This window comes from Affinundibacterium baiyunense (assembly GCF_018139645.1).
Classification (GTDB): Bacteria; Pseudomonadota; Gammaproteobacteria; order Burkholderiales; family Burkholderiaceae_D; genus Undibacterium; species Undibacterium baiyunense.
Map to the genome: position 1 here is coordinate 49,984 of NZ_JAGSPM010000005.1, position 115,343 is coordinate 165,326.

Annotated in this window: 107 protein-coding genes (1 of these 107 running past the window's edge); 66 read left to right on the forward strand and 41 right to left on the reverse strand. The window is 45.3% G+C overall.

What is annotated here, in order from left to right:
* Nucleotides 1–2,734 (forward strand): beta strand repeat-containing protein (locus tag KDM92_RS09510; RefSeq protein WP_212684126.1); only part of this gene is annotated, 2,734 nt, incomplete at its 5' end.
* Between the two features lie 100 nt (nucleotides 2,735–2,834).
* On the opposite strand, the gene KDM92_RS18565 is transcribed toward KDM92_RS09510, so the two are convergent.
* Nucleotides 2,835–3,485 (reverse strand): energy transducer TonB, encoded by a 651-nt coding sequence (locus KDM92_RS18565; RefSeq protein ID WP_230408268.1) that lies wholly within the window; start codon nucleotides 3,483–3,485, stop codon nucleotides 2,835–2,837.
* Between the two features lie 383 nt (nucleotides 3,486–3,868).
* Between KDM92_RS18565 and KDM92_RS09520 the strand changes: the two genes are divergently transcribed.
* The 8 genes from KDM92_RS09520 to KDM92_RS09555 all read left to right on the forward strand — a co-directional run bounded on the left by KDM92_RS09520 (nucleotide 3,869) and on the right by KDM92_RS09555 (nucleotide 8,998).
* Nucleotides 3,869–4,543, forward strand: coding sequence for a response regulator transcription factor (locus KDM92_RS09520; RefSeq protein WP_212684127.1), 675 nt, complete (start codon nucleotides 3,869–3,871; stop codon nucleotides 4,541–4,543).
* Between the two features lie 14 nt (nucleotides 4,544–4,557).
* A complete protein-coding gene (locus tag KDM92_RS09525; protein WP_212684128.1) occupies nucleotides 4,558–6,090 on the forward strand; it encodes a sensor histidine kinase in 1,533 nt (510 codons plus the stop codon).
* A complete protein-coding gene (locus KDM92_RS09530; protein ID WP_212684129.1) occupies nucleotides 6,087–6,299 on the forward strand; it encodes a KOW motif-containing protein in 213 nt (70 codons plus the stop codon). The genes KDM92_RS09525 and KDM92_RS09530 overlap by 4 nt, the downstream gene beginning before the upstream one ends.
* Before the next feature lie 63 nt (nucleotides 6,300–6,362).
* Nucleotides 6,363–6,782 carry a hypothetical protein gene (locus KDM92_RS09535; RefSeq protein WP_212684130.1) on the forward strand — a complete coding sequence of 140 codons (420 nt, stop codon included), beginning with the start codon at nucleotides 6,363–6,365 and terminating at the stop codon, nucleotides 6,780–6,782.
* Between the two features lie 21 nt (nucleotides 6,783–6,803).
* Complete coding sequence (locus KDM92_RS09540) at nucleotides 6,804–7,346, forward strand: nucleotidyltransferase family protein (protein WP_212684131.1); 543 nt, start codon at nucleotides 6,804–6,806, stop codon at nucleotides 7,344–7,346.
* Between the two features lie 78 nt (nucleotides 7,347–7,424).
* Complete coding sequence (locus KDM92_RS09545) at nucleotides 7,425–7,823, forward strand: GFA family protein (RefSeq protein ID WP_230408269.1); 399 nt, start codon at nucleotides 7,425–7,427, stop codon at nucleotides 7,821–7,823.
* Nucleotides 7,824–7,880: 57 nt separating this feature from the next.
* Nucleotides 7,881–8,312 (forward strand): hypothetical protein, encoded by a 432-nt coding sequence (locus tag KDM92_RS09550; protein ID WP_212684132.1) that lies wholly within the window; start codon nucleotides 7,881–7,883, stop codon nucleotides 8,310–8,312.
* A gap of 377 nt (nucleotides 8,313–8,689) precedes the next feature.
* Entirely contained in the window at nucleotides 8,690–8,998 is a 309-nt protein-coding gene (locus tag KDM92_RS09555) for a hypothetical protein (protein WP_212684133.1), read from the forward strand.
* A gap of 170 nt (nucleotides 8,999–9,168) precedes the next feature.
* Here the strand turns inward: KDM92_RS09555 and KDM92_RS09560 are convergent, their stop codons facing one another.
* Nucleotides 9,169–9,621, reverse strand: a complete 453-nt coding sequence (locus KDM92_RS09560; protein WP_212684134.1) for a hypothetical protein — start codon at nucleotides 9,619–9,621, stop codon at nucleotides 9,169–9,171.
* Nucleotides 9,622–10,334: 713 nt separating this feature from the next.
* Between KDM92_RS09560 and KDM92_RS09565 the strand changes: the two genes are divergently transcribed.
* From KDM92_RS09565 to KDM92_RS09585, 5 genes are all read left to right on the forward strand, one after another.
* A complete protein-coding gene (locus tag KDM92_RS09565; RefSeq protein ID WP_212684135.1) occupies nucleotides 10,335–12,581 on the forward strand; it encodes a carboxy terminal-processing peptidase in 2,247 nt (748 codons plus the stop codon).
* 216 nt (nucleotides 12,582–12,797) lie between these two features.
* On the forward strand, nucleotides 12,798–13,637 hold the full coding sequence (locus tag KDM92_RS09570) for a c-type cytochrome (RefSeq protein WP_329603146.1): 840 nt from the start codon (nucleotides 12,798–12,800) through the stop codon (nucleotides 13,635–13,637).
* Nucleotides 13,634–15,061 carry a cytochrome c gene (locus tag KDM92_RS09575; protein ID WP_212684136.1) on the forward strand — a complete coding sequence of 476 codons (1,428 nt, stop codon included), beginning with the start codon at nucleotides 13,634–13,636 and terminating at the stop codon, nucleotides 15,059–15,061. The genes KDM92_RS09570 and KDM92_RS09575 overlap by 4 nt, the downstream gene beginning before the upstream one ends.
* Nucleotides 15,062–15,153: 92 nt before the next feature.
* Nucleotides 15,154–17,820 carry a M1 family metallopeptidase gene (locus KDM92_RS09580; RefSeq protein ID WP_212684137.1) on the forward strand — a complete coding sequence of 889 codons (2,667 nt, stop codon included), beginning with the start codon at nucleotides 15,154–15,156 and terminating at the stop codon, nucleotides 17,818–17,820.
* Nucleotides 17,821–17,918: 98 nt separating this feature from the next.
* Entirely contained in the window at nucleotides 17,919–18,464 is a 546-nt protein-coding gene (locus KDM92_RS09585) for a DUF1236 domain-containing protein (RefSeq protein ID WP_230408270.1), read from the forward strand.
* 131 nt (nucleotides 18,465–18,595) lie between these two features.
* On the opposite strand, the gene KDM92_RS09590 is transcribed toward KDM92_RS09585, so the two are convergent.
* The 9 genes from KDM92_RS09590 to KDM92_RS09630 form a co-directional block, all read right to left on the reverse strand.
* Entirely contained in the window at nucleotides 18,596–19,753 is a 1,158-nt protein-coding gene (locus tag KDM92_RS09590; protein WP_212684138.1) for an acetyltransferase domain-containing protein, read from the reverse strand.
* 164 nt (nucleotides 19,754–19,917) lie between these two features.
* Nucleotides 19,918–22,092, reverse strand: coding sequence for a TonB-dependent siderophore receptor (locus KDM92_RS09595; RefSeq protein WP_212684139.1), 2,175 nt, complete (start codon nucleotides 22,090–22,092; stop codon nucleotides 19,918–19,920).
* 54 nt (nucleotides 22,093–22,146) lie between these two features.
* Complete coding sequence (locus KDM92_RS09600) at nucleotides 22,147–22,851, reverse strand: DUF3299 domain-containing protein (protein ID WP_212684140.1); 705 nt, start codon at nucleotides 22,849–22,851, stop codon at nucleotides 22,147–22,149.
* Nucleotides 22,852–22,880: 29 nt separating this feature from the next.
* Nucleotides 22,881–24,194 carry an ABC transporter permease gene (locus KDM92_RS09605; protein ID WP_230408272.1) on the reverse strand — a complete coding sequence of 438 codons (1,314 nt, stop codon included), beginning with the start codon at nucleotides 24,192–24,194 and terminating at the stop codon, nucleotides 22,881–22,883.
* Nucleotides 24,176–25,015: an ABC transporter ATP-binding protein gene (locus KDM92_RS09610; RefSeq protein WP_230408273.1), complete on the reverse strand. Its 840-nt coding sequence runs from the start codon at nucleotides 25,013–25,015 to the stop codon at nucleotides 24,176–24,178. Before KDM92_RS09610 ends, KDM92_RS09605 begins: the two co-directional genes overlap by 19 nt.
* Nucleotides 25,016–25,030: 15 nt before the next feature.
* Complete coding sequence (locus KDM92_RS09615) at nucleotides 25,031–25,633, reverse strand: ZrgA family zinc uptake protein (RefSeq protein WP_212684141.1); 603 nt, start codon at nucleotides 25,631–25,633, stop codon at nucleotides 25,031–25,033.
* A gap of 65 nt (nucleotides 25,634–25,698) precedes the next feature.
* A complete protein-coding gene (locus tag KDM92_RS09620; RefSeq protein WP_212684142.1) occupies nucleotides 25,699–26,097 on the reverse strand; it encodes a phosphoribosyl-AMP cyclohydrolase in 399 nt (132 codons plus the stop codon).
* Nucleotides 26,090–27,334 carry a zinc metallochaperone GTPase ZigA gene (gene zigA, locus KDM92_RS09625; protein ID WP_212684143.1) on the reverse strand — a complete coding sequence of 415 codons (1,245 nt, stop codon included), beginning with the start codon at nucleotides 27,332–27,334 and terminating at the stop codon, nucleotides 26,090–26,092. The genes KDM92_RS09620 and zigA overlap by 8 nt, the downstream gene beginning before the upstream one ends.
* 36 nt (nucleotides 27,335–27,370) lie before the next feature.
* On the reverse strand, nucleotides 27,371–27,796 hold the full coding sequence (locus KDM92_RS09630; protein WP_212684144.1) for a MerC domain-containing protein: 426 nt from the start codon (nucleotides 27,794–27,796) through the stop codon (nucleotides 27,371–27,373).
* A gap of 457 nt (nucleotides 27,797–28,253) precedes the next feature.
* Here KDM92_RS09630 and KDM92_RS09635 point away from each other — a divergent pair, with 457 nt between their 5' ends.
* The 9 genes from KDM92_RS09635 (at nucleotide 28,254) to KDM92_RS09675 (ending at nucleotide 37,742) form a co-directional block, all read left to right on the forward strand.
* On the forward strand, nucleotides 28,254–29,561 hold the full coding sequence (locus tag KDM92_RS09635) for a hypothetical protein (RefSeq protein ID WP_212684145.1): 1,308 nt from the start codon (nucleotides 28,254–28,256) through the stop codon (nucleotides 29,559–29,561).
* On the forward strand, nucleotides 29,558–30,688 hold the full coding sequence (locus KDM92_RS09640) for a hypothetical protein (protein ID WP_212684146.1): 1,131 nt from the start codon (nucleotides 29,558–29,560) through the stop codon (nucleotides 30,686–30,688). The genes KDM92_RS09635 and KDM92_RS09640 overlap by 4 nt, the downstream gene beginning before the upstream one ends.
* Complete coding sequence (locus tag KDM92_RS09645; protein WP_329603147.1) at nucleotides 30,672–31,604, forward strand: metal ABC transporter solute-binding protein, Zn/Mn family; 933 nt, start codon at nucleotides 30,672–30,674, stop codon at nucleotides 31,602–31,604. The genes KDM92_RS09640 and KDM92_RS09645 overlap by 17 nt, the downstream gene beginning before the upstream one ends.
* Nucleotides 31,601–32,335 carry an ABC transporter permease family protein gene (locus tag KDM92_RS09650; RefSeq protein WP_212684148.1) on the forward strand — a complete coding sequence of 245 codons (735 nt, stop codon included), beginning with the start codon at nucleotides 31,601–31,603 and terminating at the stop codon, nucleotides 32,333–32,335. Before KDM92_RS09645 ends, KDM92_RS09650 begins: the two co-directional genes overlap by 4 nt.
* Nucleotides 32,336–33,233: 898 nt before the next feature.
* Nucleotides 33,234–33,686 carry a DUF2946 domain-containing protein gene (locus KDM92_RS09655; RefSeq protein WP_212684149.1) on the forward strand — a complete coding sequence of 151 codons (453 nt, stop codon included), beginning with the start codon at nucleotides 33,234–33,236 and terminating at the stop codon, nucleotides 33,684–33,686.
* Nucleotides 33,687–33,824: 138 nt separating this feature from the next.
* Nucleotides 33,825–34,427 (forward strand): Crp/Fnr family transcriptional regulator, encoded by a 603-nt coding sequence (locus KDM92_RS09660; RefSeq protein ID WP_212684150.1) that lies wholly within the window; start codon nucleotides 33,825–33,827, stop codon nucleotides 34,425–34,427.
* Between the two features lie 109 nt (nucleotides 34,428–34,536).
* On the forward strand, nucleotides 34,537–35,514 hold the full coding sequence (locus tag KDM92_RS09665) for a hypothetical protein (RefSeq protein WP_212684151.1): 978 nt from the start codon (nucleotides 34,537–34,539) through the stop codon (nucleotides 35,512–35,514).
* Between the two features lie 62 nt (nucleotides 35,515–35,576).
* Nucleotides 35,577–36,530 (forward strand): MbnP family copper-binding protein, encoded by a 954-nt coding sequence (locus KDM92_RS09670; protein ID WP_212684152.1) that lies wholly within the window; start codon nucleotides 35,577–35,579, stop codon nucleotides 36,528–36,530.
* Nucleotides 36,531–36,563: 33 nt separating this feature from the next.
* Nucleotides 36,564–37,742: a methanobactin export MATE transporter MbnM gene (locus KDM92_RS09675; protein WP_212684153.1), complete on the forward strand. Its 1,179-nt coding sequence runs from the start codon at nucleotides 36,564–36,566 to the stop codon at nucleotides 37,740–37,742.
* A 194-nt stretch (nucleotides 37,743–37,936) separates the two neighbouring features.
* Here the strand turns inward: KDM92_RS09675 and KDM92_RS09680 are convergent, their stop codons facing one another.
* The 12 genes from KDM92_RS09680 to KDM92_RS09735 all read right to left on the reverse strand — a co-directional run bounded on the left by KDM92_RS09680 (nucleotide 37,937) and on the right by KDM92_RS09735 (nucleotide 48,662).
* Nucleotides 37,937–38,524: a DUF502 domain-containing protein gene (locus KDM92_RS09680; RefSeq protein ID WP_212684154.1), complete on the reverse strand. Its 588-nt coding sequence runs from the start codon at nucleotides 38,522–38,524 to the stop codon at nucleotides 37,937–37,939.
* A 96-nt stretch (nucleotides 38,525–38,620) separates the two neighbouring features.
* Complete coding sequence (locus KDM92_RS09685; protein ID WP_212684155.1) at nucleotides 38,621–38,992, reverse strand: hypothetical protein; 372 nt, start codon at nucleotides 38,990–38,992, stop codon at nucleotides 38,621–38,623.
* Between the two features lie 94 nt (nucleotides 38,993–39,086).
* Nucleotides 39,087–39,533 (reverse strand): hypothetical protein, encoded by a 447-nt coding sequence (locus KDM92_RS09690; RefSeq protein ID WP_212684156.1) that lies wholly within the window; start codon nucleotides 39,531–39,533, stop codon nucleotides 39,087–39,089.
* 196 nt (nucleotides 39,534–39,729) lie between these two features.
* Nucleotides 39,730–41,415, reverse strand: coding sequence for an SH3 domain-containing protein (locus tag KDM92_RS09695; protein ID WP_212684157.1), 1,686 nt, complete (start codon nucleotides 41,413–41,415; stop codon nucleotides 39,730–39,732).
* A gap of 27 nt (nucleotides 41,416–41,442) precedes the next feature.
* Nucleotides 41,443–42,093 carry a YdbT family protein gene (locus tag KDM92_RS09700; protein WP_212684158.1) on the reverse strand — a complete coding sequence of 217 codons (651 nt, stop codon included), beginning with the start codon at nucleotides 42,091–42,093 and terminating at the stop codon, nucleotides 41,443–41,445.
* A gap of 32 nt (nucleotides 42,094–42,125) precedes the next feature.
* A complete protein-coding gene (locus KDM92_RS09705; RefSeq protein WP_230408274.1) occupies nucleotides 42,126–42,851 on the reverse strand; it encodes a formylglycine-generating enzyme family protein in 726 nt (241 codons plus the stop codon).
* Between the two features lie 338 nt (nucleotides 42,852–43,189).
* Entirely contained in the window at nucleotides 43,190–43,711 is a 522-nt protein-coding gene (locus KDM92_RS09710; protein ID WP_212684159.1) for a YcnI family copper-binding membrane protein, read from the reverse strand.
* A 9-nt stretch (nucleotides 43,712–43,720) separates the two neighbouring features.
* Complete coding sequence (locus KDM92_RS09715) at nucleotides 43,721–43,942, reverse strand: hypothetical protein (protein ID WP_212684160.1); 222 nt, start codon at nucleotides 43,940–43,942, stop codon at nucleotides 43,721–43,723.
* Between the two features lie 325 nt (nucleotides 43,943–44,267).
* The gene (locus tag KDM92_RS09720; protein ID WP_212684161.1) at nucleotides 44,268–44,726 is read right to left on the reverse strand and encodes a copper chaperone PCu(A)C; all 459 of its coding nucleotides are present in this window, start codon (nucleotides 44,724–44,726) and stop codon (nucleotides 44,268–44,270) included.
* Between the two features lie 68 nt (nucleotides 44,727–44,794).
* A complete protein-coding gene (locus KDM92_RS09725) occupies nucleotides 44,795–45,400 on the reverse strand; it encodes an SCO family protein (RefSeq protein WP_212684162.1) in 606 nt (201 codons plus the stop codon).
* Between the two features lie 387 nt (nucleotides 45,401–45,787).
* Nucleotides 45,788–48,106: a TonB-dependent receptor gene (locus KDM92_RS09730; protein ID WP_212684163.1), complete on the reverse strand. Its 2,319-nt coding sequence runs from the start codon at nucleotides 48,104–48,106 to the stop codon at nucleotides 45,788–45,790.
* Between the two features lie 178 nt (nucleotides 48,107–48,284).
* Nucleotides 48,285–48,662, reverse strand: a complete 378-nt coding sequence (locus KDM92_RS09735) for a hypothetical protein (RefSeq protein ID WP_212684164.1) — start codon at nucleotides 48,660–48,662, stop codon at nucleotides 48,285–48,287.
* A gap of 263 nt (nucleotides 48,663–48,925) precedes the next feature.
* Between KDM92_RS09735 and KDM92_RS09740 the strand changes: the two genes are divergently transcribed.
* A complete protein-coding gene (locus KDM92_RS09740) occupies nucleotides 48,926–49,396 on the forward strand; it encodes a CreA family protein (RefSeq protein WP_212684344.1) in 471 nt (156 codons plus the stop codon).
* 108 nt (nucleotides 49,397–49,504) lie between these two features.
* The gene (locus KDM92_RS09745) at nucleotides 49,505–50,371 is read left to right on the forward strand and encodes an HDOD domain-containing protein (protein WP_212684165.1); all 867 of its coding nucleotides are present in this window, start codon (nucleotides 49,505–49,507) and stop codon (nucleotides 50,369–50,371) included.
* 104 nt (nucleotides 50,372–50,475) lie between these two features.
* On the opposite strand, the gene KDM92_RS09750 is transcribed toward KDM92_RS09745, so the two are convergent.
* Nucleotides 50,476–50,673: a hypothetical protein gene (locus KDM92_RS09750; RefSeq protein WP_189346429.1), complete on the reverse strand. Its 198-nt coding sequence runs from the start codon at nucleotides 50,671–50,673 to the stop codon at nucleotides 50,476–50,478.
* 201 nt (nucleotides 50,674–50,874) lie between these two features.
* Nucleotides 50,875–52,356 (reverse strand): D-alanyl-D-alanine carboxypeptidase/D-alanyl-D-alanine endopeptidase, encoded by a 1,482-nt coding sequence (gene dacB, locus KDM92_RS09755; RefSeq protein WP_212684166.1) that lies wholly within the window; start codon nucleotides 52,354–52,356, stop codon nucleotides 50,875–50,877.
* A gap of 343 nt (nucleotides 52,357–52,699) precedes the next feature.
* On the opposite strand from dacB, the gene KDM92_RS09760 reads away from it, so the two are divergent.
* The 4 genes from KDM92_RS09760 to KDM92_RS09775 all read left to right on the forward strand — a co-directional run bounded on the left by KDM92_RS09760 (nucleotide 52,700) and on the right by KDM92_RS09775 (nucleotide 60,769).
* Nucleotides 52,700–56,029, forward strand: coding sequence for a S41 family peptidase (locus tag KDM92_RS09760; protein WP_212684167.1), 3,330 nt, complete (start codon nucleotides 52,700–52,702; stop codon nucleotides 56,027–56,029).
* Between the two features lie 674 nt (nucleotides 56,030–56,703).
* On the forward strand, nucleotides 56,704–58,920 hold the full coding sequence (locus tag KDM92_RS09765; protein ID WP_212684168.1) for a serine hydrolase: 2,217 nt from the start codon (nucleotides 56,704–56,706) through the stop codon (nucleotides 58,918–58,920).
* Between the two features lie 290 nt (nucleotides 58,921–59,210).
* Nucleotides 59,211–59,627 carry a TFIIB-type zinc ribbon-containing protein gene (locus tag KDM92_RS19140; protein WP_212684169.1) on the forward strand — a complete coding sequence of 139 codons (417 nt, stop codon included), beginning with the start codon at nucleotides 59,211–59,213 and terminating at the stop codon, nucleotides 59,625–59,627.
* A 248-nt stretch (nucleotides 59,628–59,875) separates the two neighbouring features.
* A complete protein-coding gene (locus KDM92_RS09775) occupies nucleotides 59,876–60,769 on the forward strand; it encodes a MipA/OmpV family protein (protein ID WP_212684170.1) in 894 nt (297 codons plus the stop codon).
* A 58-nt stretch (nucleotides 60,770–60,827) separates the two neighbouring features.
* On the opposite strand, the gene KDM92_RS09780 is transcribed toward KDM92_RS09775, so the two are convergent.
* From KDM92_RS09780 to KDM92_RS09795, 4 genes are all read right to left on the reverse strand, one after another.
* Complete coding sequence (locus KDM92_RS09780; RefSeq protein ID WP_230408275.1) at nucleotides 60,828–62,180, reverse strand: NAD(P)/FAD-dependent oxidoreductase; 1,353 nt, start codon at nucleotides 62,178–62,180, stop codon at nucleotides 60,828–60,830.
* Nucleotides 62,177–62,449: a 2Fe-2S iron-sulfur cluster-binding protein gene (locus KDM92_RS09785; protein WP_212684172.1), complete on the reverse strand. Its 273-nt coding sequence runs from the start codon at nucleotides 62,447–62,449 to the stop codon at nucleotides 62,177–62,179. The genes KDM92_RS09780 and KDM92_RS09785 overlap by 4 nt, the downstream gene beginning before the upstream one ends.
* Nucleotides 62,450–62,518: 69 nt before the next feature.
* Nucleotides 62,519–63,664, reverse strand: a complete 1,146-nt coding sequence (locus KDM92_RS09790; protein WP_212684173.1) for an NAD(P)/FAD-dependent oxidoreductase — start codon at nucleotides 63,662–63,664, stop codon at nucleotides 62,519–62,521.
* Nucleotides 63,665–63,696: 32 nt separating this feature from the next.
* Nucleotides 63,697–64,662, reverse strand: a complete 966-nt coding sequence (locus KDM92_RS09795) for a 4-hydroxyproline epimerase (protein ID WP_212684174.1) — start codon at nucleotides 64,660–64,662, stop codon at nucleotides 63,697–63,699.
* 398 nt (nucleotides 64,663–65,060) lie between these two features.
* On the opposite strand from KDM92_RS09795, the gene ltaE reads away from it, so the two are divergent.
* Nucleotides 65,061–66,068: a low-specificity L-threonine aldolase gene (ltaE, locus tag KDM92_RS09800; protein ID WP_212684345.1), complete on the forward strand. Its 1,008-nt coding sequence runs from the start codon at nucleotides 65,061–65,063 to the stop codon at nucleotides 66,066–66,068.
* A gap of 101 nt (nucleotides 66,069–66,169) precedes the next feature.
* Here the strand turns inward: ltaE and KDM92_RS09805 are convergent, their stop codons facing one another.
* Nucleotides 66,170–67,315 (reverse strand): hypothetical protein, encoded by a 1,146-nt coding sequence (locus KDM92_RS09805; RefSeq protein ID WP_212684175.1) that lies wholly within the window; start codon nucleotides 67,313–67,315, stop codon nucleotides 66,170–66,172.
* 157 nt (nucleotides 67,316–67,472) lie between these two features.
* Between KDM92_RS09805 and KDM92_RS18735 the strand changes: the two genes are divergently transcribed.
* From KDM92_RS18735 to KDM92_RS09840, 8 genes are all read left to right on the forward strand, one after another.
* The gene (locus KDM92_RS18735; protein WP_268972957.1) at nucleotides 67,473–67,595 is read left to right on the forward strand and encodes a hypothetical protein; all 123 of its coding nucleotides are present in this window, start codon (nucleotides 67,473–67,475) and stop codon (nucleotides 67,593–67,595) included.
* Nucleotides 67,596–67,726: 131 nt separating this feature from the next.
* Nucleotides 67,727–68,344 carry a TetR/AcrR family transcriptional regulator gene (locus tag KDM92_RS09810; RefSeq protein ID WP_212684176.1) on the forward strand — a complete coding sequence of 206 codons (618 nt, stop codon included), beginning with the start codon at nucleotides 67,727–67,729 and terminating at the stop codon, nucleotides 68,342–68,344.
* A gap of 193 nt (nucleotides 68,345–68,537) precedes the next feature.
* On the forward strand, nucleotides 68,538–69,641 hold the full coding sequence (locus KDM92_RS09815) for an alkene reductase (protein WP_212684177.1): 1,104 nt from the start codon (nucleotides 68,538–68,540) through the stop codon (nucleotides 69,639–69,641).
* Nucleotides 69,642–69,780: 139 nt separating this feature from the next.
* Complete coding sequence (locus KDM92_RS09820) at nucleotides 69,781–70,413, forward strand: glutathione S-transferase family protein (protein WP_212684178.1); 633 nt, start codon at nucleotides 69,781–69,783, stop codon at nucleotides 70,411–70,413.
* Between the two features lie 128 nt (nucleotides 70,414–70,541).
* A complete protein-coding gene (locus tag KDM92_RS09825; protein WP_212684179.1) occupies nucleotides 70,542–71,195 on the forward strand; it encodes a LysE family translocator in 654 nt (217 codons plus the stop codon).
* 171 nt (nucleotides 71,196–71,366) lie between these two features.
* Nucleotides 71,367–73,430: an energy transducer TonB gene (locus KDM92_RS09830; RefSeq protein ID WP_212684180.1), complete on the forward strand. Its 2,064-nt coding sequence runs from the start codon at nucleotides 71,367–71,369 to the stop codon at nucleotides 73,428–73,430.
* Nucleotides 73,431–73,548: 118 nt separating this feature from the next.
* Nucleotides 73,549–74,454, forward strand: a complete 906-nt coding sequence (locus KDM92_RS09835) for a TIGR01777 family oxidoreductase (RefSeq protein WP_212684181.1) — start codon at nucleotides 73,549–73,551, stop codon at nucleotides 74,452–74,454.
* Nucleotides 74,455–74,467: 13 nt separating this feature from the next.
* Nucleotides 74,468–75,187, forward strand: coding sequence for a tRNA-uridine aminocarboxypropyltransferase (locus KDM92_RS09840; RefSeq protein ID WP_230408276.1), 720 nt, complete (start codon nucleotides 74,468–74,470; stop codon nucleotides 75,185–75,187).
* Nucleotides 75,188–75,250: 63 nt separating this feature from the next.
* Here KDM92_RS09840 and KDM92_RS09845 read toward each other — a convergent pair whose 3' ends face one another.
* From KDM92_RS09845 to KDM92_RS09860, 4 genes are all read right to left on the reverse strand, one after another.
* Nucleotides 75,251–77,239: an OPT family oligopeptide transporter gene (locus KDM92_RS09845; RefSeq protein WP_212684182.1), complete on the reverse strand. Its 1,989-nt coding sequence runs from the start codon at nucleotides 77,237–77,239 to the stop codon at nucleotides 75,251–75,253.
* 341 nt (nucleotides 77,240–77,580) lie between these two features.
* Nucleotides 77,581–79,230 carry a chaperonin GroEL gene (groL, locus tag KDM92_RS09850; RefSeq protein ID WP_189346448.1) on the reverse strand — a complete coding sequence of 550 codons (1,650 nt, stop codon included), beginning with the start codon at nucleotides 79,228–79,230 and terminating at the stop codon, nucleotides 77,581–77,583.
* A 208-nt stretch (nucleotides 79,231–79,438) separates the two neighbouring features.
* A complete protein-coding gene (groES, locus tag KDM92_RS09855) occupies nucleotides 79,439–79,729 on the reverse strand; it encodes a co-chaperone GroES (RefSeq protein WP_189346449.1) in 291 nt (96 codons plus the stop codon).
* A 379-nt stretch (nucleotides 79,730–80,108) separates the two neighbouring features.
* Entirely contained in the window at nucleotides 80,109–81,083 is a 975-nt protein-coding gene (locus KDM92_RS09860) for an integron integrase (protein WP_212684183.1), read from the reverse strand.
* Between the two features lie 161 nt (nucleotides 81,084–81,244).
* On the opposite strand from KDM92_RS09860, the gene KDM92_RS09865 reads away from it, so the two are divergent.
* The 15 genes from KDM92_RS09865 (at nucleotide 81,245) to KDM92_RS09935 (ending at nucleotide 91,641) form a co-directional block, all read left to right on the forward strand.
* On the forward strand, nucleotides 81,245–81,688 hold the full coding sequence (locus tag KDM92_RS09865) for a hypothetical protein (RefSeq protein WP_212684184.1): 444 nt from the start codon (nucleotides 81,245–81,247) through the stop codon (nucleotides 81,686–81,688).
* Between the two features lie 98 nt (nucleotides 81,689–81,786).
* A complete protein-coding gene (locus KDM92_RS09870; protein WP_212684185.1) occupies nucleotides 81,787–82,353 on the forward strand; it encodes an STM3941 family protein in 567 nt (188 codons plus the stop codon).
* 212 nt (nucleotides 82,354–82,565) lie between these two features.
* Nucleotides 82,566–82,940: a DUF4288 domain-containing protein gene (locus tag KDM92_RS09875; protein WP_212684186.1), complete on the forward strand. Its 375-nt coding sequence runs from the start codon at nucleotides 82,566–82,568 to the stop codon at nucleotides 82,938–82,940.
* Nucleotides 82,941–83,112: 172 nt separating this feature from the next.
* Entirely contained in the window at nucleotides 83,113–83,523 is a 411-nt protein-coding gene (locus tag KDM92_RS09880; protein ID WP_212684187.1) for a DUF7684 family protein, read from the forward strand.
* A gap of 182 nt (nucleotides 83,524–83,705) precedes the next feature.
* Nucleotides 83,706–83,963, forward strand: a complete 258-nt coding sequence (locus KDM92_RS09885) for a hypothetical protein (RefSeq protein WP_212684188.1) — start codon at nucleotides 83,706–83,708, stop codon at nucleotides 83,961–83,963.
* Nucleotides 83,964–84,106: 143 nt separating this feature from the next.
* Nucleotides 84,107–84,529, forward strand: coding sequence for a zinc-ribbon domain containing protein (locus tag KDM92_RS09890; RefSeq protein ID WP_212684189.1), 423 nt, complete (start codon nucleotides 84,107–84,109; stop codon nucleotides 84,527–84,529).
* 69 nt (nucleotides 84,530–84,598) lie between these two features.
* Nucleotides 84,599–84,967: an SMI1/KNR4 family protein gene (locus tag KDM92_RS09895; RefSeq protein ID WP_212684190.1), complete on the forward strand. Its 369-nt coding sequence runs from the start codon at nucleotides 84,599–84,601 to the stop codon at nucleotides 84,965–84,967.
* A gap of 72 nt (nucleotides 84,968–85,039) precedes the next feature.
* Nucleotides 85,040–85,675 carry a cysteine hydrolase family protein gene (locus KDM92_RS09900; RefSeq protein ID WP_212684191.1) on the forward strand — a complete coding sequence of 212 codons (636 nt, stop codon included), beginning with the start codon at nucleotides 85,040–85,042 and terminating at the stop codon, nucleotides 85,673–85,675.
* 875 nt (nucleotides 85,676–86,550) lie between these two features.
* Nucleotides 86,551–87,138, forward strand: coding sequence for a class I SAM-dependent methyltransferase (locus tag KDM92_RS09905; protein WP_212684192.1), 588 nt, complete (start codon nucleotides 86,551–86,553; stop codon nucleotides 87,136–87,138).
* 80 nt (nucleotides 87,139–87,218) lie between these two features.
* The gene (locus KDM92_RS09910) at nucleotides 87,219–87,893 is read left to right on the forward strand and encodes a phytanoyl-CoA dioxygenase family protein (RefSeq protein ID WP_212684193.1); all 675 of its coding nucleotides are present in this window, start codon (nucleotides 87,219–87,221) and stop codon (nucleotides 87,891–87,893) included.
* Nucleotides 87,894–88,167: 274 nt separating this feature from the next.
* Entirely contained in the window at nucleotides 88,168–88,713 is a 546-nt protein-coding gene (locus KDM92_RS09915; protein WP_212684194.1) for a cysteine hydrolase family protein, read from the forward strand.
* Between the two features lie 132 nt (nucleotides 88,714–88,845).
* The gene (locus tag KDM92_RS09920; protein ID WP_212684195.1) at nucleotides 88,846–89,349 is read left to right on the forward strand and encodes a hypothetical protein; all 504 of its coding nucleotides are present in this window, start codon (nucleotides 88,846–88,848) and stop codon (nucleotides 89,347–89,349) included.
* A 218-nt stretch (nucleotides 89,350–89,567) separates the two neighbouring features.
* The gene (locus KDM92_RS09925) at nucleotides 89,568–90,548 is read left to right on the forward strand and encodes an NAD(P)-dependent alcohol dehydrogenase (RefSeq protein WP_212684196.1); all 981 of its coding nucleotides are present in this window, start codon (nucleotides 89,568–89,570) and stop codon (nucleotides 90,546–90,548) included.
* Nucleotides 90,549–90,651: 103 nt separating this feature from the next.
* Nucleotides 90,652–91,050 (forward strand): cupin domain-containing protein, encoded by a 399-nt coding sequence (locus tag KDM92_RS09930; protein ID WP_212684197.1) that lies wholly within the window; start codon nucleotides 90,652–90,654, stop codon nucleotides 91,048–91,050.
* Nucleotides 91,051–91,128: 78 nt separating this feature from the next.
* A complete protein-coding gene (locus KDM92_RS09935) occupies nucleotides 91,129–91,641 on the forward strand; it encodes a hypothetical protein (RefSeq protein ID WP_212684198.1) in 513 nt (170 codons plus the stop codon).
* 30 nt (nucleotides 91,642–91,671) lie between these two features.
* On the opposite strand, the gene KDM92_RS09940 is transcribed toward KDM92_RS09935, so the two are convergent.
* The 3 genes from KDM92_RS09940 to KDM92_RS09950 form a co-directional block, all read right to left on the reverse strand.
* Complete coding sequence (locus tag KDM92_RS09940; protein WP_212684199.1) at nucleotides 91,672–91,935, reverse strand: DUF2249 domain-containing protein; 264 nt, start codon at nucleotides 91,933–91,935, stop codon at nucleotides 91,672–91,674.
* 330 nt (nucleotides 91,936–92,265) lie between these two features.
* Nucleotides 92,266–92,457, reverse strand: coding sequence for a helix-turn-helix transcriptional regulator (locus tag KDM92_RS09945; RefSeq protein ID WP_189346466.1), 192 nt, complete (start codon nucleotides 92,455–92,457; stop codon nucleotides 92,266–92,268).
* Nucleotides 92,454–92,870 carry a hypothetical protein gene (locus tag KDM92_RS09950; RefSeq protein ID WP_212684200.1) on the reverse strand — a complete coding sequence of 139 codons (417 nt, stop codon included), beginning with the start codon at nucleotides 92,868–92,870 and terminating at the stop codon, nucleotides 92,454–92,456. Before KDM92_RS09950 ends, KDM92_RS09945 begins: the two co-directional genes overlap by 4 nt.
* 531 nt (nucleotides 92,871–93,401) lie before the next feature.
* On the opposite strand from KDM92_RS09950, the gene KDM92_RS09955 reads away from it, so the two are divergent.
* From KDM92_RS09955 to KDM92_RS09965, 3 genes are read left to right on the forward strand one after another with little or no spacing between them, the layout of a single operon-like run.
* Nucleotides 93,402–94,136, forward strand: a complete 735-nt coding sequence (locus tag KDM92_RS09955) for a hypothetical protein (RefSeq protein ID WP_212684201.1) — start codon at nucleotides 93,402–93,404, stop codon at nucleotides 94,134–94,136.
* The gene (locus KDM92_RS09960; RefSeq protein WP_212684202.1) at nucleotides 94,126–94,827 is read left to right on the forward strand and encodes a hypothetical protein; all 702 of its coding nucleotides are present in this window, start codon (nucleotides 94,126–94,128) and stop codon (nucleotides 94,825–94,827) included. Before KDM92_RS09955 ends, KDM92_RS09960 begins: the two co-directional genes overlap by 11 nt.
* Nucleotides 94,828–94,839: 12 nt before the next feature.
* On the forward strand, nucleotides 94,840–96,402 hold the full coding sequence (locus KDM92_RS09965; RefSeq protein WP_212684203.1) for a Dyp-type peroxidase: 1,563 nt from the start codon (nucleotides 94,840–94,842) through the stop codon (nucleotides 96,400–96,402).
* 147 nt (nucleotides 96,403–96,549) lie between these two features.
* Here the strand turns inward: KDM92_RS09965 and KDM92_RS09970 are convergent, their stop codons facing one another.
* The gene (locus KDM92_RS09970; protein WP_212684204.1) at nucleotides 96,550–96,894 is read right to left on the reverse strand and encodes a hypothetical protein; all 345 of its coding nucleotides are present in this window, start codon (nucleotides 96,892–96,894) and stop codon (nucleotides 96,550–96,552) included.
* Nucleotides 96,895–97,351: 457 nt separating this feature from the next.
* On the opposite strand from KDM92_RS09970, the gene KDM92_RS09975 reads away from it, so the two are divergent.
* Entirely contained in the window at nucleotides 97,352–98,917 is a 1,566-nt protein-coding gene (locus KDM92_RS09975) for a S10 family peptidase (RefSeq protein WP_230408277.1), read from the forward strand.
* A gap of 147 nt (nucleotides 98,918–99,064) precedes the next feature.
* On the opposite strand, the gene KDM92_RS09980 is transcribed toward KDM92_RS09975, so the two are convergent.
* Nucleotides 99,065–101,347, reverse strand: a complete 2,283-nt coding sequence (locus tag KDM92_RS09980) for a DUF6600 domain-containing protein (protein ID WP_212684205.1) — start codon at nucleotides 101,345–101,347, stop codon at nucleotides 99,065–99,067.
* Between the two features lie 469 nt (nucleotides 101,348–101,816).
* On the opposite strand from KDM92_RS09980, the gene KDM92_RS09985 reads away from it, so the two are divergent.
* Nucleotides 101,817–104,552, forward strand: coding sequence for an autotransporter outer membrane beta-barrel domain-containing protein (locus KDM92_RS09985; RefSeq protein ID WP_212684206.1), 2,736 nt, complete (start codon nucleotides 101,817–101,819; stop codon nucleotides 104,550–104,552).
* 259 nt (nucleotides 104,553–104,811) lie between these two features.
* On the opposite strand, the gene hslO is transcribed toward KDM92_RS09985, so the two are convergent.
* Both hslO and KDM92_RS09995 read right to left on the reverse strand, forming a co-directional pair.
* Complete coding sequence (gene hslO, locus KDM92_RS09990; RefSeq protein WP_329603148.1) at nucleotides 104,812–105,738, reverse strand: Hsp33 family molecular chaperone HslO; 927 nt, start codon at nucleotides 105,736–105,738, stop codon at nucleotides 104,812–104,814.
* A gap of 64 nt (nucleotides 105,739–105,802) precedes the next feature.
* Nucleotides 105,803–106,333 carry a gamma carbonic anhydrase family protein gene (locus KDM92_RS09995; RefSeq protein WP_212684208.1) on the reverse strand — a complete coding sequence of 177 codons (531 nt, stop codon included), beginning with the start codon at nucleotides 106,331–106,333 and terminating at the stop codon, nucleotides 105,803–105,805.
* 56 nt (nucleotides 106,334–106,389) lie between these two features.
* Here KDM92_RS09995 and KDM92_RS10000 point away from each other — a divergent pair, with 56 nt between their 5' ends.
* The 8 genes from KDM92_RS10000 to KDM92_RS10035 form a co-directional block, all read left to right on the forward strand.
* Nucleotides 106,390–107,241, forward strand: coding sequence for a ferritin-like domain-containing protein (locus tag KDM92_RS10000; RefSeq protein WP_212684209.1), 852 nt, complete (start codon nucleotides 106,390–106,392; stop codon nucleotides 107,239–107,241).
* Between the two features lie 51 nt (nucleotides 107,242–107,292).
* Nucleotides 107,293–108,303 carry a flagella assembly protein FlgT middle domain-containing protein gene (locus tag KDM92_RS10005; protein ID WP_212684210.1) on the forward strand — a complete coding sequence of 337 codons (1,011 nt, stop codon included), beginning with the start codon at nucleotides 107,293–107,295 and terminating at the stop codon, nucleotides 108,301–108,303.
* Nucleotides 108,304–108,445: 142 nt separating this feature from the next.
* Nucleotides 108,446–109,324: an alpha/beta fold hydrolase gene (locus tag KDM92_RS10010; protein ID WP_212684211.1), complete on the forward strand. Its 879-nt coding sequence runs from the start codon at nucleotides 108,446–108,448 to the stop codon at nucleotides 109,322–109,324.
* A gap of 256 nt (nucleotides 109,325–109,580) precedes the next feature.
* Nucleotides 109,581–110,183: an RNA polymerase sigma factor gene (locus KDM92_RS10015; protein ID WP_212684212.1), complete on the forward strand. Its 603-nt coding sequence runs from the start codon at nucleotides 109,581–109,583 to the stop codon at nucleotides 110,181–110,183.
* A gap of 77 nt (nucleotides 110,184–110,260) precedes the next feature.
* Nucleotides 110,261–110,752, forward strand: coding sequence for a hypothetical protein (locus KDM92_RS10020; RefSeq protein WP_212684213.1), 492 nt, complete (start codon nucleotides 110,261–110,263; stop codon nucleotides 110,750–110,752).
* A 122-nt stretch (nucleotides 110,753–110,874) separates the two neighbouring features.
* Complete coding sequence (locus KDM92_RS10025; RefSeq protein ID WP_212684214.1) at nucleotides 110,875–112,107, forward strand: hypothetical protein; 1,233 nt, start codon at nucleotides 110,875–110,877, stop codon at nucleotides 112,105–112,107.
* Between the two features lie 453 nt (nucleotides 112,108–112,560).
* Nucleotides 112,561–113,808 carry a cystathionine gamma-synthase family protein gene (locus KDM92_RS10030; protein ID WP_212684215.1) on the forward strand — a complete coding sequence of 416 codons (1,248 nt, stop codon included), beginning with the start codon at nucleotides 112,561–112,563 and terminating at the stop codon, nucleotides 113,806–113,808.
* Between the two features lie 243 nt (nucleotides 113,809–114,051).
* A protein-coding gene (locus KDM92_RS10035) for an ABC transporter permease (protein WP_230408278.1) crosses the window boundary here: on the forward strand, nucleotides 114,052–115,343 show its 5' portion. The gene runs 1,219 nt beyond the window's last position; only the first 1,292 of its 2,511 coding nucleotides appear in the window; it begins with the start codon at nucleotides 114,052–114,054; the stop codon falls past the right edge of the window.

Below are 115,343 nucleotides of genomic sequence, written 5' to 3' on the forward strand. Positions count from 1 at the left end.
TGGCGTGACCTTAAGTGGCAGCAACTTAATCGTCCCAGCGGGCGTGACCAGCTTCACGGTCACGGTAGCGACGATCGATGACACCGTGGTCGACAGTGCCTCCCCAGAATCCTTACCGTTAGTCATTGGCGGGGTGACGGGCGCTGGCGGTATTGTTGACAATGACCAACCGACGATCACCACAGTAGAACCAGGCGCAGCAGGTCCAGCTGGTGACACGGTGGTCGAAGGCAATAATTTGGTGTACACAGTCAGCTTGTCAGGTCCGACCACAATCGCCTCGACGTACAGCTACAACTTAGGTGGCGGTACAGCGACAGCAGGTAGTGACTACACAGCAACCCCAACGTTTAGCAATGGCGTGACCTTAAGTGGCAGCAACTTAATCGTCCCAGCGGGCGTGACCAGCTTCACGGTCACGGTAGCGACGATCGATGACACCGTGGTCGACAGTGCCTCCCCAGAATCCTTACCGTTAGTCATTGGCGGGGTGACGGGCGCTGGCGGTATTACAGATAATGAATCTGTGCCAACCGTATCAGTATCAAATGTTACTGTCGCTGAGAATGCAGGATTTGCGCAATTCACTTTGAGTTTAAGCGGTGTTAGCAGTGTTGCGACTAGCTTTAATTTAGCACTGGCAAATGCAGGGGCGACTGGCGGAGGTGTTGACTATGGCGCTTCTGGTGCGACGAATCTGCAGATATCAACAAACGGTGGTGGAACTTGGGTAAATGCGACAAGCGTCACTATCGCTGCTGGTGCAACGAGTGTCTTAGTGCGAACACCAATCCTTACAGACTCTTTGGTTGAATCTGCAGAAAACTTCACGTTGACAGCGACAAGAACAGCTGGAGTTACAAGTAATGCGTCTGCAGTAGGTACGGCAACAATTACAGACAATGTTTTGCCAACTGTTGCGGCACAAACTAGGTCGGTGTCCGAAGAGGGATTGAGTTCGGGTATTGCAGATACTGTCGGTAACCCAAGTGATACTACTAATTCCACTACCACTTCTGGGACGATGACGGCTACAGATCCAGATGGTGCAATTACGGCATGGAGTTTAACGTCGGCTCCAACTGGCCTCACGTCGAATGGCGTGGCGATCACGTGGAATTTGGTGGGGCAGACTTATACTGGTACAGCAGGTGCGACGCAGGTGGCTACATTAACCATCAATAATTCAGGCGCGTACACTTTCAACTTGTTGGCACCAATTGATCACGTGGCTGGCAACGGTGAAAATATCCGTGCTTTGAATTTCGGCATTGGCGCGAGTGACGGCTTTGGTGTTGGTACTGGGACTTTGACAATCAATGTTGAAGACGATGCACCAGTAACTACAGCGATGACACATGCATTGTTTGTTGGAGTCGACTCTATCTCTGTGAACGATTTAGATGCTGGATTTGTAAATGCAATCAATACAAATGGAAATGCTGTTACAACCACAAACGTTGATTCGCATGATACCTTAGCCGATCGTTTGTTGTGGGGTACAGGCAGCCCACAGTCTGGGTATGACTTAGTTGATACGACAGGCTTTACTACTTCGGCAGGTACTGCGGTTGCTCTGGGGCAATTGTTTGAGGTCGCTAAGTTTACGCATAATAATTTCCCTGTAACTGGTGCATCGTTGGATCGAACCGATTTGAACCTTACGTTTGATGTTGTAATCAATGGAGTCTCGACGACGGTACCGTTCACCGTAGTTTTAGATCATACAGAGACGACGAATACTAGTGATCCTGAAGCGTCAAAAGACATTATTCAGTTGCCAGCAACAAGTTCCACAATCAATATCGCGGGACAAAATTATGTCGTGAATCTGAATGGTTTTAAAGATGAAAATGGTAACTTGGTAACGCAGATTAGAACATTGGAAAGTGCTTCTAGTACGTTCGGTATTTTTGCTTCGGTCACTACTGTTGAACCATTGCCTGTGGCTACTGGTCGCGTTTTAGCACAAGGTGGTGCAGATGGATTGACAAATACGGTGACTTGGAGTGGTACGAGTACTTACGGAACTTTCACTGGGAACGCCGACGGCACCTACACCTTTACGATGAATGAGGCGACTAGAAGTTCAATCGCTGTTGGTACGCAGTTGACTGCCTCGTTTAATTACACATTCACAGATCGTGATGGCGATACATCAACTAATGTATTGAACATCACGATGGGTGGATACAGAAATACAGAGGGTACCAATGCTGCTGATACGTTAACTGGGCAGAATAGTGTTGCTGATATTATCTTTGGCTATGGCGGTAACGACACCATCAATGGTAATAGTGGAGATGACGTGCTGCTCGGTGGTACGGGTAACGATACCTTAACTGGTGGTGCTGGTGCAGATACCTTTAAATGGAGTTTGAATGACAATGGTACTACAGCAGCTCCAGCGATCGATAGAATCACTGATTTCGGTACTGCAAATTATGCCGCTGGCGGTGATCGTTTAGACTTGCGTGATCTGTTAGTTGGAGAAACGAGTGCAACTCTTGATAAGTTCTTACACTTTAATTGGGATGGTACGAATACGACCTTGTATATCAGTACCAGTGGTGCTTTCACCGCAGGTAATGCGATGGCGACTAATCCGACTAATGTTCTCAGTAATGACGTGCAGCAGATCGTATTTAACGGTGTCAATTTAACGACAGGCTTCACTACAGATCTGCAATTAATCAATGATTTGATTGCGAAAGGAAAAATCATTACGGACTAATTAATTGAGTCGATTAGATTTTTTGGTGTATTAGAAAAAATGGGACAAGTAATTGTCCCATTTTTGTTTTTGAAGTCGCAACTAAACCTAGTTCGAGTTCTCAATTCAAATGCCAAACATACTGTAATTTTGCCCACGATTTTTCTGGTACACCGTCTACAGTGCCAGGTTTAAATTTGCATAAACTTAAACCTTGAATCGCTGCTTTATCGAGTGCGCGCGAACCACTTGATTTTTCTACTTTACTTTCTAAAACTTTGCCATCTGGACCAATTAACATTGCTAGATTGACGACACCTTCTTCACCATTACGTATAGAGCTTGCTGGGTAATCTGGCTTTTCACAGGCGTTTGAATCCACTTGCGCTGCAATATGAACAGGATTGCTTGCTTTCATAAATTCTGTAGTTTCCTCATGGCTGTTTGTCGTTGTATTGGTGAAGGGCTTTGCTTGATTGAGGTCTTTTTCGACGACAATAATTGTTTCAGAATCAACACGTTCGGTTCGAACCAGTGGTGGCGGAATAATTGGCGCAGTCGGTGTAGTCGTGGGCATTTCCTTTGATTTTTCCGGCTCTGGTGTTTTTACGGGTGGCGTAATGTTGGCTAGTTCAATAATGGTCGGTTGCCGAAAATCGGCGATGTTAGTTGCTTGCAACCCCAATCCCAAGGCGATCGCGTGTAAGGCACCTGTGATCAATAAAGATGAGACATTCTTTTTTTGTGTTTGTTGAAAATGATGTGTAGACATAATGAACTCCCATTGAAGTGAGACAGCGAGAATGTCGGGATCGACAAGTTGACGATAGCACTGCAGCATTGATAGCGAAGCTAGCCTTGAGAATCAATGATTGCCTATCGTTAGATTCATAATATGCTAGAAGCTAGCAATTTAAAAGCATTTAATTGGTAATTTATTGTTCTTTTGTGCGGAAAAATAGCTATTAGATTGACTTAAGCTTTTTAAATCAAGAGCTTATGTAGAACTGTAAATGTGTGGTGAGTTGAAGAATAAACTGCTAGTTACTAGCAAAAATACGACACTAGACTTACTTTTATAAGTAAAATGAATCGAAAGCGTCGTCGTCATGGAGAAATGACGAGGCACATGCATGAATGTTTCTGGAGAAAATAATGCAGAATCAAGACTCAAATCGTCCACAATCGAATCCGCAAACCATCCGTGTACTATTGGCAGATGATCATCCTATTGTTATGACTGGCTTTGCTATGACCTTAGCGGCTGAGGGCATGGAAGTGGTTGGTCAGGCAAAAACACCAACAGAGGCGGTTCAACAATTTTTCGCTACGCAAGCGGATGTGATCGTACTTGATATACGTTTTGGTGCCGAAATGACCGGTTTAGATGCTGCTAAACAAATTTTGGAAAAACAAGCCGAGGCGCAAATTGTATTTTTGAGTCAGTTTGATCAAGACGCTTTAATTAAGGAAACCTATCGTCTAGGTGCCAAAGCATTTGTAACCAAAGATTGTGATCCTGCCGATTTAGCGATTGCGGTGCGAAGGGCGGCGCAGGGCGAGTTGTACTTTATGCCTTCGATTGCCGAGCGTTTGGCAAATCTCTCTGTGCGCGGCGACACCTCTCCACAAACAGTACTCGACGAACGTAGTTTGGCAATTTTTAAACTGATGGCAGAAGGTTTAACCAATGTGGAGATCGCAGAAAAGCTCGATCTCTCGCAAAAGACGATCAGTAATATCAGTCAATCTGTCAAAGAAAAACTCGGCGTCCATCGGCCTGCTTTGATTACTAAATTAGCGGTCAAATATGGTTTGATCGAACCATGAATTGACGAATGCTGATGACTTCAAATCGCATAACACAACTAGGAATACTTGCTCGCCTATTACAATGGCGTAGCTGGAGCATACGTACTCGGTTAATGGTGATTGCGATTTTTCCGGTCGTGTATTTATTTTTTTCATTGATTTCGTATTCGTATTACGCACGGCTAAAAGAAGTCGAAGAAGAGTTACATGCCCGCGCAACCACCATCACAACCGCGTTAGCCGATGGCGTTGAATACAATATCGTTGCTGGAAATATGCAGGCGATCAAGCAGATGATGTATAGCGTGATTCAAACCGATCGTAATATCTATCGCATCGCGATTTTGGATACGAACAAAAAAGAACTGAGTCATGTTGAGAACGCGGGGCAAGCCAAACCTGAGAAAAATTATGTTGAGTTACCGATTAAGCGCCACATGGTGTGGGTGAATTTGCATACAGATAATCATGCCAGTGTAGTGCAATTAGATAGTGCAAAAAGCAGTAGCCAAACCATACTTGGCTATGTGCGCGTCACCATGACCAAGTCATATTTGTTAAGCCAACAGCGCTATCGATTTTCGATAGAGTTGTTGATGTCGATGTTGGCACTGTCTGTCAGTGCGTGCTTGGCATGGTATTTGTCTAAAGGCTTAAGTCAACCTTTACATCGTGCTATCAATGCTTTGCGCGACATTAGTTCTGGTCATACAGCGACGCAAATTGTCGTTTCTGATGGTGGCGAAATCGGCATGCTGCAAAATTCCATCAACGATATGGCCAACAATTTGCATCAGTCGCAAACGCATTTAGAAAATACGGTGGCGGAACGTACCAAAGAATTAATCGCATCGCGCAACGAGGCATTAAAAGCTGATGCAGAGAAGCGTCGCTTGATTCATAAAGTCAATGCAATCGTGGAGAATGAAAGGCAAAGTATTGCGGTAGAAATTCATGATGAATTGAATGCGTCCTTGATTGCAGTTAGATTAGAGTCTGAACGGATCGCCAAGATTGCTGCACAAGCTAGTCAACATGAAACACTCGCGCCACAACTCCAAGAAATTCAAGAACGTGCCAAAGCAGTCGCCAAGCTTGCCTTGGATTTATATGCGAATGGTAGAAACTTGGTGCGACGATTGCGACCAGAAGTTTTGGATATGCTTGGATTAGAAGGTGCAATAGAAGAAATGCTGCGTATGTACAATGCGGCGCATGAAGATTGCCATTTTGAATTTGAAACAAAAGGGGATTTCGCGCAGCTAAATCCCGAGCTTGCTATTTCTGCTTACCGCATCGTACAAGAAGCTTGCTCCAATATTTTGAAACACGCGCACGCGAAGAAAGTCGAAATCTCGCTACAAATGAATTTTAAAAAATCTTTATTAAGCATCAGTGTGAACGATGATGGCAAGGGGTTCGATACAGAACAAGTTGTGGCTGGAATCGGCATCAGCGGCATGCGCGAACGTGTGCTTGCTTGGGGTGGCGAATTTGCTTTGCAAAGCCAAGTCGGTGAGGGCACGCGTATTTTTATTCAATTGCCAGTGGAGTCAATGAAATGAATCAGGATGTAACTAGTCAGGTGAAAGATGGCGATTACTGTAAAGTGATTGGCGGTACCCACAAAGGAAAATCTGGCACGGTGCGTGACTTAAATATCAGCAAGACTGGGCATTTGACGATTACGGTAGTGCAAGATAATGGTGAGCGCTTTAAGACTTTAGCTAAGAATGTAATTCGGATTATCTTTTCTGGCAGTGAAATTTGTTGACTGTGGCGCGATACCTTAAGTATCAAGCACAGGTTTCTTGTTTTGTAAATGTCGAGTTGGTTTATGATGAAAAATATTGTAGCCATAGTACTGATTGGGGCAGCATCAATTGCTTGCTCCCAAGTAGAGAATGTCGCAAGTTGGCGATTTATTCAATCTGTCGGAGGAATGGCAATTGGCACACCAACTAAGACCAAAGGTGTTTGGATCTTACCTATTTCCGTTGATGTAAGTGGATTGAAGAAGTTCACCTCAAATCCCACCAACTTGAATTCAGGAATAGTGTGCCGACGAATAACTTCTCAGATCGAAGGAAAAACGATTTATTTGACCGTTCATACTGGTATTCCGGCAAAAACGGATTCAGCCAAGTGTGCTTCTATCGAAATGAAATCTATGATCGAAGGCAAGCATGATGTGTTTTATAAAGAACAAAATGGAAATCGACAATTTATCGCTGAAGTCGAATTTGTTGATAGATGAAAACATATCGACAACGAGCGTATGAAGCAACAATTCATTGAAGACGTTTTAAGTAACCCCAAAAATGCCGAAATTTTTGCCCGTTGGGATGCCATCGCACTGCCTGATAGTTGGCTGGTTGCGGGATGTTTGTTTCAAACCGTTTGGAATCGTAAATCAAATCAAAACCCGACGTTTGGTATCAAAGATTACGACATCTTTTATTTTGATGATGACTTGTCAGCGACTTCTGAGCAGGCGCATCAAGAACGCGTGAATGATCTTTTCAAGGATTTGAACATCAATATCGAAGTATGCAATCAAGCGCGTGTTCATCAATGGTATCCATCCTACTTTGGGCATGCCTATCCAGAATTAAAAAGTGTGCAAGAGGGCATCGATCGCTTTCTCATCCCTTCAACTTGTGTGGGGATGAATCCACAAGAGATCTATGCACCCAACGGTTTTGAGATCTTGTATCAAGGAGTCTTAGCAATGAATTCGCTTACACCGCATCAAAATTTGTATGAACAAAAAGCGCATTCTTATCAACAGCGTTGGCCTTGGTTAAAGCGCATGCAGTGAAGTTTGCCGCGCTTGCTAATACTTCTTTTTAAATTGAAAATATCTAGGCTGGGGAAGCAGTAAACAAAGGAGAGGTTGATGTCCGAATTGATTAAAGGCGCTTGTCTTTGTGGTGAAGTTCGCTGGACTTTTGCAGGCCAACCCGACGGCGCGACCGCCTGTAACTGTACTGCGTGTCGGCGCTATGGTGTATTGTGGGCTTACGATTATGAAAATGAAGGTATCCACGTCAGCGGAGTCACGCGCGCTTATGTACGTGGTAAAGCACTAGAATTTCACTTCTGTCCTAATTGTGGTTGCGTGGCATATTGGCGTAGTTTGCAATTAGACGAACAAGGTCGCCGTCGTATCGCTGTGAATTTACGTTTGGCTGAGCCAGATGCTGTTGCTCAGATTCCGATAGATCATTTTGATGGACTCGATACGTTCGATGATCTTCCGCGTGATGGAAAGTGTGTGGCAGATTATTGGTTTTGATTGCTAGGAATCAGTGCGTGCGTCTAGTTTTTTATCACACAATCAAATGCAGATAATATGAAAAAACTTTCAGAATGGTGGGTCTATCTAGCTGGCGTCATTGCTGTAATCGGCGTGATTATTCATATCGCAGCTATCTTCGGTGGACCAAGTTGGTACGCTTACTTCGGCGCACCACCGCAGATTGTGCAATCGGCACGCGAAGGCACTTGGCTGGCGCCTGTTAGTACCATGATGATCACTGCATTAATGGCGATTTGTGCAGCATATGCATTTTCTGCATTGGGCCTCATACGACGTTTGCCATTGTTACGCACAGGATTAGCTGGTATGGCAGCGATTTGCTTATTACGATCAATGATATTTTGGCCTTTGATGATCAATCATCCAGAATTGCGCAACACTTTCGAAATTGTCGCGGCTATCGTTTGGGGCTTGGCAGGTGTGGGTTTTGTGTTTGGATTCCGTTTGGTGCATGCACATCGTTGATGTTGTCAACGACAGGATTCCTGCGATGAGCTTTGTAATCGCAATCGCTTGATGTGCATCATGTAAACCTAAGGCGTAAAAATCATCGAACGTGCAAGACTTCCTCTTGTTTCTATAATGGTTTACATCAAAGAGCGAATTCATTCATTTATGATGGATTGATGATGCTCCTATTGGCAATGTATTTCACTTTGAATCAACGATGAGGTAAGCGAAGATGAGCAAAAAAAATTCTAATACTAGCAGCTTTTTGTGCAGCGTCTTTTTATGGCAATGTGACACAAGCACGGCAGCACCAACATCACAGTAGTGAACACGGTAAGCTGTCACTGAATCAAGGCAAAAAATGGAATAGCGATGCGCCCCTGCGACAAAGCATGAATACACTACATGCAGAGTTTCAGAAAAAAATCGCTAGCAAACAACATCAAGCTTTATCCAAAACACACTTCAAACAACTAGGCGAGATAACTCATACAGAAATTGCAAACATAGTCGCCAATTGCAAACTCAATCCGGAAGCAGATGCTGTGTTACATCAGATTATTGCCGAGATGACGCAGGGTGCAGACGTAGTGACTGGCAAAGCAAAAGGCCAACCTGCAAAAGCGACACATAAAGTTATCAATGCTTTGAATGATTACGGACGTCTGTTTGAACATCCGAATTGGATAATCTTGAAATAAGAACGCCGAAATACTGCTTGCAAGCTTATTGTCGTAGGGGGCACGGATTCACCGTGGCCAAGCGTTACAGTTGAGTAATGGGAGCAAGCTCAATAAGATTTTCGTTCAGGTAATTTAAGCGTCTAACGCGGAGACAAAATACGTACCTAGCCCTTAAAGTAAGTTAGATTTCAGTCTATGCAGGAAGAAGAAACCTCGACTTTCGTGACTCCAGCAGTGGCGAGCATAACGAATAATTCTTCCATAGCCTCGATCGGCGCAGAACCAAAGTCTACGGTGAACTCCCAGTTATTATTATTCGCAGTTGGTGCCGTAACTGAATGAATTACACCTTGAAGTCCATGAGCATCTAACTCGTGCTCGTCATGGGGATCTAGCCATCGTAGAGTCCAATTCTCTAGACCTGAGGTAAATGAGTCTGTATTGCATTTGAATTCTGTTCCATACCAAGCGATTGGATGGAATAAAATCTGTAAGCCAGTTGCCGTGGTCACGGTGAATGGTTCGAAGTTTAGATATGAATCAGGATTCACTTCTTTAATTTCAGTATGTCCATTGACGTTTGAAAGTATGTCCGCTCGATAAAGCCTGAATGGGTAGGCATCTTTCCGTTGAAGCTCCATTAAGACCTCTGGTGCTGATGGCGAATGTCTTTCTCGAAAGTCATTGAGTAAAGCAACAAATTTATTGAGAAAACGTGATCTGACCGATGTGACGATGTTGAGCAATTGTTCCATTGGAGCGAATTATCTTTTTAAAAAAATTATTTAAATTTTATCTTGCAAAGATAACGGATAGTGGAGAATGGCGCAATTTGTTTGAGCCGCTTTGAAAATCCCATACTGTCAATTTCATTTTAATGATCCTCTCAAAAACCTAACCTAGGCATAAGCAAATCAACAAAAAAGTGTAAATAGTCCAAATACTCCAAAGTGCGAGGGGGCAAATCTACCAAGCATCGCCAACAAGTAATTCACCAATTTAATCTAACTTACCTCATCGCTCTCTCGCTAGTGAGAGCTAGAATTAGCTAGCTCCCCTCAATCAGCAAAGTGAACTTAACAAACTGTAACAGGTCACACCAACAAAGCGTTACAAAAAGCAGCATGAAAATGCCGGAAACTACGCTCTGGTGGGCTGTCGGAAAGCAAAACAAGTGATATGCTGCTACTCTATGAAATTTGGAGTAGGCAAGTTATCAAGCCGCTCTCGTGCTGTTAATTTGTATTGGTGAAGAATATTCGTATTTAGATAGGTACAATCAGGCTTTGAGGTTAAATAATTATCAACCTGTGTCCGATGCCTGTGCTGCGTTACGAATAACTGGAGAAAGAACATGAAAAAGACTTTAATAGGCATGGTAATCGCTTTGGTGGTTTCTACGCATTTTGCGATTGCGGAATCCGGCCCGATTGCCGCAGTCAATGCACCAGACGTCAATAATACGGCGAAGGCGACGCTGAATTTTCAGCCTTTGCCGCAGCAAATCCAAGCCGCGAATATGACGGCGGAATTCTTTACCCGCTTTCACTATAAGGCAACGCCTTTAGATGATGCGATGTCGGAAAAGATTTTTGATCGCTATTTGAAGTCACTTGATGGTGACCGTATCTTTTTCTTGCAATCCGATATCGATCAATTTTCTGTAGCGCGCGATAAATTAGATGATGCGATTTTGGGGCAGGATTTAACGACACCATTTGCCATGTTTAATCTGTATCACCAACGCTTTAAAGAGCGCTTAACTTATGCACGTAGTTTGCTGAATACAGAATTTGATTTCTCGCAAAAAGAGGCTTATCGCTATCAGCGTGACAAAGAGCCTTGGCCAAAATCCGAAGAAGAAATGCGTGATTTATGGCGTCAACGCGTAAAAAATGATTGGTTGCGATTAAAGCTTGCAGGTAAAGAGCCAGCAGCTATCAAATCCACTTTGGAAAAGCGTTACGAAACCACGCTAACACGCATGAATAAACTGAAAAGCGAAGACGTGTTTCAGTTATTTATGAATGCGTATGCGATGTCGGTAGAGCCGCATACCAATTATTTGGGACCCAAAGCAGCAGAAGACTTTGATATTTCTATGCGATTGTCGATGACGGGTATTGGCGCGACTTTGCAGGATCGCGATGAAATGGCGACAGTGCGCGAAATGGTGCCAGGTAGCCCAGCTGCTTTGTCGGGTAAATTGAAAGTCGGTGATCGTATTGTTGGTGTTGCTCAAGGTACGGATGGCCCGATGGTTGATGTGATGGGCTGGCGTTTAGACGACGTGGTGAAACTGATTCGCGGACCGAAAGACACGACAGTGACTTTGGATGTGTTACCGGCTGATGCGGGACCAGATGGCGCGCACAAAAAAGTCGTCTTGGTACGCAATAAGATTACCTTAGAACAGCAGGCTGCAAAGAAATCGATACAAGAAGTAAAGTCAGCTGACGGTACGCGCCGAATTGGTGTGATTGCCTTGCCGACCTTCTACCAAGATTTTGATGCACGTCGTCGTGGCGACAAAAACTTTAAGAGTGCGACACGCGATGTAGCAAAACTATTAGCCGAATTGAAAAAAGAAAAAGTCGATAGCGTGTTAATTGATTTGCGCGATAACGGTGGTGGTTCTTTGAACGAGGCCGTAGAGCTGACCAGTTTGTTTATTGGCAAAGGTCCAGTAGTTCAGCAGCGCAATTCACAAGGTAAAGTCCACGTTGAAAGCGATAGCGCAGGCGTGGTTGCCTGGGATGGTCCACTCGGTGTGATGATTAATCGTGGTTCTGCATCTGCTTCAGAGATTTTTGCTGCTGCAATCCAAGACTATGGTCGTGGCTTGATTATTGGTGAGAATAGTTTCGGTAAAGGTACTGTGCAGACGGTAATTAGTTTGGATCAGATGGCACGCAGTGAGAAGCAGCAATATGGCGATTTGAAAATGACTGTTGCGCAGTTCTTCCGCGTGAATGGTGGTACGACACAATTGCGTGGCGTCACTCCAGACATCGCTTATCCAAGTTTTACTGATGCCGATAGTTATGGTGAATCTAGCTATGACAATGCCTTGCCTTGGGTGCAGATTAAACCTGCAAATTATCAAGCGTTAGGCAATTTAAAAGACGTGCAAGCGATGCTGCAAGTCCGTCATGAAATGCGGATTGCGAAAGACAAGGAGTTCCAATTCATTAAAGAAGATATTGCTGAATTTAAAAAGCAAAAAGAGAAAAAAGTGATTTCTTTAAATGAAGAGGAGCGCCGTGCAGAACGTGATGCGCGTGAGAAGAAATCCAAAGAACGTGAAGCAATCCGCGCTGCTTTAGAAGGTAAATCGAAAGTGGCAGGCAAGGCTGATGATAAAGCAGATGCAAAAGCGGAGACAAGCAAAGTGCCAACGCAAGATGATGGTTTGCAAGGCAGCGAACGCAGTTTGGCAGCAGAGTTGGCGGCTGAAAAAGCTAGTAAAGAAGCAAAAGATGTTTATTTGATCGAAGCAGCGCACATCTTGAGTGATGAGATTGAACTGCTTAAATCCAGTAAGCGTTTAGCTGACAAAACTATCTCACGTGCGAGTGTGAAGAGTAAGGAGACGAACTAAATACAATCGCAAATTTTTGTGCATGAAGTTGGGTTGAGTTTTGTAGTGCTAAATAGATGTTAGCGAAAGTTGATGGAAGTTAATAGAAGCTAATAGACGTTAATATGCATCAAAAAATGATGCATGTTTTAAAAGACGCTTGATAGATGGTGTCACCAATTCGCAGTTGGTGGCATGCAAATATCAAGCGTTTTTGATTTAAGAATAGAAAAGATGATGATGGAACAAAAACTGTTTGCAGTTGCTGGCCTTGCAGCAGAATCAGGAACTAAGCGAATGACTAGGGCTAAGGTCGTCGCCACAACATTTATCTTAAAACTGAGACACGCGATTAGTTTTGGATTGATTTTTTTAGCGGGATTTAGCCATCAAGCCCATGCTCAAGTAGTGGAAAAAAGTGTACAAACTATAAATGCGCAAGCCGTGACAAAATTGGATAGTCTGCAACAAAGAGTCAAAGCTTGTGTCGCGTGCCATGGTCAAGAAGGGCGGGCGACAAGTGATGGTTTTTATCCGCGTATTGCGGGCAAGCCAGCTGGTTATTTGTTGAATCAATTGCGCCATTTCCGTGATGGAAAACGTGTTTATCCGTTGATGACATATATGGTCTCGCACATGAATGACGTGTATCTGCAAGAGATCGCCGATTACTTTGCGAGTTTAAATCCACCGTATGCCGCTCCACAAACGAGTCAAGCTACGCCTATCGAAATGGAGCGTGGTCGCTACTTGGTGAAAGTTGGTGATGCAGAGCGCAAGCTGCCAGCGTGTATCGCCTGCCACGGCGACAAGATGACGGGTGTAGCGCCATTTATTCCTGGTTTGCTTGGTCTTCCGCGCGATTATTTGGTAGCGCAGTTAGGTGCTTGGAAAACCGGTAGTCGTCACGCCGCAGCACCAGATTGTATGCAAACCGTTGCTAAACAATTAGATGCAAGTGACATTGCGGCTGTCTCAGCTTGGCTCGCGGCGCAGACGATGCCAGTCGATACTAAGGCGATTACTGCAAGCAAAGATTTTAGCTTGCCAATTGCTTGCGGGAGTATGAAGCCATGAGTCACGCTATCGAAAAGAACAAAACAAGCCTTGCTAAGAAGGTGCTCAAATTCAGCGCAATCTTGATTGTATCGCTATTGCTGCTACTGGTCTTGATTGCCTTGCATGGTTATCGTCTTGGTGATGCTTATTCTGATTTGAGTAAAGATAAGCAAAGTAGTCATTCGCAGGATAGTCAGAGTAAGCAGGACACCCAACTTAGTAATGAAGCCGAGCAAGTAGCATCTCGCCATGCATCGAACGCGATTTTGGAACGCGGCGCTTACTTAAGCAAAATTGCGGATTGCATGGCATGTCATACGACACGCGGTGGTGCAGCGTTTGCTGGAGGTCGCGTGATGGAATCGGAATTTGGTCAATTCATTACGCCGAATATCACACCAGATAAGCAGACCGGTATTGGTAATTGGACTGCCGAGGATTTTTGGAATGCATTACATAATGGACGTGGCAAGCAAGGGCAGTTGTTGTATCCAGCCTTTCCGTTTGTAAATTACACGCATATTAGTCGAGCGGATGCAGATGCGATATTTGCCTATTTGCAGAGCCAGCCTGCGGTTGTTCAACAAAATCTCGAACATCGTTTGGTATTTCCCTACAATCAGCGCGCTGGCTTGGCATTGTGGCGAGCGCTGTATTTCAAACCGGGTGAGTTAGCTTATCAGCCAGCGCAAAGCCAAGAATGGAATCGTGGCGCCTATTTGGTACGAGGGTTAGCGCATTGCAGCGCCTGTCATAGTAGTCGTAATCAGTTTGGTGCGAATAAAGGCAGCGATGATTTCTCTGGTGGTGAGATGGCGGGGATTCGTTGGTATGCGCCTTCTTTGGTAGCGAAACATGAACTCAATTTGTCGACTTGGAGTGCGGTGGATTTAAGTCAGCTTTTGCAGCATGGCGTTAATCGTCAATCAAGTGTGAATGGCCCGATGGCAGAAGTGGTTAAAGCGAGTCTGCAATATTTAACGGATCAAGATGCGGCAGCGATGGCGAATTATTTGCGATCGTTGCCACCGCAAGAAAAAACCGCACCCGATTTTTTGGATAGAGCAATTGCGAGACCAAGCGTATCGAAAGAGCAAATGCTGCAAATGATGGAAGCCGGTGAGACCATTTATCGTGCGCAATGTATTGATTGCCACGGTAAAAATGGCGAAGGGCAAGCTGGCATTTATCCAGCGCTTAAGGGCAATCCTTCTTTGCAAATGGAGTCGCTGAGTAATCCAATTCGCATTATTTTGGCGGGTGGTTTTTCTCCTGTGACCAAAGGCAACCCACGTCCATACAGCATGCCACCATTCGCGCCATTTTTAACCGATACCGAAGTCGCGCTGGTGCTCACTTATATCCGTAATGCTTGGGGCAATCAAGCGAGCGCGGTTGGTGCTGCCGAGGTCAATCCTTATCGTACCGCGAGCTTAGATTAAACATCGCAAGTTTGGAATAGTTGATGCGATCTAGGCTTGTTAAGTTGAAGTAACTGAGCAAAAAAATAAATTAAATAGAGAGATAAGGGAAAATGAATCGTCATTTGATATCGTTGGCTGTATGCAGCTTGCTAGGCAGCATGTTCACACCTGCCATTGCGGCACCTGACATCGCATCCGCTAAGGTCGATTATCGCAAAGTAAACACCCAGCTACCGCGCCATGTAAGGCCGATTCATTACGATGTATCCATCAAGCCAGATGCAGCACAGGCGCGCTTCTCAGCAAAAGTCGGCATACGTTTAATGGTATTGAACGCCAGTCACAGCATCACACTGAATGCGACGGATCTCACTTTTAAGAAAATACGCTTACTAGACGAGAACGGCAAAAGCATTAGCGATGATGCAAAGGTGGAGATCAACGCAGATCAGCAAACCGCTACGTTCACGTTTTCGCAGCGCTTAAAGCCCGCCCAATACAGACTAGAACTTGAATACGATGGGCTAATCGGCACGCAAGCGGTGGGATTATTTTCACTCGATTACGATAGTCCACAAGGCAAGCAACGAGCGCTGTATACACAGTTCGAAAATTCGGATGCGCGACGTGTGATTCCTTCTTGGGATGAGCCTGTTCACAAAGCCACCTTCAACGTCGAGATGATCGTACCGCAGGCGCACATGGCGGTGAGCAATATGCCCGTCTTATCGCGTACCGACCTTGGTGATGGATTTAGCGTGGTCAAGTTTGCGAAGTCGCCCAAGATGTCGACATATCTTTTATTCTTAAGTGTGGGCGATTTTGAACGCGCCACTGTGATGGCGGATGGTACAGAAATCGGCGTGATTGCGAAACGTGGTAGCCTCGATCAAGCCCGTTATGTGTTGGAAGAGTCGAAAGGGATTTTGCGTGAATTTAATGACTACTTCGGCACCCGTTATCCTCTGCCAAAATTAGATAATATTGCTGCACCAGGACAAAGCCAGTTCTTTAGTGCGATGGAAAACTGGGGCGCGATTTTTACCTTTGAAAGCTCGATCTTGCTTGATCCAAGCTTTTCAACGCAAGCGGATAAACAACTCGCATTTGTCACGGCAGCACATGAAGCTGCACATCAATGGTTTGGTAATTTGGTGACTATGCAATGGTGGGATGATTTATGGTTAAACGAAGGCTTTGCGTCGTGGATGGAAAACCGAACCATGATGCGATTGCATCCCGAGTGGCAGCCAGAGTTTAATGCAATTTCGGTTCGTGAACAGGCGATTGCCTTAGATGCATTGGCGAGCACTCATCCGGTTGTACAAAAAATCGAAACGGTCGATCAAGCTAGTCAAGCGTTTGATAGCATCACTTACCAAAAAGGTGAGGCGGTGATTCGCATGTTAGAGAACTATGTCGGTGCCGATGCATGGCGACAAGCAGTGCGCTCATATATGCGCACGCATGCGTACAGCAACACACAATCGCGCGACTTGTGGAAACAAGTGGAAAAGGCGGCACGCAAGCCTATCGTGGCAATCGCCAAAGACTTTACTGAACAAGCTGGTGTACCTTTAATTTATGTGGATGATGTCGTTTGCAAAAACGGAAAATCGATTATTAGCTTGCGTCAGGGTGAGTTTTCAAAGGACTTACCGAATAAGAAACCTTTGCATTGGCGCGTGCCGGTAGTGGCACAAGTGGCAGGAACCAAGGTGATCGGTAACACCTTGGTCGTCAATGGTAAAGCGAGTTTGCAGTTGCCCGCTTGCGGCCCCGTCGTGGTCAACGCAGGTCAAATGGGATATTACCGTACACTTTATGCTCCGCGAGTTTTTACCGAGTTGCGCAAAAACTTTAGTGATATTGGTGCGATCGATCAGCTTGGAATTTTGTCAGATAGCTGGAATCTGGGTTTGACTGGGCATCAATCGATTGATGCTTATTTAGATTTGGCGAAAAACTTATCGGCAGATATGAGTCCGCATGTGTGGAACCAAATCGCCAATGTTTTTTCGACGATTCATGCATATTTGCAGGACGATCCAACGCGTCAAAAAGTCTTCCAACAATGGGCGTTCCAACGCCTATTGCCGCTAATGCAGCAGCTAGGTTGGCAAGCGCAAGAAAACGAAGCTGAACAGACTGCGAATACACGTGCGGCGATGATTTCTGTATTGGGAAGTATGGGCGAGCCCAGCGTATTAGCCGAAGCGCGTCGACGTTTTGCGGTGATGGATAGTGATGCTAGTGCAGCACCAGCAGCTTTACGTTTACTCATTTTGGGGATTGTTGCAGAGCACGCTGACAGTGCTACGTGGCAGATTTTGCATGAAAAAGCTAAAGCAGAAAAATCGGCATTGGTAAAACAAAACCTCTATGAATTGCTTGCCGCAAGCGAGGACAAAATCTTAGCGAAACGCGCATTGGATTTAGCTTTGACCGAAGAACCAGGATTGACCACAAGTGCCGCGATGATTCGACAAGTTGCGGCAAATCATCCTGATATGGCATTTGATTTTGCGATTGCCAATATGGCGAAAGTGAATGACCGAGTGGATGCCACATCACGTAGCCGCTTCTTCCCATCACTGGCAAATAGTTCATCCAATCCACAAATGATTAGCAAGCTTAATGCATACGCCGACGCCAATTTAGATCAGAGTGCGCGTGGTGAACTGCAATCCGTGATCGCAGCGATTGAGTATAAAATCAAGCTCAAACGAGAACGTGTACCTGAAATTCAGGCGTGGTTGGATCGCTTGGCTAGATGAATAAAGTGATCAATTTTAGAATTGATCAAGACTATTCGTAACTGGACGCGACTCTATGTTAGGTCTATGATGGACTTTTAAGTATTAGGAGACAAATGATGAAATCTTCAATGAACGTACGTAAAGCCTTGTGTATTGCACTTGGCGCCATGCTGATTTCTGCACCGACGATCGCCAAACAACCAAGTTGGCTGAGTCTCGATCAAGGTAAGTCGGACCAAAAGCATGGTAAGGGTCATGATAAACATGACAAGCACGATAAACATGATAGACAAGAAGACCGTGACGATGATCGACGTCAAAGTGATAGAGGCGAACGCCAAGTAGCGAGTCATTATTTCACGTCGCAACAACGAACACTCGTGGTTGATTACTACACCAATGAATTTCGCAGTAAAGGCTGTCCACCAGGCTTAGCCAAAAAACAGAATGGATGTTTGCCACCTGGCCAAGCCAAAAAATGGAAACGTGGTGCCGCTTTGCCTAGAGACGTGATTTATGAGGATGTGCCTCAACGCGTTATTTCTGTCATTGGCGCACCACCTTCTGGTCATAAATATGTACGCGTAGCAAATGACATTCTGTTGATTGCGATTGGCACCAGTATGGTGATCGATGCTATTGATGATTTGAATCGTCGCTGAGTTGACTCTGAGCTGACTATGCGTTGATTCGGCAAGGAGTTGGCTGAATGAACGCTGTATACTGCTCATCGCAGCGCAGCCAGTAGTATCGACGCATCGTCATTTACGATGCGTCGATTCATCTTTGTATTTCACAAATAACGTATCCAAGCTTGTTTGCTTTGACGTTTATATCGCGCAAATTGTCGGCAAGGGTAGTACAGCACAGGCACTAACAATGCTGCACAAAGCCATACTTGCCAGACATGTTCTACGCCAAACCGCGCACCATGATTGGCGCCAAATACTTTTACTAAGATCGTTTGCAAAATCAATAGCAAGTACAAATGCAAGATGTAATAGAACATCGGTGCAGCGCCAATATCTGCGCAAAATTCTGTAAAGCGAGATTGGCGCCGTTCTAACCAAGCAAGACAAATCAAGCCAGAGCCAATCGTGAGTAAGCTAAATAGCAAAGACGGTGGATATTTTTGGAAATTTAAGTATGACATCACAGTTATGACAATATCTTGATGCTGTTGCCACGCTTGATTTTCTCCATAGATATTGAAGCTACGTAGTAGTAATAAGGCCGCAAGCGCGCCACATCCAATCGCCAACAGATAAGTTTGCCGTTGTTTACTTTGGATCGTCTGCTGATATAGCGGCCCACAACAATAGCCAATTAGTATGATGCCTATCCAAGGCAGTAGCGGGTAACTAATTTTAATCATATTAAATGGCTCAAGTAAAAAGCCACGTTGAAACATCACTGTCCAAATCGTGTAAGCAGGATGGTCTGGACTTAGTTTGATATCGCTAATACTATTGTGTCCAGCGACGATCAATAAGCCAATGCTAAACAATAAAGGCAGCGGTAACTTGTGTAGCAAGCCTAAGCTGATCATCGCTAAACCTATCACCCAAATGACTTGCAGATACCAGATGTTTGGCGGGAAGTGACCCGACCAAGCAAAGTTGATGATGGTGAATTCTAATAAGATGAGAAACGCACCACGCTTTACTAAGAAGCCGGTGGCGTCACGCTGCCCACCATGTAGGTGTGCTGGATGGGCGTATAGCCACGCAGATAGTCCCGCTAGAAAAACAAAAATCGGGGCGCAAAAATGTGCACTAAAACGGGTAAAGAAAAGCGCAGGATCGGTTTGCTCAACCAGCATCGGATCGGCGACTTGTTTGTGTAAATAAATCGTTTCTCTTACATGATCAACGAGCATCAGTAACATGATCATTCCACGTAGGCTATCAATTGCGCTAATTCTATTGCGTAGGTTGTTGCTGGTAGTCATAGTAGTTTGTTGATTGGGATGAAGTTTGAGTGTGATTTAAACTGAAATTGCACCTTAAATTCAGCTCAAAATCCTTCCTAAAATAGTGAATCCTAAAATCACAATTTGGACGAAATGAGTCTCGTCCAAATTGTATTTCTCATTTATTGAACGATGCCAGTAAATCAAAGCGATACACGCAAGTTCACACGCACTTGTCGTTCACTGCCAGGTTGCACCCATAATTGGCTATAAGCGCTAGCATAGTATTGGCGGTTGAATAGATTATTCACTTGAAGATTTAATTGCATCTGACGATTGATGCGGTAGTCGGCCAACAGCTTGACGGTCGTATAAGCTGGTAGCACAAATTGACTACTGATAGCAACGTCGCCGTATCGTTCTCCGATGTACTGTATGCCCAATCCTACTCCACTTGTTTGGCCTGCCAACTGAAAGTTTTGTTTGAGAACCAGATTGCCACTGTGACGTGGCACGTTAGGAAAACGACTGCCTGTCAAAATTAAATTGTCTCCGCGACTGACCTTGGCGTCGGTGTAAGCATAGGCAGCGGCTAGTTTTAGGTTTGTATTGAGTTCGCCTTCGAGGTCAAGTTCTAATCCTTTGCTATTGAGTTCTCCAGCTGTGACCGAAAAGTCGGTGTTAACGGGGTTGGTCGTTAGGACATTCTTTTTGTCGATATTAAAAACTGCAATCGTACTAGAAAGATTTTTTTGCGGATTTTCCCACTTCATACCTAACTCGTAAGAATCGCTCTGTTCAGCTTGGAAGGCAGTGTTGTTAATACTGACGCCACTGTTGGGTCGGAATCCTTTAGATGCTGATAAGTAGAATGCAAGATGCGGAGCCGATTGGTAGACGACGCCAATACGCGGACTATGCGATTGCAAGGATTGTTGATTTACCACTGCTGAGCGACGATTTTCTACGCCTTGTTGGTAGCGATCTATGCGCATACCTATCAATGTTTTCCATTGCGCATTCCAATCAATTTGATCTTGAAAGTAGAGCGCATTGGCTTCTTGATTTTCTTTGGTGTTGATGGAGAGCGCTAGTGGATCTGCTTGTTTTCCATATACAGGTCGAAAAATATTGATGCTATACGGATTGCTATTGGAAGGATTGCGTCGCAGTTGTACACGCTCGTCGGCAAATTGCACGTGCTCGATACCAAATAAGCTTTGGTGTTGGATACCAGCGATAGTATGTTTGCCAGCTAATTCAATTCTAGCGCTACGATCGGAAGCGGAAAAATCGCGATAACGTCGTTGACGACGCAAAGTCTCATTATCCGCAAGCAGGGTACTAGCTTCTGTCGAGTAACCTTGAATTTCGCTGTCGCGATAAGATAAGCCAGACTGCAATACCCACTGTGAATTCAAATCGTGTTGAAAAAATACTTGATGTCCCAGCGATTTGACTTGCATGCGACCATCGCCTGGCTCACCTAAAAAACGTGAATTAGGTAAGACTCCTAGTTGACCTTTGATCGCAACTACACCGCGATCAAATGGCGATTTTTGTTCACTTGCTTCGATTTCATAGGATAGTGTGGTGTGATCATTGATACGCCAAAGCATAGACGGCGCGACAAAGAGTTTGTCACTGTTGAGATAGTCGCGGCTGCTATTGCTCGATTCGCGCGCGAGATTGAGTCGATATGCGAATTGTTGATTGATAGGACCAGTTAAATCGACAGCGAGACGTTTTTCTTGAAAGCTACCTAGCTGAAAATCCATTTGAAATGCATTATCGAAACGTGGTTTCTTCGTCAAAATATTGATTGTGCCACCAGGTTCTCCACGTCCATATAAAGCAGAGGCTGGTCCCTTTAACACTTCAATCGCGTAGGTATTGGCATTGTCACGCACGCCGTTATAGCCACGACTAGAGTTGACACCATTAACCATATAGTCAGAGCCAAAATTGGGATCGCCAGTAAAACCGCGCATCGCATAGCTATCCCATAAACCACCAAGATTGCTTTGACGTTGTATGCCACTACTCAAATCCAATGCGTCGCGTAGTGTGGTTGCACCGGTATCATGTAATAGTTCGGCACTAAGTACACGGGCACTGATCGGTAGTGCGATCAATAAACTATCCGTCTTGGTAGCACCTGCAACAGATAATTGTCGATATTGTTTGTGGCCTTGAATGTGAACTTGCTGCGGTTCAATCTCATTAACTCTTTCGGACGACGCCTTATGCGCTGTTGTGCTTACTGCTTCGTCGCTTTTAAGGTTTGATAGACTATCGGATGTCGCCTGCGCGCTAGATAGTTGTGGATAGAGACTAGCGAGTAGTAAAGCGAACGCGGTATTGGTTGATGGTTTCATATTAAGCAATGTAGGAAATGTTATGACTAATAGTGGTAAAAAAAGGTTGAAGACTTAGCGTCGATTCGTTTCTTTATAAGGTGTGACTTTGACCGCATTGAGTCGATAGCCCGCGGTGCCAAGTTCGGTTTGGCTGCGAACACTTTCAAGCTGACCAGAAACCCAAACGGCATCCATAGTCTTGATCGGTTGCGCCTGTGCTAATTGAACTTCGATAATTTGGTTAGCTGGCGGCGGTGGTGTATGTAGACATCCACCAAAATAGGGGACTAACAGAAAAGCGCCTACCTTGCCGTTCTCGATATCGAGTGGAACAACGAAGCCAGGAATTCGTATTTGCTGTTGATTGAGCAAAGGATTGGTTGGCGCGTTGTCCCAAGCTTTTCTGAGTTTTTGAAGCGCAGAAATTGCACGTGGATCTGCATCGTTAAAATTGCCAAGATCCATGTTCTTAAAATCAGCACTGGGGTCCCAGTCAGCGGGAATGAGTTCTTCCCATGAGATGGTCTTAAATCTAGTAGTCTTGCTTGTTGTATCCAGCGTCGCCGACTTGGCTTGATTATTTGGTTTTAGCCGATCACCAACTTGGTAGGTTTTGTTGGTGTCATGATTGGAATTTGCTTTTTGTGTGCTGCTTTTTTTCAGGCTGTCGATTTCTTTGGTCTGCGCCATGCTTAGTTCAGACAGCGCGAGAATACAAGCGATGACACCTAGGGTAATGAGGATAACGACGCTTACGAGCTTTACGGATATTTTCATATTATTCAGTGAAAGTTAAATTCAATTTGCTATAGCCGATTCGACAGACCGTCATTGAGCGTATATCGATAGGCGCGCCAAGCTGGAATCATTCCCGCCAATAAACCGGCACCGAGGAGTAGGGCGAGTGAGCCTATTTCACTACTACGAATCAAGCTAAGTTGCAGTGAAATACCGAAATGGTTTTGTAAATGTGCACTACCAAGTAGGCTTAACAAATCCACTAAAAGCACACCACAAGCAATACCTATTAGACTGAGCATTGCGCTTTCTACCAACAATAAGATGGCAATGTGGACGGGACTTGCGCCAACGGCGCGCAATATCGCTAATTCGCGCCGACGTTCGTTTAAGCTGGCAGAGATCACTGCGATCAAACTGCAAAAGCTAATTAAGCCGACCAGTGCTGCAATACCAAAAAGAAGCTGCTCTACCTGACTTAACATTTGCCATAACTCATCAAGCGCAACACCTGGAATCACCGCTAGTAAAGCTTCTTCGCCAAAATTATTGATCGAGCGTTGAACACGAAAAACAGCACTACGATTTTTTAAGCCAATCAGTGCCGCCGTGATTTGTTGCGGTTCTAGATCGAACTTACGCACATGTTCGGCCGCAATCGAAAATTGTGGAATGGGCGCACCTGCTTGCCAATCTAGATGCAGAGCTTCAATGGCTTGTAGGTTGACGTGTACGGTGCGATCAACGGGTGTGCCAGTTCGCTCTAAGATGCCGATCACACGAAAGGCTTTGTCGGCATGTTCCAGTGCTTGTTGCGCATCCATCCCATGACTTAAAGTAATCTCGTCATTGATTTGATAGCTGAGTTGTTGCGCAATCTCTGCACCGATAACCGCGCCAAAGACGTGATCTGCACCGTCTTGAAAGAAGCTACCCGCACGTAAGCGCAGCTTTTGTTGTTGACCATAACGCAGATGTTCAAAGTAGGCAGCACTGGTACCAAGGACAGGAAATCCGCGATGTGAGTCTCCTAAAGAAATTGGCACCGTCCAAGCAATTGCAGGATGGCGAGCGATTGATTGATAACTTTCCCAACGTATATTGTTACTCGCATCGCCAATGCGAAACACCGAGTACAGCATCAATTGAATTGGGCTGGTTCTAGCACCGATGATTAAATCTGTACCAGCAATTGATTGTGAGAAGCTAGTGCGTGCATCTTGTCGAACCCGCTCGACCGTCAGTAATAGGGTGCAAGAGATTGCAATCACAAACACGACTAAACTCAATGTGTAACGACGGTTCAATGCACTCTGCAAGGCTATCTTTACTAGCACACGCCAGCTGTATCCAAGAGGTGATTTCATGCTTTGGTTTGCCATTCGAGGAAATTCACTTGACGATCAAAGAAACTGGTAAGGCGCAGATCATGGCTAACAAATATCAAGCCGGCTGATGAGGAGCGACATTGCGTGATTAAACATTCCATAAAATCACGCTGATGTGCTTCATCCAGAGCGGAAGTCGGTTCGTCCGCGATGATCAATTGTGGGTTGCCAATTAAGGCACGTGCAGCGGCAACACGTTGTTGCTGACCGATACTTAAATTGCCAGCGGGCTTATTCCAATGCGATGGTGCAATGCCTAATTGTTCCAATAAATGCTTAACTGCTTCAGTCGCAATCGCAGCGCTTATTTGATTGCTACCTGTGGTCGCACATGCCGCCTGTAATCGTCGGGCAGAGAACTGACACGGCAGCATGACATTGCTGATCAAGTCAAGATAAGGAATAAGATTAAATTGCTGAAAGATGATGCCCAAATGATCAACGCGGAATTGATCGCGCTGTGCCTTTTTTAAGGTATTGATGTTTTGGCCTAAGAGACGAATGCTGCCACTATTTGGTTCCAAAATGCCAGCACATAAACTCAGCAAAGTGCTCTTGCCACATCCACTGGGGCCGTGAATAAAAACGCGTTCGTCTCGTGAGAGTGTGAATGTGGAGATCTGTACCTGCGCCGCTTCTGTTTGAGAATCTGTCGACTTCCATTTGAACTGCATATCACTTATTTGCAGTAAAGGCTGGGTCTTCTCGCTTAGATGCTGTGGGCAGCTTGGCACGAGATCTGCGCCCGCATCTTGCACTAGGTTTGATTCAGCCATGTTTGGGTTCTGCATTTGTATGCTAGTTGGAGATTTCATCAATAGCACCAAAACTTACCAAACAAAACTTGCGTCATCGTGGTGTAGTGTTTTGGCGTGTTGAACACTTGTTTGTGCAGTTGCTTGTGCCGTTGTTTGTGCTATTGCTGCAACTACTTCCAACTTTAATCGCTTGATGCCTTTGTATTGGTTCAGCACCAACGCCGTTATGCTGCGAAGCTGTTGTGGATTTTTGCAATGCAAATCTAATTCAAAGCGCAAGTCGCCATGTTTTTTTTGCTCGTCACTCTTCTGTTTGCCAGTGAGTGCAGGCGCATCAATTTCTAATTGCTTGATTTGGCATTCCGCAGTGTCGCTTAATTTAAACCACGCTAATGGATTGTTTAGCTGATGTAAAAGTTGTTTAACTTTTTCTTGCTCTGCATCGTCTTTCGGTGCGCGTTCAAAGCCGAGGAAATTGTCGAGCGGACTAGAAAAACTCATGCTCAATTGCGTTTGATCGATCGCCAGCTGCAATTGCGCTTGCCCATGGACATGCGCATGTAATGGCGTTTTTTGCTGTGCAATGACCGGTACTGGTGCAAGACAATGGGATGCAAAGAATAAGCCAATTGCTGCACCTCTATATTTGCGAAAGATAAAATTAAAATCAATCATTGTGTCTCTTGTTTCTTAAATCAGTATTACGATCTAACTATGTGTTTAAGCGATTGCTTGTAGCCCTAATCCTGCCAATCAAATTCACGATGAAAGCTGGAATTGACGATGGTGGCGTTGCCGTTGTTATGCGATGTACTGTGTGAAATTTCGTGCGATGTATCGACGATGAGCAATAAACAGTTTTGATCTTCGTTCAAGAGAATTTCTTTGACAAGATATCGACCTACTGGTCTTGGATAGCGACGCCAAATACCGCGACGATGGTTAATAAAATAGTGAGCCAATCCAGTTTGAATCGTGCGTTCATATGCACGTCTATCCATCCACTCAAATTGCAGGACCCGTTTGCTATGTAGTTCTTGTGTGACGCATGGAATCAATCCTTTCTCATCAAAAATTGGTGAAAGTGATTGACCCAATATACTTGTAGCGTTCACGCTAGAATCGGCAAGGTCAAGCATGTTCACCCTCGACTTCTGAATCGATTTCTGCGTCACCCTCATCATCGATCCACGCTGGAAATGGATCCGCAAAATTTTTCCACATAGCTTCACCCATTTGCATTTCTGCATCGGTGAGTAAGCATTGGTCTAATTCTGAGGACAGCGCTTCTTGATCTATTTGGATACCGATAAAGACCAATTCTTGGCGTCGATCACCATATGGCGCAATCGATTTATTAAGAATGCGATCAAGATATTCTTGATCTTGTGGCCATTCAGCACGCTCAACTGCGGACCACCATAAGCCTGCCGCATGATGACGACAAATGCTGCCAGCTTGCGACCATTCTCCTGCTAATTCCATCCGTGTCGCTAGCCAAAAATAACCTTTAGAACGAATAACCCCGGGCATGCCTTGGTGAATTTTTTGCCAAAATCGTTGTGGATGAAATGGACGGCGTGCACGATAGGCAAAACTGCGAATACCGTATTCTTCTGTCTCTGGAATATGCTCGCCACGCATTTCTTTTAGCCAACCAGGAGCGGCGGATGCTTGTTCAAAATTAAATCGTTTGGTGTTTAAGACGCGATCTAAATCAACTCTTGAGAAACTTGCGGGAACGATATCTGCACGTGGATTCAAACTATGCAGAATGGCATGCAGTTCTTCGAATTCGGTTTGGCTAACGAGGTCGGCTTTATTGAGCACGATCACATCACAAAATTCGATTTGTTCAATTAACAGATCAACGACATTGCGTTCATCTTCGTTACCCATGGATTCACCACGTTCCTGTAGCGAATCAGTCGATTTGTAATCGCGTAAAAAGTTAAACGCATCGACAACCGTCACCATTGTGTCGAGACGGGCGATGTCGGAAAGACTACGTCCTTCTTCATCGCGGAAAGTAAAAGTCTCTGCCACCGGCATCGGTTCTGAGATACCAGTCGATTCGATCAAAAGGTAATCAAAGCGACCTTCTTGTGCTAAGCGATGAATCTCGATTAAAAGGTCTTCTCGCAAAGTACAGCAGATGCAACCATTGCTCATTTCAACCAGCTTTTCTTCTGCACGCGATAACTGTGCGCCACCTTCGCGTACCAAGTCTGCATCGATATTCACTTCAGACATATCGTTGACAATCACAGCAACGCGGCGGCCTTCACGGTTGTTCAAAATATGATTGAGCAAAGTTGTTTTACCAGCCCCTAGGAAGCCGGATAAAACCGTGACAGGAAGTAGGGTAGATGTCATGTGTAGCCTCAATTTTGAGAGAAAACGAAGTCGGTATTACGTGTTGTTGTTTCTTGAAACTCGTTCGCCGAGCGATGAGTGAGACATTGCGCAGGCTTTGCAATAGCCACGATTTTTGACGTGTGCAATGATTAAATTGACGCCTCCAATACTCGCCAGAATCAGTTCGGCTAATTCGCCATAGCGCGGACCGACCCAAAAGACCGATACCGCAAAACAAATAAAACCAGTCAATCCAAACAACAGAACCACCGCTTGTCGATGTTGAGCAAAACCAGGTAGTAAGGAAAAAACGATAGGCAAGGCGACCACCGCGATCATCCAAATGTGGAAGTCATCGTGATGAGGAATTTGCGTGAGGAAGGGAATCAGCAAAGCGATCGGAGTTAAGGCGCAGTGCAGTAGGCAGAGTGCGGATGCTATTACACCGAGATAGTCGCCGATTTTAATTAAGAGCTTCAACGTTAATTCCTTGGATTTATGTTTGCGGAGGGCAGTGTTTATTTATCAAAAATAAACTTCATAGCGAGTGCTGCTCGCCTTGATCCGATAAAAATTACTGCAACACAGTTGCAATTGGTGAATTTTAGTGGAGTGGAAAATTAAATGCAACTGTGTTGCATGAAAATTTTTTTTGCTCTATTATGCAACCCTGTTGCAAATTGGTGCTGTAATTTAGTCTAGCAATAAAGATGTGTATATCTGAAATAGACTGCATTGCCGCAATTCTGTTGAATTGATTATCTTTGCTAAAAATCTCTTAAATATAACTATTTGTTGCTTATCGTCGGCTTATTTTCAAATTTAGCAGAGTTTTAGCTGTCGTTGAAACCTGCTTCGAACACCATGATCAACACCAAGTGTTCACCCCGCATTCGTTTTATCTAATATTGAAATAAAAGATTAAGGAGAGTTGTTAATGAAACAAAAAATTAAGTTCCAGCCAGTAAAAACCTTACTTGCGCTCAGCTTGGCAAGTTTGCTGTCGGCTTGTGGTGGAGGTGATAGTGCTGCGCCAGAGAAGAAGGACGATGCTGCAGTTACGATTGATACAGCAGGGCGCCTTGCGATTGCAGAGAAAGACAGTAAAAATCTGATTTTGCGCGATTTGGATAATCACGTTACCGAGGCTACACATCAATTGGATAATGCCGGCGCTAGTTTGTACCCTAGCCCGAATGGTCGCTATGTCGTTGCAACTCAACGCGCGCAAGATTTGGTGCAGTTTGTTGATGGTGGTGTTTGGCAGGAAGATCATGTAAATCACTTACATGATTACAAGCTGGGATCAAAGCTCATGAGTTGGAAATTAGCTGGTTCTCGTCCAACCCATTATGACGTTCAAGTTGGCAAACAAGCTGCGATATTTTTTGATGGTGATAGCACCGTTACCCCAATTAAGAATTCCAGCGTTCGATTAATTACCGATGCGTCGATTGCTAGCGGCGCGGTTGCAGCAGGTTTCGATTTGAACTTTTCTATTCACGGTTTTGCAGAGCCTATCGACAATAAAATTCTCAGCGTTAGTCGCGCTGCCGATGCGAGCGATACCTTACCGACGCATGTGCAGCTATATCAACGCAATGGCAATACTTATACTTCAGATCGGCAACTGGCTACACGTTGCAATGGCATGCATGGTAGTTTTACAGCGGGTAAATTCACTGCTGTGGGTTGTATGGATGGCGTCATGTTAATTGAACATACTGGACCAAATACGGTCGCCGACAAGAAAATTCCGACACCAATTCGTATTGGAACCTTGATGGGACATGTCAAAGCGCCGGAGCAATTCATCGCCATCGGATCTGAAGGTGCGGCGCCAGCGCCAGTGACAACGCGTTTCTACAGCATTGCTGGAACTAACGCGAGTGCGACGGCAATCACGATTGCCGGTTGGGAAAACGGTACGGTACAGCGCGCTTCTGGCTTTGACCGCAGCGGCAACCGTTTCTACATTTTGGATAGCAAAGGGAATCTCAGCATTCTCCAGCGTCAAGGTACGACTTGGAGCAATGTATCGCGCATTGTCGGATTAATTCCTAGCATGCCGGCTGCTGCGCCTTGGCCTGCGATTAGTGCAAACGGTGCAAAAGATGAAATTTATTTCACCGATCCTGTTGCGCGCCAACTTATCCATTTCAACACTGCATCAGCCAGCGTATCGGCTCGCCGCGATTTGAGCTTTGTTCCCGCTACGGCATTATGGGTGGGGATTAGTCGATGAAAAAAGTATTGATATGCACTGGCTTTTTGCTGAGTGCGCCGGCGATGGCACAGATGAAGGATTGGAAGCTAGGCGCTGTCCTTGATGTGACACATACCTCCAAGGAATTGGGTTTGGGACAGCGTCAGTCAGGCTTGGCTTTAGGGCATAGTGACGTGATGGCGCAAGGGCCATTAGGTGATTACTTCAGCGCGCAATTTGGTGTTGCCACGCATAGTCATGAGAAAAAAATTGAAACTGAATTAGAGGAAGCATGGTTGCAAACGCGTGTCTTGCCTTTCGGCTTGCAAGCGCGTGTCGGCCGTTTCGGCTCACAAATTGGCTATCAAAACGAGCAGCATCCGCATGCCGATGATTTCTCGGAGCGCCCCTTGTTGTATCGTGCATTTCTAGGCGGTCATTGGTTCGATGATGGCGTGCGCCTGAATTGGACGGCACCGACAGCACTGTATTTGAGTTTTGGTGCAGAGGTGTTTCGTGGCAAACAATTGGTGCAAGAAGCGATACCAAGCCCGCAGTTTGGGATTGGCACTTTGACAGCCAAACTGGGAGGTGACGTCGGTCTATCGCATAGCTGGCAAGTTGGTTTGTCGCGTGTTCATAACAAACGTGAGGCGCTGCTTGAGGACGAGCACAACCATCATGATCACGAAGGCGAAGAGCATGGTGAAGAAGAACATAATCACGCCCACGGTGCGCTGTTCCAGGGCAAAAAAATGTGGATGGCGGACTTGACTTGGAAGTGGTCGCCAGATGGAAACAATCAACGTGAGCAGATTAAATTCAATGCCGAATTTGCGCGTGTCTCACAATTGAATCGGTTCGCGACGCCATCTGATAAACACTATGCAAGCTCGATTAGCTTGGTGTGGCGTTTTGATCCATCGTGGGAAATCGGTGGTCGTATGGATAGGTTGAAAGTCAGCACCCCACACGGTGATCACTTTCATGCTGGTCGACTAAAAGAAGACAGCGTGAGTTTGGCGTGGAAACAAAGCCATCGCCAAGTTGTGCGTTTGCAAGTAGCGCAGCAGCGTGACGCCTATGGAATGGATCACTTCACAAAACGGTCAGTACAACTACAAACCATATTTAGTTTTGGAGCGCACGGTGCACATACTTTTTAAACTCAAAACTGTATTGCCAATAGCTGTTATTAGTAGTGCCTTTATCGCTAACGCAGGGGCGCAGACGACAACGGTTTTCGCCTGCGAACCCGAATGGGCAGCATTGACGCGCGTGCTGCTACCCAATGCGAGTATTCATGTGGCGACGCATTCCAAACAGGACCCGCATCATATTGAAGCTAGACCAGCGTTGATCGCGCAATTGCGAAGTGCGGATGTCGCGGTTTGCACAGGGGGCGAATTAGAATCTGCTTGGCTGCCGATGTTGCAGCAGCGCGCAGGTAATTCAAAGGTGCAGAATGGTGCGCAAGGCATGTTTTTCGCGTCAGAACAGGTCGAGATGATTGATCCTCGCCCCGGTGTGCTTGGAACACCATTTTCAGGCGATGTGCATGCCGAGGGAAATCCACATTTTCATACCGACCCGCATCGCTTTTTGAAAGTGGCGCAGGCCTTGTCCAAACGCTTTGCTACTCTGTTTCCACAAGAAGCGTCGGCGATCAATCAGCGTACACAAGCATTCAGCCAAATGTGGTCGCAGCAAGTCCAGCAATGGGAGAAGCGTGCTGCAACGCTCAAGGGAATGCGGGTAGCGTCTCAACACACAAGCTTTGCGTACTTGTGGCGTTGGCTGGGTATCGAGCAAATCAGTGATTTGGAACCGAAACCAGGGATGGCACCAACACCAGCACATTTACAGCGGCAATTGAGTTTGCTACAAGCTACGCCGGTCGAAGCAGTGGTGGTGGCAGCTTACCAAGATCCGCGTGCAGCAAAGTGGTTGACTAGTCAAACCGGTATTCAAGCACCATTACTGATTTTGCCAGCGACCACAGAAAATCCCTTAGCAAGTGATGCGTTAGTAACATGGTTCGATCAACTGGTGAATAGTTTGCTGAAGGTGAAAGTCAAATGATGGAGTGGTGGTTTTTAGTGCCTATCCTAGCGCTAGCGTTTGGGGTCATGGCATTAGCACCGCTGGGCGTGCAAGTCTTGTCGCGTGGTGTAGTTTTCATTGATCTGGCGCTGGCGCAAGCTGCCGCCGCAGCGGCACTTTGGGTGTCTGTCTTGTTGCATGATTCGAATGCTGTCACCACCCAAGTTTTCGCAGCGATGGGCGCGCTACTGTGTGCAGGTTTGGTGGCGGGAATGGCAAAACGCTGGCCAGCTCAGCGTGAAGCCTTGATTGGATTAGTGTATGTCGCGGGCGCCAGTTTGTCTTTATTGGGGGCGCGTATCGATGCGCATGGTCGGGAAAGAATGGCGGAATTGTTGGCTGCCGACATGCTGTGGGCAAGCTGGCCACAAGTCGCTTCATTAGCGGCTTGTGCAGTCGTTCTTGGTCTGGTTTTGTTGTTGGCGCAGTCATCGTTAAAGAAGGATCTGATTTTTTATCCACTCTTTGCTGTGATCGCCAGTATGGCAGTTCCGATACTTGGCTTATTTGTGGTGTTCGCCAGCTTGATTAGTCCAGCCTTGTGGGTGCATCGCGGATTGTCGTTGAGATCAGCGATTGCTTTAACGATTGCGGCAGCAGCGGTAGGACTTAGTGCATCTTGGTATTTTGACGCACCGAGCGGTGCTTGTGTGGCTTTGGCTTTAGCGACGTTTGGTGCATTGAGCGCACTACGTCAACAGCGAAGCTAATCCAGTTTTTGAAGAATTTCGCTCACGCATTATGCGCAAGTCATCCATGCTGAGAAGTCAGTATGGATGACCTTGTCGTTGTCGAAGGCGCCATTACCCATCAACGCATGAGAGCATTTGGGTGAGGAACTCACATGTATCTCAGATGCGTTTTGAAAAGCGACAATCGATGAAGTAAGTTGGATGCGAGTGAAATCTTAGGAATTTTCGTTCTTAATAATTGATGTACTAAACTTTGCTAAGTGCAGTCAGTTTTTCTGGATTTTTTTCGTTGTTGATTTATGCGGTCTTATCATGTGTGGCCTGATTTGGATCTCGACTGGCTGAAATACTTCATCAAGTCATTGTGCGCAAAAGCTGATACCGCAAAGGAAACTGAGCTCGGGCCTGTTAACATTTAAATCGGAAGATGCGTTCGAGCCAAATGGTGGGATCGCAAGGCGTAGTTCGCCGCCGAGGCTGGTGCGTCGGCAAGAGCTACAACGCTGTCCGTCATGCGTTCTGGCTTGAACCCTTCGGGAATGGGCGAATTGGATAAACTCGCGGGCACATGGCGTTGTTGCAAGCCGCTTACAGTGCGGCAGTCCAAAATTCGCTGCGGCGGGCCTTGACGGTGTAGTCAAGGTTTCGAGCAGCACGCTGCTCACTGACGCAACGAAGCATCTTTGCAAAGATGCTTTCCTTTAGCGATAGCCTAGCCCTGTGCCCGTTTTTCCCCATTCGCACTCCCAATTGAAATGTTAACAGGCACAGTCATTTTCAGGAATTCTGAATTTAAATATCAGTTTGCCTATTTAAAAACTGATTTTAATCAATTAGCCAGTGGCGACATCGGTTAAAATTCCCAAACAGATAGAATTTCTGTCTTTGTGTTGATTCATAAATCTCTTTTGTTTCCATGCTACGAACCCAACTAAATCAGCGTCTGTATAGCTGGATCGCCATCTTTGCGATTCTGCTTAACACGCTTATGCCTTTGGTTTCTCAAGCAGTGGAATTGAAGACGGGTAAGCGACTTAATTTTACTTCTCAGTCGCAAGTGTTGGAGTCGGGGATTTGGCAAGAATTGTGTTCGGCTAATGGCTCGATATGGATCAAACTAGCCGCTGATGGCAGCATTCTTGCCCAAAGTAAGGAAAAACCAGCGGACGCTCCTATCTCGATGCATCTAGAGCACTGCTCTTACTGTGTGACGCACGCAGGTAGCTTTGGACTCGCTGTTACGCAATTTGTCTATTCCTTTGTTCTGGCGGAACACGCGCAATTGTATAGTCCGCTTTCGACCTTTTTTCATACCCAAACAGCTTGGATGGCGCCCGCTGTCCGCGCGCCACCACGCCTCATTTCTTAGTCCCATTTGTGTTACTTGAACAGGTTTGATCCTATTTGATCAGGCCTCGCTGCGCTATGGCGAGCTGAATTCAATCTGTTCTGGTTTTGTTAAAACGCATTGCTTGTTTTTACGTTGGAAGCAGGCGAAGGATAAGAAATGAAACATCATTTAACCCACCGTCGTACGCGTCATCTTGAGGCGCGTGAAGAGTTGAGCTCGCGCGATATGCAGTTACTTTGGCGCATTGAATCCGGTTCGATGCGTATTGATAGTATCGGCGAAGATGGTAGTTTGAACTTTGTTCGCTTGGCAATTGCGGGCGACATTTTGGGAATGGAACACGTCGCAGGTTTGAATGAGTCTTTGCTGATTCGTGCGCTAGTTCCGGTGCGCTTGGCGCCCCTCAATGTCGTTGAGACACCTCAGCTTATGCCACTCATGCTTGAATCTTTAAATAAGGTACATCAACGTTGTCGCGAAGTGGTGAGCATGCGAACAGGTGCTATCGAAGATCGGATCAAACGATTGTTACGTATTTTGTCGGTTGTTGAGACTAACTCTAATGTGTCGGCAACTTGCAATCTTCCCAGTCTAGGCAACATAGCTGAAATCGTTCACTCAACACCTGAAACGGTTTGCCGTGTCCTAGCTAGTTTGCGCAAACAGCAAGTGATAGAAAAAACGACGCCCAGCAATATTCGTAGTAAGGGCTTGGATTTTCACCAGCACAAAATTGCGACACATGCGCTAGCCGCTTGATTTAGCCGCGTTCTCTTGTTCACCTTTCACTCTTAATTAGAGTGGAAGGTGAACTCGCCCTGCATTCGACGTGAAGAGAAAAATAGCTTCTTTAACTCCGATAAAAAACATGAAATTCAATAATCAATTAGTGCCGTTGAAGGCAATCGCTTTAGTTTGGTCGATGGTTCATTTGCTCAGTTATTCTGAGTTCGCGCAGGCATCCTGCGGTAGTAGCTTTTGTTTGGTGAATACCGATTGGGCGGTGCAAGGTGCTTGGATGGATCGTGGCTATCGCTATGACCTACGTTATGAAACGGTGCGCCAAGATCAGTTAATGCGTGGGCCGAAAAAAATCGATTTGACTGGGTTCGAAGCGCGTAATGCGGAACAGGAAACGGATAGTCGCCGTTGGTTGTTTAATCTGGATCATGGCATTAACGAAAACTGGGGCGTATCTGCTGCCATTCCTTTCATTGATCGACGCCATCAACACGCAGAGGCAGGGCTGCCGGTTAGCTGGAATTTTCGTCAAATTGGTGACGCACGTATCACAGCGCGTTATCAAACAGGCTTGCAAGATACTAAGGATGGTGGCGCTTCGGTGGTCGGGGCGCACGTGGGAATCAAACTCGCCACCGGTAAGTTTGATATTGCCAATCTAACTGGAACGAAGGCTGAACGAAGTTTGCAGCCAGGTACAGGAACGAACGATCTATTGGCAAGTGTTTATTACCGCAGGGTGCTAGCCGATATCGCGACGACTTGGTTTGTGCAGGCAAATTTGGAAGCGCCACTGCATGAACGTGATGGCTTCAAACCAGGACGCAAAGTCGGAGTTGATCTTGGTATTCGCACGCTATGGACGAGTTCTTTGTCGCCCATGTTGCAGTTAAATTTTCAACATCGCGCATCCGATTCTGGCATCTATGCAGAACCCGCCGATTCAGGTGGACGCAGCATATCTATTAGCCCAGGGCTTAGCTACAAAATTACACCACAGACCCATGCTTACGGATTTGTGCAAGTCCCCGTTTATCAACATGTGACAGGTCAGCAATTAAGTCCTAAATGGGCGGCGACCGTCGGCATTCAATCGCATTTTTGATTTTGTATCCGCATTCTCAATTTTCCACTTTTTTTACTTTTTTACTTTTTTTAGGATAGACAATGAAAGCTACTTCTACATTTAACTTAACAACGTTAATGACAATCGCAGCAAGCATCAGCTTGGCTGCTTGTGGAGGCTCTAGTAGCCCGGCGGCACCAACAGCACCAACTTATCCAGCGACAATGCAAGTTAGCATCAATTTTGATTTGTTGGCGAATGGTAGCGCGGTGAAATGCGGCACAGCGATCACCAGTCTTGGCAGTAAAGCGACCACTGCAGAGTTAAAAGATGCGCGCTTTTATGTTTCGAACGTCAATCTGATTGATGCGAATGACAAAGCAGTACCAGTGACATTAACAGCCAATGATTGGCAAAACGATAAAGTGAGTCTAATTAGTTTCGTTGATGGTAGCAGTGTGGCATGTGGTGGCGTTACTTTGCCAACGAATGCTGTCATCACAGGTACAGTGCCTGGTGCGGCCTATAAAGGTATTTCTTACGAAATTGGTGTGCCAACCGAGTTAAATCACACAGACTATGCCGCTGCCGCAAAACCTTTGAACGTGCAGGCAATGGCGTGGAGTTGGACATCAGGCCGCAAGTTCATGAAGTTAGAAGTTAATCCTGTCGGTGGCGTGGACGTAGTTCGAACCAATACAACGACAACTCCTCCAACGACAACCACCAACAAGGCCAATACATGGAATGTGCATTTGGGTTCGGGTGGTTGTACAACCAATGCCACCACAGGTACATACAGCTGCACTAATTCCAATCGCATGTTAGTCAAGTTGGCGAGTTTTGATTACAACACACAAAAAATCTCTCTAGATTTAAATGCCTTATTTGCTGGTAGTGATTTGACTACTGATTTAGCTGGTGCAACAGGCTGCATGTCTGGTGCGACTGATACTGATTGCAAAGCGATATTCGAGAACTTGAAAATTAATCTAGCGACAGGCGCGACGACTTCAGCGGGTGTGCAATCGATCTTCCTCGCTCGTAGTAAGTAATGACTTCTATCAAAAAAGTAAGTATATAAATCAGTGAACAATCAACTTAGCCGAAGATTTATCGCTGCTCTGAGTAGTATCGCAGTTACCGGTTTTCTGGTAACTGCATGCGGAGCGGGCGGTAGTGGTGGAGGTGGCCCCTCCGCAACGCATTCGCATGCAACTCCTACAACGCCAGCATTGAACGGATTTCCAGCGCCTGTGATACCTGCATCCAATCCTTTGAGCGATGAGAAAATTGCCTTAGGGCGCCAATTATTTTATGACCAACGTCTATCCGGAAACGGAACACAATCCTGCGCGTCTTGTCACCACCAAGACAAAGCATTTACAGATGGCAAACCGCTTGCAATAGGCTCTACGGGCGAAATTCATCCGCGCAATTCACAAGGTTTGGCGAATGTGGTCTACAACGCGACCTTGACTTGGGCTAATCCTGCTCTTACAGAGCTAGAGCGGCAAATGGAAGTACCGATGTTTGGTGACAATCCTGTCGAAATGGGGATTAAGGACAGTAACAAAGCAGAGGTACTAAACCGATTCAAAACAGATTTTGCTGTGGTTAACCTATTCAAAGCGGCGTTTCCCAAAGATAGTGATCCAATCAGTTTCACCAATATCATCGCTGCAATCGCTAGTTTTCAACGTACCTTAATTTCGAACGAGTCGAAATATGACCAGTTTTTGCGCAAGCAGGTGACGTTTAGCGAATCTGAAATTCGCGGTATGAATTTGTTTATGGGCGAAACCGCAGAATGTTTCCATTGCCATGGAAGTTTCAATTTTAACGATCAACCTAAGTTCGTTGGACTAAGTCCCGTCGAAACGCCATTCCACAATACCGGTCTATACAACATTGATGGCAAAGGTGGATTTCCTTTCCCGAATCGCGGCCTCTTTGAATTCACTTCAAAGCCACAAGACATGGGCGCGTTCCGCGCACCAAGTTTACGTAATGTCGCAGTCACTGGACCGTATATGCACGACGGTTCTATCGCCAGTTTGAAAGAAGTATTGGACTTTTATGCGGCAGGTGGACGCCATATTACTAGCGGCCAACATGCTGGCGATGGCAGGCTAAATCCCTATAAAAGTGATTTGATTACGCGGATCAATTTGAGCGAGCAAGACAAGATTGATTTAGTGAATTTTTTGGGAACCTTGACCGACGAAAACTTCTTGAAAAATCCAAAGTTTGCTAGACCGCAATAGGAATTGGGAAAAGTTCTAATCAATGATACGGTCTAGGTAGATGGATTGAAAATGAAAGTTGAATTGGGCGACTAAGGCGTGGTGGAGGAATCAGAGCTTATTGATCTTTTGATTCCTCCACACTATGTGGTTTCAAAATCGAGAAACTACTCAATCTGAAAAGCGCAGTTGGCTCGATTAGCTGTGTTTAAGTTCTAATCGATTTGCTTATTTTCTAGCTGCGACACTCCACCAGACACTATAAATTTCATCACATTAGTCGGACTAATATCGATGGCTCTTACCTGACTGCTAGGGACAATATAGAGTTCACCAGAGAAGTTGTAGGAGTGCGGAAAATACACGGCTACTTTATCTTCTAAACCCAAAATAGATAAATCTTCCTCCGTCAAGAAGCCCAATTTCTCTAGCTTTGCTTCGGGGTTGATGAGCACCAAAACCGGGCGATTAAATTTCTTTTCGTCGCCAACAAAAGCGGAAAAGAGATCGTTCAATGAGGAGTAGATTTCATTTAGAACAGGAATGTTCTGAATTGAATTTCTGATCAAACGCTTGATTGGCTGCGCGATGAAAGTTTGCCCAAAATAGCCTACGCAAATCAACAGCACGACAATAATCATTAAGCCCAAGCCAGGAATGTCATGGCCAATCAACACGACCAAGCTCTCTCTCAACAAACCATCCGTAAATTCAAATGAAAGCAAGAGAATGTAGGCAGTTAAGGCCAATGGCGAGATAAACAGTAAGCCTTGCAAGAAATAATTGACGAGTTTTTTGAGCATGGGTTGGAATATGGTTAAGGCTTGTTTAAATTGACTGCTTCTTGATAACTTTGTGTTGCTTGCTGCCAATGATGTGAAGTCGTAAAGGGTGAGTTCCTAGGAATTTTTTTCCAAATACCACGACTTGCTTTCCTTGGTACTAACGAAGAAATAGGCGGCGACAAACATCAACAATTCGAGCACATAGAAAAGCTGCGCAAAACCAAAGCCGATCTCTACGATGTCCCATCCAAGTGAAGCAAGCATAATGATTCCCACCAGAACAAGTGTGAGCTTAATATCTTTCCCACTAAACAAATCCCAGATAATCCAAGCAATGATAAGCGTCCAGATGATATTGATACCTAAAGTAAAGGGATCATGAAAGCCTATCTCTTCAAAATCAAGTCCATCAAAGTAAACTCCAAGCAGGGTAGATATACATGAAACGATGAGCGCGATTGCAGCTCTTTTGATATCGGTAGGCAAAGATGTTCTCCGTTGTGGTTGGTTTATTGCGTGATACTGAGTGCTCACTGATAACACGTCTCAGGGATGGGAGTCAGCGAAAGTTAGTGTTGCGTTATACATCACGGCGCGCATGCTCAAAGGTAAAACCAGTAAACACAATACGAAACTCGGCAGAAGAAACAAATAGCATTCTTACCTCTGTCGCTGAATCAAGCGCTTCGAACTCCCAATAGCCGAAGTCCCCAAGTTCTGCTTCAACATCTTCCTGTTGCGGTAAGCTTTGATCGAAGTCCGTGACGCCGGAAAAGCGAATTGTGTACCTTATAGCACAGTCAAACTGTTGGTTCCATCCATTCAGTATTATTGCCACAGTTTTTGCTTCAAAATCACAAACGATACTTTTGACTTCCGAATCGTGAAGTGTGTGCTCGTCATCAAAGGCAACAAGTTCGCTCGGCAGCCGAGAGTAAACAGATGTTAGGTAGGAGCTATATTGTTGAAAGAGCGCCTCTGAGTTTTCACCGCCATTAGTCCACCACTCGGTCGTAAAGTATTTCATGCGTTTTCCAATTTTCGTAAATTACACGCGGATTAAAAGAGTTATTAAAGAATAGTTATTTTATTAATGCATTTGGCAGAGTCAAGCAAACAGTTTTCATCATTGGATTTGTGCCGAACAAATCATCTCAATATGTAAAAGCTTACTAGTGACTTCCTTGAGCGCAGAGTCAGGCTAGAATACAAGCAATGGAAAATCAAGGCTCCAAAGTCGGCACGTAATCGACATAACTATCAAAAATCCATCCTTGCATATTGATGTACTCTTCTCTTGAACGCAGAGGAATGGAGTATACCTTCACCTTGATCCAACGCCCTTCGCGGGTCGCGATCGTTTCGCAAGGGCGATTACTGTCGACAACCTCAAACATAGTGCCAAACGGCAGCGTGTCGATCTTGTTACTATTAGCATCGGCTTCGCTCCGCAGTTGCACTTTGTCAGCGATCAATACTGCATACGGCTTGGTGTTGGCGTTACAACTTAATGCTTTGTTTGGAGCCTTACATTGACCGCTCTTGTAATAATCAAAGATATCGGCGAGCGCTTTGAGGTTTCTTATTTGTGTTTCATTTCCTTTTGGTGGAAAGGCGATGCCGACGCAAGTTTTACCTGGCATGCATTCGGGAATACTGACGCCAGTTTGCGGGCTGCCAATGGAGCCGCCTTCATACGCGCAGCGATTTAGGATGTCATCTTTTACTGATTTAGGCAAAGGCGCGTCAATGAGTGCGCTGCACCAAGTGTAGCTGTAGGCTCTGTGGGCGATGCTCATGATTGAACGGTCATAGACTTCCATCTTGGTTGTCTTGCGAAAATCAGCGCCCGATTCACACAGGTTTTTTACCACGCCAAGTTGTGCGTTGGCGGTGGCGTAAGCGAGTGGTGTTACGCCTGATCCATTTGGGCTATCGAGTGGGTAGCCTTCTTTTACTAAGAAGTCGAAAGTAGCTTTATCGGCGCCACTTTCTGCAGCTACGTCAATGACACTGCAATGTTGATTTTGACGACAGCGCTCTAACCAACTAGCTGTTTTGTAGGCGTTCAACATAGATAATCTTTGCGTCGCCTCTTGAATCGCGACGGCTTCGTTCATCAGATAGTTTTCGACGATGGCACGCCATTCCTTGCTGATGTTGGCTGCAATGTAGGTATTTGCTTTGCTCAGATCGGTGTCGCCTGCGCGGCTTGCTGTAACGAGATTCAAGTAGTCATCGAACCACATCGATTTTTTTGCACCTTTTTTACATAAGCCGGCTTTCATAAAACTAGTGGTGATTACTTCCGCTGCACGTGCTCGCGCATGCAGCAAGGCATAGCCTTGATCTTGGCTTGGCGAATTCAAACGCGCGCTAAGACTTTCTAAAACAGATGGCTGCACAATTTTTTTCCCCTCGTGATGATAGCTGGTATTCACGAGTGGGTTGACGTCATTGTTGCAATGTAGCTTGACCACAGCAAAGCTATTGGCGACCGTGCTGTCTTGCGGCAAATTTAGTACGGCTGCTGCTTCGAGCGATTCTGCGTCAGATTTAAATCCTTTGCTCAGCAGCCATTCCACCATTTGCGGTCTAGGATTGTTCATGCTAGCCCACTGCATCGGTTTGCAATCGCGCAGCTTGTTACAGGCTTTAATCCACCCAAGGCTATCTAGATACTGCGTTAATGCCACATTGCCGGAAGACGCAGCGAAATTAAAAGCCAAACTAAGCTGATCGCCGCTGTATTTTTCTTTAGATAAAATGCGCTTCACCGCAGCCAAATCACCATTGATAAAAAACTGCCCATCGGTTTCTTCCCATGATGAGCTATGTGCTGATAGGCTAGCCAGAGCAATCGCGATACAGGAAAGGGATAGTATGAGTGATTTGATGAAGGGTTTCATGGGACAAGCTCGTAAAAAAGATACTAACTAACTTTGTGACTTAAGTAGCTGCTCAATTTCGGTCTGCACTTTTTTGACATTATCAATCGCAAAGAAGCCAAATTTTTCTGTACTCCGATCGCCATCGTTATCTAGATAGGTTCTTGTTTGTAGAACTAAATCACCAGAGCCATTTGCATGTTGAATGCGCTCGATGTTTTTGATTTGATTCAACGGTATGGATTTGATGGTGATTGTCTTGATGCCGGATATAGTTATCGCACGTTGATCTGTCAATGCATAGACAATTGAAAGTGCATTCTTTTTCAATCTAAATGGCGAGCTAAGACCAATGATGCCAATCAGAAGAAACGGCAATCCAAAAAGTGGAAATAGACTCCAGCCTTCTTCAAAGCTAGGGATTTCAAAGCCTGATGCGCCAGCGATCCAAAATATAGAAAAAGCCGTCCAAGGTATAAAGAAGAACCACAATTTCATACCAGATTTCATATAAGAGCTTGGAATCGGTTGGCCAGCCCAGGTGATAAACTCGCCTGCGTTTAATTCAGAACGAAGTCTTTCATGTAAATGCTCAGGGATATTGAATGTGTTGATCATGCTTTTGAGCCAATATTTAAATGATAAAGGCCTAGTATAGCGGTTTGTGGATGGCGAAATAAGTTGTAAATGTGAACTCATCAAGGGCAGGTGAGATTGTAACTGTTCAGGGATTATTTAGCGGTCCGAGCGAGTCGAAATCCTAGGTCATCTACGTGGAAAGTGGGGTGGCTCTTTCGGCGGCACGACGCACGACAACCTCGCGGAGAGTCGAACCAACCGCCACCACGGAAGACTCGGTAAGAGCCATAGACCTTTGCGTCGTAAATATCCCAGCACCATTCCCAAACATTGCCAATCATGTCGTAGAGACCCCAGTTATTTGACTTCTTTGTTCCGACCTCATGCAGATATTGGCCTGAGTTATCGCGGTACCAAGCAATCTCACTTAGTTCGCCGTATCTGACCTCAGTACTACCTGCTCTGCAGGCGTACTCCCATTCAGCTTCTGAAGGTAGCCTGTAGCCATCTAGTTTCCAGTCGCACGACACTTCACCGGCAGTGTCAAACGAATAGCATTTTGGTAAACCAGCCTGTTGGGAGAGTTGGTTGCAGAAGTGAATAGCATCGATCCAAGAAATATCGACGATAGGTTTATTCCGGTCGTTAATGTTAACGACTTGATCTCTGGCTATGAAGTGGAAGTACTGCTCTTGAGTGACGACAAACTTGCTTATGAGGTAGGGCAGCAGATGGACTGTCCAAAAGCGATCTGTTCCCTCATCTTTCAGTGTGATTGTGCCAGCATCTACCCTCACCATTTCAGCAGCAATATGCTCGGTAGCAGCGCCTTGTAGTTTATTCTGATTCATGTTTTGTGCATTCGGAATCGTTGTCATGATGCCCAACTAGATGTAGTCGTAACAATGTCGCCTAAAATTTCAGGTGACGATGCATAATACGCCTCATACAACCCATCTTAAATCCGCATAACTACTATTTTTTCTCTATTTTCTCTAATTATCGGTAATTGTCATCGTACAAAAATAGCGATGAAAAGTGTCGGCGATAAAGAGAATGATCCTAGCAAATTATGAATTGGCGTCAAACAAGCAAATTTCTTTGTTGCCGTGCGATTTCTTATTCAGACCTAAAAAAGACGCAATAGACAAATCGATGTAGGAAATCGCCTTTGAATTAAATTCCGCGAACTTTATACTACACCTATCGCCATCGCTTAGTGATGCGGTGCGATATCGTTTGGGGCTTCGACTTCGAGCACGGGCGCGGGTGATTTGAGTGCTTTGCTGCTTTGTCCTTCAGTGGGGATTTCTATCCAATCGAGGCGACCTTTTTCGCATAATTGCGTAACTTTAAAATACTGCTTGCCGACTTCATCGCTGAGTTTGACTTGGATTGAGAATTCGTCGTAATACGCATCGGGCAATTGGCCGCCGCTCCACGTCACTTCGCGCACCCCAGTGGTGATGGTTTTGCCATGCGATTCATAAGGTTTGCTCAGCGTTTTGCTGACTGTGTCAATTTTCCAGCCAGGTTTGAGCATGGGCTTTGCGCCTGTTGCGGCTTCTGGCAAACTGATTTTGACGGTATGCGTGGTACTACCTTCGCAGCCGTGGCCGATTTTGAATGTGAGCTTGTGATAGCTGCCTGCTTTGGCTTTTGCTTGCTCTAGTGTGACGTGGGCGTTGGCGATGCTAGTGAAAGTGAATAAGCAGAGAGGTAATAACAGGTTTTTCATGATGTTGTTTTAGATTGCGCGATGGATGGCATTGTTTGCTTGTGTTGCGTGGTGTTGTGTTTGCTGACTTGCTGGACTTATCAGCTTCAGTTCAATGACTGGTGTCGGCGGTGTTCTCTGTATCGCTTGATTCAGATAAAAGGCATAACCGTGCCAGATCGCCAATGCCACAATCGCAGCGACATTGAAACAACGCATCGTGCTGAAAAACATCGATAAATTGGACTTCATTTTTCCTCCTGCTTTTTGCTTATTTGCTTGACTTGTTTGGTGTTCGCGCTGTTCAGTTGAGCATTGTTTTTGCGTAAAGCCATTCACACGAAAGGCCTACTCCTGAGCGCTTTCGTCGTGGGCGGGGATGAGTCAGTCTCTGCTTTGATTTGCAATATTTAAGTAAAAAAAGTGATTACTGCACTACTTTGCCTTAAAAGTTACTATGCAACTTCTGAACCACCCTCACCCTAACCCTCTCCCGCTTGCAGGAGAGGGAATATGAGCCTGCCTTCGCAGGGATGACACTTTAAATTTTTCGATTTATCTGAACGACATCAGATGCTTAATGTTGCATCTTGTGCGCCGTTGTATTCATCGCTTTGCCGACTGCTTTAACTTCGATCGTTTGTGTTTTTTTGTCTTTGCCTTCGATGGTCAGTGTCAATGGCACGACATCGCCTTCTTTGACTTGCGCATTCAAGCCCATCAGCATGACGTGGTAGCTGCCTGGCTTTAGTTCAACTGCTTTACCCGCTGGCAGATCTAAGCTCATGATTTGACGCATTTTCATGACGTCTTTATCCATTTCCATCGTGTGAATTTCTACGGTTTTTGCAGCAGGAGATGTCGCTGAGATCAGCTTCAGGTCTTGAGTTGCCGTTAATTGCATAAATGCGCCAGTGGCTTTTTGTTGCGGTACAGTGGCGCGCACCCAAGGATCTTTTACCGCAACTTGTGAGAATGCTGCAGCACTGATAGACAAACTGAGGGCAGCGAAGAGTGGAGTGATGATTTTTTTCATGGTCTTTCCTTTCGTTGGTGGGGACTACATAAAATATAAAGTTGATTACATTAGATTGCTGCAAAAAGCTAAGCGGCATGCTGCATTAACTGACGAATATCCGATGCGAATTGATCGGCGCTATGTTCATGCCGCATCGCCAATCGGATTTTGCCTGTGGTGTCGAACAGATAGCTCAATGTCGAGTGATCCATGGTGTAACTACTACCAGTAGCGACCTTAGCATAGAAGACTTTAAATTCATCAGCAACTTGTTTTGTCTGTTCGGCAGTACCACGTAAGCCAATAAAACTAGGGTCAAAGTTTTGTGTGTAAGCGCGCATGAGATCCGCTGTGTCACGTTCTGGATCGATACTGATGAAGATCACTTGTAATTGATCACCGTCTTTGCCGAGTTTTTGTTTGACTGCTGCGGCGCGAGCGAGTGCAGTTGGGCAGATATCAGGACACTGCGTAAAGCCGAAAAAAACCAAGACATAACGCCCTTTAAAATCGGCCAGTTGGCGCTGCTTGCCATCGCTGTCATTGAGTTCAAAGTCGCGACAATAATCAGCGCCTGTGATGTCGATGCTGTTGAATTTGAACGCTTTTTTGTCGCACGCAGATAGACCCAATACCAAGCTAATCGCCAGAAATTGCCTACGTTGTTTGGATAAATTAGAAGTTGAATCCATCTTAAAATCCTTATCTTGATTTGGTAAATCTGCTATTCGTTTTTAACTGTTGTTTGGCTGAAGAAGAGAGGGATTCAAATGACTGTGCAATTTCTGAATCACCCTCACCCTAGCCCTCTCCCGCCAGCGGGAGAGGGGACTTTTACCCAAATTACTTCACCTAGTTTTCAAGTCATACGCAATTTTTTTGAACGACTTGGTTTGCAACTCCCTTCTCCCGCAAGCGGGAGAAGGGTTGGGGATGAGGGTAGTTCAGATTAGATAAACAATATTTTAGAAATCTAAACTAAGTCATCTCTTGATCATCAAAAACGACCGTGTCATTTCCGAACTTCTCTCACCCTAACTATGCCCCGCATACGGGCGAGGAAACTTTTTAACGTACTACTAATAATCAAACTTTAATTCCGCTACCACACTGCGCTGGGTGTAGGGGTGGAATGCCCAATACTTTTTGTTGTTCAGATTATCGATACCAATTGCTCCACTCCATTGCTTGTCGAGTTTGTAGCGAATACGTAAATCCGCCACCAAGAAACTCGAAAAACCGAAGTAGGTGAAAGCATTGCTGTCGCTATTGTCCAAGGAACCGTATTGACGACCACTGTAACGTACGCCGAGTGTGGTGGTAAGTTGTTCGTTGGCACGATAGCTGGCGACAAAATTCGCACGCCATTGCGGTACACGCGGCTGCCATTTGCCGACACTCTTCTGAAACTTATCGTTCTTAACAATTTTTGAATCTGCATACGTCACACTAGCGGCTAGATCAAGACCATTGATCATCACGTCACTATTTTGATATGCCAGCTCTAAACCATTGGTGCGGATTTTGTCGACGTTTTGAATATTCGTAATGTTTGGTGTGACCAAGGTATTGGTTTGTGAATACAAGGCGTCGTCGGTGTCTTCATGGAAGAAGGTCGCACGTAGTAAACCTTTGCCATCGTTGAGTGATTGTTCTGCGCTCCATTCGCTAGTCCAAGATTTTTCGGGCTTGAGATTAGGATCGTTGTTGACGATGGTTTGCGTTGATACTGTTCCTTGATAAAGTTCCGATACCGTTGGCATACGTACTGCACGTCCTAGCGATGCTTTTAAGGTGAGTTCATCACTTGCGCGGAACGCTACTGCGACCTTGGGTGAGAAGTAGTTCTCATCGCGTGTGCCAAAAGCTAGGGTGGTGCTGGCGTTGGAGATGGCTCCATCATGTGCAGACCATTGTTCAAAACGACCACCAAGGATGGTTTTCCATGTCGCATTGATGCGCCATGCGTCTTGTAGGAAGAAGCTGTTCAGTTCAGAGTCGCCACGGAAAGCGGAGAAACGTTTGCTGGCTGCGCCGTTGATCCAGTCGGTGGTATCGGATACTAAAGTACGTAATTTGTACGCTTCGCGTTGATAGCCAAATTCAGCGGTGTGTTCGGCATTTGGGCGCCAGATGCCTTTTAAGGCGAGCGTGTTCCAACCTGTGCCGCTACCATCAGTGACACGACCAGCACCACCCGCGTCTGCGCTTGGAATTGCTACGGTGGGCGCACGTGCTATATCTTTGTTGTAGTCATACAGGCTCGCCGCAAGTTCCCAATCCCAAGTTCCTTTGGTATTGCTTTTTACGTGCAATCCGTGGGTGATATGTTCGAGCTGATTTTTGCTATTCGCCATATCGGTAGGGTTGATCGTATATTTTTTTCCGGCGATGTTTACGTCACCGCTATATACCGTGTTGCCAGCTGCATCGCGTAAATAGCTTTCAACCGAGCTATTCATATCATTGCGCCAAACACCGAAGGTATAACTTGCTCTTAGGGTTGGTGTGATGTCATAAGCTAGTTTGACCTTGGCGTGATCTTGTATGGTGTGATATTGCCCAGTTGCTGCCATCAACCACCAATCTTGGCCCTGTGGATTTTTGCCGGCAATTGCACCTGTTACAGCTTTTCCAGCGTTACCTGTGACGCCAGCAGAAACCAGTTTATTGGTGAATGCAATAGGATGACCATCGCTATCTAAACGATTGATATTCACCCACCAAGAGAAGGCACCTTGTTTATCACCAACGCTGCCACTTAGTTGTTTGCCGCTAAATTTTTTGTCGGTACCGTATTCTTGAAAGTTCTCGGAGAAGCCAACTAGCTTGGCATGGGCTTCAAATTTTTCTGGCATGCGAGTGACGTAATCAACTACCGCTCCAACTGAGTTTCCTGAATAGGCAGCAGAAAATGGCCCGTACAAAACATCAACACGTTGGATTTCTTCTGGTGTAACTAAGCCCCAGCGCGGTGTGAAAGTAGCGCCATTACCTAACAAATTGGATAAAAGAATGCCATCTGCATACACGATAGAGCGCGCACTATTACCAGTGCCCGATGCACGTGTTGCTAATACCGCGTGGTTGAAATCACCGACATAGCGCTTGCGCACTAACAAGCTTGGTAGATATTTGAGTGCATCTTCGGCATCAATCGCGTTGATGGTTTTCTCGATATCTTTTGCATTAATCCCTTCGATCGTGGTGGGGATTTCTGTTGGCAAACTAGTTGGTTTATCGCCCTTGATGACGACACGATCAACGCTCGCTTTATCTTCTGTTGGTTGATGGGCGCTCAGCTTGCTTAGTTCGTTGGCAAAAGTCGATTGTGATAAACAAGGAAAGGCGGCAGCGATCGCGCAAGCAATCACTGCTGGACGTAAAATGGTTTTCATACACGTTAGCTTCAAATCCTGCGGCATGAAGTCAGTTGCATCAGCCACAGCTTAATTCAATGGGTGAACTAGCGAATTGGCGATGGAATTCATCAAAGCCAAGCTAAGTTCGCGACATGTGCAATCCCATTTCAGTGCATAGCTCGATGCACTTACAATGAAGAATTGTCAGATTGAATTAAGTGAGAACTGGTGGCCCGCGGGCGGGTAGGGGAGCCGCAACGATGGCCGCTAGACGAGCGGCAGGAATCGATTGCGTTGCATAAGATAAAGCGTGAACTGGTGGGCAAACTTCAGGTATCGGGACATCTGGTGCGATGGCGGTGGGCATACAAAACGAACACTCTAAGCTGTGTGTCGTCGTCTTGCCTTCAACAATCTTGCCAGACTCGTTGACGAATTTGATTCCCGTGCTGGTACAAATCATGCTGATACCTTTTCCACTAAACACAGGTGCAGCCATCGCAACGCTCAGCGTTAATCCGTAAAGGAATAACACAGCGATCACGAGCTTGTTGGCGCGACGTAAGCGTTGGAATAGAGAAAATGTCAGCATGGGCGGCATTGTAGCAGGAAACATTTGAAGTGGTGTTGATGCTACGCAGACTTTGTGTTGCGCAGTGATAAACTCGAACTTCATTTTGTAGATTGAACTAATATCGCTAGAGTTTGTTCTACACAAGTTTAGACTCATGCACATTTGTTCGCTGTTTTTGGATGAAAAGATCGATGTATGTTGAGTTAATTAATTCACTTAGTTTTGTTTATAGATGGGGGATGAATATGTTGCAAAAATATACGGCCACTTTAAAAACGAGTATGACCGCCGTGCTCGTGACTGCATTCACCTTCACGTGTATCAGCGGCTTCGCACACGCGCAAAAAATTGGCAGTGTCGATACGGTATTCAAGTTTATTGGTCCCGATCATAAGATAGTGGTGGAAGCTTATGATGACCCTAAAGTGAAAGGGGTGACTTGTTATGTGTCACGTGCTAAGACTGGCGGCATTAAAGGTGGTTTAGGCTTAGCCGAAGATAAAGCCGAGGCGTCAATATCTTGCCATCAAGTCGGACCGATTAGTTTTGACAAGCCTTTAAATCAACAAGAAGAAGTTTTTAATCAAAGCTTGTCGATCTTATTTAAAAAATTACGTATCGTGCGTATGGTGGATGTGCAGCGCAATAGTCTTGTGTATTTGACCTATTCCGATAAATTGATTGAGGGTTCTCCGCAAAATAGTGTGACTGCGGTGCCGGTGGATAGAAAAATTGCCATACCAATTAAGTAATTTTCTTATGATTTAGAACATGCTTAGAATTGATTTCCAAGTGGAAATAATGTCTAATACTGTGCACCTGCTGTCCCTGCGATAATTTAAAAAAACTCTTACAAAAAAATGAATCAACAAATTCAACCGGTGGTCAACGACAAACAAGCGGTCGATAATTTATTAAAAACGATCCGCATTCCGCCACGTCCAAGCTTGTTGGTTGATTTGCAAAAGGAGTTAAACAAAGATGAGCCAAGCGCCAAAGGCATGGCAAAAATCATCGCTAACGATGTTGCCTTGGCAGCGTCTCTTCTCAAATTAACAAACTCCCCGTTCTTTGGCTTGCGTCTAAAAGCCCAATCAGTTGATCATGCAGTCAGTTTGATTGGTACGACACAAACCGGTATTTTGATGACGGGGATCATTGCTCGTCAGTCGATTAGTAGTGGTGCGAGTTCTATGGGTAAGTTTTGGGATTTCTCTAGTAAACGCGCTCAAGCATTAAGTGCCATGGTGCGACGTACTTCTGTTTGTTCGGCTGATGTGGCGCACACCTTTGGTTTATTTTGCGATATCGGTGTGCCTATTTTGATGGAGCGTTTTCCTGAGTATGCAGAGACTTGGAAGAAAGCCAATAGCGAATTCGATTTGCCGTTAACCGCAGTTGAAGATCAACACCACATCACGAATCATGCCTCGATTGGCTCTTTGATGGCGCGTACTTGGGGTTTGCCTGAGCAAGTCTCAACTGCGATTTTGCTGCATCATGATTACAAAACTTTAGAAGATACCGCCACCGATGATAGCGTGCGTGGCTTAATCGCCTTGTGTGCTTTGGCAGAGTATGCGATTCAAAAATATGAAGGACAAGAGCGTCCCGCCGAGTGGTATAAGGGTGGTGAAATGGTTTGTCAGTATCTTGGTATTAGTGCAGAAGATGCGGAAGATTGGAGCGAAGAGCTGCAAGAGTCCTTCAACTCCGCACATTCATAAAAGCAAGCGGTTTAGATCAGCGTTTACATCAATGTTGACATCAACACTGATATTACACATGGCAACAGTGTCGATGCCTTACTTGAGGCGAACTCCGCAACCGTCTAATTGGGTTTGAATCCCAACAAGCGCGCAGGCAAAAGCAAAATGGCGCGCAGTAACTCAAACACCGCATCGACTGTGATACCGATTAAACGGAACGGCAGCAGAATTAGCCATACCAGTGGATACAGCACCAATGCTAGCAAGGCCAAGGGCCAGCACAAAATAAAAACCACAATCCAAATTAAAAATCCCAACATCGCGTTTCCTCAAAGATGGTTGTTAGACCAGACTGTACGATAGATTATTCGTCGCTAAAACCAAAATCAGATCAACTGCATTTTTTGAGGTATAAAAGCGCAAATAAGCTGATCAGTGGTGATCGTTTCTGATAAGAATTTTGCTTCGAATGCAGTCTTGCAATAACGGCGGCGCGTCATTGTAAGATCGCAAGACGCGCTTTATTCTCTGCCACTTGCTAGCCAAGCGATAATTTCATCTAGCACAGCTTTCGCTTTGCTAGTTGCGGTCTCTTCCGTATTCATGATGGCAACGACTATCCAGTCTTTCTGCTGTTTGTCACGAACATAGCCCGCAATGGCCATCACATTTTTGAGATAGCCGGTCTTGATTCTTGCTCTTGCCTCTGCGCTGCTATTTTTTAGTCGATTACGCATGCTGCCATCGACGCCGACGATTGGTAAGCTGCTGGCAAATTCTGGGTACCAATTGCTGTTGGCAGCCACACGCAAAATTTGCGCTAGTTGAGCGCTGGAAATTCTGTCTATGCGCGACAAACCCGAGCCGTTTTCTATCAGTAAGCCTTGATCTGGAATACGATGTTTGGCAAACCATTCGCGAACAACAGCATTTGCGGCTTGATTAGTATCCGCAAAGTTTTTTGCCAGCGTTGATTCTGCACCCAGCGTTAAAAACGCAATGCGCGTCATCGCATTATCAGAAAATTTGTTAATGATACGTAAGGTGTCTGCCAATGTTTCTGAGTCTTTCTGCTGCAATAATTTGGCGTTGGCTGGCACATTGCCATCGACGATTTTACCTTGCCATTCTCCACCTAGTTCACGCCAAAGTGCGCGTATGACTGTGCCAATATAAAGATTGCGTTCTAATAGATTGAGGTAGATATTGGCCTGACAGTTTTTTGGAAAGCTGCCTTGAAAGTTGAGTTCAATTTGCTGGTTTTCTAAGAGCTTGATTTGAGGAGCGAGCCAGCCATTTTTCCATTGATTGCAAGCTGCTTTGCTAGATTTCATTTGATTGATCAAGCGTACATTGTCTTGCGGCGTCGTCAGTTTGATGTCGATAGACGTGTTATCTGATGTGAGGTTAAATGCACTGATATTGCTGTGGATGAGTAATGCATCTGGTATTACATTGTAATAAGCATCGGGATTTTCATCAAAGGCTGGGGCGTTTATTTCCGGACGACTTGGCTGGAAATAGCTACGATCCAAAACAATATCTCCCTGTATCTCGCGTAAGCCTTGCTGGCGCAAGTTTCTCAACATTTGGCTTAATTTGTCCCAGGTAAAATTGGGGTCGCCGCCACCTTTCAAGTACAGGTTTCCTTTCAGTTGTGCGGCTTTAATCGGCACATCACTATAGATTTGCGTTTTCCAGCGAAAATTTGGACCTAGTTCGTCCAAGGCAATGAACGAAGTCAGCACTTTTAAGGTTGATGCAGGACTTACCAATGTTTCTGCTTGATGACTCAACAGCGCTTGTCCTTCATGGGCGGGCAAGATTTGCAAGTGCAATTGACTAGCTTGGAGGCCTGTTTTTTTAATTAGCTGATCGACGTTCGTCGGCAGCGAGTCTTGTGCAAAACTGGGTAAGTGACACGAGAGGCTTAAGAGCGACACAAGAAAGAATGCGCGGCTAAGACGTTTAGCCAAGGTTTGATGAAGAGAATGAGGTGACATGCTTGTTTCCTGAGCGGTGATTCTTGGTCAAGTAGTTTTCTTTTAATTATGACACGTTCAATTTGCAATTAAGTGAGCTGAAGAGAACTGAAGTGAACTTAAATGAACTTTATGGCGTAGGCTAACTCTATTTTCTTTTACTAAAATGCGTGAAATCGCAATAACTTAGTTGTTATATCAAATTCATCAAGAGAATGAGATTTGTAGTAAACACAAGTGATGGTAAAAGTAGAATCAGGATGTAGAGTCAAAAAGTAGAGTCAAAAAGTAGAAGTTGCGTTTGATAGAAGTTATTTAGTGAATCCTAGCGAAACCAAATAGTTAATCTTAAGAGGAGACTGTAATGCCTGTATCCATTATTAAAAAAACGACCATCAGTTTGATGCTTGGCGCTTGTTTTGTGAGCGCTTCTGCATTTGCTGACACTCAATTATTACGCCAACCCAGCGTCTCACGCGATCATTTGGCTTTTGTCTATGGTGGTGACATTTGGTTAGCCGATCGCGATGGGAAAAATCCTACGCGCTTAACACAACATCCAGCAGCAGAGTTTGCGCCAACTTTTTCTCCCGACGGTAAATGGCTAGCGTTTTCAGCGTCCTATGATCGCAATACCGATGTGTATGTGATGCCAGCCAAAGGTGGCGAGGCGCGTCGTTTGAGTTGGCATCCAGGTGCTGATGTTGTGGTTGGTTGGAGCCCTGATAGTAAACGGATTTTATTCTCATCTGGTCGCGAGATTAGCGTTAGCAGAAGTACCCATTTATATGAAGTGAGCGTTGAAGGTGGACATGAGCAAAAAGTGATGGATGCGATTGCTTTCGAAGGCAATTGGTCCGCTGATGGTAAGTGGTTGGCTTATCGTCCTTTTCCGCAAGCCTACGCTGGCAGTAGTGGCTGGCGTCAGCATCGTGGTGGAACCACACCACCAATTTGGTTGATTGATATTGCAGGTAAAAAGCTAGAAAAAATTCCGCATGAAAATGCGAGTGATAAATCACCAGTATGGATAGGTGATGATGTTTATTTTATTTCAGATAGAAATGATGGTGCCGCCAACCTATTCAGCTATAACCGCAAAAGTAAATTGGTCAAGCAGCTAAGCAAAGAGATGGTGTGGGACATTCGTAGTATGAGTGCGTATGACAAAACGATTGTGTATGAAGTCGGTGGCATTTTTAAAGAGTTCGATACAGTAAGCGGCAAAACTAAAACCCTCACTATCGACCTTAGTGCACAGACAGCACAAGCAAATCAATTACGACCACAGTGGAAAGATGCGGCTGCCAATATGACTTCGGCGAGTTTGTCGCCGACCGGCAAACGTGTTGTGGTAACAGCACGTGGCGAAGTTTTTACGGTGCCAGTGAAAGATGGCTCGGTGCGTAACCTGACCGAGACCGCCGGCGTGCGTGAAAAAGATGCGAGTTGGAGTCCGGATGGAAAAAGTATTGCCTATATTTCAGACGCGGGTATTGAGCATAAGATCGTGATCAAAGATCAAACTGGCGGCGACACCAGCAAGAGCTTTTCATTAGGCAAAACCGGTTACTTCAGTTTGCTTGATTGGTCGCCAAACAGTCAGATGATTGTTTTTCAAGACAATCATTTGCAATTGTTTGTATTGAATATCGCACAAGGAAAAATTACCAAACTGGATGAGAGTGCGCGTCGTTCGACTTTCAATATTTCTTTTTCAAGTGATAGCCGCTGGTTAGCCTACACCGTCGCGGGTGCTAATCATTTTTCACAAATCAAGCTCTATGATTTTACTTCCGGAAAAAGTACCACCATTACTGATGGTTTGAGCGATGCCGATTTCCCGGCCTTTGCTCCCAAGGATTATCTCTACTTCACTGCATCTACCAACGCTGGACCTACTCATGTTGGTCTTGATATGTCGAGCCAAGAACGGCCATTGCGTAATGGCATTTACGCTGTGGTATTGGCGGCAGATGGCAAGTCACCATTACTGCCGAAGTCGGGCGACGAAGAAGTGAAGAAAGAAATGAAGTCGGATGGCGATTCAAGTAAAGATAATGCGAAGAAAGACGACGCAAAGAAAGATGATGCCAAAAAAGATGAAGTTGCTAAATCTAGCAAAGCTATAAAAATCGATTTGGCAGGAATCCAACAACGCATCGTTGCCTTACCGATTGCCGAAAGAAATAATTTATCGCTGCAAGTGGCTAGTGATGGAGGTCTATTTTTCTTAGAGCGTCCACAACCGGGTGTGAGCAACGATCCTCCAGCGGAACGCAGCGGCAACACCGCCAACTTGATGCGTTTTAATGCAGAAGATAAGAAAGCAAAATTAGTTAAAGCGGGCATCGCGAATTACAGTTTAAGTGCCGATGGCAAAAAACTGTTATTGCAATCGACTGGTGCCAAATTAGAAATTGCGGATGCTGCAGAAAAAATTGATCCTAAACCAATCAACCTGAGTGGCTTAAGAATGCGAGTTGATCCACGTGCAGAGTGGGAGCAAATTTTTAATGAAACTTGGTGGATGCAGAAAGAGTTTTTCTACGACGCTAATTTGCATGGCATCGATTGGGATGCGATTTACAAACGTTACCATCCTATGCTCAAGCATGTACAACGCCGTGAAGATTTGAATGACTTGATGGTCGAGATGATCGGTGAATTACAAGTCGGTCATAACCGTGTCGGTGGTGGTGATATCCATCAAGAAACGCCTATTGCGGTAGGCTTATTAGGTGCTGATTTTAGTTTTGAGAATGGCTATGTCAGGATTAAATCGATTTTGAAAGGCGATCGTTGGAGCCCGTTTGCGCCTGCGCCTTTGGCCATCCCCGGTTTGGATGTAAAAGAGGGCGATTACCTAGTTGCGATTGATGGCAAAACGATAGACGCAAAAACCAATTTGTTCTCTTTGTTAGAGAATAAAGTCGGCAAGCAAGTCAACTTAAGCATCATGCGCGATTTGACGAGCAAGACGACGCATCAAGTGGTGGTGCAACCCATTGCGAACGAAGCCGAGCTACGTCAATGGCATTGGATAGAGAAAAATCGTGAGTACGTGCAAAAGAAAACCGATGGCAAGGTCGCTTATGTGTATCTACCGAATACCGGAGGTGAGGGCTACCAGTACTTTAATCGCATGTTCTATGCGCAAGCCGAAAAATTCGCATTGATCGTCGATGAACGCCGTAATGGTGGTGGGCAAGCTGCCAATTACATTACGGATGTATTGAGTCGACAATATCTAGCGGGTTGGAAAGATCGCGATGGCATGATCTATGAAACACCAGGCGCAGCGATTTATGGCCCTAAAGCGATGTTGATTGATCAGGACGCAGGTTCGGGTGGTGATTTCTTGCCGTATGCATTTAAACGCATGAAGCTGGGTACCTTGATAGGCAAGCGCACCTGGGGTGGTTTGATTGGTATCTCTGCTAATCCGAATTTGATTGATGGAGGTAATTTGGTAGTGCCATTCTTCCGCTTCTTTACGCCAGATAACGAGTGGCGTATAGAAAATGAAGGCGTCGCCCCAGATATCGACGTTGATCTCGATCCTATCGAAGTCAATCAAGGTAGAGACCCGCAATTAGATGCTGCGATTAAAGACGTGACAGAAAGATTAAAAACTTATCGCGACATCAAACTACGTGTGGCTCCGCCTATGCCGAGAAAGCTTGGGCAATAGTTTTTCAAATTTTCCATTTTAACTGTCGTTTTTGAGGTGGTTGCATGAAGTGGTGCAACCATTTCTTCTGATGAGATAACTTCATTTGCTCTCAATCGGAATCAATGCATAAACGTACCTAGGATTGAACGAGGCTTCAATAAGGGGCCTCGTCCGCAAGATGGTCATCCTATTCTGTTTAATATCCTCATACCTAGAGTCTTAATCCTAGCGATTTTTTTGTAGGTAGCTTACGTTCAAAAAAATTAGACTTGAATTGTCATGTCGTTTGACATGCTTTTTTTGTCGTTCGTCATTTTCGACTTCACATTAATTTTGTAGGTAATAACATAAACGAGTTCGAAGCTTAGTTGTGTCTTTGTTGAGCGAGATTGCTGTTGAACGTGTAGCCAAATGTTGCAAATTCATTCTAAAGATGCGTCTTCATCATGTGAAGTATTTAGGGATGATATTGATCATTTGTAGACCTACTGTTCCTCGGTTTAACCTGATATTTCCAAAATTTGGATCTCTGTTTTTCTCATACACACAAGTTGCACAATTAATTTTTTCGATTACTGGCAGCAGTTGTGCCTGAAGCAGCGACGAAAAAGGTCGTCACTTTTTGATGAACAACTTTGTTTGGGATTGACGATTTGACGAAATGATTTTTTAAAATTTGGAAAGAAACAAAGATGCAAGTAAAAACTATTTTGGCGTGGAGCGTATCATTTTTGTGCATGCAATTTATTGTACATAGTTCTGTAGCTTCAACGGGAAGAGGATTTTCTGAGTTGATTGAATCTGCAGAGTACGACAATAAAGGAAATTTTCCGACAGCAAGCTCTTGGAAAGGGACAGTGAATTTGTCAAACGGTAAAGTATTGGTGCTTGACCTGCGGCTAGCGCAAGTTGAAAAAGAATGGCATGGCAGCATTTCAATTCCTCAGCAAGGTGCAAAGGATCTAAAGTTAAAAGACATCCAGATTGATGGTCACAATCTACAATTTAGCATTGCAGATGTGAAGGGTACACCAACTTTTGTTGGGCATTTCGATGCTGTGAGTAGAAAAATTGAGGGGGAATTTAGTCAGAGTGGCACTAAAACCCCTTTCTCTTTGACGCAGTACGATTCTGCACAAACTATTGAATCGCTACAGAACCTTAACTCTGTAACACCGAGTGTTTTACCATTGCTAAAAGACTTTGAAAAAGATGTAGAGAAAATTCGTATGGATTGGAAAGTTCCGGGTGTTGCTGTTGTGATTGTGAAGGGAGATCAAATTCTGTTTTCGCGGGGGTTCGGATTACGAAATGTCGATAAACAGTTACCTATGACATCGGATACATTACTGCCAATTGGCAGTGCTAGTAAAGCATTTACGACGGCAATGATGGCCGTATTAGTGGATGAAGGGAAACTGGCATGGGATCAACCTGTCAGAAATTGGCTACCAGAATTCAAGTTGTATGATGAAAAGGCGAGTGAACGACTCACTCCTTTAGATTTAGTAACCCATCGTAGTGGTTTGCCGCGTCATGATGCACTTTGGTATAACGCGAAACATCCGCGCCAAGATTTGGTACGGCGATTGCGATATCTTGAACCGAGTAAGGATTTGGGTTCTGTCTTTCAATATAATAATCTGCTATTTATGACAGCAGGATATTTGACCGAGTGTATAACCGGGCAGACATGGGAAGACATGGTAGGCGAACGTTTGTTGCAACCCCTTGGGATGGCACGAAGTAATTTCAGTATTGAGCAAACACGCCAAGATTCCGATTTTTCGCAACCATATCGCCTAGCCAAAAATGGCGAGCCACGACAGATTTCTTTTCGTTCTTTAGGTTCGATGAATCCTGCTGGCGGCCTTAATACATCAGCAAATGAACTATCTGCTTGGTTACGCTTACATTTGAACAATGGACGGCACATAGGCAAACAAGTGTTAAGTGCCGATATTATGCAAATGATGCAGAAGATCCACATTCGTACTGGGGAGGAAAACAGTGTTGATGTGAAAGATAGAAGTTATGCAGTTGGTTGGTTCAGTGATATTTATCGCGGTCACGTGCGCTTACATCATGGTGGAAAAATTGATGGTTTCTCATCCATGGTGACATTATTGCCTCAGGAGGGAATCGGAGTTGCTGTGCTCAGTAATCTTGAGGGATCGCCAATACGCGAATTCATTACTAGAAATGCTTTAGATCGCCTACTAAAGTTGGAAGTACGTGATAACAGCGCGCTAGCGTTGCAAAGAAAAGTAGTTCAAAAAGAAGACACGAATTCAGTCGCCAAGTCCGTAACAGGCATTCGTAAAGTGGGAACTCAAACTAGCCAAGCACTTTCGTCGTATGTTGGTAAGTATGAGCATCCAGCCTATGGAGTTGTTACTGTTAGCCTGCAACAAGATCGACTACAGTTGGTCTTGAATGATAACCGCACATTGCTTACACATTGGCACTACGATAGTTTTGTCGGCGATGTTATAGAGGATGGTGACTCTATATTTGCTAATCAGCGCGTGCAATTTTTTACTGATCGAAATGGCGATATTGCCTCTTTGCATATCGAATTGGAATCATCCGTCAAAGATATCGTATTTACACGCGAGAAAGAAGCGAATGCGGCAGACGCGGAATTTTTGAGACGATTCACGGGCACTTTCACTTTTGATGGAAATCGTGAATTTAAAATAGGACTGCAAGATAAGTCATTGTATGCTGAAATGGTAGGGCGTCCGCGTTATGTCTTACAACTGGTAAGTGGCTATCGGTTCGAACTTCAAGGGTTGAGAGGCTATGGTATTGAGTTTAAACTGGGAAAAGACGGTAGGTTTGATCAAGCAGAACTGATTCGTCCAAATGATAGTTCACAGGCGACTCGAAAGCACGTGAATCAATGATTGAGGAACAGAACTGGCTAATCTAAGAATCGATGTTTTTAGTTACTCGCGGTATTAATTCCTGCCTATTTTGGACAATATGATTGAGGTGGTAAATCTATAGTAATTTTACCGCGGGAACTCTGCACGATGCGCCCAACAAAGCGCTTAAAATGCCGTTAACGAACGTTCCTCCTGCTTCTGTAATTATCGTATTTGATCTTCGTTCGTCGAGTATGAGCTTGGCTTGGGCATGGGTTTATCTACATAGTGATTTCTATTTATATTGGGAAAGAAAGAGAGTTTGCGCGATGAAATGTCCCGTTTGTGAAAATACGAATTTATTGATGTCTGAACGTCAGGGAATAGAAATTGATTACTGCCCGCAGTGCCGTGGCGTTTGGTTAGATCGCGGTGAGTTGGACAAAATCATTGAGCGTTCTGGCGTGGCAAGCTCTGCAGCGGCTGGTGATGTTGTGAATACGATGCCAGCAGCTGCACCAGCCGTGCCTAGCTATCCTACGCAAGCGGTGCCACAACCACAGCCGCAACATCAGTCACAACATCAGCCCTATCCGCAACAGCATCAACCTTATCCGCAGCCAACTCAGCATTATTCTTCACAGCATAGACATCAATCTAGCCACACTTATCCGCAGCATCATCATGGCGGTCATTACAAGAAGAAAAAAGAAGGCTTCTTGTCTGATTTGTTTGACTTTGATTGATCACGGCCGACTGCGTTCGATTAATTCTTAGTTGGGGGCGGACGGTATTAACGCTCTGGTGATGGAAATGGTCAGCGTTATGCCTGCATCATTCAATATGCTGGGACATTGTGAACCGAGCTAGTGTGGTGTTTACGATGTTTTCTCAGCATTTCTTTTTGGTCGCCTCGGTCATGATCCCATTTTATGTTGAGCTGCGTTACACTGCGAATTCTCTTGCTCAAAATCATGTTTTTAAAGGTTAGACTATGCTCAAAGCGGTGCTCATTCCAACAGCTTTACTTTTCTCCCTCGCTACTTACGCCTCGGCACAAGAATTGAATGCGTCGCCGAACGAACAAATTCAGCAAGATGCACAAACTAGTAAACCAGCCTTGGTGAAAGATGTTGAGCCATTGCCTTTGTGGGAGTTTGGTGCCTCCGCATTCGCACTCAGTCAACAGGCTTATCCTGGTTCGGATACGTATGTGAATCGCTTTTTAGCGGTGCCGTATTTTTTATATCGCGGCGAGCATTTCCGCGTCGATCGTGGTAATACCGGATATCGCGCAATCAAAACGCCGCGCTTTGAATTTGATGTTGGGTTTGCTGGTGCCTTGGGCTCTAGCTCTGACAAGGTGAGTGCGCGACGCGGTATGGAAAAACTCGGCAATATGATTGAGTTTGGGCCGCGTTTAAAATGGAACATCAGCGAGCCCGAGGCAAATGGTCGCTGGCGTTTTGAGTTGCCGGTGCGTGCCGTATTTGATGTAAGTAATAGCTTCAAGCGCAAAGGTATTACAGTTGAACCGGAGTTGACTTTCGAACGCCGTGCATTCGGTGGCTGGCGCTACAGCACTGGCATTTCGACAGTGTGGGGTAATCGACAAATGGCGGAAACTTTTTACCAAGTTAGACCAGATCAAGTTTTAGCTGATCGTGCTGCTTATCAAGCCAAGCAGGGAATTATTTCTTGGCGCTTGTCAGCATTTTTATCACATTCTTACACCAATAATTTCCGCGTGTTTGGTGGTGTTCGTGTAGATAGTGTTACCGGCGCGGCGAACGAAAATAGTCCGTTAGTTAAGCGTAAAACAGCGCCGTCTGTGTTGATAGGTTTGACCTATACATGGATGCGTTCAGAGCGGCCAGAGATTGAGTGAGATAAGAAGACGCTCCTTTTTTGGGAGCGTTTTTTTGTGAGACTTTTTCTCAAGCAAATTACTTTGTATCGTTTTCACAAGCAATCATCAAACTAGCAATTTTCATCGAAGTCATTGGTAATCTTCCACTGTCTTTTTCCCAAGAAAACAGAAAGCGATTGGCATTGCCGCAGATACGTCCTTGGCAGGCGCCCATGCCGCAGCGCGTGTGTAATTTCGCATCGCGCCAATCGCTGTGTTGTTCCAATTGTCCGTAAGTCACGTCTTCACAACGACAGACGATGGTATCTGCTTGGCATAGATGTTTTAGCTCGTCACGTAAGCCAAATGCTTGATGCAGACGCTGTGCGAAGCCACGCCACTTATGGCGTTGTGCTTTGTATTTAGATGAAATACTTTGTCCGCTCGCGGCGAGGCCTGCAATTGTTCCTTCTGCTAATGCTAAATCAACACCGCCGATCCCTGTACCTTCACCAGCACAGTACACACCATGCAGACTAGTTTCTTGTGCTTCGTTCACCTGTACTTTTGGATAAGTCTTGTCGTCGAGAATGGCGCAGCCTAGCACTGTCGCGAGTTCAGTATTCGGCATTAGGCCATAACCGCAGGCGAGCATGTCACATGGGATATCTTGTACTTCACCTTGAATTGAGACGCGGACGCAGGCTAAGGTGTTTTCCTTAATTGTATCGTTTGAGGCTTCTTTCGTGGTTTCTTTTTTTGCACTCTCGTCTGTTGATGCGTGTGCTGACACTACATAGCTATTAGCGTGATAGCGAGTCTCCAGAGTTTTGTGCATCGTCCGCATCAATTGATAGGCTTGCGTGATTTTGCTTGGCGTTGCAATTAAGCCGAGTGCAAAACGACTCAGTTGTCCAAATTTCGCTTGCTCGATCACGTGAGTAACGTGCGCGCCGCGCTCAATTAAGCTCGCCGCAACAGCAAATAATAATGGACCACTACCAGCGACGATGATACGTTTTCCGGCGACTGGATAGGCCGCTTTGGCTAAAGCTTGTAAGCCTCCCGCGCCAGTCACACCATTTAAGGTCCAACCAGGGAAGGGCAGTAATAATTCACGCGCTCCGGTACATAAAATCATTTTATTCGCAGAAAAAATCTGCGTCTGATTGTTGGCTTGTTTCTCTACGACGATTTGATAAGTATCGTCGCGCTTTGTTGCATGTACGACTTTGGCACCAAAGTGAAATTGCACTTGCGTGCTTTGACTTAATTGTTGCCATAGCTTTGTGGCGCGCGTATCTTTTTGGTGATCCGCACCGCCGCGCCAAATTTGCCCACCCGAAGCATGATTGTCGTCAATGATGTCGATTTGCGCACCCGATGCGAGGGCAGCAGCAGCGGCAGCTAAGCCTGCGGGGCCTGCACCGATAATGATGATTTTACTCATGCGCATTCTCCCGTCAAAATTTGCATTTGATCAGTGCACATCGTTTGGCAGGCGAGTTGATGTGATGCGCCATTAATCGTCACACGGCATTCTTGGCACACACCCATGCCGCAGAATGCAGTGCGCGGCATTCCTGTTACAGATAATCTGGTTTGTGGCTTGCCGCACTTTGCCAGTGCGGCGGCAACGCTGATACCGCTTTCCACTTGATGCATCTGACCATTAATGCTGATGGAGATTGAACTAGATGATGCTGGTGCAGAATTCATATCACTGCTCATTTCTATGCTGATTTTGTAAGATTCTTTTTTTAAATGTACTTAGCTTGTGCGCCGCACTCAATGCGGGTTTAGATCGCGTGAGGGCCAATAAGCTTCGACTGCGATCTTACTCGGTTGACGACAAATCTGATCGCATAAAATTTGCGCAGTGGCGAGTGAGGTGGTGATACCCAAGCCTTCATGACCCGTTGCCATCCATACGTGTTGACGGCTTGGATGTGGCCCAATATAAGGCAAGCCATCAGGTGTCGCAGCACGAAAACCAGTCCATGCGCGAATGCCTTTTAGCTGTGCGAGTGCTGGCACATAAGTACAAGCTTGCGCTAACATTTTTCCTAAAATCGCATGATCGATTTCTTTATGCGTCACATCAAACTGGCGGGATGAACCGATAAAAACTTGTCCAGTTGGACGTGGTTGCAGATTGAACGCGACTGAATCACCATCTGATGCATGTGCGCTTTTGATATAGCCAAGTTCTACCAACTGATGGCGTATGAATTTGGGATAACGGTCGGTGATAAGTAGATGGCCTTTTTTATAGCGTAGCGGCAGGTCATCAATTAGTTTTGTTGATGCTAAACCGTTGGCGACAACAATATGATTTGCTTGGATTTCGTTACCATCTGCGAGTTTGACTGCTTGGTTCATGATGTCGACGACACTTGCTTTAATCCGCTCTGCGCCGTGTTCAAGTGCGATATTCAGTAATAGCTGCGCGCTTTTGGGTGGATAAACAAGTGCATCTTGATGCACTAATAAACCACCAGCTAAACCTGCACGTAGCTGTGGTTCACGTTCGGCTAGTTGACTAGCGCTGAGTAATTCGCAGCGCACATCATGTGCTTGTAAGACCTGTAATTTAGCGCGTGCTGCTTCAACTTCTTCTTCATCTGCTGCAACCCAAATCGTACCGCACTCGCTGTATTCATGTTTGGCAGCCTCGTTTGGATGACGATGTACCAATTGTCGCCACAATTCTAATGAATAACGGCTCAGCGCCAACTCAGCAGGGTTATCATCCATCACCACTAAATGCCCCATGCCAGCGGCAGTCGTACCTCCACCAATCGTACTTGGCTCGATAATGCCAACACGCAAACCAGCCTGCGCTAAGCTAGCGGCACTGGCGCAACCGATAATGCCGCCACCGATAATGAGTGCATCGTAGTTTGTCTTTGTTGTACGCTGTAAATCAGTCATTGAGGTACTCTTCGTTTTTCGCAGTTTGGTTTCTAGCGGATGCCATACACAAATGGATCATTGTCTTGCAAGATCAAGCTTGATTCTGCATTGACAAATGCTGTCCCACGTATGGTTGGATGGATTTTTCCGCTTTCGCTGTGTGCTCGAAAGCTAGCTTCAAATACGCTACCAATGATACTTTCTTGACGCCAGATTTCACCTGCCTTGAGTTTGCCATCGGCAGCTAGGCATGCGAGTTTGGCGCTGGTTCCTGTGCCACAAGGAGAGCGGTCGTACGCCTTGCCTGGGCAGAGCACGAAATTTTGACTGTCGTTTTCGCTCGCTGATGGTGGACCGAATAGTTCAATGTGATCGATCTCTCCACCGTTATCACCTCGAATCCCTGCCGCATTTAAGGCTTCTCTCACGCGCCATGCAAAGCTGGTTAAGGCTTCGATGTTCGCTAAACGCATATCTTGACCATGATCTGCAATCAAGAAGAACCAGTTGCCACCCCAAGCGATATCGCCTGTGACTGGTCCATGATCTTCCACCTCGATCGTGACCGCATGTTGTGCCCGATACGCAGCGACGTTATGGACACTCACACTGTGATCTGGATGTAATTCAACTTCGACCGCACCTACAGGCGTATCGATTTTGTGGCGACCGATTTGCAAAACACCCTGGTACGCTAAGGTGGCAACTAGTCCTATCGTGCCATGACCACACATGCCGAGGTAGCCGACATTATTAAAAAAGATTACGCCAACTGAGCAGCTTGGATCGTGCGGCTTACACAGTAGCGCACCAACTAAAACATCAGAGCCACGAGGTTCACAAACAACCGCGCTGCGAATGTGATCAAATTTTTCTTTAAATACGTTGACACGTTCTGATAGCGGACCATCGCCTAGATCTGGACCTCCATCAACGATTAGGCGCGTTGGCTCGCCTCCGGTATGAGAATCAATAATTTGAATTTTTGTCACTTGCTGATTGGCTTGGCTTAGCATGAATAAACTCCAGCTGAATATTGATTTAGATTTGATCTAGTGCGAAATTGAAAGTGTTATCGATAGCGAAATCGAGACCATATCGCAGTGTAGCGATCTTCTGCTCGACTTGTCTTGCTAATTTATGCTGGTTCAGATGCCGATTTCGGCACAGTGAAATTGTTGTACTTGTATCTGTTGTCGTCATCGATTTAGTTTGGCGACGATGTCGCGGTATAGTCCATGCATACGCAAGTTACTTCGCCTACGAGAGCGGGAACCTATTTGCTAATTTGCTTTCCAAATCGGCTCGTGAGTTCTAAAAATAAGCAGGAAAAGAAAATTGCTGCGCTTGATATTTTCGCTGTCTTATTACCTACTATTTACTTTTACCAAAGAAAAGCATAGCCATGTCAAATTTGATTGATTTTAGAAGTGATACCGTAACGCGACCAACTGAAGCAATGCGTGCTGTGATGAGCCGTGCTGAGGTCGGTGATGACGTGTATGGCGACGATCCTAGTGTGAATGCCTTAGAGGCCAAGATGGCAGCGTTGACAGGAATGGAATCCGCGATGCTAGTCGCAAGTGGTACACAAAGCAATTTAGTCGCCTTGTTGACGCATTGTGGGCGAGGTGATGAATATATTGTTGGCCAAAATTATCACACTTATTTGTATGAATCTGGCGGTGCTGCATCCTTAGGAAGTATTGTTCCGCAGCCAGTGCCTGTCGAGGCAGATGGCAGTTTAGATTTGCAAAAAGTTGCGGCGGTAATTAAACCGAATGACGTGCATTATGCAGTATCGAGTTTGCTCAGTTTAGAAAATACGCATTCTGGCAAAGTGATTTCAAATAACTATTTGCAAGCCGCCATCGCGTTTGCTCATTCGCACGATATGGCCTGTCATTTGGATGGTGCGCGTGTATTTAATGCGGCGGTGGCACAGACTATTCCGGTGATCGATATCACGCAAGCTTTTGATACGGTGTCGGTTTGCTGCTCCAAAGGTTTAGGCGCACCGATAGGAAGTGTTTTGTGTGGTCCGCGCGATTTTATTCATGAGGCGCGTCGTTGGCGCAAGATGGTGGGTGGTGGGATGCGACAAGCGGGAATTATCGCAGCCGCTATTGATTATGCGTTGGATCACCATGTTAATCGTTTGGCAGATGACCATGCAAATGCACTGCAATTGCAGCATGCTTTGAGTCAAATCGCCGAACTCAGCGTGGAGGCTGCGCATACAAATATGTTGTACATCGAATTTGCCAGCAAAGAAATTGGCTTGTGTGCGGGTGATTATTTGCGCAGCAAAGGTATCATTATCTCTGCTGGGAAAAGAGTACGTTTGGTTACGCATCTTGATATTAGTGCGGAAGATGTTGAACGCTTTGTGGCAGAACTTAAACAGTTCTTCCTACAATAAAATTCAGTAATAGATTTTTGCAAGTAAGTAATGCTCGGTGTTGATGCGGTGTCGATGATTAGGATGATTAAGCTAATCTGTGCATCAACACGAGGCGACGATTAAACTGCCAGATCGACTTGCTGCAAGCTACGTACTTGACCATCTTCTGTCAACCAAATACCCGACGAACGAATTTGTCCCTGAGTTTGATTATTTGCGTTGTTCAGCTCGAACGGGGTTGATGCATTTCCTAAAAATAGTGCACCAACATTGGCTTGTTTGAGCTTTTGTAATTGGTCTTTGCCTGCGCCATCTTTGGTCCAAACTTGAAGTTTGTCGAAGATCGTATCATTTTCATCTATCCAATTATTTCCGTCGCTATCGTAAGCGGCGAGTTCTGCAAAGCCATTGCCGGTACCTGGGCCAAATAGTTCGCTACCGTCATTAATTTTGCCATCGCCATTTTTATCAAACGCTAAAAAGCCAGCTCCTTGGACAAATGAAATACTGTCTTTCTTGCCATCTGCATTCAGGTCAAATTCAAACTTTTGCGAGGTAAGTTGCGCGCTAGTACCAGAAAAATTTAAAGTTAAGGGGTCGATTTTTTTCGCATCACCTTGTCGAATTTGGGTACGGCTTTCTTCTTGATAACTGCGGTTCAATTCAAAGCTAAGATTAAACTGAATTTGCTTGTTATCCGCAGTGGTAATTGTGCCGCTGGCTTGGAACTTGGTTTGTTCTGTCTCAGTGTAGCGATGCTGCACGTCGATCTCCACACCCCAGCCAGCATTTGGACGCGCGGGTGGTGTCTGCTGATTATTAGTCACAGCACCGTTGGATTGGCTGACTGCTTTTGCCACATCGCCATTCGATGGCGAATCTAGGTTTGCGGTTTTTAGGTGTTCGATTTTGCGTCCCGTCATTAGCTCGATTAAATACTTAATCACCATCATGCGTGGATCGTTTTCTAACTCGTCTTCAATTTTATCGACGGCTTGACTTGCGTTGACTTCATTGGATTGTGCCTGCAATGCAGCGTCAGATAAACGTACGGTATCGGCTTGTAATCGAGAGAAATTTTCTTGCAGGATATCGTTGCCTATGTTGGGCGCGTCAGTTTCGCTCAACTTTTGTAGCTTTGCTTCCATCGCTTCAAAATCGGGGCGCTTATTTCCTATCCAAGCCCGTGTGCGTTCTTGAGTTTCTGTCTTTTGCATAGATGCATAACTCGATTGCATCAGTATCTCGGAGCTAGCGATTTTCATTTTGAATCCCACAGAAAATTGAATGCGCGGTGCGGTGCTTTGTGCGTGATAGTTGCGTGCCAGATGTTCGAAGCGCACTGCAGTGGGTATCGGATGTTTTTTTCAAAGCTTGATTTCTTTGCTTATACAGAATCATCGTAAGACCTTGGACTAAACCGTGTTTTTTTATCTGATGACAGTGGCAGCAAGAAGCAAAAATCGTAGTTTGAAAAACGCAGGTACAGATTGGATTGTTGAAATGACAGGCATGTATAGTGATGCAAACACCAGCGCAAAATAAAAAATGTACAGGGGGAGTTAAGTTGATCAAGCGAAGTAAGAGCTTGAGAGAAAGACATTTAAGGCGAAACTATTTAGAAGTTTCTGGTGAAATGAGTTGACACTAGACGACTGGTCTAATATTATTCACCCATGCAAACATCTTCAATCCCATCATCTCATCAACAAAGCGCGCAGCAAGATACCCGTGAACGTATCTTGTCTACTGGGCAAGCTTTGATTTTGGGTAAAGGCTTTTCTGCGTTGGGATTAAGTGAGATTTTGAGTGCTGCCGCAGTGCCAAAAGGCTCGTTCTATCATTACTTTCAGTCAAAAGAAGGTTTTGGGGTGGCGATGTTGGAGCGCTATTTTGCCGATTACCAAATTCGTACTAACCAGATTTTGTTGAATGAAGCGGTGCCAGCGCGTGAACGCTTGATCAATTACTTTGCGGTTTGGCAGCAGCAAGCTGAATCTTCGGCATGTCATAAGCTTTGTTTAGCGGTCAAACTCGCAGCGGAAGTCTCAGATTTATCCGAGGCGATGCGTCTTGCTTTAACAGCTGGCATGCAAGGGATTACGCAGAAAATTGCTGTGGTTTTGCAAGAAGTGCAGCGTGATGGGCATGTATCTGCGGAAGTGAACACGGCTGAATTGGCAGAGTTTTTGTATGCGACTTGGGTCGGTGCTTCGCTACTAAGTAAGGTGCATTTGCAGATGCGACCTATGGAAGTAGCGATGCAGCAGACTAAAAAGATTTTGGGTGTTTGAAGAACCAATTGCAATTGGCATCAGTTTTGATAAATGGTTTAAGGCAGTTTGCGGTAACGATGAAATAAAAGAATTGTTGTGGGCATTTGCCCATTTTTTTGAAATTGTTTATAGACGACCGGTCTAATTTTTAAGCCTAGTTTTTGATTAAGACAAAGCTTTGGTACGCGATCGGTATTTTTAAGGAAAAAAGATGTTAACGAAATTATTAAGCCCAGTAAAAGTTGGATCAATTGAACTTGCGAATCGTGTGATGATGGCGCCATTAACGCGCTCTCGTGCCGGTCAGCCGGGTGATGTACCACGCGCTTTGAACGTCGAATATTATGCGCAACGTGCTAGTGCTGGTTTGATCGTGACAGAAGCGAGCCAAATTTCTCGTCAGGGCCAAGGTTATGCATGGACGCCAGGAATTTACACTGACGCGCAAGAAGCTGGCTGGAAGCAAGTTGTCGATGCGGTGCATGCAAAAAATGGACGAATTTCTTTGCAGTTGTGGCATGTGGGTCGTATTTCTCATAATTTATTGCAAGAGAACGACGCAGCGCCAGTTTCTGCATCGGCGATCACCGCCGAAAATTCTCAGTGTTTTGTGATCCAAAAAGATGGCACGCCTGCGAATGTCCAAACTGCACAACCGCGCGCATTGGAATGGGCAGAAATGCCATCCATCATTGCGCAATATCGACAAGCTGCGCAGAGAGCAAAGCGAGCAGGTTTCGACTTTGTTGAGGTACATGCAGCCAACGGTTATTTGCTACAACAATTTTTAGCAACGAATAGTAATCAACGTACCGATGCTTACGGTGGCAGTATCGAGAATCGCGCCCGCTTAACTTTAGAAGCGGTTGATGCAGCGATTGCCGAGATGGGACCGGATCGGGTTGGTGTGCGTTTATCGCCAAACTTCATCGCACATGGCATCGCTGATACCGAAGCAGAAGCAAGTGCTTTGTACCTGGCGGCTGAATTTACCAAACGTGGTATTGCCTATTTGCATATCGCTGAACCTGATTGGGCTGGCGGTGCTGAATTGTCACAAGAATTCCGTCAACAATTACGTGCTGCGTTTCCTGCAACTTTGATTTGCTGCGGTGGTTATACTGATCAAGAAGCGGATGCTTTGATTCAAAGTGGTTTGGCGGATGCAGTCGCGTTTGGTCGTCCTTATATCGCCAATCCAGATTTGGTTGAGCGCTTTGCTGCTGGTGCCGCTTTGAACGAAGCTGATCGCAGCACATTCTATGGCGGTGAAGAAAAAGGATATACCGATTATCCACGTATGTCCGCAGCCTAAAATAGAAGTTCCGTCTAATGTTCTTCTAGTTCTTGTCGCGTGATTTGTGCCATGATCATGCTTGATCAAGCATGATTTGATCATCTGAGTCCAAACTAATTTTGTTTGAAATTGCGCAAACTCTCTCGACAAGAACATCATGGCTGTATTACAAATTTTAGGTAAAGCAAGCTCAATCAATGTACGCAAAGTCTTATGGACTTGTGCAGAAATTGGGCTTGAATTTGAGCTAACTGAATATGGGAGTGGCACAACAAATTCTGTGACGACACCAGAATTTCTTGCTTTAAATCCGAACGCGATGGTGCCGGTGATTCAAGATGCGGGACAAGTGTTGTGGGAATCGAATACGATTTGTCGCTACTTAGCTGCGCGTCACGGCCGTACCGATTTGCTGCCACAAGATCCTTTGGGCAGAGCGCAGGTTGAAAAGTGGATGGATTGGCAGGCAACGGAATTAAACAATGCTTGGCGCTATGCTTTTATGGCTTCGGTTCGGCATAGTCCTGCACATAAAGATATCGCTGCGATTGAAAACAGTGTGCGCGAATGGAATCGTCACATGGAGATTGCTGATCGACAGCTACAAACAACCGGTGCATATTTATGTGGCGAACAATTTAGCTTGGCAGATATTGTGTTCGGCTTGTCGTTAAATCGCTGGCGGGCAACGCCGATTGCGCATGCAAATCTGCCTGCACTACAAACCTATTTTGATCGATTGTGCATACGTCCAGCTTTCTTAAGCTACGGCGCGAATGGTATCGCTTAAAAATTACATGTAGGTTGCATAAACATTACTTTAACTTCTGTTAGCCATACCACTGACAAGTGCTGCGGTATTGACGATTATGCGGGATAATCACGGCTCTTTTTTGTTTTTATAAAGCGCTTACGATTATGACTTTCGCTACTTGGTTCTCGTTTTTCTGTGCTGCCTGTTTGATTGCAATTTCGCCCGGCTCTGGTGCGATTTTATCGATGTCGCATGGTCTGGCGTATGGTGTAAAGCGGGCTAGTGTGACGATCTTGGGTTTGCAGTTGGGCTTGTTATTGGTATTGGTAATTGCGGGCGCTGGTGTTGGATCATTGTTGTTGGCTTCAGAGACCGCATTTGGCATCGTCAAAATTCTGGGCGCTTTGTACCTGATTTATTTAGGCGTGACGCAATTCTTTAGTAAACCTCCAATCGCTACTGAGCGTACAGATCAAGCTACCGACCGCACGCATGTGCCAGATTTTCATCGACGTGTGCTGACGGGTTTTTTGACGAACGCTAGCAATCCCAAAGGTATTGTATTCATGGTGGCGGTATTGCCAAATTTTATTAATAGTCAAGCAGCTTTGATTCCGCAGCTAGCAATTTTGGCGGTGACCATGGTGGTGGTTGATACGACCGTAATGCATAGTTATGCACTGTTGGCTTCTTCATTGCAAAACTTGATGCGCGACGCCAAAGCGCAAGTACTGCAAAATCGTATTTTTGGTGCGGTACTGGTTTTGGTCGGCGCGAGCTTGTTTTTTGTGAAACGTGATGCTGCGGTGGCGGTTTGATCAGCATCGTTAACGTTCATTTATAGCTCATCTTCAACCCTAACTCGATCACTTTTTGTTGCTGGTTTGTCGCAAGATTTCCACTATTGCGCAGGCATGCAATTCACTCTTAAGAAAAACAGAAAATCTGGGATAATGATTGTTCATTGTTTCTTATGAATATCAATTTGCATGCGTTTTGAATCGACCATCGAAGAACCCGAACACATTAGCGATGCTGCTTTAGCCAATCGCCGTTTGTTCAGTGGCATTGTGGTTTCTTTGTTGGTGCATGCCATCGTTTTATCTTTGCAATTTGGTATTCCTGGTTTGGACTTCCCTAGTTTAGAAGCACCATGGAAAGAAAAGCGTACAGCGATGGACGCTTTGCAAGTGCAAATCGCCAGTCCCGCGCCAAAGGTACTGCCAGTTCCACCAACGCCAGCGGTTACCAAGCCAGAGTTATTTAAATTACCAACACCGATCTTGCCAGCGCCAGTACCTAAGGCTGTAACCGACGCTATAACCGATTCAAAGCCTAAGGCATCAGCGAAGCAAGAAACAAAGGGAATACAATTAATCGCACCATTGGTTCAAGCACCAACTCCGGTAGCTGAAGCGAAGCCGCAGAAAAAAAGTAAGTCAAAACCAAGCTCACCCCCACCACCGAGCGTTAAACGGGTACCGCCACCAGCGCAAGCACCGACTCGCATCATTGCGCAAGATCTAGTTGTGCATGATGACTTTGTCGTGCCTTTGACGAGTGAAGAAGATTTGCTGCGACAAGCAGAAGACAAAAAAGAAGTGAAGCAGAAAATCGAGGCGATTCCAGAAGATGCAATCATCGACAAAAATGCGGAATTAGAATTGCTCGCCGAGGAAAAACGACAAGAAGAAATCAAACAGAAAAAAATACAGCAAGAGAAAATTGCGCAAGATTCGATTGCGAAGGCGAGTGCTGAAAAAGCCAGAGCAGAACAAGACAGAGCTGAAAAAGCACGCTTACGCGCTGAACAAAAAATACAGGAAGAGTTAACCCAAAAGACCTTAGCTCAAGCAGCGGAAGAAAAACTCAAGGCGCAGATGGAGCAGCAAATGCAGCAACAAGCTGCGGAAATCAAGCGCCAACAAGCAGAACAACTTGCGCAGCAACGCTTGCTAGCACAACGTGAACAAGCGGCAGCAGAAGAAGCATTAAGAGAAGCAAAGCGACAAGAATTGTTGACGCAAGAAACCTTAAAGCAAGAAGAACAGAGACGACAAGCAGAGCAAAAACGTTTGCGTCAACTCGCCTTGGAACAAGAACAGCAAAAGCAAGAAGCTTTGGCACAAGCGCAATTAAGGCAAAAGCAATTAGAAGAACAAGCTGAGCAAAGACGCGCATTAGAAATCGCTGAACGACAACGCCAGCAAGCAGAGGCTCAGCGTATTGAAGTACAACGCCAAGCACAAATTGCAGAACAAAAACTGGCTGAACAAAAAGCCTTAGAACAAAAAATACAAGAGCAGCGTTTGGCAGAACAACGCGCTGCTGAGCAAAAGGTATTGGAGCAGAGATTAGCTGAACAGAAATTGGCGGAACAACGCTTGGCTGAACAGCGATTAGGCGAGCAACGTGCGGCCGAACAAAGAGCGCAGGCAGAAGCAGCCGCTCGCGCCAATGCAGAACGTGAAGCCGCTATCGCTGCGCGTCAAAACGCAGTTGGTAATAATCGTGATTTGCAGGGGCAGGGAAGAGGCGGCAATGGTATTGAGCAAACTGGAAAAGGTCTTGCCTATGGTACCGGGCAAGGTGATCTGGCATCACGTTTGCGCGAGCAAGCACGTAACTCCGATTTATTTAAATCGGCACCATCGAACGGCAAATTGCTTGATGAAAATCGTTCACGTCGTCGTAGTTTTTTGGGAGCGTATGACAAAGAAGTTCCTCTACGCATGTATGTCGATGGCTTAAAACAAAAACTTGAACGTAATGGTAATCTGATTCATGAACGACGTACCCTAAGTGATGTCGAGCATAATGTATTGGTCAACATGGTGGTGCGCAGTGACGGTAGTATTGAAGAAGTAGTGATTGTGCGCAGCAGTGGTTTGAGATCGATAGATGAAAAAGCGCGTAACATCATTATGACCAATGCACCATTTGCGGCATTTCCTCCTGGTTTGGCTGCAAAATATGACGTGATAGAAATTCAACGCGTTTGGAGTTTTGGCGATAAATTGCGGATTTTGGAAAATCTTCCATCGGCGTTTTGATGTTCGAAAAATTCATGAATAAGCTGCGTTTTTTTGCTATTAGTAAATCGAATTGATGCTAGCTGGATCAGGCTAGCTATAGTGAAGCTAGAGTAACCTAGACCATATTGAGTACCTTATGCATATCTTAATTACAGGCGGAACTGGATTAATTGGCCGTCGCTTATGCGCGGCACTTTTAGCGCGTGGTGAACAAGTGACGGTATTGAGTCGTCGTCCACACTTGGTTGCAGAAATTTGTGGTGCTGCGGTGCGCACGATGCGCAGTCTCGACGAATGGATGCCAAGCATGCATTTTGATGCCATCATCAATTTGGCGGGTGAACCCATCATTGACGCGCGTTGGACCACCAAGCGACGTCAAATTTTGCTTGATAGTCGAGTTGGGCTCACCGAAAAATTAGTGGAAAAAATTCAGCAAGCCCAAGTTAAGCCGCGTGTTTTATTGAGTGGCTCGGCGATTGGTTTTTATGGCACTGATGAGACGCAAAACTTCACAGAAGAAGCGGGCGCTGGACACGATTTTTCAGCTGATTTATGTATGCAATGGGAATTAGCAGCACAGGCTGCCCAGACATTTGGCGTGCGCGTGGTGCTACTGCGTACTGGTTTGGTACTCGATGAAACGGGCGGCGTATTGAAGAAAATGCTGCTGCCATTTCAACTGGGTTTAGGCAGCCAGCTAGGCAATGGACGACAATGGATGAGTTGGATACATAGCCAAGATTACCTACGTGCGGTGCTTCATTTGCTTGACGATGCCAGTGCGCAAGGCGCATTTAATTTGACAGCGCCAAACGCAGTGACCAATGCTGAATTTACTAAAGTCTTAGCCAAAACTTTGCATCGTCCAGCTTTGTTTGTTGCGCCGGCATTCGTATTACGATTGGCGATGGGCGAACGTTCTGATTTGCTTTTGGGTGGGCAAAGAGTGTTGCCACAGAGTTTGTTGAACCAACAATTTCAATTTGAGTTTGCTGATTTGGTTCCAGCCTTAGCAGACTTGTTGAAAGCTTCAAAGTAAAAGATTTTCACACTTGAAAAAGCAAGAGCCACATAAGACAGGCGCGGCGAAGGCTGTAGCCGACCTAGCGGAAGTCGACGCGAATAACATAGAAGCAAATAGTATCGAAGCAAAGCGCCCAATTTGTTCAGTCTGTTTGCGACCCATGCGTGCCTGTATTTGTGCTTGCGTAGAAGTCATCGCCTGCGCGACTGAGGTTTTGATTCTGCAGCATCCCGCCGAGCTTAAACATATCAAAGGAAGCGCGCGACTATTGCATATGTGTTTGCCACAAAGCGCGATTTGGGTAGGCGAGCAATTTGATGCTGAGCGATTGCAGCAACGCCTAGCGCAAGACAATAAAACCAATATCTTGTTGTATCCAGATAATACGATTGCGAGTGGAGTAACTGATTCGTTCAACCCGAAAAGCAATAAGGAAACTAGCTGTACTAAACCGATTCGCCTAATCGTGATCGACGCTAGTTGGCGTCAAAGTCGCCAGATGCTCGCGCAAAATCCTTTGCTGCAAAGCTTGCCACGTTATGCTTTACGCGATGTTCCCGCCTCGCGATATCAAATTCGTCGCGCTCATGCGCCCGATCAATTATCTAGCTTAGAAGCCTGTGCCTACGCATTGATGCAGTTAGAAAGTGCCAATGAAGAATTGCGGCGATTATTGACTGCGTTTGATCGATTGAATCAAATGCAGCTGGAATTTGGCGTACATAATTTAGTTCGTACAAAAAAATAGCGCCAGATGCATCTACTGAATCTGGCGCCTCGTTATTACTCGCTCGCTCGATGTACTAGTCGCTTACAGCGCCACATTGATAAGTGCATTACCAATACCGATTAAAGCAGAGCCGGCTAATAGTCCAGCTGCGACAGCTTGCATGCCATCAACCCAAACTTTATGGCCGAGACTTTCTTTGGGGCTGGTTTTATGTTTTCTTTCCATCAGCCAGAACACAAATGCACCTACCCACATTGTGAATACCGCTTCAGGTGGGAGTACGACACCCAAGCCTATCGAAATGGCAGAAATCGGGAACTTGCCTTTACTGATGATGCTGGCGGTTTCAAATACCACCGCCGCGATTGCCGCCACGATAATCGAGATGATTGCGCTATGCGATAAATTGCTAAAACCATGTCCGATTAATTCGGCAACGCCTTTCCATTGCATTGCGGCAGGGAAGGCGAACTGATCGGACACAATTTTTGCCGTATCTCTGACGCCATTCGCATCGGCAGGTAAGAACAATAAGAAGTAGACAGGGATACACGCCAAGGTGCCCGAGAAAATTCCTATCACATGGCCTAGCACTTGGTGTCGTGGTTTACCGCCAAGCATGTAGCCAGGTTTTATGTCAGACAATAAGCTGGCTGCACTAGAGGCGACTTCTGCCGACATCCCGGCTGGAATCAAGTTGGTAGCGGGATTACTCCGGTCCAAAGCACCCATGGAGAATTGCGTGATTTTTGATAAACCACTGGTCGGAATCCATGAGGTCAAGGCCATAGAATTAATGCAGATCACTGTTAGCAGATAAACCAAAGCGAGGGAAATAAATGCGAACATCCACGGCACACCAAAGAAACTATGCGTAGCCCATACTCCTAATAAACTAAAGATAGGCACACCAATATACGAAATCCATAAAGGGACTTCGATATGTGCCAACACATCTTGGGAAGTATCTGGCTTGGCTTCCGGCTTGAATAGGCGAGACCAGCCTTTAAAAATTTCTGGCTTGGCGAATAAGCTGATTAAGGCGGCGACTACCATGATGATGATGCCCCACCACAAAGACCATTGATTCAAAATTTCGACGCGTGATAAGGGCACGATTTGTCCATCTAAACCAACGCGCGGTGCGATCTCCCCGCGATTGATCATGATAGGGCCGAGAATCGCAAAATTGAGAATCGCGCCAATTAAGCAACTGGTCGCAACACGAATCCCCATTAGCGCACCTACACCCAACATTGCTGCATCGAGCGTTAATCGTAATCCTAAGGTGCGGAAATCGACACCTAAGATTTTCGGTATCCACAATTCATATTTCACCGCCGCCAAATAATAATAGGTGTCGAGGCGTTCTTTTAAGTGCCAAGGTTCTGTTAAGCCTGCCCATTGATCCATACGGAGGATCTTAAATTGGATCAGCCTCATCCAACCGTCACTCAAGATGACTTGTAAGGCAGCAGTCCACAAACCGACTTTTGCCAATAATTTGGCTTTGAACAAACCGCTCTGCGCATCGCCGTTGTACAGCGTGTCGAGTACCACGCCACAAGCATTGCCTTCGGGGAAGGGGAGTTGATCTTCGTTGATAAAACGACGTTTGAGCGGGAAGGCGAGCAGAACACCCAAGATCGCAATAATCACCATCCAAATCAGCATTTGCCACCAGCTTGGAATGATCTTGGTAATCATCATGTAAGCAGGCAAACATGCGACCAAGGGCATCGTCATATAGCCAGCAGAGGTCGCGATCGACTGGGTGCAATTGTTTTCAAGGATGGTGAAGTTATTGGCGAGTCCAATATTTTCTAAGGCTTTAAATAAACCAAAGGCCAAAATCACCGAGATCAGATTCACCCCAATCGAGATGCCAGTTTTTGCGCCGATATACAAGGCGGTTGCTGATAGGATGCCGCCAAGTAAAAAGCCAGTCAAACCAGAGCGCCAACTTAACTGCGCCATATCACCGCGATAGACATTATTCAGCCACCATTGATCTTTTTGGTGACGCGACCAAGATTTAACTTGCTCTTCATTAAGCTGTTGAATCGCCACTGGTATCTCCACGTTTTTATTGTTCGAGAAGTATCTAGGGCTGTTATTGTGCTGTCAAGAAATTCAAGCAAGATTTTGGAAGATTCAAACAATTTTTGAATAACTTTAAAGCATTTAAAAAGCAACTCTAAAGCGAGTTAAGCGCAAACTTGAAAGCACACTTGTACGATCTAACTAGTAGACAGCAGCATTCTTACTTCACATCCGTGCGCCAACCACGTCACCACCATGCTCATACGCAACCACTTATCGACGCGCCAATAAAAAAGCCTCGCTACCGAAGTAACGAGGCTTTTTACAACAGAACGTAGAACGCGAGGTTCAGTTTCGGTTACGGCAAATTACATCATGCCGCCCATACCACCCATACCGCCCATATCGTGACCACCCATGCCGCCAGCAGCTGGTTTGTCTTCTGGCAATTCTGCAACCAATGCATCAGTTGTCAAAATCAAGCCAGCAACAGACGCTGCGTTTTGCAATGCTGAGCGTGTTACTTTAGCTGGATCGAGAATACCCATTTCAATCATATCGCCGTATGTGTCGTTCGCTGCATTGAAGCCATAGTTACCAGAACCACCAACCACTGCATTGATTACAACACTTGCTTCGCCACCAGCATTCGCAACGATTTCACGCAATGGCGCTTCGATCGCTTTCAACACCAACTTGATACCTGCGTCTTGATCAGCATTGTCGCCTTTGATCACGCCAGCTGCTGCACGAGCACGCAACAAAGCAACGCCACCACCAGGAACCACGCCTTCTTCAACCGCAGCACGTGTTGCGTGCAATGCGTCTTCTACGCGTGCTTTTTTCTCTTTCATTTCAACTTCAGTAGCCGCACCCACTTTGATCACTGCAACACCGCCAGCCAATTTCGCTACGCGTTCTTGCAATTTTTCGCGATCGTAGTCAGATGTCGCTTCTTCGATCTGTGCACGGATTTGTTTTACACGTGCTTCGATGTTGATCGCTTGACCTGCGCCGTCGATCACTGTGGTGTTTTCTTTGCCGATTTCTACGCGTTTTGCTTGACCCAAATCTTGCAAAGTTGCTTTTTCCAAAGTCAAACCAACTTCTTCAGCGATCACATTACCACCTGTCAAAATCGCGATATCTTCCAACATCGCTTTACGACGATCACCGAAACCAGGTGCTTTCACAGCTGCTGTTTTCAAGATGCCACGGATGTTGTTAACAACCAAAGTTGCCAATGCTTCGCCATCTACGTCTTCAGCAATGATCAATAATGGACGACCTGCTTTTGCTACTTGTTCCAATACTGGGAGCAAGTCACGGATGTTGGAGATCTTCTTGTCGAACAACAAGATGAATGGGTTTTCCAAAATCACAGATTGTTTTTCTGGATTGTTGATGAAGTATGGAGACAAGTAACCACGGTCAAATTGCATACCTTCTACGATATCCAATTCATTGTCCAAAGACTTACCGTCTTCAACAGTGATCACACCTTCTTTGCCTACTTTGTCCATTGCTTTAGCAATGATGTCACCGATGTTTTGGTCGGAGTTAGCAGAGATAGAACCAACTTGTGCGATTTCTTTGTTAGTCGCTGTTGGGCGAGACAAAGTTTTGATCTCAGCGACCAATGCTGTCACTGCTTTGTCGATACCGCGTTTCAAATCAGTTGGGTTGAAACCCGCTGCAACGTATTTGAAGCCTTCGCGAACGATTGCTTGTGCCAATACTGTCGCTGTTGTTGTACCGTCACCTGCGTTGTCAGAAGTGCGAGAAGCAACTTCTTTCACCAATTGTGCACCCATGTTTTCGAGCTTGTCTTTCAACTCGATTTCTTTCGCAACAGACACACCGTCTTTAGTTACGGTTGGCGCGCCATAAGAGCGTTCCAACACAACGTTACGACCTTTAGGGCCCAAAGTAACTTTCACTGCATTCGCCAAAACGTTAACACCGTTAACCACTTTTGCACGTGCGTCATCGCCAAATACGACTTGTTTAGCTGCCATGTTTATATTCTCCGAATAAGGATGAAATTCTGAATTTGTTTGTTAAATCCGCGCAAAAAAGAAGCGCAAATTCGAATGTGTTTTTTGAATGGCTGAGTAAGCGTAGCGAGCGATTGAAGTTTGAATCGAGAAGCGCAATCGTACGCAGGTACGATGAGCATCGCAGGTTCAAAATTCGGTCGCGCAGTAGCTTAATCAGGCGTTCACATTATTTTTGGACGATTGCGAAAATATCTTCTTCGCGCATAACCAATACTTCATTGCCATCAACTTTGACAGCTTGACCAGAATATTTACCGAACAATACGCGGTCGCCCACTTTGACTTCCAAAGCGCGCACAGTACCGTTGTCCAATACCTTGCCGTTACCTACAGCCAGTACTTCACCTTGATCTGGTTTCTCAGCTGCCGCGTCAGGCAAAACGATACCGGATGCTGTTTTTGTTTCTTGATCCAAACGTTTAACGATAATGCGATCGTGCAGGGGACGAAGATTCATACTAACTCCTAAAAAAATTACAAAAGTAAAATTACCAAAGTAAATAAAATTGCAAAATAAATGACTTAAACCTATCCAGCTTTGCTCGACTAAGTACGTCCAGCGCACTAAGTAAGAACAGCGCAAATCTTTTCAAGTCTTATTTCGCTAAAAAATTCTTGCTAGAGAAAATTGCAAACAAGTCGATCAGGGATACTGAATCTGCATTGTTAGCACTCTCTCTCGCTGAGTGCTAATTATATGGGCGGGGGGGGGCTTTTTCAAGGAAGAAAGTTGAAAATGGCGGTTTTATTTTAAAAATCATGGGCTTAGCTTAATTTTTTTGGAGCTGTGCGGGACTAAGCTGTACGCTAAAGGAGGCGTTTTTTTCGGCTTTGTCCTAGATTGTTAGGTTATCCATTGGACTCTTGACGCCAGCGCCTCCAATTTTTAAGACGTGGGTATAGATCATGGTCGTACTCACGTCTGCGTGACCCAAAAGCTCTTGGACTGTTCGAATATCGTAACCTGATTGAAGCAAATGTGTCGCAAATGAATGTCGTAGAGTATGGGGTGAGGCGGGTTTATGAATCTGCGCAGCCTCCTTGGCTAGCTTAAAAGCGCGTTGAAACGTGCGGTCATAAAGATGATGGCGACGAATGACTTTGCTGCGTGGATCAACAGAGACAGTCGCTTGAGGAAATACCCAGTGCCACGCCCAAGTTTGCCCAGCAGATGGATATTTTCTTTCGAGCGCATAAGGCATTTCAACCCCAGACTGATTGTTTGCGCGGTCTTTTGTCCAGAGTGTCTTGGAATGAATTAGCTGTGCCTTTATGTGTTCGATTAAGCTTAGCGGCAACATTAAAGCGCGATCTTTGTTCCCTTTACCAGCTCTTACAATGATGGTTTTATGAAGGAAGTCGATGTCTTTCACTCGTAGTTGTAGCGCCTCATTGATACGCATGCCGGTGCCATATAGAAGTTGCGCTAATAAAAGGTGTTCGCCAGATAAACGAGAAAAGATCGCCCGAACTTCATCAACCGACAGCACGACAGGCAAGCGCCGTGCAGTCTTTGGTTGGCCGATCTCTTTTAGCCAAGGTAAATCGATACAAAGAACCACTTTATACATAAATAAAATGGCAGAGAGCGCTTGACGATGAGTGGAAGGGGACACTTGCTTATGGTTTGCTAAATAGCTCAGGAAGGCCTCGACTTCTGGTGCTCCCATCTCGGTTGGGTGGCGCAACTTGTGAAATCGGATGAAATAGCGGCACCAATACACATAGACTTTCTCAGTGCGCAAGCTGTAATGCTTATAGCGAATTGCTTCCTTGACACGATCAAGAAGCTTGGTAGAATGCAGCTCCATTGCAATGACGCTTTCTGTAGAAATTTTAATACTGTACAAATATACAGTATAAATCTGGAAAGCTAATGTACAAAAGACTTTGTAGAGGATCTATGAAAAGTATTATGCGACAAGTTGCTTTTTCGCCCGTCATTTCGCCGTCTATATCTAGTTAGGCATATATGGTCGCGGCCTTCACCAAAATCCCGGATGAGTCAGCTTGGTATGGATACGAAGCTGACCTTGACGTGAAGTACATGCATGGTCTGTTCTTCGGAAAGTCCATTGAGGAAGTCCAAAGGTTTTTCGGACAGGGCCACTCGATTGAGCGTATGGATGAATTGATGTTCGCTCCCCGCCCGGTGTTTCAATATTACGTTCAGGCTTTTTCAACCTTTGTTTTGTCCGAAAAGGCGGCAGGAGATTCTGATTCTGCAAGTGCGTTTATTGATTTACTCTTGGTTCGAGAAGAACGAGATCCCGGTAGCGTTAAAGCAGTTCTAAAAACACTTTCCCCGTGCATCGACTTTGTTGCCAACAACCAGGTGCATTTCGACGCCGATGAAGATATCTACGGAAATTTTCGAGAACGTTTGCAACCAATCCTGGAGCTGTCTAATGCCTAACCCTTCGGTCAAGCGGGACTGCGGAACCGGCGTGGCTTCTCCGGGCAGTCGCTTTCGCGCCGCAGCCCCTTACCTCCAACGTTAGGCATCAACGAATTATGGAATCAGTCGAGATCAGTCTGAAAAAAGGAAAGCTCACATTTCTGTGGTTGGCACTGATGGGCGGCATAATCTTCATGGGGTGGTGGTTCCTCACATCTGGACAAGAAGCGAACGTGTCGGGCTTGCGTTTGTTTCACATTGCAATGGGCACATTGCTACTTCTTATTGCAGCAACTATTTTACCTTTCGGTCTGAGGCTGGTGAGTAAGACCCCTGGTTTAATTATCGACAAGAATGGTCTCACTGATCATTCGGCGACATGGCAGAATGGCTTTGTGGCTTGGTCTGACATAAAGGCAATAGAAGTTGCACAACCAGAACAAACGGCCATGATGTTTATTGTTCTTTTTGATCCCGAGAAATACCTTCAATCCAGAACAAAAATTCGGCGGGTTCTCGCTAGCACGGGAGATAGGTTTGGATATCCGAGTGCTTTTGGAATCGTAGTCGGTAATCTGAATATCGAATTTGACGAGTTAGTAAAGGTGGTTGAACAGTATTGGGGCGATTATCATCAACGTTCAAATGTCTCAAGAAATTCAACGGAAGAGGTTAGTGTCTAATTCTTGTTTTGTTCATGATAAGCAAACACTTACAGCAAGAAACTCATACGGGGAAAGTCGATACCTAACATGGCGCTCGACGCAGAAACTGCACATTTTGGCGTTTCAACGTTCAGCATTTTTTCAATCATCTGCTCTTCGATTACTGTGCGCTGTGCGCAGTTCCGATCAGCTCAGCGTTAGGCCTCTCATTTTTCGAAATGACATCGGACATGTACGACAAAAACATCTCGCCCGTGGGCTGGTACGTGTGCTCATACTTGCTTCGCTTTGTAGAGTTGGCGTGGACTCACAGGGAAGACGCAGAAGCAAAATTTCTTTCCTGGGAAAACACGGTCTTGGTTAGAGCCAACTCAATCGAAGAGGCTTATGACAAAACCGTTGCCATTGCTAAGGAAGCCTCTCATCCCTACAAAGGCGGAGCTGAAGGGGTTGATGTGCAATGGGTCTTTGAAGGCATAACAGAAGTCCTGCCCATTTACGAAGAACTTGAGGACGGTGCAGAAATCATGTGGCGAGAACGAACACCCCGCAAGTTGAAAAATCTCCGCACACTCGTTCGCCAAAAGCATGAGTTTGCACAATAGGCTCATCATGCATTTGCAACACTGTGCCTTCGCACCCCAGCCTAACTGGGCGGTCAAGCGGACGCCAACACTGGCCATGGCTTCGCCATCTTCATGGCCAGTGTTGGTACCCTCCGCACCTTCGGTGCTCCGGCGCCGCTTACCTTGGGCGTTATGCAAATCAAGGGAAAGAATGAATTACATTCAAGTAAAAGAGCAAGAAGCGCTACCTTTAATTGAGCATTTATATCCGTTTAAGTGCTTAGTCATAATTTCTGAAAACGTTTCTCAAGCAAGACAAGAAGAAATAAGTATGTGGCTTGTGAAATCCGGTTGCGTAGTTATGTGCGCATGGGGTATCAGTTGTAGTTCATGGGATGACTCCGTTGATTACGCCAGCATTGAAATGTTTAATTACAATCAACCACCGTCTGAGCGTTTCGTATTAACAACGTGGCATGAAAATGAACCGTTAGAAGAGGCTATGTTTTTTCTTAAACATACAATAAGCCACCCAGAACATGATCTTGAAAATGTTGTTTTGTTGCATATATCATCAAAAAACCAAAGCAATGAAATTATTGCTGAATTTGAAAATGCATAACAAATCGCTCAAGCATCGCCACTGCGTGGCTGGACAGTTTTTAAGTCGCGCTTTTGTGGTTTTGCTTCGCAAAAGTATTCCACAAAAACACAACTTAAAAACTGCCGCTTAGCTCGGCGTTAAATTACATGCCAAAGAAACTATTGCGCAGTTGTCCAGAATGTTCGGGAGAACTGATTTATATGGAACCACTTCGTAAGGTACCGTGGTTTATTGGAGAGATTTTTGGATGGGTTGGCGCAGGTCTTCTGGTATGTATAGTTTCCGCTTTAGGTGTTGGTGAGCATGGAATCGCGATCATTGCAGGGGCCGTCATTGGTGTGTTGTTATTTTTGAAGCTCGCAAGTGATACGAAAAATGATCCTGCAAAAGGATTGCTCTATTGCAGAGCGTGTAAAAGTTATTCAAGCGCAGACAAGCCTGAAAATCTGGAAAGCTAGAAGTGAAAAAGCAATTTAACCTAACGCTCATCTCGGAAACTGCACATAGTAATGTATCGACGTTCAACTTTTCATTTACCATTTGCTCTTCGGTTCTTGTGCTTCAAGCGCAGTTCCGGATAGCTCCACGTTAGACGTTTCGTATGAAGAGCCGCGACAGACCCACATCAGTTCCAGCAAACCCGGAAGCTTGGTCCGAAAAATCAAAGCAGTCCGTCGCGTACGAATTCAGGCGCGAGTACACCGACAAGCCGTACAAGTGCTGGCACTGCAAAGCTGAATGCGTGTTTACAGCACAAGATCAGCAATACACGTACGAGGTTAAAAAGGCGAGCATCGATCAGCAACGATTGCTATGCGCAGCATGTTGGGCCGAGTCACATCGAATTCGCAACATGCTTTTAGAGTGCGAGAAAAAGTGGGCTGAGGGCAAAGCAAAGTTGCAAACAGACAAACCGTTTCTCACACACTGGTCAGAACTTCTCGTCGCTCTGGAGGCATATGTTCCGCACAAGCCAGATAAAGCCAAAAAGAACATGCTGGCCAAGCTGCTCGCAAACGCCTAACCCCTCATTCAACGGGACTGGCCTTCGGCCCGCCCGTTAATTCGAACGTTATATTTTCCGAGCAACCCCATGACACCGAATGACATTGAAAGAATTGAAAAAGAAATTGGGCTTACTTTTCCAGCGTGTTATGTCGATGTGATTATTAGGTACCCCTCAGAATTATTGGATTCTGATGCCCCTGATTTTGGGTTGCTTGATGACGCAGATGAAATCATAGAAGAAAATCGAGAAGTTAGAGAAAACGGTTACTTTGGTGAAGTGTGGCCTGAGCGCTATTTAATTATTGGTAAAAATGGTTGTGGTGATTATTATGTTATTACTCCAGACGCAAAGGAATTTTCTGTAGGCTTCTCTGATCATGAAAAAATGGAATGCAACCTTTATGCAAATACCTTGGAAGAATTCATTATGAAGTATCTCAGTGAGCAAAAATAAAAATATAACAAATCGCTCAAGCATCGCAACTGTCGCTTAGTTCGACGTTAAGCCGCTCGGGGAGTCTTTCTTATGCTGCATCCACACCGCTTCGCCATATATTTGCTTACAACGTTTTGCCCGTTCTTTGCTTTCGCTCAGGAAGCAAAGCTCGTGTCGCAACCCGCACTCACCAAGTCGGCGCTGCTGATCGTAGACGCCCAAGTCGGCGTTATGTCCTCTGTCTGGGAGTCGCAGCGCGTCGTTAATAATATCGAGAAACTTGTGAGCAAGGCCAGATCTGCCGGGGTACCCGTGATTTGGGTTCAGCACTCGGACAACGATGAACTGAAGTTCGGTTCTGCGAACTGGAAGCTCTTGCCAAACTTCGTGCCCACCTCGGAGGAGCTGATCATTCACAAGAAGTACAACTCATCCTTCGCAGGCACGGATCTGGAGAAGCGCTTGAGAGCATTGGGTGCATCAAGGCTGGTTCTTGCTGGAGCACTCACGAACTGGTGCATTCGGTCTACTGCATATGCCGCCCTTGAGCGTGGCTATCATTTGGTACTCGCCAGCGATGCCCATTCAACCGAGTCACTCAAACTGCCAGACGGAAAGACGGTCCCCGCCGAATCCATCGTGGCAGAGCTGAACTCGGTCTTCAGTTGGGTAAGTGCGCCGAGGGTTCGAACCGAAGTGGAACGAACCAACAATGTCAGGTTCTAGCGCGTGTGGCTTAAACATTCTTATGTAGATTTCCCCCAAAAGTACAAGAAATTAATCAATAGATTTGGCGTGTAGAATAAGCCTGCAGTCGTATATCCGGCATCTAATGTGGAATCTATTGTGTTCCGTGCCGACATGGAATCTGCGTGATGATTGCGCCACTCGCTAGATTAAGAAACATCGGGCAGGCGTGAAGCTGCCGGAAGCGCAGTTTAAATATCATCGGCGTTCAATGATCTGGTTGCGTTACGTTGTGCCATGATGGGTGATTAATCTCTACGCAAAGGCTGGTGGGAAATCATGCTCTCAATTCCTAATTTGTTAATTTAAGCTGGCACTGCATACGAAGTCCTTACTAATTTTTTATTCATGCGTTGTACGGTTCCATAGTCTTCACCATCACGCAGTGTCGCGTAGCAAATGCGGGCCAGTTTGTTGGCTAGTGCGCAGGCTGTTTTATTGTGGTTAGTTCGACCTTGCACTTTCAGTGCCCAGCTTCGTAGATCGTCTAGCAATCGATTAGTACTAATGCTCGTAAGAGTAATGTGACGAATAATGAAAACACCAAAATGGTCATACCTAAAGGCGTGATTTAAAGCCATTCTGCGGTTGCCGCTCTCTGTAGTCAGCATCAATTTATTTTGGCTGCGTAGGTACATAGTTCGGGCAGCGAGCAAAAGTGAATACGCGGTGGCACATGTTTAGCCGCGTACTTGCCTCAAATAGAAGCTTTGTGGCACATTGCTGCTTATGAATTTAAATTTTGCTAATCCTGTGATAACTTCAGAATGATCGGCATTTTGTTGGACTGCTCAATTATTTAGCTTCGCTAGGCGTAAAGTCACGTCATTTTGAGTAAGCAAGAGGGATGGAAAATGAAACGAGTTTTAAACGTCGGAGGTAACAGTAAGGCAATACCGTTGCCTCCTCAGTATGCCGAGTTTGAGCATTTGTTACTAGATATCGACCCCAGAGGTTCGCCAGATATTGTGTGTGATGCACGTAAACTTTCAACTCTTGACGCAGGCCAATTTGATGGAGTTTATTGTTCGCATAATCTCGAGCATTACTATCGCCACGATGTGCAGAAGGTTCTATCGGGATTCTTACATGTTTTGAAGGATGGAGGGTTTGCACATATCCGTGTACCAGACATCTACGAAGTGATGCGCACCACTATAGAGCGGGGCCTAGATATTGATGACACACTCTACCACTCACCAGCTGGACCGATTATGGTACTCGACGTTCTGTATGGTTATAGCGTTGAAATTGAGCGAAGCGGTCAAGAATTTTTTGCCCATAAAACTGGTTTTACACAGAAATCGCTATTGAATGCACTTCAGAAAGCAGGCTTTTCAAGAATATATAGCGTCGTGGGCAATCTTGAAATTAATGCGTTGGCATTTAAGGGGACTCCAGATCAAACTACGCTGACTCTTTTTGGAATTCCTCATGACTAAAAACCTTTTAGGCATCTGCTTCAATGGAACTCGCTGCATGCAAGTTAGCGTCGTGCTCCGGCGCTAGTATTTAAATCAGTATGCCTGCAGCACATTTTGCCGAGAACGGCTTCATCTTGCTTCAGAACGCTTTAACTAGGGAGCGGGTGGCAGAGCTTGTCGCCTGCTGTTCAGTCTCGCAAGAGGGTAAGGCGGGTGATCGTGAAGTGTTGGTTGATGAGTGGTGTAGGAGCTTGGCTACGCAACTGCGAAGCTTACTAGTGGCTCAGTCGCTTATACCAGAAGACTACGTTGCTATCCAATGCACTTTGTTCGAGAAGTCTGCCTCTAGAAACTGGCTGGTGGGCTTGCATCAGGACTTGAGTGTGCCAGTATTACCTGGGTGTGTGGATCTAAGTTGGTCGGGTTTCTCTCTCAAGGCCGGTGGCACGTTCGTGCATGCACCAGCAGCTTTGCTCGAAAAGCTCGTAGCCGTGCGAGTGCATCTTGATCGTTGTGAGGATGATGACGGGCCGCTTTGTGTTGTGCCTGGGTCGCATGGTTTGGGACGTTTGAACGTGGCCCAGTCGTTGAGCATTCGTGAACGTAATGGCTTGGTTCGATGTCTGGCGGATATTGGCGATGTGCTTGTGATGCGACCTACTCTACTGCATTCATCGTCGAAATCTCGAGGATCTAGCCGACGCAGAGTATTACACTTTTTATTTGCCCCCAAGTTTAATTCCGATGGTTTGATTTGGAATTTGGCGGTCTAACTGGTCTAAGTTAAACACGTAATAAATCTAAGAAGTTAATTGAGGAAGGGTATGGATTCGTCTCACAGTTAGATAACTTGAGCTTAATGCGCAAGTTGTTACGTATAGGTTTTCTTCGAGGAATAACATTTTTACAGAAAGCTTGATTGTCACGTTATATGAAAAAATGAAATTTGTTGTACGGGATATTTTGAGAGCTTGTTAGATAGTGATTGCAGCAAATTAGTGGACGTTTAAATTGTTGATTTGAGAGTTTCTAAATTTAGGATAAACGATGAATGTGTTAGTGGTAATTGATATGCAAAAAGCTTTGTTTGAAACACCTCGCTTTAAGCAGGACTTGGTCATTTCAAATATTAATCAGTTGATAGATGCTACGCGCTCGTCGGGTGGCAAGGTAATTCATGTTCAACACAATGGTGATGCGGCGGAAGGTCTTGAAGAAGGTAGTGAGGGTTGGCAAATTCATGCGGATATAGCACAACAAGTGACAGATACTTTTGTACATAAGACTTTATGTGATGCATTTTATAAAACTAATTTGTTGAATCAAATACTCGCGTTCGGTACTCAGCGTGTTATTTTTTGTGGAGCAGCTACCGATTTCTGTGTTGATACGACAGTACGATCTGCGGTGAGCAATCAGTTGCCAGTGATAGTTGCCGCAGATGCGCATACAACTGGCGACAGACCGCATTTGAAAGCTGATGCTATTGTCGAGCACCACAATTGGGTTTGGACAAATCTGATTACTACTGAATCAGATATTGTCGTTGCCGATACCAAGACCATTATTGCGAACTATCTCAGTACTATCTAGTCTCATTCGTAGTAGATCAATATCGATTGATCTAGGTATTCATGATTTGCGTGACCATTAGGCATATTTATGACGAGATATTGTTTTAGTTTGATCGTTTGAATTGAATCACTTGACTAAAGGAGAACTCATATGCGCATGATTGTTTTGTGTACCGCTTGTGTTATCGCACTGTTTTCAAAAAATGTGGCGGCGCAAGTTGCAGGTATTCAGACCTCAGCAGCGTTGACGGAGGCGCATACGATTATTGGAATGCAGTACCTCGTTGTTGGGACTTTAGCCAAAGAGTGTCAGACCTTGTTGAATAAGCCGGAGTCGTATGTCAAAGAAACCCAAACCGCTTGGTTAGGACGAAATGCGAAATTTGTTGATGCTCTAACTAAGTACCAAAATGCCTTGTTTGCCGAGATTGCGTCCAAGCGTGGCAACGATGGTTTGGAGAGTGAGAAAAAACATTACCGCGATATCGTAGTGGCGCAAGGGTCTGCGATAGTTCAACAATTTTTTTCAAAAGGCGACAAACTCGTTCAGTGCCAAAAAGCCGTTGATGGCTTTGCATCTGCTTATTTCGATATCACGCCGCAGTTTCCACTCTATGCCGAGGCAATGGCTTTGGTTCAAGCTACTTCGCGCTGAGTTGTCCATGCTAAGGCGCTTGGCTGTGCGTTCTCTGATTTTTATACAGCTGCACCTTGGTGTATCCGCACTGCGCTTAAATTGATTTATTGTTGCTTTAAACTAATGCTTATGTAGCGTATTATATTTATTAATTTGAATTTGTTTTTAGGTTCGATTATTGATTTATTCTTCGCTTAGTTGGTTTAAAAACGCAGTAGCCGTGATTGGGATCAGAGATGAAAGCAGCAATGTACGAAAGATATGGCGCGCCAGAGGTAGTTCAGATTAGAGAAATTCCGCGGCCACAACCAAAGGTAAATGAAGTGTTGATTAAAGTGTTGGCGAGCACGGTGACTTCTGCTGATTGGCGCGTTCGTAGTCTGACTGTGCCGGCTGGATTTGGATGGATTATGCGTTTGGTGTTTGGTATAACAAAACCAAAGCAGCCTATCCTCGGTTCTGAGCTGGCCGGAGTGATTGAATCGGTTGGAAGTAATGTGAGCAATTTTAAAGTTGGCGAACATGTTTTTGCGTTTAGTGACGCAGCTTTGGGGTGTCATGCTGAGTACAAGTGCATGGCACACACTGGATTGATTGCCTTGAAGCCGGTGAACTGTAGTTACGACGAGGCCGCTGCGCTCTCATTTGGTGGCACAACTGCTTTGGATTTCTTGCGACGTGCGAAGCTACAAGCAGGTGAAAAAGTTCTTGTGAATGGTGCGTCGGGCTGTGTTGGTACCGCAGTCGTACAATTGGCTAAACATTTTGGTGCGAATGTTACTGCGGTATGTAGCGGCGCAAATGTGGAATTGCTCAAATCGATAGGCGCGGATCATGTCATCGACTATACCCAACAAGATTTTACTAATAATGCGCAGCGCTATGATGTGATTGTCGATACTGTAGGAACGGCTCCATACGCTCGCTGCAAGGATTCGCTCACTGACAATGGACGTTTGCTATTGGTGCTGGCTGGATTAACCGACATGCTCGGCGCTTCACTCGTTTCGCTGCGTAGTCGAAAAAAAGTTATCGCTGGACCAGTGACTTCCCGCGTGGAAGACTTGCGATTTTTAGCCGAACTAGCAGAAGCAGGCAAATTCAAACCCGTGATTGATAGGCGCGTTCCATTTGAACAAATTGTCGAAGCACATCGTCATGTTGACTCTGGTCGTAAGCGAGGCAACCTTGTGCTGACTTTTTCACATAATCGATGAAATATTAGCTGCTGTTGGATCGATTATTAGTTAATCTTTTCGCTAATTTTGACGAACTTGATTGTGAGATCGCATATCAATTGCCTACTTGAGGAAACGCACTATGAAAGCAAGTACATTGTCATCAAACTTTATCGTGCTTGATTCGACGTTGAGCGCTCATACGGTACCTGTGTCGCCGAGCCTCTATGCTGATTTGGATGCGAATTTTCAGAATTTTCGGTCTTGTGTTTTGGTAGCTGAATATTGCTTCGATGCTGATTGGCCTAGTTGGGAAATGCATCCTGTGGGTGATGAGATATTGCTGCTGCTGGCCGGTGCGGCAGAAATTCAGCTGATGCAAAACGGTGAGGTCGTATCTATTCAGTTTGATCAAGTTGGAACAACATTGATCGTGCCCAGAGCAACTTGGCATACTGCTAAAGTTAAAGAGACATGCCGCATCGTGTTTATGACACCTGGCGAAGGAACAGAACATGCTGAGCAGCCGCCAACAGCATAATCATTGAGCGACACTGAGCTTAAATCGCATTCAATGTTTTGCCAGCATTCATGAAATTTCAGGAGATGGGCGTCAACAATGCAAGAACCAGACCTTTTTTATTACGCACGTAGTCGACAGCAGCAAGCAAAGGTGGCGGCTATCAATGTGATTTTTTTGCCGATGGTGCTTGGTGCGTTTTTATACTTGGTTCGAAGTAGTGAACAGTTCGAGCAAATACAAAACATCATTTTGATGGTGCTGATTGTCGCTGAAGTGTTATTGCTGTTGCTGATTGTGTGGTTGCTTCGTCATCCTGCAAGCTTTTTTATTCGATTGAATCAGAAAGAATTGACGACCTTTCATCCTATGTTTAAAGAATGGACTTTTTCGGTTAATCCTTTAGAGATCATCGAAGTAAGGCAATCGACGGATAGTGAAGCAACGCTAAGTTCGATTCGTATCATTATGCGGGATGGAAGTAGCTATGCATTGAGTCCCAACTTTTCTTATGACAGAAAACAGTTGTACCAAGCCTTAGCTGATCTCAATCCCGCAATTATTTTTCCGAAACATTTCGCCGTATTTAGCGCCGATCGACATACAAATTAGTCTAATCGCTAAAGTGATTGCTAAGTCGGATTAGGCTGTCACCAAGAAGTCGATCACGATCTCACCCGGTTCGCGTGAGATATACGCCATTTTAATTTTGTCACCAAAGTGGTCACCGATTTGATGCAATAGCGGGATTGGATCATGGTCATTGCAAAAGCGCATGGTTTCTCCCGGCATCAATGCAGAAAGTGCGCCAAAAATCGCAGCATGGCGAAAGCGTTTAGCAACGCCGCGTGCATCAAAAGCATAAGTTCCCGCATCGGCTAGCGGGCGTGCGCAATCGTGTGGCATAAGTGTCCTCTTTGCATGTTTAAAAATGGCTGTTTGGTTTTGAAATAAAGCTCAAGGTCAAGCTCAAACTCAAGCTCCGTTCGATAAGCCTACGTTGAAATTTTTAAATTGGCGAAAGGAATTAAAACATGCGATCAGTTATCTTGATGATGATCAGTTTTGCGGATTGCTTTTGTGCTTGTAGGCTTGAGTCAGGTGGCGTTTTTTATTGATTGCTTATCTTGCTAAGATTGCGTAGGGTTCACGTATAACTGATAAAAAAAACAGCTTATCTGATCTCGATAAGCTGTCATTTTATTTGTACTTTTTATGTCGTTATTTTAGGCAGGTTCAATCCTCAAAAAATATCTTCTCAATCGGTTTGCCAAATAATCGACTAATTGTGAATGCCAATGGCAAGCTCGGATCATAGCGGCCTGTTTCAATTGCATTGACGGTTTGGCGCGATACTTCTAGATGATCGGCGAGCGTTGCTTGGCTCCATTCTTTCTCGGTACGCAGTTCTTTTACGATGTTTCTCATTGTTCGCGCTCCAAAATAAATTTGCGCACGAGGGTGATTAAGCCCCAGCTGCCCATAAACACGACATAGATCACAAAGCCGCTTAGTTTGGGATAGCCCATTCCTTCTAGAAAACCATAGCTAAAACTGAACACGGCAGTTAAGCCACCAGCTAGAGCTAGCGCTTCGAGTAGCCAAACGCGCATGTATTCGTCCATGCGTCGAAAATGACGAATGATGGCCCAGAACGCGCCAAGTGCTGGGAAGATAGGTGTCAATACGATGGCGGTACGTAACCAGCCGTTTTCCATAGGCTTGGCGATATAAATGGACGCGAACAATACAGCGGTGTAGAGCACGATGCTGATTCCTAGTTCGCTGCTATATTTTTTCGCGTCTTTTTTTTCTTTTTTGGAGTATTCATTGTTGAACATAGATTTCCTTTGGCATTAAAAAATAAATGTAAAGTTGGCTTGACACAGCTTTGCATAAAAAAAGCAAGACGGTTTTTCGTCATGCTAATTAATGTGTTGTGCCAATCTCGCTTTACATGTTCAAAAACATTGCTGTGTAAAGCTTAGTTGACATCATAAACGAATAAAAAAATATGTCAAGCATGCTTTACATTTTCTTGAGTAAATTTTCTCTTACTTGTCTTTAGGGGCTATACATTCTTGTGTGAGGCAATTTATTAAGAGTAAAGGAGCACAAGAGATGCGTTAGTCACGGTCAATAATCTATGCAAGCAGGATGGCACCGTAATTGCTTGATGTTCGAAGAACTTGTTTGCAGTGTTCAGAAATACGACGAAACCAAGAAATAGTTTCTGTATGAATTGACTTTACTAAATTGAAATAGCAAACTTTTGCGCTATTCATAAGTAAAAATGTTACGGCTCACTTCGGATGTAGATGCCTGAGATGAGTCTGTCGTTGTTTGAAATTTTTTAGGAAAGAGGGGAGAGCATGTCGAATATTGCGGGCAAAGCGTATGCCATGAATGTGATTACACCGATACGGTGGTACACAGTTTGGCTGAATAAGTTGATTTTTTGGATAGCATTAAAGAAGCCCTCAACCCTGAAAGGCTTGATTACCTTATCTTTGATTCACTATGCGCGCTGGGTGATTATTGGAAGGAAGCAGTTTCCGCATCTCGATCCTAAACAGCCCCGAGAAGAATTAAATTATTCCTATATGCTGTTCTTTAGTAACTTTAACGGTAGCTGGGATCAGTATGTGGATTCATTCACCTTCGCTATTCCAGGTGGTTTGGATTTGTTTTGGAAGTGGAATATCCGTTATCCAAAGTCGGTTCCACTGACGCCATTTCATAACTATATTCGCTACAACCAAATTGAAACCATTCACTACTACAACGCCTATCCATTAGCAGCATCCAACGATATCAAGAGTGCGAAGGCGGTGAAAGATGCATTAATCGCGTTTCAAAAGCAGCCCTTAGATGCGAGTGATGAAGCGTTTATGAAGCGCTATAACGCTTTGGTGCGCGGCTTGCAGCATGACCTTGGCGAAATGCACCCAACCCCGATTATTAGTATGTCGGCGTATCAGGTGCAGCGTCGCCAACGCTGGCATGATGGCCGATTAAAACAAGAAATCGCAGAGCAAGCAATGCTAGATCGTGGCATGGAATTGGCGAACTCTACCAATAGCAAAGGAGAGCAACATGGCAGGTAATGTTAGCGGTAGAGCTTATGCTTTGACCATCTTATCGCCGATCAAGGATGCCTACACAGCAGATGAAATTGCCTATGCTGATGTGATCCGTGATCAGTTACAGCAATGGAATTTTGAACACAATAGTCCGATGGCGAAGGTGCCACAAACTTATCTATGTCGTTTCTTTGTGCTAGATGATGTTTATACCGAGTCTTTACCGACTGGTGGCGTATTGGATACATTGACCGATTTTTTGCCTGCTGTGCCCGATTCAGTGCGACGTAATACCTTGCCTAAAGAGGATCATTTAAAAAATCGGTACTTGGTGTTTTCTTGTAATTTTCATGGCGGCGAAAATGCCGATCTTGATGGCTATCTACGCGGAATGTGGCAAGCAATTAGTGCGCGTATTCAAGCGATTTGGCAATACTGTTACGGCTTTGATTCAGTGCATGATGCAGAGTCATTTATTCGTTACATGAAGAAATGCCAGTTGCCAGCTTCCTTGTTTTTTAATGGTTCGAATGATGAACCGCTAGAAGAACAATTAAAGGCGCTCTATCTCAAGCAAGAATTTGCTAAGTTCACCATTGAAAATCAAGGCTTAGATGCGGCGACGATCAAAATGAATTTGCAAGCGTTTATGCAGCGCGTTGCTCCGACCAATCTCGCCGCGCCGACTTGGTCCGCCGGTAAATACAGACTATAAATAGGTGATGCTGTGACTAAACAATTAGATTTAACTGACATACAGGGTAATGTGATTCGCGCATATGGGCGTTTTGGTTATCCTGTCGCGCGCTATGTTTTTTTGAATATTCGAGATTCTGATCTTGGTCGTGCTTTTGTTGCTGCCGTAAGCAAGCGTGTGACAACCGCAGTCGAGTGGGGTGATGGCGCAGGGCAAATTAAACAGCCGAATTGGACGGTGAATATCGCTTTTGCGTATCAAGGTTTAAAAGAGTTAGATTTACCACGTGCGTCCTTGATTGGCTTTTCGCGTGAATTCGTCGCTGGCATGAAAGATAGGCGTGATATTTTGGGAGACGATGGTGCTAGTTCTCCTGAACACTGGGACCCAATTTGGGTTGGCAATCGCGAAACACGTGAACGCGATGTGCATATTTTTATTTCTTTAAATGCGCGACTTCCCGCGTTGCTTGAGGAGAGTTATCAATGGTTGTTGTCGGTAGTGGAGCAACATCAAGGTGGCGTGGTGATTTTAGGCGGACATCGTGCTGACGATGGGCAGCTGCTCGATTACCAAGACGTTAAAGTGGTCATGGAAGATGGCAAGCCAACCTCGAAAGAACACTTTGGTTATACCGATGGTATTGGTGATCCAGTCTTTGAAGGAGCACCAAATTATGACTTGAATGTAGAAGGCCGTGGCAAGCAAATGGACGATGGCAGTTGGGCGCCATTGGCAACTGGTGAATTTTTGTTAGGTCATATTGATGAAGCACGTGAATATCCACCAGCACCACAACCGATACTGTTATCACGCAATGGCACCTATATGGTTTATCGCAAATTGCATGAAAATGTCGCCACTTTTGATGCGTATTTAGAAGAACATGGGAAAAAATACCCAGGCGGTAAAGAGTTATTAGCTGCCAAATTTGTAGGACGTTGGCGTGATAACGGTGCGCCATTAGTTAAAGCTCCTGATGCAGAAAGTAAAGCAAAATTCGATATGGCATTGATGGGCGCAGATCAACAAGGTAAAGATAAATTGCTGAGTGACTTCACCTACGATGACGATATGAGTGGCGCGAAATGTCCATTCAGTGCGCACATACGTCGGATCAATCCTCGTGCTTCATTAGAGATGGTCAAAGGCGAAAAGCCCGGTAGTATGATCTTCAATAAAGATGCTTTCGATACGCCAGGTGCCCTAACTAACCGTCGTCGACTCTTGCGTCGTGGCTTGCCTTATGGACAGGTGAAGGATCGTAGTCGGGATGATGGTAATCATGGCATTGTGATTATGATGCTGAACGCAGATATCGCTCGCCAATTCGAATTTGTGCAACAGCAATGGATCAACTACGGTAATGATTTTCAAGCGGGTAGCGATAAAGAAATTTTGCTAGGGAATCATAGTGCGGACGAACAATTTCCGAGTAAAGCGGTGCTGCAAGTAGATCCTGATAGCGATCAAGCTCCGTATTTCTTGAGTAAGATCCCGCGTTTGGTGGAAACCCGCGGCGGCGAGTATTTCTTCGTTCCGAGTATGACGGCGTTGAGAATGATTGCGATGGGAGTTATCGATCCTACCTAAGCGCGGCTTTTTTGAAAATCGAGAGCTTGAATAAAACAAGCGCAAGAAGCGAAAGGCTTTTTGCGCTTGTTTTGTTTTGATGAAGGTAGTTTTATTGATTTCTTCGCTTCTTTCCATTTACTTATTTTGGCGTTTGCTTGAGCAAGTTCATTCAAACTCTTCCGCTAAATTTTTCCAGCCCTTGGTTTTTGCAAACTGGCAGAATTCTTCAGGTGCTTCTAATACGATCATTTTGCGTTCTTGTAAGCTGGGATCGGTCGCTTCAAAGTCCGGTCCAACATAGCCAATCTTGCGCAATTGACTCAGAATTTGTTGTACCAGCGTTTTGTCTCTGTAGGTTCCCGCTTCCATTGGCGCGGCGAAGTCGACGAACACGTCGATAATCCCATAGCCTTCATCGTAAATGCGAATGCCTTTGATGCTATGTTCTTTGCCAGTGGCGTCGGTTGCTTTGAAACTGCCGCAGATTTCGATGTCGGTATTGTTGCTCATGATGTATTCCTATTCATTTCTATTGTAAGTATTTGGCATGATCGACTTTCTAGCCCAATTATAAATCACTGAATCTCAATGCAAATGACTCAGTCTTTGACGATAGTGTAGTGGTCTTTTTGACTGGGTGAGAACTCACACAATTTGTTGTATTGTGAAGCGATTTTTTGTTAACGTTGTTTGTCGATAGTTATTGTTGATTATCGCTATATCAATCGCTTGTGTTGTCATTCTAAAGCGAACAAAATTAGCAGGGGAACTTTTTCTTATATTTTCCTTCCAAAGCGCTGCTTGTTAAAAGCGTTTCAGAGCTTCTATAAGTCGCAAATTAGGTAGTAGTAGGTGCAACAAAGGGCGCAAGCTGTATTGCTGTGCGTGTTGTAAAAAGTGATCTTGCTCAATTGATGATTCAATAGTGTCGATCAACATATAACAAAGATAATGGAATACCGAGACGATGAAAACTACAAAATTCTTATTGGCTAGCATGGCCTTTTGCGTTGCAAATGCATACGCACAAGATAGCAATAGCGCTGCTAATCCAGCGAATGCTACAACAGCAGTTTCAGCAGCATCAGTAGATAAGTCAAAAGCTGCGGCGGTGAATGAGCGTTTATTGCCTGCCGAATCAGCGGTGCATTCTACTGGGCAAGTCACAATCAAGGGCAAGCTGGTTCCTTACAAAGCCACTGCCGGTACGCAACCAGTGTGGGACAAAGACGGCAAAGTGATTGCTTCTTTGTTCTATACCTACTATCAACGTAGCGATGTGACAAACAAAGATAAACGCCCTTTGGTAATCTCGTTTAATGGTGGACCAGGTTCTGCTTCAGTGTGGATGCATGTTGCTTACACCGGTCCGAAAATGTTGAATATCGATGACGAAGGTTATCCAGTGCAACCGTATGGCGTGCGCGATAATCCGCATTCGATTCTTGATGTTGCAGACATCGTGTATATCGATCCGGTTAATACGGGTTTCTCACGTATCTTAGACCCTAAAGCGGATCGGTCACAGTTTTTTGGTGTGAATGCTGATATTGCTTATCTGGCTGAATGGCTGAATACCTTTGTGTCACGTACCAGCCGTTGGAATTCACCAAAATATTTGATTGGTGAAAGCTATGGAACGACCCGCGTTTCTGGTTTGGCGAAAGAGCTGCAAAACAATCATTGGATGTATTTGAACGGAGTCATTTTGGTATCGCCAACTGGCTTGGGTATTAAGCGCGATGGTCCAGTGAAAGATGCTTTGAACTTGCCTTATTACACGGCGACTGCATGGCATCATAAAGTACTACCAGCAGATTTACAAAAACGTGATTTGAATGAGGTATTGGCGGAATCCGAAAACTTCACCTTAAATGAATTTATTCCTGCATTGTCGAAAGGTGGTTTCATCGATCCAGTGCAGCGCCAACACATAGCTGCCAAAGTTGCGCGATACGCTGGAGTATCTGAAACAGCGATCATGCAGCACAATTTAGCGATGCCTCCAGCCTATTTCTGGAAAGAATTATTACGCACGCGTGGCCAGACGATTGGTCGTTTAGATTCGCGCTACTTAGGGATTGATCGTATCGAAGCGGGTAGTGGGCCAGACTACAATGCTGAGTTGACTTCATGGCTGCATTCTTTCACACCAGCGATTAATCACTATTTGCGCGACGTCTTAAAGTATAAGACCGACGTTAAGTACAATATGTTCGGCCCAGTGCGTCCATGGGATAACAGCAATGATAATACTGGTGAGGATTTGCGTTTAGCGATGGCAGAAAATCCCTACATGCGTTTGTTGGTGCAATCAGGCTACTATGATGGCGCGACTAATTATTTCGACGCTAAGTACACGATGTGGCAGATTGATCCTAGCGGCAAGATGAAAGATCGCATGGAGTTTAAAGGCTACCGTAGTGGTCACATGATGTATCTGCGTTCTGAGGATTTGGTGACATCGAATGAACACATCCGTGAGTTCATTAAGAAGGCGACACCAGCACCTGGACAAGCGGCAAAGTATTGAGCATCTATTTCATTTTTGCGTGCTTCGCCTTTGGTGAATCAGACGTGTGATTTATAGGCATCAAGTCTGAATGATTTACATATAAAAATAGGGAGTTCTGATAATCAGCACTCCCTATTTCCTTTATCAACTGCAATGCGGTTTTAATTACTGTTCGTGTACTTCACGTCTAGATTCTTTTTTATTCTCCGAAGTCTTTTCTCGTTCAGGGCGCTCAACTCGCATCACTGGCGCAGTTTCACGTCGTGGTTCAGCCATTCTAACTTCTTGTCTTGGCTGTGAAATCTCGCGTGGCATTTCTCGTTGGATTGTCGCTTGTGGACGCTCTTGAGTACGTTCTTGCATGCGCTCGGGTGCCCGATCTGCTCGATCAATGCGACGCTCTATACGATCAGAGCGATCAAATCGATCCACTCGTTCAACATTGCGCTCATTGCTGATATTGACTGGTCGATTGACAGTCATTTCCGCATTCGACTGTGGCACTGGATTCACAGTGGGATTGCTGTTGACATCATTGCGATATTCTCGAATTGGATCGATGCGATTCATTCGTATTCTTTGGTTATTTCGTTCAGCAGACATTTCTTCTATCGTGCGAATACCCGAGGATGAATTATTCGGTGCTTGCGTTGCTATCGTCGCATTTTGTTGTGGCATTGATTCTGCTGAATTAAATCCACGCGATTCGGTTTGTGTAGGGCGTTCAAATCGCTGTGCATTCACGCTGTTACGATCTGAAGCATTCAAGTTGCGTGACTGCGGTATCGTGTTTGTCGTTGCTAGGCTACTCTCTGTACGAATTTCAGGGCGACGCACTTCTGTTCTGTCTGCGCGCCCAAATCGATCATTATCAACAGCGCGATTGTCCGAACGATTATCGTCGTAACGATTGATTCTGCCTGCATCATTGATTTTGATTGGTTCACCGCGATTTGACCCAGAGATAGTTGGTCGGCTACGGAGCTGATCATTTTCTTGCCAGTTGCGAGGACGCGCATCGCCAAACCGATTGTTTTTCTCAGGCACTAAGTTCGGTCCATCAAGATTGACGCGTATATTCTTGGTGTCTGACGACCTAAGCGAAGAAGAAGCTGGAAATACATGGTCGCCACGTACGAAGGTTTGGGTCGGCACTGAGGTGATGGCGTTGTGTACATGTTGATTGCGATAGCGATCATTCCGATAAGCGTCATAGCCACGAGATGAGCGATTTATCACTGTAGTGTGATTGACAATCACTGTTTGATTCACATGTTGGATATAGCGTGAACTGCGTGTGTAATGCGGGTGATAAACTTCGCCAGGCCCAAGCGGGAACCACGATACTGATGGGCCATGACTATGGCGAGAGCTCAGATTGATTCCTGCACTTAAGCCTCCGCTACCGACGCCAACCCATGCGACTAGTGCTGGGGCGTAGACTGCGCGGTGATGCCGCTCATAGCGACCAGGTACCCAGCCCCAGCGTTTGCCGACATAGGCCCAACGACCATAGTGGTAAGGTGCAAAGCCCCAAGGCGCTCGATCTACCCAAGTCCAGCCCCAAGGTGCAACCCAAACCCATTTGCCATCACGGTAAGGTGCCCAGCCAACGGAAATGCCGCGTGGATACCAAATCGCGCCATATTCAACATGCGTATCCCATACGCCGTATTCATCTAATTGTTGGTAGCCAACCATATCGCGTGGCACGTAGCGGGCAGAAATCGAATTCTCCTCCGCACGATCACGATCGGCTGCCCATTGATCGAAACTATCGAATGGAGGAACTCGTGCAATCTGAGTGTGATTTAAGTTGGTGCCGGAGAAGCGGGTTTGTTCGCCCTCACGTAAGGTGATGATATCGCGATCACCTTGAGCGACTCCAATGCCACGTCGAACCATCACGGTACTTGTATTGTCATCATTGACATTGATGCGGTATTCACCAGGTTCTTGAATAGAGAAACTGAGATTGGGCGTATTAATTTCAAAATTCTCTCGCTCTTGTAAGGCGCGCACACGTAATACTATGCTACCTTGCGACAATTGAATTTGCGTGTTTTCATCATTTAATGTGATGAAACTAATCCGGGTTCGTTCGTGCAAACGTAATGCATTCGCGCCCACCTGCAATTCGGCACGACCGCCGTCAGGAACCGAGACACTATCGCCAGTTGAAATAGGGCGATTGGCCAATAAAGGAACCCATTGGTTACTACCCGCATCAGCAAAGCTAATGTTGCCGAATGCGTAACCGACGCGTGCGACACGGCTGGGCGGTTCATAATTTTGATCCTCGGTGCCGTTTTGCACATTGTTTGGTGCGCTTGATTGCGGTGGCGGTGGCAGATTATTTTGCGCCTGCGCTGCACTGATTACAAACCAGGAACCGATGGCGAGGGCGGTGAGACTAGCGATTTTCTTGCGGTGTTGCAGTATATTCATGATGTTTCTTTCGCACATTTGAATAGTTGAAAGTGTCAGTGTTACTACCTGTGTGCTCATAACGCAGTCGATGTGATTTTGGATGTCACAAAAATTCACAAAATGCCAAAATTTCTTTGTCTCGCTGTATTTTCAATGTATTACCTGAATTGTAAGCAAGTTTGTGCGCTGATTCGATCAACTTTACGCTTATTTACAATCGCGATTGTGGAGGTCACTTTATTTTTTTTAGATCTCTCGTTTCATACGTTTTTAGAAATGCTTCCGTCTCCTGTACGTGATTTGTTAAGCAAATGAGTCCACCTGTCCAAAATTAGGTTTGATGTAATCAAGCTATGGATATGCTGAAAAGAGACATCTTGTATCGCTTGCTTGATTTGAGATGTACACTTTTTTAACTTATCTAATTAAATTGGTAATTAAAACCAATAAGTAAGTTTCACATCAGGCGAAATCCGGGGGGGATGATATGCAAACGATAGAACTAATGTCATTGATGTTTTTGTTAGTGTATTGGCGAGTCAAGCAGCGTATTCGCGCCCACCATGTTTTGCTGCAAGTTATGCTGATCTTGATGGGTACTTCTAGCCTGGTTCAAGCGCAAACGACTCTAAACAGTGGTGCGACAGTAAATTTATCGATGGCGCAAGGGCAGGCATTCTCAGGTAACTTTGCTGGCACCGGAACGCAAGACAATGTTTATACCGTGGTTGGGGCGTTACCTCCGGGCATCTCAAGTTCGACGATTCCGAAGCCCCCGCCAGCAACATCAAATCATGAACTAGTGATTTCGGGGACGCCAAGTGCAACTGGCACTTACACGGTAACCGTGAATGTAAGTGCAACTTTTTTTTCTGCACCAATTGCTTACACCACCACGATCGTGATTACAGTAACGCCTCCCTCAGTTCCTGCACCAGTGGCAACGGATTCAACCCATACAGTCAGCAAAAACAGCACGGGCAATAATCTGATACCTACAATTTCTGGAGATTTTAGTTCGATTTCGATAGCTAGTGCGCCCTCACATGGGACTGCAGTTGTTCGCGGTTCAAGCATCGTTTATACGCCAAATACTTCATACCTCGGTAGCGATTCTTTGCGTTATCAAGCTATTGGTCCAGGTGGAAGCTCCGCGTTAGTGACGATGTCGATCAGTGTGACAGAAGCGACTCCCGTAATTGAAACAAGCAGCGTCCAAGTGACTGCTAACAGTACTACTGCCTTGATTACGCCGACCATCAGTGGCGGTGCAAGCGCGATCGATATTGCGACGCCTCCAAGTCGCGGCGTCGCGACGGTTGAGGGACTAGCTATTCGGTATGTGCCAGAGCCCGGATTTTATGGTGTTGATCGTGTCGCCATCAGAGCAATTGGGCCAGGTGGAACATCTGCTCCGGTGATGATTACGATCAATGTAGAAGCGCTTGCTCCAGTATTAAGTCCTGCAAGCTTTGAAGTCGTTGCCAATAGTAGTGCCAATCTCATTATTCCAAAAACTGTCGGTATCGCAACAGCCATTAACATTAATACGCCGGCAAATCATGGAACTACAATAATTCGAGGGACTGACATCTTGTACACGCCCAACGCGGGTTATGTTGGCGATGATACTGTGACAGCATCCGCAACTGGTCCAGGCGGAGTGTCGAATGCAGTAAGTTTGGCAATTGTGGTGAGGCCTATTACTGGCGCATCAAACAACATCACAGTTCAAGCAAATAGTGCTAACAACGTTTTACCTGTTCTGTCACTCTCAGGTGCGGTAGGGTTGAATTTGACTACGCCTGCGACACAAGGGACCGCTGTGGTGCAAGGGCTGGCATTGAATTACACACCGAAGCCAAACTTTGTTGGTTCGGATAGTGTGACTTATGCCGTTGTTGGTGCGAATGGTAGTTTTGCTTCTGCGACGATACAGATTTCGGTGGTCGCTGCAGCGCCGGTGTTCAAGGATGCGAGCTTGACGGTCGAGACTGGCCGTAGCGCTAGTATTGATTTGGCGAGTTTAATCTCAGGCCCGATGTTTAATGGTGTAAGTATTCGTTTGAATAGTTCACCGACCCATGGCGTCGCTAGTATTAGTGGAACTGTGTTGACGTATAGTTCAACTGCTGGTTATGTTGGATTAGATAGCCTGCAACTAACCGCGACAGCGATTGGTGGTACTTCGAATCCTGCACAATTATTGATCACCGTTGTTCCTCGTCCCGACCCTTCAAAAGATCCGGGCGTTATCGCGATGTTTGCCGCAAATACAGCGGCGGTTCGCCATTTTGAACAAACACAAATTGAACACTTTAATGGGCGCATGTTGAGTTTAGCGTCGCAATCAGCGAACGGAAAAAATACTGCAGGTCAGAATAATGTGACTGAATGCGGTCCAATCTCGTATTGGGTTTCTGGTTTAAATAGTGCGGGACGCTATCGCATGATGAATGGTTTGAAGTACTCGACTTTTGGATTGAGCGCGGGTGGCGATCGTTGTTTTGCAGGTGGACAAACGCATATTGGTTTTGGACTGGGTTACGCACGTGACCATAGCGAATCTGAGCGAGATCTTTCGTTTATGAAGGCAAGTGCCAATACCGCAGCAAGCTATTTGACGACGCAATTATTCCCGTCGATGCGTTTTTCTTTCATGATAGGTGTGAATCAAATTCAAGATCGTTTCGCTCGGTTTGATGTTCACGATAAAGCGCTTGCTTATGGCGAATGGAAAGGTACGCAAATGATTAGTTCTGGCGCGCTTAGTAGCGATGTGAGTTTTGGCAAAGTTCTCTTGATTCCATATTTGCGCCTCGATTTAACGAAACTTAAATTAGATCCATTTTCGGAATCTGGCGGTGGTGCTTATCTATTGCATTACCATAAACAGACAATGCAAAGCCAACGCAGTACGTTAGGATTCAATAGCGAGATCAAGCTTGCGACTTCTTGGGGGGAATTGATTCCACGCTTTAAGCTTGAATTGCAACGAGATTTTGCTAGACGCGATAGCTTGAAAATCAATTACGTCGACATGCCCGATGCCGTGTATTTAGTGCCGAATAATGATTTAGATCGGCGAGTGGTATTGGTTTCGTTGGGTGCCGATATGATTTGGAAAAACGGCATCATGGCTATCTTTAACTTCAGTCATACCAATGCGAATGAAAAGAATAAGTCGAATCGATTTAATCTACGATTCTCTTATCAATATTAGGTTTGCAAAAATAAAGATGCTGGCAGCGAGTAAGCAGAAGGCTAGTTCTTGATGCAGTTGAATGATTTTGGTATTGGGTAATGACCGTGTGTGTTTAAATTTTGAACACACACGGATGATTCCACATGAATGGTGACAAGGTAGTTTTGTAACTCAAGCAGGAACAAATGCACATTAAATTGCGCATTTAATAGCACATCATCTAGTGCGCCAACTAGTCGATCAAGTCGTGTTAAATGAATGCAGATTGAATTTAAACTTAATGTTTAATCGCATTCGGCGCAACGACACCATCGACTAAGGTATTAGTGGTAAATAATTGCGCACAATCTACTTGATCAAAACTGTAGTGCTTGCCACAGAAATCACAATTGATATCGAGTTGATTCAACTCTGCAATGGCTGAATTCACTTCCTCTTCACCCAACATCTTTAGCATGTCCCCCACTTTTTCACGTGTGCAATTGCAATGAAATTGTGGATGTACAGGATCAAATACGCGTATCGTTTCTTCCCAAAACAAACGTGTCATCAAGGTGTTGACATCGGTACTGAGTAATTCCTCTTGTTTTAAGGTACTACCTAAAATGACTGCGCGATTCCATGCTTCGGTTTCATCTTCTACGCTGGATTCGGTACCACCAATTTTTGGCAATTTTTGCAGTAATAGCCCACGAGCCACTTGCGCATCTGCAGCTAACCACAGTTTGGTATCAAGCTGCTCTGAACGCATCATGTAGTTTTCTATGATGGTGGCAACCGAGTCACCGTCTAGTGGAACTATCCCTTGATAAGCCTGTTGGCCTGGCAATTTGTCGTTCGGGTCTAAAGTAATAACAAAACGACCTTGTCCGTGACTGTGTACTAATTCTGCCAGCGTGGCGTTATCTGCAATTACCGCATCTGCTGCAAGTTTGGCGGTAGCGCGTAAACGTTGTGCTGAATCACACTCCACCACCAACAGTTTGATTGGCCCATCACCATGAATTTGCATGACCATCGTGCCGTTAAATTTGAGATTGGCACTGAGTAAGCTGGCTGCCGCCAGAAGTTCGCCCAAAATCACTTTTACGGGTTGCGGATAATTTTGATGTGACAAAATTTCTTGCCAAGTCTCAGAAAGTTCAACCAATTCGCCGCGTACACCGGCATGTTCAAACATAAATTTTTGCAGATTATCTTTCACTGTTATTCCTAGAGTTGATTCAATTATCGTTGCTTGTTTTAATCGACGCTGATGGATCGTTTTTTTAACCGACATCAATGCGTTTTAATTGTGTTTTAAATTCTTGTGCACGACGTACATAGTTTTGCGTGTTGGCGTGCATTTTTGCGATTGCGGTGTCATCGAGTGTGCGGATTACTTTTGCTGGTGAGCCAACGATCAGCGAATTATCGGGAAACTCTTTTCCTTCCGTGACCAATGCGCCTGCACCGACTAAGCAATTTTTTCCAATTTTCGCACCATTTAAAATCACTGCTTGGATACCAATCAAGCTGCCTTCGCCAATTGTGCATCCATGTAACATCGCTTGATGTCCAACTGTGACGTTGTTTGCAATCGTTAATGGAAATCCTGGGTCTGTGTGTAATATGCAAGACTCTTGCAAATTGCTGTTGGCGCCAATGTGGATGCGCTCATTGTCACCACGTATAACTGTGCCAAACCAGACACTCGCATTTGCCTCGATGGTAACTTTGCCTATGACTTGGGCACTGTCGGTGATGTAGGCACTAGCATCAATTTCAGGGGAAATGTCAGCTAACTGATAAATGGCCATGATTATTCCGTAAAATAGAGGGATTCCAAATTTAACGCCATTTTACCGCCCAACGCATGAATTCGCCGACTCTCGCACCAAATTCCAATTCAACTTTAACAACAACGCTGCCGCTTGAATTACGTGAACAAGCCTTATTTTGGCTGGCCGAGCCTGATGCTCGCTTAAAGGCACAAGGCGTCACTGCAATGCGAGCGGCTTATTTGGATCGTCAACTCGCCTTAAATACCGAAGCAGACATGTCTTGCGCTTATCAAATTCCGGGGAGACCAGCGCGACCAGAGCTAGTGGCGCCTTTAGATGTGAAACGACGGGCAATGAATACGCCCGAAGGTCGCGCTAGTTTGATTCATGCATTGGCGCACATTGAATTTAATGCAATCAATCTTGCACTTGATGCGGTCTGGCGTTTTCCGAATATGCCTGAAGCGTATTACCAAGATTGGCTACAAGTGGCACAAGAAGAGGCTTACCATTTTGGTCTACTTGCAGATCACTTAGTGACGATGGGCTATCAATATGGTGATTTTTCTGCGCATAATAGTTTGTGGGAGTTGGCGGAAAAAACGCAGGGCGATGTATTAGCGAGAATGGCTTTAGTACCGAGAACCATGGAAGCGCGAGGATTAGATGCAACGCCAGCGCTGCGCGCAAAATTGGCACAAGCGAAAGATCAAGCCGCAGCAGAAATACTCGATATTATCTTGCGTGATGAAATCGGCCACGTAGCAATTGGTAATCGTTGGTTTGGCTTTCTTTGCGAGCAACGGCAACTTGATCACATTACTTGCTTTGCTGAGTTGGCGTTGCAATTTAGAGCACCAGTATTGCGTGCGCCTTTCAATGTGGAGGCGCGATTGGCAGCGGGTTTTACCCCGGCAGAGTTAAGTGCGATGAAGATCGCATAAAAAATCGAAAAGATAAAAATCAAAACGATAAAATCAAAAGGGACGTTAATGATGGGACATCGTATTCAATGCTTATTTGATCGTTTCGGTCATTTTGGGCTTAGCGCAAAATCAAGCAAATACAGCAGCACAAAAAAAGCGTGGATGACAGGCTTGGTTTTGATGTTGGCGTTTTCGCAAACTGCATGCAGTCTTTTCGTTAAGCCCAAGCCTGTGCCAGTTGTCGAACATCGTGTACTAAAAAAGAAAATTGTCATGACTGGTTTTGCGGTCAAAGTGCCATTGCAAGTGCAGGATTTAGATGATGTCGCACAAGGCATCCCGCGCGAGATGCTCAGTCGGCTTGAACGTACTGGCAATTTCTTAACGCGTCAGTCTCAGGACTTGTTGTCGTTTGAGCTGAAACAAGATCCGCCATCTGCTCAGTTGGTCAAGCAAGTCGCTGCGGAAAATGATGCGCAATTTGTGATCGCTGGTGAAGTACGCAATGCCGGCATTCGTAGCGATAAAAAACTATTCGGTCTAATGGAAAATCGTAGCCGTCATATTGAAATTGAATTCGCTATTTATGATGGTTTGACAGGCGCATTTTTGAGTCGTCATCATTTATATCGCCCTGCTGAAGATGATGCAAAAGTGGGGCGCGATAAACCTTTTGGTAGCGTCGCCTTCTATGCAACGAGTTTTGGTAAAGCGATTGATTCAGTGATAGAAGAATCGGTTGCTTGGATTAGAAAAGACTTGGCGGTATTTCCAACGATGTCGCGCATTATTCAAGTCAATGGCAATCAAATCATGTTAGATGCCGGTGTGAATTCGAGTTTGATTGTAGGTGATGTTGGACTAGTGGTTTCTGATTACGATCAGTTGCCGACCATAGGCCTCACCGCATTACAAGCACGCCCAAGCTACTACGGTATGGCACAGGCCAGTATGGGTAATGTCAAACTGAATCAAACTCAATTGCAATTTGCGATAGGTGAATTACAAGATAGCGGTGATGCAAAGGCGGTCAAAGTGAAGGTGGGTGATTTTGTTCGCTTTGATGGAGCCAAGCCATGATGCGTTGATTTTTTATTTGTCGTCTTAATGAAAGCCTTGGAAGAGAAAATCTCCAAGGCTTTTTTTGTGTGATGCAGCATTTTCGTGATGATGGGTTATAATAATCGAACGGTCGTACTATTTTTGTTTAAAGGTTAATGATATGAAAGCCAGCCGTTCCGAATTTATCGCCCTGCGTGGATTGAATATGCACATTCGTCATTGGGGTAATCCCGACGCACCCAAATTATTTATGGTGCATGGTTGGATGGACGTCGCCGCTTCGTTTCAATTTGTGGTGGATTGCTTGGCGCAAGACTGGCACTTGATAGCGCCAGATTGGCGAGGTTTCGGCTTGACCGAATATCCGAAAGTCGAAAGCTACTGGTTTCCTGATTATGTGGCGGATTTAGATGCGATTTTGCTGCATTACTCTCCGGACCAAGCTGTCAATTTATTAGGGCATAGCATGGGCGGCAATATTGCCATGCTATATGCTGGTGTGCGCCCTGAGCGTATTGCTAAGTTAATTAACTTAGAGGGTTTTGGTATGCCGATGACGCAGGCCAAGCAAGCGCCTGGTCGCTATCGTAAGTGGCTAGATGAATTGCGTGAAGTACCAAGCTTGCGCCCGTACGCGAGTCTTGCCGAAGTCGCCGCAAGATTACAAAAAACTAATCCACGTTTGTCAGATGAGCGAGCAAGTTTCTTAGCGCAGCATTGGTCTAAAGAGAATGCGCAGGGCTTATGGGAATTACTGGCAGATCCTGCACATAAAAATTCTAGCCCCTTGCTGTATCACGTTGATGAAGTCTTGGAGTGCTGGCAGAACATTTCGGCGCCAGTGTTGTGGGTCGAGGCAAATGATACGGATATCTGGCGTATGATCGGTTCTAAGCAAGAAGCGCGCGTGGAAATTGATCGACGCATGCAATTCATTCCGCAATTGCAGACCAAGATCGTGATGGATGCAGGACATATGTTGCATCATGACCAACCCGAAGTATTGGCGCAGATGATAGAAGAGTTTTTGGCGCAGTAAATTGGCGCGATGGCGTAACGACGATTCGATTTCTGAAGCTGCCGAGATTGGTGAGGAATCTCTTTATAAATTGTAAATTAAACATTAAAAGCCTGTAAGACATCAAGGTCTTGCAGGTTTTTTTTCGCCTAATGTTCTTATCGCGTATAAAAATATCGAGTACAGCAAAATACTTCGCGATAATTTGGGAACTTTTGCTTATCTCAAACGGAATAGTAGTATGAACGCAGCTTAACCAAGAATAAATCCTTCACGAATGAGCGACTTGTTACCGGATATTGAACTAGTTCGACGAATGCGCAATGGCGATCAAGCGGCTTTTGTTGCCTTATATCGTCGTCATCAGGCAGCTTTGTATCGTTATGCTGTATTGCGTTGTGGTTCTGCGCAAGTAGCGGCAGATGTGGTGCAAGAAGTGTTTGTCGGCTTAATGAGCAATCAATATCACTACGATGGATTAAAAGGACACTTGCTGTATTTTCTGTTTGGTGTCGCGCGCAATCTTGCAATGAAGTTTGATGAGGTTACTCAACATCGTTTTCAAAATCTTGAATCGGTATCGACATTGTCTGATTCTGAGTCGGATGACATGGATGAATCGATGGAAGTAATGAGCGAAGAAGCAAATCCATTAGAACGATTGCTGCAATATCAAATGGCAGAGGATTTGCGTGTCGCGATCAATGATCTGTTACCGCATTATCGTGATGTTTTGATTCTCTATGAAATGCAAGAAATGTCGTATTTGGATATTGCGAATATTTGTCAGATCAATGTAGGCACGGTGCGATCTCGTTTGTCACGCGCACGTCAAGCTTTGGCTGAGCGCTTGCAAGCATATCGACGTGAGGCGGCTTAAGACCGATTGCCTTTTATCAAGCCAGCACATAAGCAGAACAGATAAGCAGAACAGATTCAATACAAGAAAGAAATGAAATGGTAGACCTCGATCAAGTGAATGCGCAGCTAAAACCTGCATTTACGGTACTTAAACAAGAAATGCATCACTTGCAGACTAGTCCGCAAGTAGAAGAAAACTTATTGAAAGCATTTCAGCAACAGTATCCAAAGCCAAGCTGGTGGCGCAAATACTTATCTGAGCCGTGGCAATGGAGTGGCGTGTTAGTGATGAGTTTGTTGGTGTGTTTGCTGGTGCTGAATAAGCCGACTGTTTTTGAAACTAGTCCTGGATTTGCCGCCGATGCAGATACGCTCTATGAAGACATCCCATTTATCGCGATTGAGAGTGGCGAGACGATTCTGCAGCAAGAAAGTATGCGCATTGTGCGTGCAGAGGTTCCGCATACCGTATTGGCTTCTTTAGGCGTACCAGTCAATCCGCAAGCGGCGAGTGATACCACGAGAGCAGAGATGTTAGTGGGTGAGAACGATGAGTATTTGGCGGTTCGCTTTATTCCTAGCGAATAATTTATGCGTAGAAGTGCAATAGAAATTAGAGCGATGAGCATTCATTAGCTCGCTTAAAAGTAGGTTTAGAGAGCGTTTGTAGAATGCTTGAACCACATTGAAAATATAAAGAAGGAGAAATTATGTTGATCAGAACTAAATTCAAAAAGCCTTTGATGTTAGCGATGATGTCGGTCGCGATATTTGCGACACCCGTTTATGCGACTAAGCTCAATGTCACAGCAGATAAAATCGTCGCGTTTGAGTTTCATTTGAGTGACACGGATAGTTCACAGAATGAAAAAGCTGGGACAAAAGAAACCGACAAAAAGCAAGATAATCGACGTGAAATGATACGTAGCGAGGTAATGATCAAGCAAGCGCCGCGTGCAGATTTGATATCGAACGTGCAGAGCATTCGTATCGGTGAAAAACTTGTAAAAAATGCGCCATATAGCGCGGAAGTGGTTACCGAAAACCAGCAGAAACTAGCAGATGGTAATCTGATTTTAAATAAGGTCACGATGCTTACTTACCGTGATTCGCAAGGACGCACGCGGGAAGAGATACGCGATCCTAAAGGCGAAGTGAGAAGCATCATTATTCATGACCCTGAAAATGGACGTTTAATTCTGAATCCAAAATCGAAAACGGCGCTCAAGATGCTACCAGTCGGGCAGTGGAAAGAGGGCGGTAAACAGTCGCTCAACATCGTCACAGAAAACATCACCAAGGCTGCCGATGGTAAAGATGTCATTGAATTGAAATTAGCAAGTGAAGGTGATAAACAAGGTGAGCGTCATGTAGTAATACGCCGTGCCGTGAAGTCAGCTGACGGTAAGGTAATTTCCGGTGATGTAGAGAAAAATATGACGATAGATGTGCGTGGTCCAGAAATGGGACGGAATATCGAAGTTCATACCGGAAGCGCAGTTTTTGACAGCAATTTCTCTCGTGTCTTTAGCGACGCAAAATGGTCGTCCAAGCGTCAAACCAAAGCATTAGGAAGTCGCGACTTTGACGGCATCAAAGCCGACGGCAAGTTAGCAAGCTATGAAATTCCTGCAGGTGAAATTGGTAATGCAAATCCGATTGTGGTGAGTGATGAAAATTGGGTTTCGCCAGATTTACAAATCACTGTGTACTCTAAACACAGTGATCCACGATCGGGTGATCGTATCTATCGCTTACAAAATGTAAAGCGCGACGAAGTTCCAGCATCCATGTTCACGGTACCTAGTGATTACAAGGTGACTGAATTCGGAAAACAGATGGGCAAAGCGATGAAATTTGATTGGAGTGAGAAAGCAGACAAAGCGGACAAAGCTGAAAAGAGTCCAAAGATCGAACGAGAAATTCTGATCGAAAAGAAATAAGCAATTGAACTCGATTATGAAATCAAAGATTTGAATTTGATTTTAGATCACATCGATTTTGCCTAGCCAAGGCATATAGCGAATCAATATCATCATTGATTCGCTATTTTTTTGGTGGGGGAGTGATTAAATACGCAATTCTTAATGAGAAGTATTTTAATTGCTAGATTTCAGCTGAACGATATTGATCCGAAGTTGAACGTGGTAGCAAGCCATTGAATTGTCGTATCAAAATACCATTGAGCTTTCAGTTTGTTGAAAAAGTGAAATAAGCGTAGTTTCAAGCGAATCGATTTTGTGAATCGGTTCGCTTTTTTATTTGAACTTTGATCGCGATAGGCTCGCTTGCGCTTTATCTAATTTACTTGAAATTTGTCTATGGGACTTCAGCAGAGCTAGAGCTGAAACTAGGTTAAACTCTTAACTTTGATAAACCACTTATCTATTTTTATCATGAGCACAGCGAAGCCTTACGGATTTACCACCACCATTTTGCACAATGACCGTCAAAAAGAAATCGAACATGGTTCGCCACATAAGCCAATTCATAGCTCGGTGACTTATGGCTACAAAAATGCAAGGGAATTAGCCGATGTATTTCAAGGCAAGCAAGCTGGTTATCGCTATGGACGTCAAGGCAACCCTACCGTCGCCGCATTGGAAGATAAGATTAGCAAAATGGAAGATGGCATTGCGAGTTTGTGTTTTGCCACGGGTATGGCGGCGATAGGCGCGGTTTTTCAGGGATTGCTGCGTCAGGGCGATCATATTATTTCTTCGCGGTTCTTGTTTGGAAACACTAATAGCGTTTGGCAAACTTGCGCGGAGCAAGGGATTCAACTGTCATTAGTCGATTCGACCAATGTTGCAGAAGTGGCTGCCGCGATTACGCCAGCAACCCGTATGGTGTTTGTCGAAACGATCGCTAATCCGCGTACGCAAATCGCCGACCTCAAACGTATCGGTGAGTTGTGTCAGCAACATGGCATTCTGTATGTGGTGGATAACACCATGACGTCTCCTTATTTGTTCCGCCCCAAAGCGGTCGGTGCTGGCTTGGTGGTGAATTCCTTAACTAAATCAATTGCGGGTCATGGCAACGTATTAGGTGGTGCTTTGACGGATACTGGCTTGTTCGATTGGGCTAGTTATCCGCATATTGCTCCCAATTTCCGTAAGCTCGCTTCCGCCCAACAAGGAATGGCGCAACTACGTGCTAAGGCCTTACGTGATTTTGGCGCATCCATTTCACCCGATGCGGCCCATCAAATTGCCGTTGGTGCCGAGACACTGGCACTACGTATGCAACGTGAAAGCGAAAATGCCTTGGAATTGGCGCGCTTGCTTCAGGCTGATCCGCGTGTGGCGGTAGTGCACTACCCAGGCTTGGAATCACATCCTCAACATGCGCTCGCGAGCGAGTTGTTTCGTGCCTTTGGTGCTTTATTGAGTTTTGAGTTGAAGCCAGAAATTGATTGTTTTGATTATTTGAATCACTTGAAACTAGCGATTAACGCCACACATCTGGGGGATACGCGTACCTTGGTGATCCCAGTTGCACATACGATTTTCTTTGAGATGGGACCGGAACGTCGTGCTGAAATGGGTATCGTCGATTCCTTAATTCGTGTCTCAGTTGGAATTGAAGATACGGAAGATTTATTGCAAGACTTTGCAAATGCTTTAAATCAGTTTGATTGAGTTTTTTGCTGCGATTGTGCTGCCATTTGCTTTGGCAAATTGCGGCATTTAGGAATACTGATTAAAGACTTGCATTGAACAATTGGACGTTTCAATTTGAGCTGTTGAAGTTTGCTCCGATTTTAATTTGCAGCTTGGTCGATATCGCTATTAGCATCAGTAATTATTGTATGGTTTGTACTTATTGTACAAATCGTACTATCCGTAACACTTGTACTAGCAAATTCCTTAGATAGGAGCACCATGTTTTCATTTATCTTGCCTATAGCAGTTCGCATGACGCAGCGCGATTGGCGTGCTGGTGAACTTCGATTTTTGTTGATAGCCTTAATGGTCGCGGTGGCTTCATTATCCTCAGTCGGATTTTTTGTCGATCGTATGCGCAGCGGCTTGGAGCGCGATGCCCATCAAGTATTAGGTGCGGATTTGTTAGTGGTATCGACGCAGGGCATACGCCCAGAATGGAAGCAGCTAGCGCAACAAAATGGATTGAAGACTGCCGAGACGGTGGTTTTTCCTAGCATGGCTTTGGCGGGTGAGGGTGATGCAGCGATGAGCAAGTTGGTTACGCTAAAGGCAGTGACAGATGGTTACCCATTACGTGGCAAGTTAAAACTAGTTCAAGGCGAAAAGGAAGTTGCAGTTGATCATATTCCAGCGGTCGGCACCGCTTGGGTTGATCCTGCGTTGTTAGGAAGCTTGAAGATTGCAATTGGTAGCAAAATTAGTGTCGGTGAACAGCAATTTACCGTTACGCAAAGTATCGCTGCTGAGCCAGATCGCGGCGCTGGTTTTCTAGGGTTTTCACCACGTGTCATGATTTCCGAGAAGGATTTGGCGGCGACAAAATTAATCCAAGATGGTTCGCGCATCACGTATCGCTTATTACTTGCGGGCGAAAAGCAAGCCGTAGAAAACTTTCGTGTGACTTTAGATAAAAATCTGACCGAGCAAAATGTCAAAGGTGTACGCATTGAGACGATTACGAATGGCAATGAGCAATTGCGTACGACTCTAGATCGTGCGGAACAATTCTTATCGATGGTGAGTATGCTATCCGCTATGTTGGCAGCAGTCGCCGTGGCGATGGCAGCGCGCCGTTTTATGCTGCGACACATCGATGCGTGTGCGATGTTGCGTTGTTTGGGTTTGACTCAAAATCAAGTGACTAGCATGTATCTGTTAGAGTTTTTGATGCTCGGTATCGTCGGTAGTATTGCTGGTGTCTTGATTGGGTTTGCAAGTCATTTCCTATTATTGGAGTGGCTTGGTAGTTTGGTTTCAGTTGATTTGCCTGCTGCCAGTATGCTGCCTGCGTTGCAAGGGATTGCAGTCGGTATTTTGTTGCTAGTGGGATTCGCGATGCCCCCGATTTTGCAGTTACGCGACGTGCCACACAATCAAGTGATTCGTCGCGAGCAAGATGCGCCCAAGGCAATGAGTCTGGCGACCTATGCATTGGGTCTTGGTATTTTTATCGCTTTATTATTGTGGCAAACCGGCGATGTCAAAGTTGGGCTAATGGTGGCAGTCGG

Excerpts from the sequence above, each read along its gene's own strand:
- KDM92_RS19140 (WP_212684169.1), top strand. The coding sequence starts at position 59,211 with ATGAAATGTCCCGTTTGTGAAAATACGAATTTATTGATGTCTGAACGT.
- KDM92_RS09935 (WP_212684198.1), top strand. The coding sequence starts at position 91,129 with ATGCAAGAACCAGACCTTTTTTATTACGCACGTAGTCGACAGCAGCAA.
- KDM92_RS10030 (WP_212684215.1), top strand. The coding sequence starts at position 112,561 with ATGAGCACAGCGAAGCCTTACGGATTTACCACCACCATTTTGCACAAT.
- KDM92_RS09940 (WP_212684199.1), bottom strand. The coding sequence starts at position 91,935 with ATGCCACACGATTGCGCACGCCCGCTAGCCGATGCGGGAACTTATGCT.
- KDM92_RS09930 (WP_212684197.1), top strand. The coding sequence starts at position 90,652 with ATGAAAGCAAGTACATTGTCATCAAACTTTATCGTGCTTGATTCGACG.
- KDM92_RS09585 (WP_230408270.1), top strand. The coding sequence starts at position 17,919 with ATGAAATCTTCAATGAACGTACGTAAAGCCTTGTGTATTGCACTTGGC.
- KDM92_RS09695 (WP_212684157.1), bottom strand. The coding sequence starts at position 41,415 with ATGAAACCCTTCATCAAATCACTCATACTATCCCTTTCCTGTATCGCG.
- KDM92_RS09945 (WP_189346466.1), bottom strand. The coding sequence starts at position 92,457 with ATGAGAAACATCGTAAAAGAACTGCGTACCGAGAAAGAATGGAGCCAA.
- KDM92_RS09895 (WP_212684190.1), top strand. The coding sequence starts at position 84,599 with ATGACACCGAATGACATTGAAAGAATTGAAAAAGAAATTGGGCTTACT.
- KDM92_RS09610 (WP_230408273.1), bottom strand. The coding sequence starts at position 25,015 with ATGAAATCTCCAACTAGCATACAAATGCAGAACCCAAACATGGCTGAA.
- KDM92_RS09785 (WP_212684172.1), bottom strand. The coding sequence starts at position 62,449 with ATGAATTCTGCACCAGCATCATCTAGTTCAATCTCCATCAGCATTAAT.
- KDM92_RS09525 (WP_212684128.1), top strand. The coding sequence starts at position 4,558 with ATGACTTCAAATCGCATAACACAACTAGGAATACTTGCTCGCCTATTA.
- KDM92_RS09790 (WP_212684173.1), bottom strand. The coding sequence starts at position 63,664 with ATGACTGATTTACAGCGTACAACAAAGACAAACTACGATGCACTCATT.
- KDM92_RS09985 (WP_212684206.1), top strand. The coding sequence starts at position 101,817 with ATGCAAACGATAGAACTAATGTCATTGATGTTTTTGTTAGTGTATTGG.
- KDM92_RS09735 (WP_212684164.1), bottom strand. The coding sequence starts at position 48,662 with ATGCTGACATTTTCTCTATTCCAACGCTTACGTCGCGCCAACAAGCTC.
- KDM92_RS09690 (WP_212684156.1), bottom strand. The coding sequence starts at position 39,533 with ATGAAATACTTTACGACCGAGTGGTGGACTAATGGCGGTGAAAACTCA.
- KDM92_RS09665 (WP_212684151.1), top strand. The coding sequence starts at position 34,537 with ATGAAATTCAATAATCAATTAGTGCCGTTGAAGGCAATCGCTTTAGTT.
- KDM92_RS09995 (WP_212684208.1), bottom strand. The coding sequence starts at position 106,333 with ATGGCCATTTATCAGTTAGCTGACATTTCCCCTGAAATTGATGCTAGT.
- KDM92_RS09950 (WP_212684200.1), bottom strand. The coding sequence starts at position 92,870 with ATGTTCAACAATGAATACTCCAAAAAAGAAAAAAAAGACGCGAAAAAA.
- KDM92_RS09540 (WP_212684131.1), top strand. The coding sequence starts at position 6,804 with ATGAAGCAACAATTCATTGAAGACGTTTTAAGTAACCCCAAAAATGCC.
- dacB (WP_212684166.1), bottom strand. The coding sequence starts at position 52,356 with ATGTCACCTCATTCTCTTCATCAAACCTTGGCTAAACGTCTTAGCCGC.
- KDM92_RS09720 (WP_212684161.1), bottom strand. The coding sequence starts at position 44,726 with ATGAAAAAAATCATCACTCCACTCTTCGCTGCCCTCAGTTTGTCTATC.
- KDM92_RS09980 (WP_212684205.1), bottom strand. The coding sequence starts at position 101,347 with ATGAATATACTGCAACACCGCAAGAAAATCGCTAGTCTCACCGCCCTC.
- KDM92_RS09595 (WP_212684139.1), bottom strand. The coding sequence starts at position 22,092 with ATGAAACCATCAACCAATACCGCGTTCGCTTTACTACTCGCTAGTCTC.
- KDM92_RS09885 (WP_212684188.1), top strand. The coding sequence starts at position 83,706 with ATGGAACCACTTCGTAAGGTACCGTGGTTTATTGGAGAGATTTTTGGA.
- KDM92_RS09705 (WP_230408274.1), bottom strand. The coding sequence starts at position 42,851 with ATGACAACGATTCCGAATGCACAAAACATGAATCAGAATAAACTACAA.
- KDM92_RS09865 (WP_212684184.1), top strand. The coding sequence starts at position 81,245 with ATGGTCGCGGCCTTCACCAAAATCCCGGATGAGTCAGCTTGGTATGGA.
- KDM92_RS09535 (WP_212684130.1), top strand. The coding sequence starts at position 6,363 with ATGATGAAAAATATTGTAGCCATAGTACTGATTGGGGCAGCATCAATT.
- KDM92_RS09795 (WP_212684174.1), bottom strand. The coding sequence starts at position 64,662 with ATGCTAAGCCAAGCCAATCAGCAAGTGACAAAAATTCAAATTATTGAT.
- KDM92_RS09975 (WP_230408277.1), top strand. The coding sequence starts at position 97,352 with ATGAAAACTACAAAATTCTTATTGGCTAGCATGGCCTTTTGCGTTGCA.
- KDM92_RS10005 (WP_212684210.1), top strand. The coding sequence starts at position 107,293 with ATGGGACATCGTATTCAATGCTTATTTGATCGTTTCGGTCATTTTGGG.
- KDM92_RS09920 (WP_212684195.1), top strand. The coding sequence starts at position 88,846 with ATGCGCATGATTGTTTTGTGTACCGCTTGTGTTATCGCACTGTTTTCA.
- KDM92_RS09650 (WP_212684148.1), top strand. The coding sequence starts at position 31,601 with ATGATGGAGTGGTGGTTTTTAGTGCCTATCCTAGCGCTAGCGTTTGGG.
- KDM92_RS09530 (WP_212684129.1), top strand. The coding sequence starts at position 6,087 with ATGAATCAGGATGTAACTAGTCAGGTGAAAGATGGCGATTACTGTAAA.
- KDM92_RS09860 (WP_212684183.1), bottom strand. The coding sequence starts at position 81,083 with ATGGAGCTGCATTCTACCAAGCTTCTTGATCGTGTCAAGGAAGCAATT.
- KDM92_RS09520 (WP_212684127.1), top strand. The coding sequence starts at position 3,869 with ATGCAGAATCAAGACTCAAATCGTCCACAATCGAATCCGCAAACCATC.
- KDM92_RS09715 (WP_212684160.1), bottom strand. The coding sequence starts at position 43,942 with ATGAAGTCCAATTTATCGATGTTTTTCAGCACGATGCGTTGTTTCAAT.
- KDM92_RS09590 (WP_212684138.1), bottom strand. The coding sequence starts at position 19,753 with ATGACTACCAGCAACAACCTACGCAATAGAATTAGCGCAATTGATAGC.
- KDM92_RS09560 (WP_212684134.1), bottom strand. The coding sequence starts at position 9,621 with ATGGAGCTTCAACGGAAAGATGCCTACCCATTCAGGCTTTATCGAGCG.
- KDM92_RS09775 (WP_212684170.1), top strand. The coding sequence starts at position 59,876 with ATGCTCAAAGCGGTGCTCATTCCAACAGCTTTACTTTTCTCCCTCGCT.
- KDM92_RS09955 (WP_212684201.1), top strand. The coding sequence starts at position 93,402 with ATGTCGAATATTGCGGGCAAAGCGTATGCCATGAATGTGATTACACCG.
- KDM92_RS09655 (WP_212684149.1), top strand. The coding sequence starts at position 33,234 with ATGCTACGAACCCAACTAAATCAGCGTCTGTATAGCTGGATCGCCATC.
- KDM92_RS09960 (WP_212684202.1), top strand. The coding sequence starts at position 94,126 with ATGGCAGGTAATGTTAGCGGTAGAGCTTATGCTTTGACCATCTTATCG.
- KDM92_RS09900 (WP_212684191.1), top strand. The coding sequence starts at position 85,040 with ATGCTGCATCCACACCGCTTCGCCATATATTTGCTTACAACGTTTTGC.
- KDM92_RS09915 (WP_212684194.1), top strand. The coding sequence starts at position 88,168 with ATGAATGTGTTAGTGGTAATTGATATGCAAAAAGCTTTGTTTGAAACA.
- KDM92_RS09910 (WP_212684193.1), top strand. The coding sequence starts at position 87,219 with ATGCCTGCAGCACATTTTGCCGAGAACGGCTTCATCTTGCTTCAGAAC.
- KDM92_RS09810 (WP_212684176.1), top strand. The coding sequence starts at position 67,727 with ATGCAAACATCTTCAATCCCATCATCTCATCAACAAAGCGCGCAGCAA.
- KDM92_RS09570 (WP_329603146.1), top strand. The coding sequence starts at position 12,798 with ATGATGGAACAAAAACTGTTTGCAGTTGCTGGCCTTGCAGCAGAATCA.
- KDM92_RS09925 (WP_212684196.1), top strand. The coding sequence starts at position 89,568 with ATGAAAGCAGCAATGTACGAAAGATATGGCGCGCCAGAGGTAGTTCAG.
- KDM92_RS09615 (WP_212684141.1), bottom strand. The coding sequence starts at position 25,633 with ATGATTGATTTTAATTTTATCTTTCGCAAATATAGAGGTGCAGCAATT.
- KDM92_RS10010 (WP_212684211.1), top strand. The coding sequence starts at position 108,446 with ATGAAAGCCAGCCGTTCCGAATTTATCGCCCTGCGTGGATTGAATATG.
- KDM92_RS09575 (WP_212684136.1), top strand. The coding sequence starts at position 13,634 with ATGAGTCACGCTATCGAAAAGAACAAAACAAGCCTTGCTAAGAAGGTG.
- KDM92_RS09905 (WP_212684192.1), top strand. The coding sequence starts at position 86,551 with ATGAAACGAGTTTTAAACGTCGGAGGTAACAGTAAGGCAATACCGTTG.
- KDM92_RS09765 (WP_212684168.1), top strand. The coding sequence starts at position 56,704 with ATGCAAGTAAAAACTATTTTGGCGTGGAGCGTATCATTTTTGTGCATG.
- KDM92_RS09600 (WP_212684140.1), bottom strand. The coding sequence starts at position 22,851 with ATGAAAATATCCGTAAAGCTCGTAAGCGTCGTTATCCTCATTACCCTA.
- KDM92_RS09820 (WP_212684178.1), top strand. The coding sequence starts at position 69,781 with ATGGCTGTATTACAAATTTTAGGTAAAGCAAGCTCAATCAATGTACGC.
- KDM92_RS09870 (WP_212684185.1), top strand. The coding sequence starts at position 81,787 with ATGGAATCAGTCGAGATCAGTCTGAAAAAAGGAAAGCTCACATTTCTG.
- KDM92_RS09565 (WP_212684135.1), top strand. The coding sequence starts at position 10,335 with ATGAAAAAGACTTTAATAGGCATGGTAATCGCTTTGGTGGTTTCTACG.
- KDM92_RS10000 (WP_212684209.1), top strand. The coding sequence starts at position 106,390 with ATGAATTCGCCGACTCTCGCACCAAATTCCAATTCAACTTTAACAACA.
- KDM92_RS09890 (WP_212684189.1), top strand. The coding sequence starts at position 84,107 with ATGAAGAGCCGCGACAGACCCACATCAGTTCCAGCAAACCCGGAAGCT.
- KDM92_RS09815 (WP_212684177.1), top strand. The coding sequence starts at position 68,538 with ATGTTAACGAAATTATTAAGCCCAGTAAAAGTTGGATCAATTGAACTT.
- KDM92_RS09740 (WP_212684344.1), top strand. The coding sequence starts at position 48,926 with ATGACCGCCGTGCTCGTGACTGCATTCACCTTCACGTGTATCAGCGGC.
- KDM92_RS09805 (WP_212684175.1), bottom strand. The coding sequence starts at position 67,315 with ATGAAAATCGCTAGCTCCGAGATACTGATGCAATCGAGTTATGCATCT.
- KDM92_RS09660 (WP_212684150.1), top strand. The coding sequence starts at position 33,825 with ATGAAACATCATTTAACCCACCGTCGTACGCGTCATCTTGAGGCGCGT.
- KDM92_RS09750 (WP_189346429.1), bottom strand. The coding sequence starts at position 50,673 with ATGTTGGGATTTTTAATTTGGATTGTGGTTTTTATTTTGTGCTGGCCC.
- KDM92_RS09555 (WP_212684133.1), top strand. The coding sequence starts at position 8,690 with ATGAATACACTACATGCAGAGTTTCAGAAAAAAATCGCTAGCAAACAA.
- KDM92_RS09640 (WP_212684146.1), top strand. The coding sequence starts at position 29,558 with ATGAAAAAAGTATTGATATGCACTGGCTTTTTGCTGAGTGCGCCGGCG.
- KDM92_RS09875 (WP_212684186.1), top strand. The coding sequence starts at position 82,566 with ATGTACGACAAAAACATCTCGCCCGTGGGCTGGTACGTGTGCTCATAC.
- KDM92_RS09970 (WP_212684204.1), bottom strand. The coding sequence starts at position 96,894 with ATGAGCAACAATACCGACATCGAAATCTGCGGCAGTTTCAAAGCAACC.
- KDM92_RS09830 (WP_212684180.1), top strand. The coding sequence starts at position 71,367 with ATGCGTTTTGAATCGACCATCGAAGAACCCGAACACATTAGCGATGCT.
- KDM92_RS10025 (WP_212684214.1), top strand. The coding sequence starts at position 110,875 with ATGTTGATCAGAACTAAATTCAAAAAGCCTTTGATGTTAGCGATGATG.
- KDM92_RS09725 (WP_212684162.1), bottom strand. The coding sequence starts at position 45,400 with ATGGATTCAACTTCTAATTTATCCAAACAACGTAGGCAATTTCTGGCG.
- KDM92_RS09620 (WP_212684142.1), bottom strand. The coding sequence starts at position 26,097 with ATGCTTGACCTTGCCGATTCTAGCGTGAACGCTACAAGTATATTGGGT.
- KDM92_RS09580 (WP_212684137.1), top strand. The coding sequence starts at position 15,154 with ATGAATCGTCATTTGATATCGTTGGCTGTATGCAGCTTGCTAGGCAGC.
- KDM92_RS09730 (WP_212684163.1), bottom strand. The coding sequence starts at position 48,106 with ATGAAAACCATTTTACGTCCAGCAGTGATTGCTTGCGCGATCGCTGCC.
- KDM92_RS09880 (WP_212684187.1), top strand. The coding sequence starts at position 83,113 with ATGAATTACATTCAAGTAAAAGAGCAAGAAGCGCTACCTTTAATTGAG.
- KDM92_RS09700 (WP_212684158.1), bottom strand. The coding sequence starts at position 42,093 with ATGAGTTCACATTTACAACTTATTTCGCCATCCACAAACCGCTATACT.
- groES (WP_189346449.1), bottom strand. The coding sequence starts at position 79,729 with ATGAATCTTCGTCCCCTGCACGATCGCATTATCGTTAAACGTTTGGAT.
- KDM92_RS09760 (WP_212684167.1), top strand. The coding sequence starts at position 52,700 with ATGCCTGTATCCATTATTAAAAAAACGACCATCAGTTTGATGCTTGGC.
- KDM92_RS10020 (WP_212684213.1), top strand. The coding sequence starts at position 110,261 with ATGGTAGACCTCGATCAAGTGAATGCGCAGCTAAAACCTGCATTTACG.
- KDM92_RS09835 (WP_212684181.1), top strand. The coding sequence starts at position 73,549 with ATGCATATCTTAATTACAGGCGGAACTGGATTAATTGGCCGTCGCTTA.
- KDM92_RS09550 (WP_212684132.1), top strand. The coding sequence starts at position 7,881 with ATGAAAAAACTTTCAGAATGGTGGGTCTATCTAGCTGGCGTCATTGCT.
- KDM92_RS10015 (WP_212684212.1), top strand. The coding sequence starts at position 109,581 with ATGAGCGACTTGTTACCGGATATTGAACTAGTTCGACGAATGCGCAAT.
- KDM92_RS09545 (WP_230408269.1), top strand. The coding sequence starts at position 7,425 with ATGTCCGAATTGATTAAAGGCGCTTGTCTTTGTGGTGAAGTTCGCTGG.
- KDM92_RS09780 (WP_230408275.1), bottom strand. The coding sequence starts at position 62,180 with ATGAGTAAAATCATCATTATCGGTGCAGGCCCCGCAGGCTTAGCTGCC.
- KDM92_RS18565 (WP_230408268.1), bottom strand. The coding sequence starts at position 3,485 with ATGTCTACACATCATTTTCAACAAACACAAAAAAAGAATGTCTCATCT.
- KDM92_RS09635 (WP_212684145.1), top strand. The coding sequence starts at position 28,254 with ATGAAACAAAAAATTAAGTTCCAGCCAGTAAAAACCTTACTTGCGCTC.
- KDM92_RS09745 (WP_212684165.1), top strand. The coding sequence starts at position 49,505 with ATGAATCAACAAATTCAACCGGTGGTCAACGACAAACAAGCGGTCGAT.
- KDM92_RS09670 (WP_212684152.1), top strand. The coding sequence starts at position 35,577 with ATGAAAGCTACTTCTACATTTAACTTAACAACGTTAATGACAATCGCA.
- groL (WP_189346448.1), bottom strand. The coding sequence starts at position 79,230 with ATGGCAGCTAAACAAGTCGTATTTGGCGATGACGCACGTGCAAAAGTG.
- KDM92_RS09710 (WP_212684159.1), bottom strand. The coding sequence starts at position 43,711 with ATGAAAAACCTGTTATTACCTCTCTGCTTATTCACTTTCACTAGCATC.
- KDM92_RS09680 (WP_212684154.1), bottom strand. The coding sequence starts at position 38,524 with ATGCTCAAAAAACTCGTCAATTATTTCTTGCAAGGCTTACTGTTTATC.
- zigA (WP_212684143.1), bottom strand. The coding sequence starts at position 27,334 with ATGACATCTACCCTACTTCCTGTCACGGTTTTATCCGGCTTCCTAGGG.
- KDM92_RS09825 (WP_212684179.1), top strand. The coding sequence starts at position 70,542 with ATGACTTTCGCTACTTGGTTCTCGTTTTTCTGTGCTGCCTGTTTGATT.
- KDM92_RS09605 (WP_230408272.1), bottom strand. The coding sequence starts at position 24,194 with ATGGCAAACCAAAGCATGAAATCACCTCTTGGATACAGCTGGCGTGTG.